Below are 115343 nucleotides of genomic sequence, written 5' to 3' on the forward strand. Positions count from 1 at the left end.
GGTACATGTTCTCCGCCAGCGCATCGCCCTGCTCGCGCAACAGTTGCGTGGTGCCCGCCAGCGCGCCGATGGGCACGTCGCCAAAGGCCTGGTTGCCGAGCACATGATCGGGGTGATGATGGGTCAGCAGCACCTGGATGATCGGTTTGTCGGTCGTTGCCGCGATGGCCTGGCGCAGGGCCTCGCCGTAGCGCTTGGACGGCCCGGTGTCGATCACCACTACCCCGGCGTCGGTGACGATGAAACCACTGTTGACGATGTTGCCGCCGTTGGCCTTGGCAAAGTTCTCGGTGCTGCCTTCCAGCAGCCAGGTATCCGCAGCGATCTGCCGGGGCTTGAGCCCATAGTCCGAGCCGGCCCAGGCCGGCCAGCACAGGCCTATGAAGATCAGCAACAACCAGCGCATGGCGCACTCCTTGTGGTCAGGGGATCGCCGCTTCGAAAGCATTGCCGCTGTTGTCACGCAGCAATAACCGGGTGCGGCCCGGGCCTTGGATATCGAAACCCAGGTTGGGGTTTTCGCTGACGGCCGGGAAGAGCTCCAAGCGCGCCAACGCCTCGCCGTCGGCGCCCAGCAGTTGGGCCTGGTTGAGGTAGAACTCGGGGATACCGCTCACCAGGCCGTTGTCCATCGGGTGGGCAACCTGCACACGCAAGCGACTGCTGTCGCCCCGGGGATAGCGGGCCCCGAGCACTTCGCCCAGGTGTTCTTCCCAACCGGGCTGGGTACGCACCACGCTGGGCGCGGTGCAACCGCCACCGGCCGCGTCGATCAAGGTCGAGCCGACGTGCCACAGGCCATCGCGGGTTTGCACGGCGGCACGCAACGGCGTGGCCTGCTCGATGCGAATGCGGATCGACAGCCAGGGCTGCACCCGCGCCACCGGCTGGAAATCGACGATTTTCGGCAACGGGTTCAGTTCAGCCCAGGCCAACACCCGCACCACGTCCGCGCCGAGGGCCCGGGCATCGATTTCCAGCGGCACCTGGCGCGCATCTTCGGCAAAGGGCGGGGCCACCAATCGGACGCGATCGTCGAACACGAACGGCGCATCGCCCAGCAGTTGCTTGTGATAGAACGCCCACATCACCGACGGCACCGGATCCTTTCCCGGCTCGACGGCCGCCAGCCCCATCATCGGCAGGCCAAGCCCCAACAGCCCACACACGAGCCATTTCATCCCTTGCGCTCCTACTGATACATCTGCGGCACGTCATACCGCAGGCCGTAATGGGCATAGATGGCCTTGAGGCTGCCGTCGCGGATCAGACCCTCCAGGGCCTCTTCCACCGCATAGGCCAACTGGCGGTTGCTTTCATGCACCGCCATGCCGATTTCCCAACGCTGCTTGCCCATGTTCGGGTAGGCGTTTTCCGCCAGCGCCAGTTGCGGGTCGGCGGCCTGGTGCACCTGCCAGTCAACCTCCCCGCGCATGGCCATGACCGCATCGACCTCCCCGGCCTGCATGGCCTTGAAGGCCTGGTTCACGCCGGGGTAATGATGGGTTTTGGCGCTGAGCATGCCGTTGAACACCGACGTCAGGTAGAACGACGGCACGCTGTCCACTTCCACGCCAATGGGGTGCTGCTGGAACACCGCGACACTCGCCACCGAGTCCAGGCGCCGACGGTCAAACGCCACCTGCCAGCACTCCTGCTGATAGGGACCGAACATCACCACCTGGGCATTCTCCAGCTCACCGACATCGTTGCGCTTTTGCACGTAGTCGTGATCGTAGGGCACCCGCATCATCAAGTCGGCAAGCTGGCGGTCGTGCAGCGGGCTGGCGCGCCAGATGTAGTCGCGCAGGTCGTCATCGAGCTTCTCGCCCGGCGGCGCCCAGATCAATTGCAGGCGCACGCCCAGGGCCTTGGCCAGGGCCTGCGCCAACTCGACGTCGACGCCCCTGGGTTGGCCCTGGTCTTCGAAGCTGTAGGGGGCGAAGTCCTTGTAGACCGCCACCTTCAACTCGCCGGCAGCGATCATCTGGTCGTAGCTGCGCACCTGCGCCTGCACCGCCTGGCCCCACAGCAGCAGGCTGCATATCACCCACGCGAACAGGCGCATGACGGTCACTCCTCGACGTGCACGCTGTCCAGGTAAGAGCGCACCGCCCACAAGGCCTCCTGGCTCAGGTAGTCGGCCATTTTCGGCATGTAGACCCGACCGTCGCGCACGGCACCGTGGCGCACGCGCTCGACGAACCATTCGTCTCCGGCCTCGGCGGCATCGAGCAGGCGCAGGTCCGGGGCGATGCCACCAGACTTGGCCTCCAGGCCATGGCAGGCCGCACAGTTCTGGTTGTACGCCGAAGCACCGATTTCCACCGCTTTGTCGCGCTCGGGGGAATTGCGATAAGGGTTCTGGGAAGCCCAGCCGTCGGCGTCGAGCGGCAGGTTGCTGTCCTTGACCGGGGTCAGCCCTTTGGTTTCCACTGCCTGGGGCACTACGTTGCCGTGGGCCCACACCGGGCCTGCGCCGATCAGCCCCATCAGTAAGGCGCTAGCGATGATGGCGTTGCGTTTTGTTGTCATTGTTATGCCCTCTCAGATTGCACGCAAACCTCTCTGCAGAGGCCGTGCCGTCATCTTAGAAAGCGCCCGTTCCCCGCCGAATGCTGCTTTGGTGGCCGGGGTCTAGTTCCTTGGTAGCAAGCCCTCCGACGCAAGTCGCAAAGACACCCGGATCGGGAAGTCTTCCCGGCAAGGGCGGGACTTTTTCCGTATCGGCCAGGCATCGCCACGACCGACCCTAGTCAGGCCAAAACCTCACTGGGAATCGCTACCATGACAATAAGAACACTGCCCCCCTTCTCCCCCCTGGCCGTTGCCGTGCAGGCCCTGATGCTGGCCGGCAGCCTGACGCTGGGCACGCTGGCCCACGCCGCCGCGACCGCCCCGGGCGTGACCTGGGAAGACATCGCCAACGATCACCTGACCACCCGGGATGTCCTGCAGTACGGCATGGGCACCAACGCCCAGCGCTGGAGCCCGCTAGCCCAGGTCAACGACAAGAACGTGTTCAAGCTGACCCCCGCCTGGTCCTACTCCTTCGGCGACGAAAAGCAGCGCGGCCAGGAGTCCCAGGCCATCGTCAGCGACGGCGTGGTCTACGTCACCGGCTCGTATTCGCGGGTCTTTGCCCTCGATGCCAAGACGGGCAAGCGCCTGTGGACCTACAACCACCGGCTGCCGGACAACATCCGTCCGTGCTGCGACGTGGTCAACCGTGGCGCGGCGATCTATGGCGACAAGATCTACTTCGGCACGCTGGACGCCCGGGTGGTCGCCCTGGACAAAAACACCGGCAAGGTGGTCTGGAACAAGAAGTTCGGCGACCACGCCGGCGGCTACACCATGACCGGCGCGCCGGTGCTGATCAAAGACAAGACCAGCGGCAAGGTGCTGTTGATCCACGGCAGTTCCGGCGACGAGTTCGGCGTGGTCGGCCAGTTGTTCGCCCGCGACCCGGAGACCGGCGAAGAGGTCTGGATGCGCCCCTTCGTCGAAGGCCACATGGGCCGCCTCAACGGCAAGGACAGCACGCCCACCGGTGACGTCAAGGCACCGTCCTGGCCCGATGACAAGACCACCGAGACCGGCAAGGTCGAAGCCTGGAGCCATGGCGGCGGCGCACCCTGGCAGAGTGCGAGCTTCGACCCCGAGACCAACACCATCATTGTCGGCGCGGGCAACCCCGGCCCCTGGAACACCTGGGCGCGCACGGCCAAGGACGGCAACCCCCACGATTACGACAGCCTCTACACCTCAGGCCAGGTGGGCGTCGACCCGAGCACCGGCGAAGTGAAGTGGTTCTACCAGCACACGCCCAACGATGCCTGGGATTTTTCCGGCAACAATGAGCTGGTGCTGTTCGACTACAAGGACAAGGACGGCAAGATGGTCAAGGCCACCGCCCACGCCGATCGCAACGGTTTTTTCTATGTGGTCGACCGCCACAACGGCAAGCTGCAGAACGCCTTTCCCTTCGTCGACAACATCACCTGGGCCAGCCACATCGACCTGAAGACCGGCCGCCCGGTGGAAAACCCCGGCCAGCGTCCGGCCAAGCCCCTGCCCGGCGAAACCAAGGGCAAGCCGGTGGAAGTCTCGCCGCCGTTCCTCGGTGGCAAGAACTGGAACCCCATGGCCTACAGCCAAGACACCGGGCTGTTCTACGTGCCCGGCAATCAGTGGAAGGAGGAGTACTGGACCGAAGAAGTGAACTACAAGAAAGGCTCGGCCTACCTGGGCATGGGGTTTCGCATCAAGCGCATGTACGACGATCACGTCGGCACCCTGCGGGCGATGAACCCCACCACCGGCAAGGTCGTCTGGGAACACAAGGAGCCCTTGCCGCTCTGGGCCGGCGTGCTGGCCACCAAGGGCAACCTGGTGTTCACCGGCACCGGCGACGGGTTCTTCAAGGCCTTCGATGCCAAGACCGGCCAGGAGCTGTGGAAATTCCAGACCGGCAGCGGGATCGTCTCCCCGCCCATCACCTGGGAGCAGGATGGCGAGCAGTACATCGGCGTCACCGTCGGCTATGGCGGCGCGGTGCCGTTGTGGGGCGGCGACATGGCCGAACTGACCAAGCCGGTGGCCCAGGGCGGGTCGTTCTGGGTGTTCAAGATCCCGAGTTGGGACAAGGCAACTGCGCAGAAATAACTCCTGACCTGTACGCCATCCCTGTGGGAGCGGGCTTGCTCGCGAAAGCGGTGGTTCGGTTGATATGGATTTTGACTGTGCCGACGTCTTCGCGAGCAAGCCCGCTCCCACACTTACCTGAGTTGATGCCATGAAACTCTTGCCATTGCTGCTTCTGCTCGTCGGCGCCTTTGCCCAGGCTGACGACTCTGACACCGTTCTGACGATCAACGGCTGCGTCATCGCCGAATCCAGCCAATGCCCCGGCGCCCATCTGCGGGGCGCCAAACTGGCGAACCAGGACTTGCGCAAAATGAACCTCAGTGGCGCCGATCTGCGCGATGCCGACCTGCGGCACGCACGCCTGGACCTGGCCAACCTGGAGAAAGCCCAGTTACAAGGCGCCAACCTGACCCGCGCCAGCCTGCAACAAAGCAACCTGCGCCTGGCCGACTTCAGTGGCGCCACGCTCAAGGCCATCCAGGGTTGGGGGCTGTTTGCCCAGGGCGCAAAGTTCCAGCGGGCCGACCTGAGTGCCGCCTACCTGCAATTCGCCCGCCTGTCCGGCGCCAGGCTGCAAGGCGCCAACCTGCAGGCCGCCGACCTGGAAATGGCCTGGCTGAGCAAGGCCGACCTCACGGCCGCCGACTTGCGCGACGCCAACCTGCAAGAAGCCAAGCTGGGGGAAAGCAACCTGGCGCAGGCCAACCTGAGCGGCTCACGCCAGCACTACGGCAATTTCCAGGATGCGAATATGGAGGGCTGCGAGGGGTGTCCAACCTCCTGGGATAAATGAAATATTGCAAACACTGCATTCACTGTGGCGAGGGGATTTATCCCCGCTGGGGTGCGCAGCAGCCCTAAAATCTGACACTCGGTGTATCAGGAACATTCGAGTGATTGTTTTATCGGGGCTGCTTCGCAGCCCAACGGGGATAAATCCCCTCGCCACAATGATTGATTCCAGGGAGGTCGGCTGTCACCCCGCCACCCGCACCACCCCCAGGTCGATCCCCAGGTGCACCAACTCGGCGTGAGAGCTGACCTGCAGCTTGCTCTTGAGCAGCGTCAGGTGGTTGGAGACGGTCTTGGCGCTGATGCACAACTGCTCGGCAATCGTGCGCGCCGGGGTGCCCTTGGCAAGCATGACGAAGATTTCCAACTCGCGCTGAGTCATGCATTGCAGGCGCGGGTCGACGGAGTGCCGGGAGCTGGCGCAGGCCAGCTGCGTCGCCAGGGACTGTTCGATGTAGGCATGCCCGGCCAGCACCCGGCGCACCGCTTCCACCAGCACCTGGGGCGCCGAATTCTTGGTCAGGTAGCCCGCCGCGCCGGCGTCCAGGGCCTGGCGCACCAACGGCAGTTCGTCGTGCATGCTGAAAAACAACACCCGCAGTTGCGGCAGGCGCTGGCGCAGGCGCCGGGTGGTTTCCAGCCCGCTGATGCCCGGCAGGCCAAAGTCCATGATCACCAGGTGAGGCAGTTGTTCCTGGACCAGGTTCAGCGCCTCCTCCCCGGTGGCCGCCTCCCGCACCTGCAAGTCCGGCATCAGTGCCCGCAACAGGCTGGCATAGCCCTGCCGAACCACCGCATGATCATCCACCAGCAAAATGTTCATCAGCCCTCCAGAGGCATGTTCAAGGCCAGCGCCCAACCGTCGCCGGGCTGGCTGATAATGCGCAACTCACCGCGGAGGCTGCGGGCCCGCTCCATCATCGAATGCAGGCCCACGCCAGCGCGCGGCGGCTGCTTCGCACCGCGGCCGTTGTCACGCACCAGCAGGCGCAGGCGCCCGGCCCGGTGTTGCAGGCGGATCCGCACCCGCGTGGCGCCTGCGTGCCGGGCCACGTTGGTCAACGCTTCCTGCAACAAGCGATACAGATGAGTCTTGTCCGCCCCCGGCAACGCCGGCAGCGCTTGATCGATGTGCACCTGGCAAGCGATGCCCTGGTTCTTCTGCCATTGCCCGGCGAGCAAGCCGACGGCTTCGTGCAACGACAAGTGCTGCAAGACCACCGGGTACAGGTCATGCACCAGCGCGCGGAACCCCTGCTGCAAATGCTCGCAGTGTTCCTCCAACTGACCGACCGTCTGCTCCAGCACCGGTGGCTGGTCCAGCACCAGGCGCAGCAGGCAGGCCCGAGCGCGAATGCCCGCCACATACTGGCCCAGGTCATCGTGCAGGGTCTGGGCCAGCTGGGTGCGCTCCTGCTCCTGCACGGCCAACAGCGCCTGGGTGAGCCGGGCATTGTCGGCCTGGGCCTGGGCCAGCGCGGCGGTCATCCGGTTGAAATGCCCGGCCAGTTGCTGGGCTTCAGGCACGCCTTCGGCCGGCAGGCGCACGTGCAGGTTCCCGGCGGACACCTGACGCAGAGCATCGAGCAACTCATCCAGCAGGCGCATGCCCTGGCGCACCGCCCAGCGAATCACCAACAGGCTGACCAACAGAGCCAGGGCGCAGACGCCCAGCAGTTGCACCAGCGAGTCGAGGATCTCATCGATTTCGTCCCGAGGATCGACCGCAATCCAGGCCCGTCGACCGTCCCGCAGGTCCACCACTTGAGGGGCGGGCCCATCCTCCAGCAATCGCTGGCCGAGCCAGTCCTTGAGCCCGGCGTCGGGATCGGCCGGAAACTGTTCCCCCGGCGCCAACCAACGGACGCGGACGTGGCGCAGGCTACCGGTGAGTCGCGGTTGCAGGCTGGCCGGGTCGCGTTCGGCGGTTTCGCGCAGGTAATGCACCACCGACCCGGCCGATTGCAGTTCGCGCTGCACATCGGCGACGGCCTGGTGCAACAGCAGCGTGGCGCAGGCCAGGGTCACCAGGGCGAAGAACACCGTGACCCAGAGATTGATTCGCCAGAGGGCTGACATGGTTAGCGGCCTGTTGTCGGAACTGACGCACAACCTTCATGCACGCCACAGTTCCTTTGTGGGAGCGGGCTTGCTCGCGAAAGCGATGGGGCAGCTTGCATCGGCATCGACAGGACTGCCGCCTTCGCGAGCAAGCCCGCTCCCACAGAGGGTTGTGGGTGTTTGCTGGTTTTGTGCTTGCCAGGCAAGCGATCGACGCCGATCAAACTCAGGATCAGCAGAAACGGCAACAGCAGCGCTTTGATAATCCGCATGGTCTGTCCCCTCCTGGTCAATGACGATTGCCTGCATGCTAAAACCCCGGCACCCGCGGCGGGTTACTACCTTGGTACTGGCCCGGCGGTACTTTCTGCATATTTCCCCAGGCCCACCGGCTTCCTATGCTGGCGCTACCTGCAATGGAGGTGGTATGCGCCGGCTCGTCAGTTACGCCTTGGTTCCCTTGCTGGCAGCGGCCAGTGGCTGGCTGCCGGGCGTCGTCCGGGCTGCTGAGAACACGCCCTTGCAAGTACGCATCGGTTACCTGGGCTATCGCCCCGACCCAGGGCCATTGCTGTCCAACGTGATCGCCGAACCCATCGACGCGGGGCTGCGCGGCGCCGAACTGGCGGTGATCGACAGCAACAGCACCGGGCGTTTCCTGAAGCATGACTACCGCCTGGAAAGCGCCCAGGTCGACACCCCCGAAGCCCTGCTACAGGCGGCCCGCGCCCAGCATGAACAGGGCTTGCGGCTGTTCGTGGTGAATGCCCCGGCGGCGAGCCTGCGCCAGCTCAGCGCCGCCCTGCCCGACAGCCTGATCTTCAACGCCGGCAGCCCCGACGACAGCCTGCGCACCACCGACTGCCTGGGCAACGTGCTGCACAGCCTGCCCGACCGGGCCATGCTCGCCGATGCGCTGGTGCAGTTCAGCGTGGTGCGCAAATGGCAGCGGGCGCTGTTGATCGTCGGCCAGACCGCCGACGACCAGGCCTACGCCGCGGCCCTGCGCCGGGCGATGAAGCGCTTCGGAATGAAAATCGTCGCCGAAAAGGCCTGGCAGTTCGACAACGACCAACGCCGCAGCGCCCAGGCCGACATGCCGCTGTTCACCCAGGCCGCCGAGTACGACGTGGTGCTGGTAGCCGATGAGCGCGGCGATTTTGGCGAATACCTGCCCTACCAGACCTGGTACCCGCGCCCGGTCGCCGGCACGCAGGGGCTGACCCCCACCGGCTGGCACAAGACCGTGGAAACCTACGGCGCCGCCCAGTTGCAAAAACGCTTCGAGAACCTGGCCGGCCGCTGGATGAACGACCGCGACTTCGCGGCCTGGATCGCCGTGCGCAGCATCGCCAGCGCCGTGAGCAAACTGCGCCAGGACGACCCCTTCGCCATCCGCCAACTGGCCCTGGGCGACCAATTGCCACTGGACGGTTTCAAGGGCCGCAAACTCAGCTACCGCCCCTGGAACGGCCAACTGCGCCAACCGATTCCCCTGGTCCAGCCGCGAGCGCTGGTCAGCACTTCGCCCCAAGAGGGCTTCCTGCACCCCACCAATGAAATGGACAGCCTGGGCTACGACCAGCCCGAAGTGAGCTGTCGCTACCCCTGATCGCACACAACAATAAGGAAAACCGCCATGCGCCGCCCGCTGTTCCAACCGACCCTGCTCTGCCAGGTTCTCGCCCTCGGCGCTGTGTTGCTCGCCGCCGGCCCGGCCGCAGCCAGCATCGCCTGGGTCTCCAACGAAAAAGACAACAGCCTGAGCCTGATCGACATGCAGAGCCTGGAGGTCATCGAGACCCTGCCGGTGGGCCAGCGCCCCCGCGGCCTGCTGCTGTCCCACGACAATCGGCTGCTGTACATCTGCGCCAGCGATTCGGACCGGGTCCAGGTGATGGACGTGGCCACCCGCAAGATCATCAAGGAACTGCCCTCCGGCAAGGACCCCGAGCAATTCGCCCTGCACCCCAACGACCGCTGGCTCTACGTCTCCAACGAGGACGACGCGCTGGTGACGGTGATCGACACCCAGACCTCCCAAGTGCTGGGCCAGGTTGGCGTCGGGGTCGAGCCCGAAGGCATGGCCGTCAGCCCCGACGGCAAGTGGGCGGTCAACACCAGTGAAACCACCAACATGCTGCATTGGATCGACACCAGCACCCAGACCCTGGCCGACAGCACCCTGGTGGACCAGCGGCCGCGCTTCGTCGAATTCAGTCGCGACGGCACCCAGCTGTGGGCCTCGGCGGAAATCGGCGGCACCCTGACGATACTCGACGTCGCCACACGTCAGGTGCTCAAGACCCTGACGTTCCAGATCAAGGGCGTGCACCCGGACAAGGTCCAGCCGGTAGGCATCAAGCTCAGCGCCGACGGCAAGTACGCGTTCGTCGCCCTCGGCCCGGCCAATCATGTGGCGGTAATCGACGCGAAGACCTTCGAAGTGCTCGATTACCTGCTGGTGGGCCGGCGGGTCTGGCAACTGGCGTTCACCCCGGACCAACGCCAATTGCTGGCAACCAATGGCGTGAGCGGCGATGTCTCGGTGATCGACGTCGAGAGCCGCAAGGTGCTCAAGTCGGTGAAAGTCGGGCGCTACCCCTGGGGCGTGGTGGTGACGCCATGAACGCGTTGGAGGTCAGCGACCTGAGCTTCGCCTACGGTGCGCGCGAGGCCCTCCGGCAGGTGAATTTCAGCCTGCCGGCCGGGCATTTCGCGGCATTGCTGGGGCCCAACGGCGCCGGCAAGTCGACGCTGATTGCCTTGCTCACGCGCCTGTACGATGTGCAGCGCGGAGACATCCGCGTCGGCGGTCATTCGTTGCAGGCCTCGCCCCGTCCGGCGTTGCGGCAACTGGGCGTGGTGTTCCAGCAAAGCACGCTCGACCTGGACCTCAGCGTCGAACAGAACCTTCGTTATCACATCGCCCTGCACGGCTGGTCGCGACGCCAGGGCGCCACCCGGATCGACGCCGAACTGGCGCGCCAGCACCTGACCGAGCGGCGCCACGAACGGGTGCGCGACCTCAATGGCGGTCATCGGCGCCGCGTGGAAATCGCCCGAGCGCTGCTGCACGAGCCGCGCCTGCTGTTGCTCGACGAACCGAGTGTCGGCCTCGACCCGGCCAGTCGCCTGGCCCTGGGCGAACACATCCGGCAGTTGTGCCGGGTGCAGGGTATCAGCGTGCTGTGGACCACCCACTTGCTGGACGAAGTGCAACCCAGCGATGACCTGTTGATCCTGCACCAGGGTCGCCTGGTCGCCCGCGGCCGCGCCGACAGCGTCAGCCAGGCCCATGGCGGCACCCTGGGCTCGGCCTTCAGCCGATTGACCGCTGCGGGAGCTGCGTCATGAACGCCTATTGGCAATGTTTCAGCGGCATCGTCATGCGCGAATGGTTGCGCTTCGTGCTGCAACGCACCCGCCTGCTCAGTGCCCTGGTGCGCCCGTTGCTGTGGCTGCTGGTGTTCGCCGCCGGCTTTCGCGCGGCCCTGGGCATCGCGATCATCGCCCCCTACGACACCTACATCCCCTACGAGGTGTACATCGTGCCCGGGCTGGCCTGCATGATCCTGTTGTTCAACGGCATGCAAGGTTCCTTGTCGATGGTCTACGACCGGGAAATGGGCAGCATGCGCGTGCTGCTGACCAGCCCCCTGCCCCGGGCCTTCCTGCTGGCGAGCAAGCTTGTGGCGACGTCGCTGATCTCGCTGCTGCAGGTCTATGCCTTTCTCGCCATTGCCTGGTTGTACGGCATCCAGCCGCCGGTCATGGGCCTGCTGCTGGCATTGCCGGCGCTGTTGCTGGTGGCGCTGATGCTCAGTGCCCTGGGCCTGCTGCTGTCCAATGCGATCCGGCAACTGGAGAACTTTGCCGGGGTGATGAATTTCGTGATCTTCCCGATGTTCTTCCTGTCCTCGGCGTTGTACCCGCTGTGGAAAATGCTCGAGGCCAGCCCCTGGTTGTACTGGCTTTGTGCGCTGAACCCGTTCACCCATGGGGTGGAGCTGGTGCGCTTCGCGTTGTACGAGCAATTCAATCCGCTGGCGCTGGGGGTGTGCGCCGGCCTGACGCTGGTGTTCGCCCTGCTGGCGGTGTGGACGTTCAACCCCCAGCATGCGGCGCTGCGCAAGGCGGGTTGAGCAAACCCGCGTCAATCCTGTTGTGGGAGCGGGCTTGCTCGCGAATGCGGAGGGGCAGTTTGCTCCGGTGCTGGATGGGCCACCGCTTTCGCGAGCAAGCCCGCTCCCACAGGGTTTGTGTACCCCTGCATAGGCACAGCGCCTATCCGAAATTACGACTTTAGTACTGGTTTTCCTGTCTATGGTCGCATTCACAAGACCTCGACCCTGGCATGTAATGGGCGCATAACAAAAAGGATAAATCCTATGCCCCGTTTGCTGGCCATGGTCTTGCTGGGCCTGGCGCTGAATGCCGCGCAGGCCGACACGCTGCTGTTTTCCCCGCAGGGCTACCGCATTGCCCAGTACCGCAGCCCGACGCCGAGCACCGTCGACGGCGCTCAAACCCTCGACACCTCCGCCCTGCAGCACCTGCTCGAACAGGATCCGCCGCCGGTGCTGGTGGACGTCTACCGGCGGCCCTGGCTCCAGGGGCGCTTCATCGACAACGAACCTCACGCCAACCTGCCCGGCAGCCTGTGGCTGGCCAATACTGGCGACGGTGAACTGGAGCCGGCCTGGCAGGACTACTTCAGCCGCCACCTGCGCGACGCCACCGCCGGACGCCTGGAACAACCACTGGTCTTTTATTGCCGCTCCGATTGCTGGTTGAGCTGGAACGCGGTAAAACGCGCCGCCGCCATGGGCTATAAGCATCTGTACTGGTATCGCGATGGCCTCGATGCCTGGGAGGCAGCCAACCTGCCCCTGCAAGCGGCCCGCCCCCAACCTTTTCCCTGATCCTGAATGCGTGCACCTGCTCCAGCCACAACACAATAACGAGGTGAATGGCCATGTATAAAATTCTGATAGCCGACGATCACCCACTGTTTCGCGAAGCCATCCACAACGTCATCAGCGACGGTTTTCCCGGCAGCGAGGTCATGGAAACCGCCGACCTGGACAGTGCCCTGGCATTGACCATCGAACACGACGACCTGGACCTGATCCTGCTGGACCTGAACATGCCCGGCATGCACGGGCTCAATGGCCTGATCAACCTGCGCAACGAGGCCCCCACCATTCCCGTGGTGATCGTCTCGGCCGAACAGGACAAGCAGGTGGTGCTGCAAGCCATCACTTATGGCGCGGTGGGGTTCATCACCAAATCCTCGCCGCGCTCGCAAATGACCGACGCCATCGAGCAGATCCTCAACGGCAACGTCTACCTGCCGCCAGACATCATCCGCACGCAGAAAAGCCCGACGGGCCGCCGCCTGAACGAAACCCCGGCCTTCCCCGCCGAACTGCTCCAGGCCCTGACCCGCAAGCAGCTGCTGGTGCTCGAACGCATGACCAAGGGCGAGTCGAACAAACAGATCGCCTACACCCTGGACATCGCCGAAACCACGGTCAAGGCCCACGTCTCGGCGATCCTGCGCAAACTCAACGTGCACAACCGAGTGCAGGCGATCCTCAGCGCGGGGGATATTGATTTTGGGGCTTATCTGCGGCGTTGAAGGGCAACCCATCGACTGACTGTTGCTCCGATGGCATTTGCTCACTGTGGCGAGGGAGCTTGCTCCCTCGCCACAGTGAGGTTCTACCTAGTGGCTCTGGCCCCCGCCTAACAGGTGGCTCATCGCAATCTTCAGCTTCATCGGGCGCACCGGCTTATGCATCAGGGTGTGGCCGCGCTCGCGGATCTGCTGCTTGAGTTCGTTGCTGTAATTGGCGGTGATCATCATGGCCGGGATCGGTGCCGTGCGCCGGGCGTTGATCCGGGCCACCGCGTCGACGCCGTTCTGGTCGTGGTCCAGGTGATAGTCGGCGATCAGCAGATCGGCGCCGGCGGGGTCGTCGTCCATCTGGCGCGCCAGGTCCTGCTCCGACAACGCCGTCGTCACCTGGCAGCCCCAGCCTTCCAGCAAGGTGCGCATGCCGGCACAGATCGCCGCATCGTTGTCCAGCACCCAGACCCGGGCACCGCGCAGGCGCCCCAGCATCGGTTCGCTCATGTCCGGGCACGGCAACGGCTTGGGCGCCGTGGCGCTCAGGGGCACGTCGATGGCGAACATCGAGCCCTTGCCCGGCCACGAGCGCACCTGAATCCGATGCCCGAGGATCCCGGCAATTTTCTCGACGATCGCCAGTCCCAGGCCCAACCCTCGGTCCTGGTTGGGCCGCTGCACATCGCCGCGCTTGAACTCCTGGAAAATTTCCTCGAGCCGGTCTTCGGCGATGCCGATGCCGCTGTCCCAGACCTGGATCGACACCTGCCCACGATGCCGTCGGCAGCCCAGCACGATGCGCCCGCTGGGGGTGTAGCGAATGGCGTTGCTCAACAGGTTGCGCAGGATCCGCGCCAGCAACTGCATGTCACTGCGCACCAACACCGAACAGCCGACAAAGTGCAGCGCCAGCCCCTCGCTGCGGGCCACCTGGGCATACTCGGCCGCCAGGTTGTCGAGCAGTTCGCTCAGGCCGAACGGCGCGACATCGGCCTTGATCACACCGGCGTCCAGCTTGGAGATGTCCACCAGGGTGCCGAGCAAGTTCTCGACGTCTTCCAGTGAATTGCTCACATTGCGCACCAGGTGCGCGTTGGCGACCGGCTCGCGGCGCTCCAGCAACGCGCTGGTGAACAGCCGCGCGGCGTTGAGCGGTTGCAACAGGTCATGGCTGACCGCGGCGAGGAACTTGGTTTTCGACAAGTTGGCCTGCTCGGCCTCTCGCTTGGCCTCGCGCAGGCGCACTTCCACCCGGCTGCGCTCATCGATTTCACGCAGCAGCTGGTCGTTGAGGCACGTCAGTTCGGCGGTGCGTTCCTGGACCCGCTGTTCCAGGTTCTGATAAGCCTGGTGCAGTGCCTCGGCCGTGCGGCGGCGTTCGGTGATGTCGCGGATGAGCACGAAGATCCCCACCACTTCACCGTTGGCCAGGCGGTTGGGCACGTAGGAGCGCAGCATGTAGCGTTCCTGGTTGTTGATGTTGGTTTCGGCGAACTCGAACGTCACGCTTTCACCCGCCAGCGCGCGGGCCACGTAGGCTTCCAGGCGTTGGTAATGCTGCTCGCTGTGGGCCTCGCGCAGGCTCTGGCCGAGCATCACGCCACGGGGCCAGCAGTACCACTGCTCGTAGACTTTGTTGGTGAATTCATAGACCAGGTCAGCGTTGAGGTAGGCAATCAGCGCTGGCACGTGGTCGGTGATCAAGCGGATCCAGCGCTCGCTTTCGCTCAGTGCCTCGGCATGCTGGTAGCGCTCGGTGATGTCGGTGAACGTATTGACGTAGCCACCAGTGGGCAGCGGATGGGTGCGGATCTCCAGGACCCGGCCGTCCGACAGGCGCTGTTCGCATTCGTGGACCGAGCGGCCATTGCTGTCGCGGCTGGCCGGGGTCAGCAATTGCAGCTCGGAGTCGCCAATCACTTCGCTGAACGAACGATGGGCCGCCACGGGAGCCAGGCCGCTGAGTTCGAGGAAGCGCCGGTTCCACAGCTCCAGCACACCCTGGGCATTGACCATCGCCACGCCCTGGGACAGGTTGTCCACGGCCCGTTGCAGCAGGTGGGACTTCTGTGCGATGGCTTGCTCGCGACGCACGGTTTCACTGAGCTTGACGTCGGTGATGTCGGTGAACAGCATCACCCGCCCACCTTCCTGGGTCGGCCGCTCGCTGACCTGCAGCCAGCGACCGTTCTGCATTCGGTACAGCACGTGCTCGTCGGCCTGCCCCCGCGGCTCCTCGCTGAACAGGCCGTTGGCGGTCATCAGGCGCTTGACCTCGCACAGGCGCATCCCGGCGATAATGCGCACCCGGCTGTGGGCCCAGAAAGCCTTGAAGCGGCTGTTGAACAGGACGATGCGCTGCTGCGCGTCGAACAGCACGAACGCATCGGAGATGCTCTCGATGGCGTCGATCAGGTGCCGATGGGCGGTTTCCGCCCGCAATCGCGCCTCGCCCAGCAAGTGATTGCCGGCCTTGAGCTCGGCCATGGCCTGGTTCAGCGCATCGGTGCGTTCGCGTACTTGTTCGGCCAGCACCACCGAATGCTGGAACGCCGCGTACGGGTCGTTGCCACGGGTCACCCCGGACTCCACGCGTTCGATCAGCGCCGCGTTGATCCGCCGCAGCTTGCGGTTCTCGTGTTCGAGGTTGGCCAGTTGGGCCTGCAGCTCAGCGATGGCCGGGGGCGCGATGACGGGCAATGGCAACTCCGGTGAACGTCTGGTTGATGTGCATGCCATTGAACTGTTCTCCATAGGTGTTGAACCCCAGCACCCGCTGTTCGCGCAGGAATTGGCCGATCTGCTCCAGGCCGCCGCGGTCTTCGAGCTCCAGGCGCCTCAGGAAACAATCGCAGCCGATGGTCAGCAGTACGTCGCCGAGCCGCGCCTGCAAGCCGTCGAACAGGGCCTGCAGGTTGTCCAGCAACGGCCCTGGCGTCATCGCCGTGAGGACGATGCCGTTCTCCACCGCGCAATAGAAACTCAGGCTCAGGTCCGGGTGCACCTGCTGGATCGCCCGCACGTAGTACTGGTCGTTGATGCGCACCGCCAACGGATGTGCCGCGAACACCCGGTAGTCGAGGGCACTCACCGGCACGCCGATATGCCGGGCGTACTCCTCGGCGGCGGGTTCGGCGTTGAGTTCGTAGACCCGTCGCGAGGCGCTGTCGGCGCCGGTCACCACCAGTTTTTCTTCCCGGGGCAGGATGTGGTGGGTGGTGAAGACCTCGAATTCCAGCCAGGTATTGATCAGCACCACCACCGCCGCGCCGCTGTGGAACTGGCCTTCGAAATACACATGGGTGTGGGTCAGGTGATTGTCGTCGCCGGCCGAACCGCCGAAATGCGGGATGTCGCCCAGCGCTGCGCTCAAGGCCGCCAGGACCATTTCTTCGCGACTGGACAGGCCGTCGAGCAGGGTCAGCGCAAAACTGTGGCCCTTGATCGGCGCCAGGGCGTTGCTGCGACACCCGCCGGCCAGACGCTCAACCATCTGCTGGGCGTCGATCAGGCTAAAGTGCTCCATTTCACCGATCAGCTCGGCGGCGATGGAAAAATGCCGGTGGTCGAACCCCACCGCCGTCACACAATTGCGCCCGTAGCCCTGGGGGGTGATTTCACCGGCGCTGGTGCAACCCACCAGGCGAATCCCGCCAAAGCTCTGGGACAGTGCCTGGCCGAGGGCCGGCAGGTCGTAGGCGGCGGAACAGAAAAACAGCACGAAACCCAGGTGCGGGTGCAACAACTGCCGCGCCAGCGCCTGGGCCACTTCCTGGACATCCGTCGCCGCGGACATGGCGCTGACCACGCCTTCTGCCTGCTGCATTTACGCCTCCGGCGGGTGCGTGATAGGGACCTTGAGTGTACGAAGATAGGCCGGGGCGACGAATGCTACTTGGGTAGTGGGTGGACGCTTCGATGGGATGAGAAGACGGCGGCAAGCCCTTCGAGAGCGTGGCGAGGGCGCTTGCTCACTCGCCACGACTGCCGTGTAGCTCATTGTCGTGCAGCACGATTCACGTGCTACCGCAACTTCAGTGACTCATCGACGACATGCCTCCCGCCTGCCCCAGCACCTTCTGGTCGATGTCCTCCAGGCGCAGGACCTGGCCGCCGGTCTCGGTAGCCAGCTTCTGCGCGGCCTGGGCTTCGGCGAACGAGGCCAGGACGACGCCCATGGCGCCCTTGAGCCCGGAGCCGACCACGAAATAGGCGCTGCGGGCGTCGATCAGGTGCGCGTCATCCGGGCTGTCCCAGTGGCTGCGGCCCATGTCATGGACGAACAGCTTGACGTCGGCCCGGTGGTTTTCCGGTTGCAGCCACCAGCCGAGCATTTCCGCCGGGGAGCAGAACTTTTTCACCCCATCGGCCGCGACCGCCGCGCCCTTGGGCCCGGGAAAATCGGTGATGACCATGCCGCATACATGGCACTCGTCACTGCGATGGAACGCCAGCGGCGCCTCGCCGGCCGCTGGCGGCACGGCCTGGTCACACGCCACCAGTGCCAGACACACCAGCATCCCGGCCAGCAGGCGGCTCGCCTTGGAATACACCCTGTTCATCGTTGGCTCCTTATCAAGATCAGACATTCACGGGCACCGGCGCTGGAACAGCCGATAGGCCAGCCACAACGGCACGGCCATCCACACCACCAGGCACATCCACAGCCCGGGCGCCGATACCGGCAGATCGCTGCCCAGGGTCAGCACGGCGGCGCCGTGGGTGGCCGAATCGAATCCGGACAGGTTGATCAGCCGATAGACATCGGTGGGGTTGAACAGCAGCAGCCATGGCAACAGTTGCGGGTTGAAGCGCCCTTCGCTCAGCACCAGCAGCGCCAGCAACGCCAGGTCGAACACCAGCACGAAGAAGAACCACACCCCCAGGGCCAACCCGGCGGCGGTGGATTTCTCCGCCGACAGGCAGCTCAGTACATAGGCCAGGCCGAGGAACACCCACCCCAGCAGCGTGCTGGACACCATGAAGCGCCCAAAAGCCCAGAGCAGCAGGCTCAGTTCGACGTCATCCACCAACAGAGCAATGGCAAGCATCGCGCAGCCGAAACCGATGAACGTCGCCAGGGCCAGGATCAGGCCGTGTCCGACGAACTTGCCCAGCAGCAACTGACCGCGCCCCAACGGGTAGGTCAGCAACAGCAGCAAGGTGCCGCTTTCGTCCTCGCCGACGATGGCGTCATAGGCCAGCAGCAAGGCGATCAGGGGCATCAGGAAGGTCGCCAGGCTCGACAGGCTCGCCACCGTCGCTGGCACCGAGGTGAAGCCCAACTGCCCCGACGCCGCGGCGCCCAGCCAGGCGATACCAATGGCCAGCACGGCGAACAGCAGACTGATCGCCAACAACCAGCGATTGCGCAGGCCGTCGCAGAACTCCTTGCGGGCCATGGTCTGGATCGGGTTCATTGATGGGCCTCCTCGCTGGCTGCACGGACCATGTAATGGCGGTACAAGTCCTCCAGGGACGGCGGCTTGATCTCGACGTCGGTCGGGTTGTGCTGCGCCAGCAGCTGGCGCAACAGTGCGAGCTTGCTGCCGTCCGGCGCCGACACTTGCAAGCCTTCGGCGCCCCAGCCCTGGGTGACATGCCCTTCGCTGCGCCAGTGCTGCTGCAACTGCTCGGCGCGGGCCAGGCCCGAGGCCCGGATCAGGGTCGGCAGACCGGCGTCCTTGCGCAGCCGGGCCAGGCTGCCCAGGGCCAGCAGGCGCCCGCGGGTGAGGATCGCGGCGCGGTTGATGTGGGCTTCGACGCCCGGCAGGACATGGGAGCAGAGAATGATGCTGGTGCCCTGCCAACGCAGGCGATCGAGCAGTTGATAGAGGTCTTGGGTGGCGATGGGGTCCAGGCCCACGGTGGGCTCGTCCAGCAGCAACAACCGCGGCTGGCCGAGTAATGCCTGGGCCAGCCCGAGGCGCTGGCGCATGCCCTTGGAATAGGTCCGCACCCGGCGCCGGGCCGCGTCCGCCAGGCCCACCTCCTCCAGCAACCGTTCGACCTGCTCCGGCGCCGCGCCCTTGAGCCGGGCAAAATGACGCAACGTCTCCAACCCGCTCAACTGCGGATAGAACATGACGTTCTCCGGCAGGTAGCCGAGCAGGCGTCGCACACTCGGGTCGCAGGGCTCGCGCCCGAAGACCCGCACCTGGCCCTCGCTGGCCCGCAGCAAGCCGAGGATCAACTTCATGGTGGTGGTCTTGCCCGCACCGTTGTGCCCGAACAGGCCGAGCACTTCGCCCTGGGCCAGGTTCAGGTTCAGCCCGTGCAGCACGGCAACGTCGCCATACTGCTGGCTGACGCCTTCGATCTCGACGACGTTCAAGACGCGTCCTCCTGAGCCCTGTTGCGTGGTGGGGGTTGGACCGGCGCCGCCATCAGCGGATGGCTGTCCAGCACCCCGGGGGATTTCATCACCGGGAAGGCTCGCTGTACCCAGCGCAGCAATTCGATGCCCGGACTGTTCATCAACAGCCGCACCTGCGGGTACAGCCACAGCAGGCGGTCGACGTTGTCGTTGGGCTCGTAGACCACATCTCCCAGACCGTCGCCATTGCGATCCCACCCCAGGTAGTCACTCCAGTAGTTGCCGCGCCCGTCCGCCGACCACTCCTGCAGGCGGGTGGCGACGTACTTGACCTGGCGCTGGTTATGGACGAAGGCATTGCCGGCGATGCGGTTGTCCTCCGAGCCGGCGGTCAAGTGGATGCCCACCGCACTGCGCTCGAAATGATTGCCTTCGATGCGATTGAACAATGAGTTGTAGATGAACAGGGCCTTGCCCTCGGCACCGACGATCATGGTGTCGCCGGTGGACCCGTCGCGCACGTCGGTGACGACGTTGTCGCGCAGGGTTGAATAGGTGATGTAGTTCATCAGGATCCCGTAGTTCTGGTCCTGTTCGGAGCGATTGCCTATGACCGTCAACTGGCGGCTCTGCATCAGCGCATAACCGGTGCGGGTCCGCCGGGTGACGTTGTCCAGCAGGCGGTTATCGTTGGCGAACATGTAATGCACGCCGTAGCGCAGGTCCTCCAGGACATTGCCCTGGAGCAGGTTGCCGTTGGAGGTGTCGATGTAGATGCCGTCGCGGGTGTCGCGTACCTGGTTGCCGATGACCTGGGCCCCGTGGACCGCATACAGGTGGATGCCGTTGCCCCGGTCCTGGGAACGCAGGCTGGCGTCGCCCTGGATGCGGTTGTCGATCAGGCTGACGTCCCGCGTGCCATCGACCCAGATGCCGAAGCCCTGGCCCTGCATCCGGTTGCCACGCACCACCGCTCCCTGTGCGACAGGCTTGATGAACACCGCGGCGTTCATCGCCGTCAGGTCATGGCCCCAGTCCAGGAATGTACAACCCTGGATGCGCACGTTCGGCGCCTGGATGATCACGCCGTTGCCCTCGCCCTGCCCCAGGAATACCGCATCCGGCGCACAGGTGAGGGTCATCGGCTGATCGACGCTGAACGAGCCCCGGTACTGCCCCGCCGGCAGGCGCCATTGCTGGTCGCCCTCGGCCTGCAAGGGCAGGTCGGTGATCGGCTGCGGCGCGCCGAACGCGCCGCCCGATAACAGGCCCAGCATCAGCGCAATGACCGGTTGGCACGCGCGGCCCGTGGGTTGCTGCGGTTTCCCGGCCATTGGGCCTGTCTCCTCGTTCGGCCGACTCAGGCTTTTTCAACCAGCATGCGACCGACCATCTCCATGTGCAGGGCGTGACAGAACCAGCTGCAGTAGTACCAGTGCAGGCCGGCCTTGTCGGCGGTGAAGGTGATGGAGGACGTCTGCTGCGGGCTGATTTCCATGCTCACGCCGTGGTTGGTCATGACAAAGCCGTGGGACACGTCCTCGATCTGGTCGATGTTGGTGATGGTGACCGTCACTTCGTTGCCCTGCTTGACGGTGAATTCGGTCAAGCCGTAGGCCGGCGCCATCGACGTCATGTACACCCGCACCTTGTTGCCATCACGGATGACCTTGTTGTCGGTCTCCAGGTTGATACCGTCCTTTTTCGCCAGTGCCACCGTCTCGGCGAAGAACGGGTCGTTGCGGTTCCAGATTTTCTGGGTCTTGATCTGGTCGCGCCGGGCGAGGATGCAATCGTGGGGTTCGGCGAAGGCCGGGCCGTCGTGCACCAGCTTCATTTCTTCGCCGGAGATGTCGATCAACTGGTCGTTCTCCGGGTGCAGCGGCCCGGTAGGCAGGAAGCGGTCCTTGGAGAACTTGCACAGCACCACCAGCCACTTGCCGTCCGCCTCGCTGGTCTCGGTCAGGGACGCATGGTTGTGCCCGGGTTGGTACTGTACGTCGAGTTTCTGCTTGATGTAGTTGACCTTCTCGCCCTTGTAAGCGCGGATGGCTTCGTCCATGTTCCACTTCACCACCTGGCTGTCGATGAACAAGGTGGTGTAGGCGTTGCCACGCCCGTCGAAGGTGGTGTGCAGCGGCCCCAGGCCCAGTTCCGGCTCGGCGACGATCACTTCCCGAGGGTCTTTGTAGCGGCCTTCGAACAGGTCATCCAGGCGGTCGATGGCAATCATCGAGACAGTCGGCGACAGCTTGCCGTTGGCGATGAAGTACTTGCCGTCGGACGAGGTGTTGCAGCCGTGGGGGTTCTTCGGCACCGGGATGTAGCGGGTGAATTCAGAGTCCTTGCCGTCGGTCTTGCGACCATCGACCACCGGCACCTTGGAACCGTCCAGGGTGATGAACTTGCCGGCCTTGATTGCCGCCTCGATCCGCGGGATGTTGAACACCACCACCCAGTCGCGCTCGTTGCGCATCATGCCGCCCAGGTCGTAGGCCTTCTCGGAGTTGTAGCAGGTGCTGGCGGCGTATTTGCCGGTGTAGTCGGCATCGGAGTTATCCAGGTTGCCGTCGACGATCACCTGGAACGCCATTTCCATTTTCTCGGCATCGATGGCGTTGAACATCGTGAAGCTGTTCTTGTCCTGCAGGTCGAAGGTATGGCCATCGTTGGGATGCGGGATCACGAACTCGGCGTTGGCGAACACGTACTTGGTGTAGGGCACCTTCTGCAGGCGCAGGCCGTGGATCGCCTGCACGTTGGGCACGGTGAGGATCTTGTCGCACTTCATGATGTCCAGGCGAATGCGCGCGATCCGGGAGTTGGCCTTGTCGTTGATGAACAGGTACTTGCCGTCGTACTTGCCGTCGGTCATGGAGATGTGCGGGTGGTGGCAGTCACCGTTCTTGTACTTGGCGCTCTCCCCCAGGATGCGCTTGCTTTCGTTGGTCAGGCCCCAACCGGTGGCCGAGTCGACGTTGAACACCGGGATGCGCATCAGCTCGCGCATCGACGGCACGCCCAGCACCCGCACTTCGCCTTGGTGACCGCCGCTCCAGAAGCCATAGTATTCGTCCAGTTCGCCGGGGCCGACATGGACCTTGGACTTGGCCTCCTTGGCTTCCTTGGCGGCCGCCGCCCATGACTCCCGGGTGAAAGTCCCGGCGCCCAGCGCCGTGGCACCGGCCAGCACGGCGCCGGTGACCGCACCGGTGCCGAGAAAACTGCGCCGGCTCACGCCCCGCGGTTCTTCCACCACGTCCGGCGTGGCGTTTTTCTTGTCGCTCATGCTGTGTGCTCCATCAAGAATGAAAGGGTCAGGGGGCGGGTTTTTCCAGGTGCCTCAAGGCGCCGGGGTCACCTGCACCACGGGAATCAACTGGGGATCAGCCACCGCGGCCTTGCCGCGTTTCTTGCGCTTGTTGATCAGCGGCGGGCATTTGTTTTCGTTGTGCCAGGTCATCTGGCAGTCGAGGCAGTAGTGGCATTCGTTGGCGTTGATGTGGCCGTCGGGATGAATCGCCTGGATCTCGCATTCCTTGGCGCACAACTGGCAGGGGTTGCCGCACTCCTTGCGGCGCTTGAGCCAGTCGAACAGGCGCAGGCGTGTCGGCATCGCCAGGGCCGCGCCCAGCGGGCAGATATAGCGGCAATAGACTTTGCGCGTGAACAGGTTGACCACCAGCAGGCCCAGGGCATACGCCACGAACCACCACTGGCGGTCGAACCGCAGGGTGATGGCGGTCTTGAACGGCTCGACTTCGGCCAGGCGTTCAGCGGTGGCCATCGACTCCAGCGAAACGCCGAACAGCACCAGCAAAATGATGTACTTGAGCGCCCACAACCGTTCGTGGACCGCGAATGGCAGTTCGTACTGGGGCACCTTGAATTTGCGCGCCAGCTCGTTGATCAACTCCTGCAACGCACCGAACGGGCACAGCCAGCCGCAGAACACCCCACGCCCCCAGAGCAGGATGCTGGCGGCGGTGAACACCCAGAGGATGAAGATCAACGGGTCGGTGAGGAACAGCTCCCAGCGGAAGCCTTCGAACAGGGCATGGACGAAGGTCAGCACGTTGACCACCGACAATTGGGCCAGGGCGAAGCCGCCGAGAAACACCACGGTGAACAACAGGTAGCCGCGGCGCACCCAATGCAGCAGGGTCGGCCGCCGGGCCAGAGCGTCCTGGAAGAACAGGATGACGGTCAGCACCAGCAACGCCGCCCCCAGCAGGCTGATCTCCAGACTTTTCTGGTACCACAGCGTCAGCCACATCGGCCGGCTGGCCTCCTGCGCCGCAGCCAGTTGTTCGGCGCTGGGCAACGGCCGTTCCAGGTAGGCTTCGGGCAGTTGATAGGCCAGCTCGAAGCTGCTGAACGTACCGCTGACCGGCCCGGTCTGGCGGCGCACCAGCAACTCCAGGCTCCAGGGCGCGCCGGGGTCGAAGCGATGGGTAGCGCGGATGATGAAAATCGCCATTTCATCGAAGGCCGGCATGTCGTCGGCGGCGACATCGTCCAGGCGCTGGAAGTCCAGGTCGCGGAAGCTGATGGTGTCGCCGAACTGGCGCAGCACCACCCGATCGAAAATCCCGCCGCGCACATAACCCGACCCTTTGAACGAGTAGCGCCCGCTGCCCATGACCGCGATGGCCTGCTCGCCCGGCTTGAGTTCGCTCATCAGCGTGCGGTATGGGCCCTCGCCCAAGAGGTTGCGGCCGATGGTGGGCGGGTTGAGGTGGGTCACGTACAAGTCGATGAAGGTGTCGTCGGCCTGCTCGGCGCTGGCGACTTCCACCTGCTCGGCCTCGGTGCCCTTGAACGAGGCGTCGACCTGGCCCCGCGTCAGGTGCAGGCGACGCACCGCGCCGCTGCCGGTCAGCGTCGCCCAGTCGGCGGGTTCGAAGTTGTCCTCACGCACGCGGGCCGGTGCCACCGTCAACCCGGCGTTGCCCTTGACCAACCCCAGGGCAACCGCGACATCGTGGGCGGCGCGCATGATCACCTCGTTGACCACCATCGCCGTCACGGTGGCGCCGGCAATGGCATCCACCGTCACCGCATTCGGGTCACTGGAGTGCCCCACCACCACTCGCTGGCTGACCTTGACGCCGCTGTAACGCGCGCTGAAGGCGTGGAGTTTTTCTTCGGCGATGCCGATCAACAGGATCGGCTCATGGTGTTCGAGCACGTAAGCGTCGAGGATCACACCGGCCGGGTCGAGGATGACCTGCACGTTGATTGGCTTGCCCGAATAGGCCGGGATGTCCACCACGTCGAGGCTTTGGAACACGTAGCCCACGACCTTGCCCGCCGCCGACAGCGTGCGCACCTTGTAGGGGCCTTCAGGCTCGGAGATCGCGTCGCTCTGGCCCAGCACATGGTGGATGCGCTGCTGCTGGATGTCCCCGTAGTCCTTGGCCTGGGCGAGGCCCGCGAACAACAGCAGGAAAACCAACAGGCCACCCAGCCAGTGGCGGAACAGGTGCAGCATCGCAAAGGAAGGGGTCATGGACGCCAGGGCTTAAGACAGGATCTTGGCGAACATCCTAGGGGCCAACCTTTTTTTGGCCCTTGATTGAAATCAACTTGCTACAAAAGCGCTGTCGGAAGCCTGCGTGCGAAGCCCCCCAGTGCACCAGGCCCATCCCCTACAGCGAGCAAGCCCCCTCAATGCAACCCATAGGCATAAATCCCCAGGTCATTGTTGTCGTACCAATTGCCCTTGGCCCAGAACACTCGATCCTGGCCCGGCTGGAAACCCAGCACCCCCAGGTAGCCGTCCACATTCAGCTTGTGCCAGGAACCGCCCCAGTCCGTGGAGTAAAACACCCCGTCCGCGGAAATGCTGGCGTCCGACCACCAGTAGAGCCAACGCGGTGGGTGATGCTCGCTGCTGGTGTTGATCAGCAAGGTGTTTTGCCCGACCCAAAAGCCATCGCCGCGCAAGCGGCTGTCCGAGGCCAGGGGCGCAAACACGCTGGGCAACTCGCCCGTGGGGCGCCAGTTCAGTGTGCCGGTGTCCAACTCGGCTAGGACGTCCTGGCCCTGATGCCCCTGGTCGATCAGGCCAAACACCCGCCCGGCCTCGTTCTGCGCCAGTGCATCGATAAACAGGTTGTCGTCACGCTGCCTGGCCACCATCTGCCACTTCCCGGCCTGGCGTTGCAACTCGGCCCGCGTCGTGACATTGACCGCGACGTTGTCGCTTTTGCCATCCGGATGACTGCCCCAAAAACGTTGGGACAACCAGATGAACGCGCGCTGCCCATCGACCTGAATGACGTGACCACGGATTTCGCCCCGATCCTCCGAGTCGGTGTGCCACTGCACGATGTCAGGTCGCTGGTCATGGGCGTACTGGGCGGTCACCAGCAGCGATTCGGCGGTGACGATCGGGGTGCTGGTTGCGCCGCGATCGGCCGAATAGAACACGCCGGTAGCGATGCCACCGGGCACCTCTGCGTCCATCGCGCTCAACGAGCCCCAGGCCCACACTTCATCCGATCCGTGAAAATAAGGATCGAGGCTCCAGGCCACCTGATCGGCCTCGGCGAAGAAGCCTTGCTTCAACCCTGTCCACTGCTTGCCCTGGTCATCGCTGCGCAGGACAACCGTCTGCCGCGGACCGTCAGTGGCCCACGCGTCGGGTCGGTCCAGGCCGGTGAGCAGGAACAGGCTGGCGCCATCGGGACTGGCGACCAGGCACGCGGCGCCGCTGACATGGGCTACCAGTTGGAACTGCCCCTGGGCGTCGAGCCGTGAGATGAATGAGATTTCTGTCTCCCGCGCCAAGAAAACGCTGAAGGCGCTAGCGTCCTGCGCGGCCTCGGTCTCCTTCGGTTTGCCGTAGACCACGGTGTCCAGGTTCACGACCTCGGCCGCAGGCTCCAACATTTGCGCATCGCCTTCCAGGCGCCCGACCAGCCAGGTGCCTTTCGGGGTCGCGACCACGCCCGTGCAATACTGGCTCATCGCCCGCTGGCGGGTGTCTTTCACGGCGCCCACGTCTTGCCGGCCTGGGCTGTCGCCGCCCCAATCCAGCTTGGCGCTGGTGATCGTCCACATGTACCACAGCGCCGCGGCGGCCAGCAGGGCAACAAACAGTTGAGTCAGAAGCTTCGATCGAGGCATGGGAGGTCCGTATCCTGGGAAAACTGAAAATGCTTTTCTCATCTCCCGGGGCCCGAGTAAATTTTTATCGCACGAGAACGGTTGAACCCGGTCGCATTATTGTCAGGGCTGTGACTCAGGTTGCATTCTTCAGCCGATCCATCACGCCACGTCACAAAAGCCCCGAAAGCCACGACGCCTCAAGCAGACGCACACAAGGAAATTCCATGCCCTCCCGCTCCGGCCCCGCCTCCCCCTCGTCCTTGCCCGAAAGCGCCGGCTGTGTCCGGGTGCGCGGCGCCCGCGAACACAACCTCAAGAACGTCGACGTCGACATTCCACGCGATGCCCTGGTGGTGTTCACCGGTGTGTCGGGCTCCGGCAAATCCTCGCTGGCCTTCTCCACGCTCTACGCCGAGGCCCAGCGCCGCTACTTCGAATCCGTCGCGCCGTATGCGCGGCGCCTGATCGACCAGGTGGGCGTGCCGGACGTGGACAGCATCGAAGGCCTGCCACCGGCCGTGGCCCTGCAACAACAGCGCGGCACGCCCAGCGCCCGTTCTTCGGTAGGCAGCGTCACCACCCTGTCGAGCCTGATCCGCATGCTCTATTCCCGTGCCGGCAGCTACCCGGCCGATCAACCGATGCTCTATGCCGAGGACTTCTCCCCCAACACGCCCCAGGGTGCCTGCCCGGAGTGCCATGGCCTGGGCCGGGTCTATGAGGTGACAGAAGCGTCCATGGTGCCGGACCCTTCGCTGACCATCCGCCAGCGGGCCGTGGCCGCCTGGCCCATGGCCTGGCAGGGGCAGAACCTGCGCGACATCCTCGTCACGCTGGGCTATGACGTCGATGTGCCCTGGCGGGACCTGCCGAAAAAGCAACGCGACTGGATTCTCTTCACCGAAGAAACCCCCACGGTCCCGGTGTACGCCGGGCTCACCCCGGCCCAGACCCGCGCCGCCCTCAAACGCAAGCTCGAACCCAGCTACCAGGGCACCTTCAGCGGCGCCCGGCGCTACCTGCTGCACACCTTCATGCATTCGCAAAGCGCGCAGATGCGCAAACGCGTGGCCCAATACATGCGCGCCAGCCCCTGCCCCGTGTGCGAAGGCAAGCGCCTCAAACGCCAGGCGCTGACGGTGTCCTTTGCCGGCCGAGACATCGCCGAACTGTCGCACCTGCCATTGCTGGAACTGGCCGAGGTGCTCAAGGGCGTCCTGGCCCCCGACTACCTCGAACAAGCCGAAGAACCGGGCGCAGTGCTCACCCATCAGCAGACCCGGGCCGCCCGCGAGCAACGCGCCGCCCGGGGCGATAACCCGCACGCCGGAGGACCGGACGCACGACACACCCACAACCTGTCCCTGGAAAAACGCCTGGCGGCCCAGCGCATCGCCGCCGAGTTGCTGGAGCGGATCGTCACGCTCATCGACCTGGGCCTCGGCTACCTGGCCCTGGAGCGCAGCACGCCGACGCTGTCCTCCGGCGAGCTGCAACGCCTGCGCCTGGCAACCCAGCTCAATTCCCAGCTGTTCGGGGTGATCTACGTGCTCGACGAGCCTTCCGCGGGCTTGCACCCGGCCGACAGCGAGGCGCTGTTCGATGCCCTGCAACGGCTCAAGGCCGCCGGCAACTCGGTGTTTGTGGTCGAGCACGACCTGGACACCATGCGCCGCGCCGACTGGCTCATCGACGTCGGCCCCGACGCCGGCGAACAAGGCGGCAACATCCTCTACAGCGGCCCGCCCCAGGGGCTTGGGCAGGTGCAGGCCTCGCGGACCCGCGCCTACCTCTTTACCGAAGACACCGCGAGCCCCCGCGCCCCTCGGCCACCCAAGGACTGGCTGCGCCTGGAGGGCATCACCCGCAATAATCTCGACAACCTGAGCGCCGCCTTTCCCTTGGGCTGCTTCACGGCGGTGACCGGCATCTCCGGCTCCGGCAAATCCAGCCTGGTGAGCCAGGCCCTGCTGGACCTGGTGGGCGCCCACCTGGGCCAGGCCAGCGCCAACGCCGAACCCGAGGAACAGAGCCTGGAGGACGAACCCGTGCAAACCAGCGGCGGGCATGTGACCGCCGGGCTCGAAGGGATCAAGCGGCTGGTTCAGGTAGACCAGAAACCCATCGGCCGTACGCCGCGCTCCAACCTCGCCACCTACACCGGGCTGTTCGATCACGTGCGCAAACTGTTCGCGGCCACGCAACAGGCCCAGGCGCTGGGGTTCGATGCCGGGCGGTTTTCCTTCAACGTCGCCAAGGGCCGCTGCGAGACCTGCGAGGGCGAAGGTTTCGTCAGCGTCGAATTGCTGTTCATGCCCAGCGTGTACGCCCCCTGCCCCACTTGCCACGGGGCGCGCTACAACCCGCAGACCCTTGAAGTCAGCTGGCAAGGCCTGGACATTTCCCAGGTGCTGCAACTGACCGTGAACCAGGCCCTCGACGTGTTCGCCGAACAAGCAGCGGCGCGGCGCACCTTGCAAGTGTTGCAGGACATCGGCCTGGGCTACTTGCGCCTGGGCCAGCCGGCCACGGAACTGTCCGGCGGCGAGGCGCAGCGCATCAAACTGGCGACGGAACTGCAACGCAAGGCCCGGGGCGCCACCTTGTACGTGCTGGACGAACCCACCAACGGCTTGCACCCCCAGGACGTGGACCGCTTGCTGGTGCAACTCAATCGTCTGGTGGATGAGGGCCACACGGTGGTCGTGGTGGAACACGACATGCGCGTCGTGGCGCAAAGCGACTGGGTCATCGACATCGGCCCCGGCGCCGGGACCCAGGGCGGGAACGTCGTGGTGTGCGGCACACCGGCCAAAGTCGCCCAATGCCAGGAAAGCCGCACCGCCCCATTCCTGGGCCGAGCCTTGCAACCCGGCACATCAACCCGGTGACCAGTTCCTCGCCACAGAAAGCTGGGCGTCACCCGTGGCGAGGGAGCTTGCTCCCGCTGGGCTGCGGAGCAGCCCCAAAAGTGCTCGCCCCGCGCGCTATCTGATTGACTGCATCAAAACCCAAGGGGGCCGCTTCGCGACCCAGCGGGAGCAAGCTCCCTCGCCACGGAAAAGCGGGGGTGGACCGGGTTGGTCTGCTCCGCACATGCTTGACCACAGGTCTGTACCGCGCGATTACACCGTGCGCGAATACTGGACCGTTCGATCCGCGCCCAGGTAGGCATCGAATGCCATGGCCACGTTGCGCATCATCAATTGCCCCTGGGGCAGCAGTATCAGGGCGTCGTGGTGAATTTCCAGCAAGCCGTCGCCGACCAGTTCCTGGAGCGCGGCCAGGGCCTCGGCGAAGTAGGTGTTGAAACAAATGCCGTGTGCCGCCTCGATCCGGGCGAAGGCGATGCGTCCGTGGCACATCAGTTCACTGATGATCTCGCGCCGCAGAAGGTCGTCAGCGCTCAGTCGGTAGCCCCTCTGCACCGCCAGCATGCCCTGGTCCAGGCGCGCGTAATACTGGGAGAGTTCCTTGACGTTCTGGTTGTAGCTATCCCCCACCTTGCCGATCGACGACACCCCCAGACCAATCAAGTCGCAATCGGCATGGGTGGAGTAACCCTGGAAGTTGCGCTGCAGCGAACCCCGGGCGCGGGCGAGTACCAATTCGTCGTCCGGCAGGGCGAAATGGTCCATGCCGATGTAGACATACCCGGCCTCGGTCAAGCGGTTGATGGTCAACTCCAGCAATTGCAGCTTGCGCTCGGGCGGGGGCATGTCTTCAGGGCGGATCATCCGCTGGGCACGCACCCGGCTGGGCAGATGAGCGTAGCTGTAGGCGGCAATACGGTCGGGGCGCAGGGCGATGATCTTGCTCAAGGTCACGTCGAAACTGGCGATGGTCTGCAACGGCAGGCCATAGATCAGGTCGACGCTGATCGACTTGAAGCGTGCGGCTCGCGCCGCCTCTACCAGCTCGGCCACTTGTGCCTCGCTTTGCACCCGGTTGACCGCGACCTGCACCTGGGCGTCGAAGTCCTGCACGCCAAAGCTCAGCCGATTGAAGCCCAACTGCCGCAGGCCCAGGACCTGCCCGGCATCGATCGTACGGGGGTCGACTTCGATGGAGAACTCGTGGGCATCGCTGTCATCCATGTCGAACGATTGGTGCAGGCAGCCCATCAGGTCCGCCAGTTGCTCGTGGGTCAGGTACGTCGGCGTGCCCCCGCCCAGATGCAATTGGGTCAGCTTGCGCGAGCGGTCGAACAGCGCGGCCTGGAGGGCAATTTCGCGCTTGAGGTAGGTCAGGTACTCGGCCGCGCGAGGGGTCTTGCGGGTGATGATCTTGTGGCAGGCGCAGTAATAGCAAAGGCTCTGGCAGAACGGGATATGGATGTACACCGACAACGCCTTGGGCTGCGGCGTCTGGTTGCTGCGCTGGGCGGCCTGGCGGTATTCGTCCATGGCAAACGCTTGGTGAAACTGCGGGGCGGTCGGATAGGAGGTGTAGCGCGGCCCCGGGCGGTCGTATTTTTCCACCAGGGCACGATTGAAACCGGATACGGCGTTCATGAAGGATTCAACTTTTCCAGGGCGTGTAGGCCCGCGTCATTCGGATCCGGGTCGAACAGATTGCAGATCGCGTCCACATTCAGGCGCCCGGCAGGCAGGATGCCGATAAAACGGCTGGTCAGTTCGATCAATCCCTTGTCGTGCAACGCCTCCAGCAACGGCCAGATGGACGCGAAGTACTCGCGAAACACCAGGCCGAAACGTGTTTCGATGGCCGGGATATCCAGCTCCAGGTCGCAGGCCAGTTGCTCGGTCACGGTCGCCTTGACCTGATCCTGCGCCTCACAGCGCCAGCCGCGATACACCGGCAGTTGCCCGGCGTCCAACTGCTGGCAGTAATGCAACAGGTTGTCGGTGTTCTGCACATACAGATGCTCGATCTGCGTGACCGCCGACAACCCGAACCCCACGTGATCGCAACAGCCATGGCGGGTGAACCCCAGGCAATTGCGATGCAGGCGTCCATGCTCCTGGGCCACCGCCAGGTCATCGTCGGCCCGCACGAACTGGCCCAGACCGATGTAGTGATAACCGGCGCCGATCAGTTGCTCGCAACAGATGCGGCGCATGGCGTCCTTGTCGGCCGGGCTGCAATAGGCGCCGGCCACGCCGGTGCTTTTCGAGCGATAACGATACGGCGCGCGGCCATAGTCAAAGACGTGCAGCCGGTCCGGCTCCAGCTCGATCAGCGTCGCCAGCTTCAACGCAAAGCTTTGCGGCGTTTGCCAGGCATGGCCGTAACCGAGGTCAATGTTGATGGACCGAAAACCGAAGGTGCGCGCCGCATCGATCAGCGAATGGATCGGTGCCGGGTTCTGGTAGCAGTCGACGGACAGCTCGCTGTCGACGCCAATGTCGGGCACACCGATGCTGACATGGGTGAAACCCTGGTCACGGATCAGGCCCATGGTCGACCAGTCCGTGTGGTGCAAGTCCACCTCGATACTGTGGTCGCCGCTGTCGTACTCGCAAAAGTCAAAGCGCTTGCGCAGGTCGCCCATCAGCCGTTGCAGATGGGCGATGACCGGAGTACCGCCGGTCAGGCAGAACGCCTCGACCCGTCGTCCTGCGCCCAGATGGCAGCCCACCAGCCCCATCTCGTACGTCAGGCGTTGCAGGTAGCCATCGATTTCGCCGCAGCGACAGTCGTGGGCCAGGGGTGAACACGAGGCCAGGCGCAAGCGCGACGGCAGGTGCACGGCCAGGGACAGCGGCCGACGTTTCTGGCGGCTGTTGCGCAGCCCCCTGAGCAGGTCGAGCGAGCCGATGCCGGCGTGGAATTTTCGTGTAGCGACCGGACAGTCGAAATCTGCCACCACTGGGGCACGTCCCGAGGGTCGCTCACCGAGGGTATTGAACAAATCGAACATGGCAATCTCCGAATGGCGGCGCGAGCACAGTGTCCGCTGTAACCCGGCCGGCCACCTTGACTTGTATCAAGCGCCTGGAAACCAAGGCGCCGCGCCTACCAGCCGATGTAGAACATGCCCTTGGCCAGCAGCACGATCGCCACCATGTGCAGGAACACGCTGGTGTGGATGATGTGCACGTAGCGGGCATTCATCCGCCCGCGCCGGAACAGCCACATCGCCCAGAGAAAATGCCCCAGCACGCTGCCGGCCAGCAGGATCTTCAAACCCAGCAGCAAGCCGAAGGACGACTGCAAGGGCGACATCAGCGCCGGCCAGTAGCGCAACCAGACCATCGCGGCCCCCGCGCCGAACAGCACCAGCAATACCCAGGGCATCAATTGCCGGGCGCGCCGGCTGATGCCCTGCTCCAGCAGCACCATGACCTTGACGGGCAGTTGCTTGCGAATGCTTTCGAGAAACAGCACTTCGAAAAACACCGTGCCGATGAACACCAGCGCGGCGAACACGTGCAAGGTCAGAAACAGCGGATAACTCATGCGGCCCCTCGGATGCGCTCGATGGTTTATTGCAGGCTACCGCGTGGGACGTGGGGGGTGGTTGATGCCAATCAAGTAAACCGCAATCGCTGCGGTGCCCTTTGGGAGTGGAGCAGGCGCGCTCCAGTCAAAATGCATTGGGGTCAGACCCTCAATCTGTGCTCACGACCGATCACCCTGTGGGAGCGGGCTTGCCCGCGAATGGGCCAGCAGCCACACCCCAAAATCACGCCCAAGCGTCAACAAAACGTTACACGTCATTTTTCGAGTTCCGACCGTTGATCAGTTAGTCCATATTTTTGACACTTGCCCGATGCGCGGTCACAACTTTCGCGCTCCGTTGGGTCTTAACTCGGTGGTCGCCGATGGAATATTGGCTCCTAACGAGGTTTTTAGCCTGATACGGAGATAAGCTCATGATTTTCAACGTACAAAATTTTGGCGCCAAAGGAGATGGCATCACTGACGACACGGCGGCGATACAAAGTGCGATTGATGCGGCGGCCGCCGCCGGGGGTGGGCAGGTGTACATGCCCACCGGCACCTACATTGTCTCCGGCGGCGAGGAACCTTCTGACGGCTGCGTGATGCTCAAGAGCAATGTCTACCTGTACGGCGACGGCATGGGCGAGACCACCGTCAAGGTGGCCGACGGCTCCGACACCAAGATCACCGGGGTCATCCGCTCCGCCTATGGCGAGGAAACCCACGACTTCGGCGTCAGCAACCTCACCATCGACGGTAACCGCGACCACACCACCGGCAAGATCGACGGCTGGTTCAACGGCTACATTCCAGGCCAGGAAGGCTACGACTCCAACGTCACCCTCGACAGCGTCGAGATCAAGGATTGCTCCGGGTACGGTTTCGACCCCCACGAGCAGACCGTCAACATGGTCATCAAGAACAGCGTGTCCCACGGCAACGGCCTGGACGGCTTCGTTGCGGACTTCCTCAGCGACAGCACCTTCGAGAACAACGTCGCCTACGACAACGACCGCCACGGCTTCAACGTCGTCACCAGCACCCATGACTTCACCCTGACCAACAACGTCGCCTACAACAACGGCGGCAACGGCATCGTGGTGCAGCGCGGCAGCGAGAACATCCCCTCCCCGAGCAACATCACCATCACCGGGGGCGAGGTCTACGGCAATGGCGCCGAAGGCGTGCTGGTCAAACTGTCGAGCGATGTCAGCGTCAGCGGCGTCGACATCCACGACAATGCCAGCGCCGGGGTGCGCATCTACGGCAGCAACCACGTCGAGATCACCGACAACACGCTCAACAACAACTCCCTGGGCAGCCCGGTACCGGAAATCATCATCCAGTCCTACGACGACACCCAGGGTGTGTCCGGCAAATATTTCAACGGCAGCGACAACACCATCCAGGGCAACCTCATCAGCGGTAGCAATCAGTCGACCTACGGCGTTGCCGAGCGCAACGAAGACGGCACCGATCGCAACGCCATCATCGCCAACACCATCAGCCACACCAGCAAGGGGGCCACGCTGGTCTATGGCGATGGCAGCTACGTCAGCGCCACGGTTCCGATGACCACCGTACAAGGCACGGCGGGCAACGACACCTTGCAGGGCACCTCCGCCAGCGAGATTTTCTACGGCGGCGCGGGCAATGACATCATCAACGGCGCGGCCGGCAGCGACATCCTGGTGGGCGGTGCCGGCGTCGACAAGCTCACCGGCGGCACCGGCGCCGACACCTTCCGCTTCGTCGCCCAATCCGACAGCTACCGCAACGCGACCACCAGTTTCGACGACACCATCACCGACTTCGACGTCACCCAGGACAAGATCGACCTCGCCGGCCTTGGTTTCACCGGGCTGGGCAACGGCCGTGGCGGCACCCTGCAGATCAGCTACAGCGCCAGCAACGACCGCACCTACATCAAGGACTTCGACGCCGACGCCAGTGGCAACCGCTTCGAGCTGATCCTGTCGGGCAACCTTGCCAGCACCCTGACCGCCAGCAATTTCATCTTCAACCGAGTCGTCACCGGCACCAGCGGCAGCGACTCGTTGTTGGGCAGCGAGTCAGCCGACACGCTGCTCGGCCTGGCCGGCAACGACAGCCTCAGCGGCGGCGCGGGTGACGACAAGCTCGACGGCGGCGCCGGCATGGACACCCTCACCGGCGGGGCCGGGGCCGACACCTTCGTGTTCTCCAATCGCCTGGACAGCTACCGCAACTACAACACCGGCGGGGCCAACCTGGGCGACCTGATCACTGACTTCAACGTGGCGGCCGACAAGATCGACCTGTCCGCCCTGGGGTTCACCGGCCTGGGCGATGGCAAGAACAACACCGTGTACCTGGTGCTCAACAGTGCCGGCACCAAGACCTACATCAAGTCTTTGACGGCCGATGCCGACGGCAACCGCTTCGAAGTGGCGCTGGACGGCAATTACCTCAACACGCTGACCAGCGCCAACTTCGTCTTTGCCAACGCGTCGCCGACCAACCAGGCTCCAGTGCTGGCCACGCCGCTGCTGGATCAGAGCGCCACCGAAAACACCGCGTTCAGCTACGTGGTGCCGGCCACCAGCTTCACCGACCCGGACAACGACAGCCTGAGCTACACCGCCAAGCTGGCCGATGGCAGCGCCCTACCCAATTGGCTGACCTTCGACGCCGTCACCCGGACATTCAGCGGCACCCCCAGCGACACGGCGTCCGGTACCTATGCCATCCAGGTCACCGCGACCGATGGCAGCAACGCGGCGATCAGCGACACGTTCACCCTCGCCGTCCAGGACGTGCCCGCCGCCCCGACGGTGATCAACGGCACACCGAACAACGACACCCTGACGGGCACCGCGGCCAACGAGCAACTGTTCGGCGGTGCGGGTAACGACACCCTCAACGGTGGCGCTGGCAACGACATCCTGGTGGGCGGCACCGGCGTCGACAAACTCACCGGCGGCGCCGGCGCTGATGTGTTCCGCTACACCTCCAAGCTCGACAGCTACCGCACCGGCTCTACCAGCGCCAGCGACCAGATCCTCGACTTCGATGTGGCGGCCGACAAGATCGACGTCTCGGCGCTTGGCTACACCGGCTTGGGCAACGGTCTGAACGGCACGCTGCAAGTGACCTACAGCGCCTCGACCAACCGCACCTACCTCAAGGACCTCACCGTCGACGCCAACGGCAACCGCTTCGAGGTGTCGTTGGCGGGCAACCTGGTGAGCAGCCTGACGGCCAGTCACTTTGTCTTCGCCGACCAGAACACGCCCAGCAACGTGGCGCCGGTGGTCACCATCGCGCTGCTCGACCAGAACGCCACGGAGAACTCGCCGTTCAGCTACACCGTGGCCCACGACAGCTTCACCGACGCCAACCAGGACCTGCTGACCTACACCGCGACCCTGGCCGACGGCAGCGCCCTGCCCACCTGGCTGCATTTCAATGCCAGCAGCCTGAGCTTCACCGGCACGCCGACCAACACCGCGTCCGGCACCTACAACGTCCTGGTCAAGGCCACCGATCCGTCCGGGGCTTCGGTCAGCGACAGCTTTGCCCTCGCCGTGGCCGATGCACCGGCCAGCACCATCACCGGCACCAACAACGCCGAAACCCTCAACGGCACGGCGGCCGCCGACCTGATCCTCGGCCTGGGCGGCAACGACACGATCAAGGCCGGCACCGGCGCCGACATCGTCGATGGTGGTGCCGGACGCGACTCGCTGTACGGTGGCGACGGGGCCGATACGTTCCGCTACACCAATGTGCTCGACAGCTACCGCGACTACGACACCGGCGGCGTCACGGCCACCGACACGATCTATGATTTCACCGTCGGGGTCGACAAGATCGACGTGTCGAGCCTGGGTTTCCTCGGCCTGGGCGATGGCAGCAACAGCACGCTGTACATGACCCTGAACGAGGCCGGCGACAAGACCTACGTCAAGTCCGCCGAGGCCGACGCCGATGGCAATCGCTTCGAAATCGCCCTCAACGGCAACTACCTCAACACCCTGACCGCCAGTGATTTCGTCTTCGGCGAACGCGCCCAGCAAGACATCCTGTACCTGCCGACTCTCGGCCAGTCCAACGCGCGGCTGCTGCGCATGACCGAGGACGACGACCAGTCCGGCACTTCGATGCTGGTCAAGGACCTGGACCGCTACACCTCCTACGACGTGCGCAGCCAGTTCACCGATGCCGATGGCAACGGGATCGACATTGCCGTCGGCGGCAGCACGGTCAACGGCCTCTCGACCCTCGGCGCCGAGGAACTGAAGCTGTGCTGGTGGCTGACCGACACCAACCAGCCCGGTCCTGCGCTGTTGCGTGCGGTCACCTTGCTACGCGACCAGCTCAGCGAACTGCAATCGATCGACAACGTCACCATGGGCATTATCTGGGGCCAAGGCGAGGAAGCCGCCCAGGAAATCGCCCGTGCCACGGACAAGACAGCGGCGGCAGCAGCGTACAAGGCCGCAACCTTGAAGGTGTTCGACTACCTGCACGCGCAATTGGGCAACTTCAACGTGTACCTGATGGAGACCGGTCACTACGAGCAGGACGCGGCCCGGGCCCGTGGCTATTCGGAAGACAAGATCGCGTCCATCGTCGACGGGGTCGGCTACGTGCGCGCCGTCCAGGAAGCCATCGCCACCGAACGCGCCGACGTCAAGCTGGCGGTGGACTACACCGACCTGCCCTTGCGTTATGAAGTCGATCCGCTGGTGTACCCCGATGACGTCTGGCACTTGCACGAGGAGTCGGCGGAAATCGTCGGCCAGCGCCTGGCCGACTACATCGCCGATGACCTGGGTTTCCACGGCAACCCCAACGACAACAACAGCGTGCAGGCCATCTTCGACGGCGCGCAGAACGAAGGCGGGATGATCTCCGGGACCGACCAGGCCGATACCCTGGTGGGCAGCTCGGGCAACGACACCCTGGACGGAGACCTGGGCGCCGACACCCTCACCGGCGGGGATGGCAACGACATCTACGTGGTCGACAACGCGTTCGACAGCGTGATCGAAACCAACACCTCGGCCTCGCAGATCGACACGGTGAAGGCCTCGGTCAGTTGGACCCTGGGCGCCAACCTCGAAAACCTGGTGCTCACCGGCGTCTCGGACATCGACGGCACCGGCAACGAGCGGCGCAACTTCATCACCGGCAACGCCGCCCATAACGTGCTCGACGGCGCGACCGGGGCCGACAGCATGAGCGGTGGCGATGGCAACGACACCTACTACGTCGACAACGCCAGCGACACCGTGATCGAAACCAACAGTGCCGCGTCCGGCGGGATCGACAGCGTGCACAGCAGCCTGGCGAGCTACACCCTGGGCAACAACGTCGAGAACCTCTACATCGACAGCGCGGCAGCCGCCAACGCTACCGGCAACGCTTTGGACAACACGCTGTTCGCCGGCGCCGGCAACAACGTGCTGGACGGGCGCGACGGCAATGACACGGTGTCGTACGAGCGCGCCCAGGCCGGCGTGACAGTCAACCTCTCGACCTCCGCGCAACAGGACACGCAGGGCTCCGGGCTCGACACCCTGAAGTTCATCGAGAACCTGACGGGCAGTGCCTACGCCGATACGCTGTCGGGCAACAGCGCCGGGAACATCCTCAACGGCGGTGCCGGCAACGACACCCTGGTGGGCGGTTCGGGCGACGATCGGCTGATCGGCGGCGCCGGCACCGACAACCTCACCGGCGGCACCGGCGCAGACACGTACGTCTTCGCCGCGCTGTCGGACATGGGCGTCGGGGCACTGCGCGATGTGATCAACGGCTTCAAGACGGCCGAGGGCGATCACCTGGACCTCACCGGCCTGGACGCCAACCCGCTGACGGCGACGATCGACGCCTTCACCTTCATCGGCAGCAACGCCTTCGACCCCACCAACGCCACCGCCCAACTGCGCTTTGCCGACGGCATCCTCTCCGGCAGCACCAACGCCGACGCCACTCCCGAGTTCGAGTTCGAACTTGTCGGCGTCAAGGAACTGCACGCCAGCGACTTCACCGCCTGAGTGAACCCAACCCTGTGGGAGCCCAGCTCCCACAGCGGCCCAGGCAATGCCCCCTGACAACCCACCACCCTCTTGCGAGAGCGAACTTGCTCGCGAAGACACCAGCCCATCCAAACTCCCCATCACCGACACCCCGCTTTCGCGGGCAAGCCCGCTCCCACACGAGGTTTGGCGTATACGCAGCCTTTGCATACACCGCCTAATCCTGTGGGAGCGGGCTTGCCCGCGAAGACGTCGGCACATTCAACATCTGCATAACAGACACACCGCTTTCGCGAGCAAATCCGCTCCCACACAGGATTTGGGGTGTACTCTGCCTTTGCATGCACCAGCAAGATCTGTGGGAGCGGGCTTGCCCGCGAAGACGTCGGCACATCGAACATCTGCATGACAGACACACCGCTTTCGCGGGCAAGCCCGCTCCCACACGGGATTTGGGGTATTCGCAGCCTTTGCATGCACCAGCAAGATCTGTGGGAGCGGGCTTGCCCGCGAAGACGGCGGCACATCCAACATATTCATAACAGACACACCGCTTTCGCGGGCAAGCCCGCTCCCACCGTCCAAGTACGTGCTGTGCCGATTTCGTCATCGCTCGTGAATAAATCCATCAAGCCGGCACCCACCCCCGCAGGCGACGCTTGTGTTCAATCCATTGAACGGACGCGGCCCTCATGAAACGCATCACCGTGATCGACTCCCACACCGGCGGCGAGCCAACGCGCCTGGTCACCGGCGGTTTTCCCGACCTGGGCCGGGGCAGCATGGCCGAGCGCAGGCAGCGCCTGGCCGAGCAGCACGATGCCTGGCGCAGCGCCTGTGTGCTGGAGCCGCGCGGCAGCGATGTGCTGGTGGGGGCGTTGTTGTGTGAACCGGTGGACCCGAACGCCTGTGCCGGGGTGATCTTCTTCAACAACAGCGGCTACCTGGGCATGTGCGGCCACGGCACCATCGGCCTGGTGGCATCGCTGGCGCACCTGGGCAGGATCGGCCCCGGCGTGCACAGCATCGAGACCCCGGTGGGCACCGTCCAGGCCACGTTGCATGAAGATCGCTCGGTCAGCGTGCGCAACGTACCGGCCTACCGCTACCGCAAAGCGCTGCGCCTGGAAGTGCCCGGCATCGGCCCGGTGGTGGGTGACGTGGCCTGGGGCGGCAACTGGTTCTTCCTGATGGCCGACCACGGCCAGCGAGTGGCCAGCGACAACCTCGACGGGTTGACCGCCTACACCTATGCCGTCCAGCAGGCCCTGGACCAGCAAGGTTTCCGGGGCGAAGACGGCGGCCTGATCAATCACATCGAACTGTTCGCCGACGACCCTCGCGCCGACAGCCGCAACTTCGTGCTCTGCCCCGGCAAGGCCTATGACCGCTCCCCGTGCGGCACCGGTACCAGCGCCAAGCTGGCGTGCCTGGCGGCGGATGGAAAACTGCAACCGGGCCAGCTCTGGCGCCAGGCCAGCGTGATCGGCAGCGAGTTCGAAGGGTCTTATGAGCCCGCCGGCGAGTGCATCGTGCCGACCATTCGCGGCCGGGCGCACATCAGCGCCGAAAGCACGCTGATCATCGAGCCGGACGACCCGTTCGCCTGGGGCATCCGTTCGTGAGCGAACACCCGGTCGCCGACGTGATCGTCATCGGCGCCGGCATCATCGGCGCCGCCTGCGCGCGCTCATTGGCCCAGCGTGGCTTGCAGGTGCTGGTGCTGGACGCCGGCTGGCATGGCGCCACGGCGGCGGGCATGGGCCACCTGCTGGTGCTCGATGACAACCCAGCGGAACTGGCCCTCAGCCAATACTCCCTGCAACGTTGGCGCGAACTGGCCCCCGCCCTGCCCGCTGCCTGCGCCTGGCGCAACAACGGTACCCTGTGGCTAGCGGCCAATGCCGAGGAAATGGCGGTGGCCGACGGCAAGTACCTCAACCTGCTGGCCCACGGCGAGGCGTGCGAATTGATCGGCCGCACTGCACTGCGCCAGCGCGAGCCTGAATTGCGCGAAGGCTTGGAAGGCGGGTTGCTGATCAAAGGTGACGGGATCCTGTATGCGCCGGCCGCCGCGCGCTGGATGCTCGAAACCGCCAACATTCGCCAACAGCGCGCCCAGGTCAGCGAAGTCGATGGCCACCGCGTGCGCCTCGCCGACGGACGCTGGTTGAGCGCTGAAGCGGTGGTCCTCGCCAATGGCATCCAGGCCACGCAACTGTGCCCGGAACTGCCCATCGAGCCGAAGAAAGGCCACCTGCTGATCACCGATCGCTGCCCCAACCGCGTGTCCCACACGCTGGTGGAACTGGGCTACGTCACCAGCGCCCACACGGCCAGCGGCCCTTCGGTGGCGTGCAACATCCAGCCCCGGCCGACCGGCCAACTGTTCATCGGCGCCTCCCGGCAGTTCGGCACCGTCGACCCACAGGTCGAAGGCTGGATGCTGGCGAAGATGCTCAAGCGCGCCACCGACTACCTGCCAGGGCTGGCCCAGCTCAACGGCATCCGCGCCTGGACCGGCTTTCGCGCCGCCAGCCCCGATGGCCTGCCGCTGGTGGGCCAGCATCCGCAACGCAAGGGCCTGTGGCTGGCGGTCGGGCACGAAGGGTTGGGCGTAACGACCGCGCCTGCCACCGCCGACCTGCTGGTGGCACAGCTGTTCAACGAAACCTCGCCCCTGGCCCCGCAGGCCTACTTGCCACAGCGATTCCTCGGCGAGCCTACCCATGTCTGAAGCACACGGGTACCTCAGAATCCATTCAACTGAAGGTCTCAGCCCCATGCCTGAACTCCTCCTCGACGGCCACCCACTCTCGGTCGCCAGCGGCACCAGCGTCGCGGCGGCGCTGGCGTTGGGCTCCGACGGTTGCAGCCGCACCTCAATCAGTGGCCAGCGACGCGCGCCGCTGTGCGGCATGGGCATCTGCCAGGAATGCCGGGTGATGATCGACGGCCGGCAGCGCCTGGCGTGCCAGACCGTGTGCCGCGATGGCATGCACGTGCGGACCCGCCCATGAACGAGCTCACCGACCTGCTGATCATCGGGGCCGGCCCCGCCGGCATGGGCGCGGCGCTGGCGGCGGCCAGCAGCGGCATGCGCATCGTGGTACTGGACGACAACCCGCTGCCCGGCGGGCAGATCTGGCGCGACGGCCCCCAGGCCAACCTGCCCACCGAGGCGCGGCGCCTGCGCGAGCAACTGCAAGCCTGTGACAACGTGCAGTGCTACCCCGGCACTCGGGTGATCGCCTGCGCCGCCGACAAGACCCTGCTGGTGGAAGATACCGAGCGCGGCTGGTCCATCAGCTATGACCGCCTGATCCTCTGCACCGGCGCTCGTGAACTGCTGCTGCCCTTCCCCGGCTGGACACTCCCCGGCGTGACGGGCGCCGGAGGCTTGCAGGCATTGATCAAGGGCGGCTTGCCGGTGCGTGGCGAACGCCTGGTGATCGCCGGCAGCGGTCCGTTGTTGCTGGCCAGTGCCGCCACGGCGAAACATCAGGGCGCGCAGGTGCTGCGCATTGCCGAACAGGCCAACCGCGCCTGCGTGCTGGGTTTCGCCGCGCAATTGCCGCGTTGGCCAAACAAGTGGTTGCAGTCGTTCAGCCTGCTCGATGCCCACTACCGCACCGACAGTCATGTGCTGCAAGCCCTGGGTCGGGACCGCCTCGAAGGCGTGCGCCTGTTCCAGCAGGGCAAGACCGTGGAACTGGCCTGCGATCGGTTGGCCTGTGGCTTCGGCCTTGTTCCCAATGTCCAGCTCGGCCAGGCCTTGGGCTGCGGTGTGCAAGACCAGGCCCTGGCGGTCGACGCCTGGCAAGCCACCACCCGGCCCGGGTATTACGCCGCCGGTGAATGCACCGGGTTCGGCGGCAGCGAACTGGCGCAGGTGGAAGGCGCCATCGCCGGTTTTGCGGCGGTTGGCAACAGCGCCGCGGCCCAGCGACTCTGGCCGCGCCGGGCACGCTGGCAGGCGTTCGCCCGGGCATTGAACCGCGCTTTCGCCCTCGATGCCCGACTCAAGACCCTGGCTCGCCCCGACACCCTGGTCTGTCGCTGCGAAGACGTCCCCTACGCTGACCTGCTCGGCCACGAAAACTGGCGCGAAGCGAAACTGGCCAGCCGCTGCGGCATGGGCGCCTGCCAAGGCCGGGTGTGCGGCGCCGCGCTGGAGCATCTGTTTGGCTGGACACCGCCCACGCCTCGCCCACCGTTCAGCCCGGCGCGGATCGAAACGCTGCTGGCGCTGGGAGAAAACGCCCCCACCTGACACCAGACGGCGTGTCGGGCGAGCTTGATCGCCAATGGGGTGGGTCAGCGCGTCCAGGGAGGCAGGAGTAGCGTCTTCGCGAGCAAGCTCGCTCCCACAGGGCTTGGAGTGCAGCCGGACCAGCCTGCTCGCGAAGGCTACGTGACAAGCACCCCATTTCCATCCGACACTCCCGACACACACAAGCCCGCTCTGAAAAAGGCGTCGCTGAACCATGTACCCCTCGCTCAACAGCTTCACCCCCTGCGAGCTGGAAACCCTGCTGGGTAGCCTGCACCCCATCGCGCCGCTGCTGGACACCCTCGCCGACGTGGTGTTCTTCATCAAGGACCGCGAGGCCCGCTACGCCTTCGTCAACCAGACACTGGCCCGGCGCTGCGGCTTCAAACGCAGCGCCGACCTGCTCGGGCTCACCGCCGAACAGGTGTTCCCCGAGCGTTTCGGCCCGCTGTACACCGAGCAGGACCGCAAGGTCCTGGCCAGCGGGCGCGAACTGGCCGACCAACTGGAGTTGCACCTGTACTACGGCAACCAGCCGGTGTGGTGCCTGACCCACAAACTGGCCTTGCGTGACCCGAACGGCAGGATCGTCGGCCTCGCCGGCATTTCCCGCGACCTGCAACTGCCGCAATCCAGCCATCCGGCCTTTCAGAAACTGGTGGCGGTGGATGCCCACATCAAGCGTCATTTCGCCCACCCCATCAGCCTGGCCGAACTGACGGCCATCGCCGGGTTGTCGGTGGCCCAGCTGGAGCGTCACTGCAAGCGCATCTTCCAACTCACGCCCCGGCAGATGATCCACAAGGCGCGCCTGGAAGAAGCGTCGCGGCTGTTACGTGAGCAGGACGTGCCGATCACTGAGATCGCCCTGCGTTGCGGTTACACCGATCACAGCGCCTTCAGCCGTCAGTTTCGCGCCCTGACCAGCCTGTCGCCGAGTCAGTTCCGGGAAAACCATCGCTGACCCCTGTTCCTTTACGGGGCACTGCGCGGCGCGTTTGCTCCCATCTGTAACACCATCGGGCCTCCGCTGATCGCCTCCTTGTCAGCCACCTTTCCAGGCTAACGCCTCTAGACCGCTCCTCTTAACGCGTGCCCGCCTCCTGCCGGGAAATGGGCACGCCGCTTGCTTATTTAATATCGTATACGAAATCCTCAATACGATATTTCACCGCACTTATTCGACAGCGAGGCATATATGAAGAACCCTGCACTGGCCGTAGCCCTCAGCGTTGTCCTCACTCCCCTGTTCATCGCCCCGGCCCAGGCCGACAAACTCGACGACATCATCGGTTCCGGCAAACTGCGTTGCGCAGTGACCCTGGACTTCCCACCCATGGGTTTTCGCGACGAGAGCAACAAACCGGCAGGCTTCGACGTGGACTATTGCCAAGATTTGGCGAAAGTCCTGGGGGTAGACGCCGAAGTGGTGGAGACGCCGTTCCCGGACCGGATCCCGGCGCTCATTTCCGGGCGCGCCGACGTCATCGTCGCGTCCACCTCCGACACCCTGGAGCGGGCCAAGACCGTCGGCCTGACGGTGCCCTACTTCGCCTTCCAGATGGTGGTGCTGACCCGCGACAACACCGGCATCAACACCTTCGCCGACCTCAAGGGCAAGGCCGTCGGCAACACCAGCGGCACCTACGAAGCCATCGCCCTGGAAAAAGACCAGAAGAACTGGGGCAGCGGCAGCTTCCGCGCCTACCAGTCGCAGAACGACACGTTGCTGGCCGTCGCCCAAGGCCACATCGATGCAACGGTCGTGACCAACACCGTGGCGGCCGCGACCCTCAAGTCGGGTAAATACAAGAACCTGAAGATCGCCGGCGACGCGCCCTATGTCATCGACTACGTGTCCCTCGGCGCCAAGCGCAGCGAGTACGGCCTGCTCAACTACCTCAACCTGTTCGTCAACCAGCAGGTACGCACCGGTCGCTACAAGGAACTGTTCGTCAAATGGGTCGGCACCGATATCCCGCCGGCCAACCTGACCGTTCCCCAGGTCTACTACTGAGGATCGGGGCATGCCAAGCACGCCTGTGCGTGTCAAAGTCCGCAGCCTGGTGGAGGGTGCCGCCCAGGGCGCCCTGCTGTTCGCCGACGTCGGCCTGAGTTTCTGGGGGGGCGTGGACCCGGCCAGCGGCGAGGTCATCGACCGCCACCATCCGTTGAGCGGCGAGCGCCTGGCCGGGCGCGTGCTGGCGATTCCCAGCGGGCGCGGCTCCTGCACCGGCAGCAGCGTGCTGATGGAGTTGATCAGCAACGACCACGCCCCCGCCGCCCTGGTGCTGGCCGAAGCGGATGAGATCCTGACCCTCGGTGTGCTGGTGGCGCAGGTGATTTTCCAGCGTTCTCTGCCAGTGGTATGCGTGGGCCATGAGGCATTCAATCGCCTTCGCGGCCAGGGTTTCGTGCGCGTTGAAGGTAACCGCCTGACCTTGTCCGGCCGACGCCCTCAGGATCATTGGCGTGCGATGGACGTGCCGTGGCAGTCACCCGCGCCAGTGTCCCTGGACCTCACCGAACAGGACCGGGCGCTGCTCGACGGCGCCCACGGCAAGGCCGCCCAGGTGGCGATGCAGATTGTCCTGCGCATGGCCGAGATCCAGGGCGCGACGCGCTTGCTGGACGTGACCCAGGCCCACATCGACGGCTGTATCTACACCGGCCCGGCCAGCCTGCGCTTTGCCGAACAACTGGTGCAATGGGGCGCCCGGGTACGCGTGCCCACCACCCTCAATTCGATTTCCGTGGATCAGCGCCGCTGGCGGGAACTGGGCGTCGACCCAGCGCTCGGCGAGCCCGCCAGCGCCTTGGGCGATGCCTACATGGCGATGGGCGCGCAGTTGAGCTTTACCTGCGCGCCCTACCTGCTGGACACGGCCCCCAAGGCTGGCGAGCAGATCGTCTGGGCCGAGTCCAACGCGGTGGTCTACGCCAACAGTGTGCTGGGCGCGCGAACCCAGAAATACCCGGATTTTCTCGACATCTGCATCGCCCTGTGTGGACGCGCTCCGTCGAGCGGTTGCCATCTCGACGACCAGCGCCTGGCCGGGCTGCTTGTCGACGTGCCGCAGCCGGCGCACATGGATGACAGTTTCTACCCGCTGCTGGGCTACCACATTGGTGCCCTGGCGGGCCGGCGCATTCCGTTGATCCGCGGCTTGGAACATGCCATGCCCAACCTGGACGACCTGAAAGCCTTCGGCGCGGCATTCGCCACCACCAGCGCCGCACCGTTGTTCCACATCGCCGGGGTCACACCCGAAGCCCTCGACCCGAACGATGTGCTGGCGCCGGGTGCCCCGTTGCCGCTGGAAACAGTCGATACGGCTGGCCTGCTGGCCAGTTGGCGCGAGCTCAATAGCGCCCGAGACACGCGGGTGGACGTGGTGTCCCTGGGCAATCCGCACTTCTCCCTCAGCGAGTTCGCGGCGCTGGCGAGCCTCTGCGCCGGCCGGATCAAGCACCCGGATGTGGTCCTGGCCATCACCTGTGGCCGGGCGGTACTGGAGCAGGCCCGCGACGCCGGGCACCTGGCCGTCATCGAGGCGTTCGGCGCGGTGCTGGTGACCGACACCTGCTGGTGCATGGTCGGCGAACCGCTGATCCCCGCCCACGCCACCACCCTGATGACCAACTCCGGCAAGTACGCCCATTACGCCCCCGGCCTGGTCGGACGCGGGGTGCACTTCGCCGGCCTGGCGCAGTGCGTCGAGGCGGCGTGCGCCGCCAGCGCCCCTGGCCAACCGCCAGCCTGGCTGCACCCCATCGTCCGCACGGAGAGCCCCACCGATGTTTGACTACAGCTTCCAGTGGCGCCCGGCCTTGCGGGCCCTGCCCGACATGCTCGCCGGGGCCTGGGTGACATTCGAGACCGCGGCGTTGTCGATGATCTTCGGGGTGTTGATCGCCCTGGTCCTGACCGTGATGCGCCAGGCACGTCATCCGCTGCTGCGGGGCGTGGGCAACGGTTGGGTGTCCATCGCCCGCAACACGCCCTCGCTGTTCCAGATCTACATTCTGTACTTCGGCCTCGGCTCCCTCGGGCTGCACGTCAGTTCGTGGCTGGCCTTGCTGGCCGGGATCACCTTCAACAATGCCGGCTACCTGGCGGAAAACTTCCGCGGTGGCCTCAAGGCCGTACCCGGCACGCAGATGCGCGCGGCTCGTTCCCTGGGGATGAGCGCCTTCCAGGCCTACCGGATGATCATCGTTCCGCAATTGCTGCGCATCGTGTTCTACCCGCTGACCAACCAGATGGTCTGGGCAGTGCTGATGACCTCCCTTGGCGTGGTGGTCGGGCTGAACAACGACCTGACCGGCGTCACCCAGGAATACAACGTCAAGACGTTCCGCACCTTTGAATACTTCGCCCTCGCGGCCGTGCTGTATTACCTGATCGCCAAGCTGATCGTCGGCCTCGCAAGGCTGCTGTCCTGGCGCCTGTTCCGTTATTGAGGGCTCGTCATGCTTGCCACCAGCCTCACCGTCAACGACCTGTTGTTCCTGCTCGACGGCGCCTGGGTCACGCTGCAGTTGACCGCGTGGTCGATCCTGCTGGGCACGTTCGCCGGCCTGGCGTTCGGCCTGCTGCGAGCCTTGCTGCCCCGTGCCAGCCTGCCGCTGGCCTGGGTGCTGGACGTGTTTCGCAGTGTGCCGTTGCTGATCCAGTTCGTGCTGTTCAACTCGCTCAAGAGCATCGTCGGCCTGGACCTCAGCGCCTTTGCGGTCGGCTGCATGGTGCTGGGGGTCTACGCCGCGGCCTATTTCACCGAGATCGTGCGCGGCGGCGTGCTGGCGGTGCCCCTGAGCACGCGGCGGGCCAGCCGTTCTCTTGGCCTGAGCTACCTGCAGGACCTGCGCTTCATTGTCCTGCCGATTGCCACGCGCGTGGCGTTTCCCGGCTGGCTGAACCTGGTGCTGGGGGTGATGAAAGACACCGCCCTGGTGATGTGGATCGGCATCGTCGAACTGCTGCGCGCCTCGCAAACCATCGTCACACGCATTCAAGAACCCCTGTTGGTGCTGTGCATCGCGGGCCTCATTTACTACGTCATGAGCCTGGTGGTCGCCCGCCTCGGCGCACGCCTGGAAAGAAGGTGGCAGGAAAATGATTGAGATTGAAAACGTGCACAAATCCTTTGGCGACCTGGAAGTGGTCAAGGGCGTGAGCCTCACCGTGGACAAGGGTGAAGTGGTGTCGATCATCGGCGGCTCGGGTTCCGGCAAGTCGACGCTGCTGATGTGCATCAACGGCCTGGAGCCGATCCAGAAGGGCAGCATCCGCGTGGACGGGGTGGAGGTCCATGACCGCGCCACCGACCTCAATCACTTGCGACAGAAGATCGGCATCGTCTTCCAGCAATGGAACGCCTTCCCCCACCTGACCGTGTTGGAGAACGTGATGCTGGCCCCGCGCAAGGTCCTGGGCAAGAGCAGGCAGGACGCCGAAGCCCTGGCGGTGAAACAGCTGGAGCACGTGGGCCTGGGGGACAAGCTCAAGGCGTTCCCGAGCAAACTGTCCGGCGGTCAGCAACAGCGCATGGCCATCGCCCGGGCCCTGGCAATGTCACCGCACTACATGCTCTTCGACGAAGCCACCTCGGCCCTCGACCCGCAACTGGTGGGCGAAGTGCTGGACACCATGCGCCTGCTCGCCGAGGACGGCATGACCATGGTGCTGGTGACCCACGAGATCCGCTTCGCCCGGGACGTGTCCGACCGCGTGGCGTTCTTCTGCAACGGCCGGGTCCACGAGATCGGGCCGCCGGACCAGGTGATCGGCAACCCAATGCAGCCGGAGACGGCGGCGTTTCTCCGGTCGGTGAAGTAGCCGGTGACGCCTTCGCGGGCAAGCCCGCTCCCACAGGGGTTTTGTGTTCAACCCCGAACCCTGTGGGAGCGAGCTTGCTCGCGAAAAGCCCGCGATGAACAACACAAGGAGTAGCCAATGCGCTCATCCAGGATCCTTCACATAGTCAGTTGCCACGCCGAAGGCGAAGTCGGCGACGTGATCGTCGGCGGCGTCGCGCCACCGCCCGGGGCGACGGTGTGGGAGCAATCGCGCTGGATCGCCCAGGACGAGGTCCTGCGCAACTTCGTCCTCAACGAACCCCGGGGCGGCGTGTTCCGGCACGTCAACCTGTTGGTGCCGGCCAAGCACCCGAAGGCACACATGGCCTGGATCATCATGGAACCGGCCGACACCCCGCCGATGTCCGGTTCCAACTCACTGTGCGTGGCCACCGTGCTGCTGGACAGCGGCATCCTGCCGATGACCGAGCCCCAGACCCACCTGGTGCTGGAGGCCCCCGGCGGGCTGATCGAAGCCGTGGCCGATTGCCGCGACGGCAAGGTGCAACGGGTGGAAATCAAGAACGTGCCCTCCTTCGCCGACCGCCTCGACGCCTGGATCGAGGTCGAAGGCCTGGGCTCGCTGCAGGTGGACACGGCCTATGGCGGTGACAGTTTCGTCATCGTCGACGCCCAGCGCCTGGGTTTCGCCATCCAGCCGTGTGAAGCCGCCGAGCTGGTGGCCGTGGGCCTGAAGATCACCCGCGCCGCCAATGAGCAGTTGGGTTTCGTCCATCCGCTGAACCCCGACTGGTCGCACATTTCGTTCTGCCAGATCGCCGCGCCGCTGGTCATGGAGAACGGCATCGCCACCGGCGCCAACGCCGTGGTGATCCAGCCCGGCAAGATCGACCGCTCGCCCACCGGCACCGGCTGCTCGGCGCGCATGGCCGTCCTGCAGGCCAAAGGGTTGATGCAAGTGGGCGACCGATTCATCGGACGCTCGATCATCGGCTCCGAATTCCACTGCTGCATCGACTCGCAAACCGACGTGGCCGGACGCCCGGCGATCTATCCGTGCATCGCCGGGCGGGCGTGGATCACCGGCACTCATCAACTGCTGCTGGATCCGGCTGACCCATGGCCGCAGGGCTATCGGCTTTCAGATACCTGGCCCGGCGCATGACTTTTCGACTTTGCACATTCCCTTTGTGGCGAGGGGATTCATCCCCGATGGGCTGCGAAGCGGCCCCCGTGTACCTGGCAAACCGAGTCGTCAGGCCAGGGGCCGCTTCGCGCCCCATCGGGGATGAATCCCCTCGCCACAGTACTATCCACAACCGGAGACAACCATGAGCAAACGCATCAACTGGAGCGGCGTATTTCCCGCCGTCACCACCCAATTCAACGATGACTTTTCCATCAACCTGGAAAAAACCCACCAGGTGATTTCCAACGTTATCCGTGACGGCGTCTCGGGCCTGGTGGTCTGTGGTTCGGTGGGGGAAAACACCTCGTTGAGCGCCGAGGAAAAGATCGCCGTGACCGAAGTCGCGGTGGACGCCTCCCGTGGCCGGGTCCCGGTGATCTGCGGGGTGGCCGAGTTCACCAGCGTGCAGGCGGCCAAGGTCGCCAACGCGGTACGCAAGGTCGGCGTCGATGGCGTGATGCTGATGCCGGCGCTGGTCTACGGCTCCAAGCCGTTCGAGACCGCCGAGCATTTTCGCTACGTGGCGCGCCAGGCCGACGTGCCGTTGATGGTCTACAACAACCCGCCGATCTACAAGAACGACGTGACCCCGGACATTCTGATTTCCCTGGCCGACTGCGACAACGTGGTGTGCTTCAAGGATTCGTCCGGCGACACCCGGCGCTTCATCGACGTGCGCAATGAAGTGGGCGACCGCTTCGTGCTGTTCGCCGGGCTGGACGACGTCGTGCTGGAAAGCCTCGCGGTGGGCGCCGAAGGCTGGGTCTCGGGGATGTCCAACGTGTTCCCGAAGGAAGGCGAAACCATTTTCCGCCTGGCCCGCGCCGGGCGTTTCGCCGAGGCGATGCCGATCTACGAATGGCTGATGCCGATCCTGCACCTGGACGCCCGCGCCGACCTGGTGCAATGCATCAAGCTCTGCGAAGCCATCGCCGGCCGCGGCAGCGCCCTCACCCGCCCGCCCCGCCTGGCCTTGCCTGAGGAAGACCGGGTGTATGTGGAACAGATCATGGCCAAGGCCCTGGCCAACCGGCCGGTGCTGCCGGATGTCGGCCTCTGAAGCCCCCATAGATCACGGCCTGTGGGAGCGGGCTTGCTCGCGAAAGCGGTCTGTCTGGCAAAACCATGCTGGATAGACCGCCATCTTCGCGAGCAAGCCCGCTCCCACAGGATTCCGGGCGGTTCAGTCGGGTAAAAAAAGGGCGATGACCGTCGCCGGCCATCGCCAAAAATCGCCTACCTCAGGCGCTCTCAGATCCGTGCGGGCGACACGATGATTTTGACGTTGTGTTCCTTGTTGTTGACCAATTCCTCGAACCCTTGCCCGACAATCTGCTCCAGTTGAATGCGCCCGGTCACCAACGGCGAAATGTCCAGGCGGCCATCGGCGATGAAGGCGATCACGTCGGCGAACTCGCCGTTGTAGGCCAGCGCGCCCAGCACCTGCTTCTCGGTGGCGACCAATTCGAAGAAGTTGAACTGGCTCGGTTCTTCGAAAATCCCCACCAGCACGCATTTGCCGGCCTTGCGGATCAGGTCGATGGCCAGTTTGGCGGTGTGTTTGTTGCCGATGCACTCAAAGCTCACATCCGCACCCAGGCCACCCGTCAAACGACGCACTTCGGCCAGGGCATCGCAGTCGTTCGGGTCGATCACATGGCTGGCGCCGACTTCCAGGGCCTTGGCCTTGCGCGCGCCGGACATTTCCAGGGCGATCACCTGGGCCGCGCCAGCCGCCTTGGCGCACATGATGGTGCAAAGGCCGATGGTGCCGGCGCCAACCACCACCACGTTCTGGCCCAACAGGCTGCCGGCCTTCTTGACCGCGTGCATGCCCACCGCCAACGGCTCGATCAACGCACCGGCCTCGGCCGGAAAGTGGGCGGGCAATTTGTACAAAAGGTTGGCCGGCACGTTGACCAGTTCCGCAAAGGCGCCGTTGTTCATCAACCCGGTGAAGGCCAGGTTCTCGCAGATGTTGTAGAGCCCGTGGGTACAGTAGTAGCAAGTGCCGCAATGCTGGCAGGCATCCGCCGCCACCGGCTCGCCGACGCTGAAACCTTCCACCCCGGCGCCCAGCTCGACGATCTCACCGCAGAACTCATGGCCGAGGATGCACTGCCCTTTGATCCCGGTCAGCGGGTGCGGCGCGTCCACCGGAATGAACACCGGCCCGGCCACGTATTCATGCAAGTCGGAACCACAGATGCCGCACCAGTGCACGCGGATCTGTACCCAACCGGCAGGCGGCGCCACCGGCAGTGGCACGTCTTCGACGCGAATATCGTTGCGGCCATGCCAGACGGCGGCGCGCATGCTGCGGGTAGGCGTGATTGAAACGTTCATCGTGTTGCCTCCAGAAATTGAAGGGGCCGCGATTCGCTCGCCGCCCGGATGAGTCAGTGCTGCTGGATGAACTCGAGGATCAGCCGATTGACCTGCTCGGCCGCTTCCATCTGGACCATATGGCCCTGGCCGGACAGCACCTCGACCCGTGCCGCCAGCCCCTCGCCATGGGCCGCCGGGATGATCGCGTCGTCGCTGCCCCAGATCACCAGCGTCGGTACGTGGCCGGCCTGCACCACCTCCCGCAGGTCGGTCTGTTGCCGGCCGTCGGTAAACAGCGTTGCCGCCAGTTGCTTGAGGGCTGCGTCCACCCCCTCCAGGCGCTTGTACTTGAGCATGTCGTCGAGCATCTGCCGGTTGACCAGCTCGGCATTGGAAAACAACTGCACCAGTTGCGGCTTGAGGGCGTTGCGGTTGGCGGCCTCGACGAAGCCTTGCAAGTAACCGCCGTTGATCTGCGTGCCCAGGCCTGCGCTGCCGATCAAGGTCAGGGAGCGCACTCGCTGGGGTGTCAGGCGCGCGGCGTTCAGCGACACCGCTCCACCCATGGAATGCCCCACCAGGTGCGCGACGCTGATGTCCAGGTGATCGAGCAAGGCCAGCACCACGCCGCTCAGTTCATCCAGGTCGCCACGTTGCAGGGCCTTGGCGGATTCGCCATGGCCCGGCAGGTCCAGGGCAATCACCCGACGGCCCGCCGCCAAGGCTTCATGGTTGAACAGCCAGTTGTTCAGGTCGCCGCCAAAGCCGTGCACCAGCACCAACGGCGTGCCCCCTTCACCACGTTCGAAGTAGCGGATCACCCGGCCGTCCAGCTCGACTTTCTGCGGTTTCGGCCCGGTGTCCTCAGCGGCGGCATCGCCCGGCACGAAACTGGACTGGAACTGCTCGATGACGGCGTCGATCTCGGCCTCGCTGGCTTCGCCCTCCACCACGATGCCGAGCAAGGCGCCGACCGCCAGGGTCTCGTCCTGGCGCGCGACCTGCCGACGCAAAATGCCGGAAAACGGCGCCTCGACGCTGCTGGAGATCTTGTCAGTCTCCACGTCCAGCACCTCATCGCCCTTGGTGATGGCCTGGCCCTCCTCCTTGAGCCAGGCATCGACCCGGCCTTCGGTCATCGACAGGCCCCACTTGGGCATGGTCAGGGTATGAATCTGGCTCATCAGCGCTTGCTCCACTCGATCACGTTGAGCACGGCTTGCTCGATCTTCGCCGCGTCAGGGATGTACAGGTCTTCCAGGGCATCGGAGAACGGCACCGGAGTGTGGGGCGCGGTGACCATTTCGATCGGGGCCTTGAGGGCACCGAAGGCTTTCTGGGCCACCAGCGCCGAGATGTCCGTGGCCATGGAACAGCGCGGGTTGGCCTCGTCGATGACCACCAGGCGGCCGGTCTTCTCGACGCTCTCCAGGATGCTGTCCTCGTCCATCGGGCTGGTGGTGCGCAGGTCGAGGACTTCGCAGTCGATACCGCGCCCGGCCAGGCTACGCGCCGCGTCCATGGCGGTATTGACCATGCGTCCGTAGGACACCAGGGTCACGTCTTTGCCGTCGCGCAGGAAATTCGCCTCGCCAAACGGGATGGTGTAGAGCTCTTCGGGGACTTCGCCCTGCAGGCTGTAGAGCAATTTGTGCTCGCAGAAGATCACCGGGTCGTTGTCGCGGATCGCCTGGATCAGCAGGCCCTTGGCGTCATAGGGCGAGGACGGGCACACCACCTTGAGCCCCGGGATGTGGGTCCACAGGGAGGTGAGCATCTGCGAATGCTGGGCGGCGGCGCGCAGGCCGGCGCCGACCATGGTGCGGATCACCAACGGCGTGGCGGCCTTGCCGCCGAACATGTAGCGAAACTTCGCCGCCTGGTTGAGGATCTGGTCCAGGCAGCAGCCGGCAAAGTCGACGAACATCAGTTCGCACACCGGGCGCACGCCGCAGGTGGCCGCGCCGACCGCCGCGCCGACGTAACCGATTTCCGACAATGGGGTGTCGAGCACACGCCCGGGAAACTGGTCGTAGAGCCCCTTGGTGACGCCGAGCACACCGCCCCAGGCGTCGTTTTCACCGGGCGCACCGGCACCGCCGGCGACGTCTTCGCCCATGATGAAGACGCTGGCGTCGCGGCGCATTTCCTGGGCCAGGGCTTCGTTGATTGCCTGCTGATAACTGATTTTTCTCGCCATGATGGAATTCTCTGTTCTTGTTTTATAGGGGCGTTCAGGGGTAGGAGACGTAGACGTCGGTCAGCAGGTCCGCCGCGGTGGGCTTGGGATCGGACTTGGCTTTGTACACCGCGTTCTCGATCAACAGGTCCACCTCCTTATCGATCAGGTCCAGTTGCTCGACCGTCAGCAACCCGGCCCGGGTCGTGCGTTCACGGAACTGCATCAGGCAATCCTGGTGCTCGCGGAAATGCTTGACCTCGTCGGGCGCCCGGTAAGTCTGGGCATCGCCCTCGAAGTGGCCGTAGTAGCGCGTCAGCTTGACCTCGATCAGCGAGGGCCCCTCGCCCGCCCGGGCACGCTCGACCGCGGCGCCGGCGGCTTCATGGACGGCGAAGAAATCAAAGCCATCCACCGTGACCCCGGGCATGCCGAAGCCGGCGGCGCGGTCGGCGATGTGATCGCAGGCCACCGACCAGTTGGAGGCGGTCGCTTCGGCGTAGCCATTGTTCTCGGCGATGAACAGGCACGGCAGGTTCCACACCGACGCCATGTTCATGGCTTCGAACACCGCGCCTTCGTTGGAGCCGCCATCGCCGAAGAACACCACGGCGACACTGTCGGTGCCCTTGAGCCGGGCCGCCAGCGCGGCGCCGACCACCAGCGGCGCGCCCGCCCCGACGATGCCGTTGGCGCCGAGCATGCCCTTCTCGATATCGGCAATGTGCATCGAGCCGCCCTTGCCCTGGCAGACCCCGGTTTTCTTGCCGTAGATCTCGGCCATCATCCCGTAGACGTCCACGCCCTTGGCTATGCAATGGCCGTGGCCACGGTGGTTGGAGGCGATGCAGTCGTCATCGCCCAGATGCGCCATGACCCCGGCGGCCGACGCCTCTTCGCCGGCATAAAGGTGGACGAAGCCGGGGATCTCGCCGGTGGCGAATTCCACGTGCAGGCGCTCTTCGAACGCACGGATGGTGCGCATCACCTGGTAGGCGTGCAGCAGTTGATCGTGGGTGAGCGGTGTCGACATTTTTATTCTCCTGGGGTGTCTTCTTGAAGATTCAGAGGGTGTTGCGGGTGTTCGCGGCCGATTGCCAGCAAACGGTGTTGCGCGGCGTAGGCCAGCACCGCATTGACGTCGATGCTCAGCGGGCCGCCGGCATCGAGGGTGACCGTTGGCCGGTCCTGCGCGTTGAATTCGATTTCCCGCTCACCGTCCAGGGCCAGGGTGCCGCTGGAAAGCGACAGGCCGTGGGCGATGCCAGGTTCCAGGGGCCCGGCAGCGAGCACGCCACAGCCTTGCAGCAGCCCTGGCGCGAGCGGCACCAGCAGCGCTTCGGGGGATTGCGGGTCCAGGCGCATCCAGGCGCCCCCCGGTGCCTGGCGTGAAACCGGAAACCACAAGCCGCACAGCGCCGACAGGCCAATGGATTGCGGTTCGGCGAAGGTCACGAAGACTTCGGCCAGGTCCTGTGCGCGACTGATGGCCCGGGCGCCGACGAAGCGCAGCGGCGACACGGCGACGTCCACCAAGGCGACTTCGCGCAAGCCACGTCCGGCATCACAGACCAACAAGCGCTTGTTGCGGCGCAAGCCGATCGAGTCCGGGATCCGGCCACTGGCGTACAACCCGCCGGCCAAGCCAGCACTGGTGGCCTCGCGCAGTTCGGGAAAAGCATTGTTGGTGCCGGTGGACAGGGTCAGCAGCGGGATGTCGCCGACCTCGGCGGCCACGGCCTTGTGGGTGCCGTCACCGCCCAGCACAGCGATCAGCGCGACCTCGCGTTCGGCCATCAACCGCGCCGCCCGTCGGGTGTCCTCGACGGTCTGGCGCAGGGTCAGGTCAAGGAACTCCAAGGCCGGCCAGTGGCTGCTGCGCGCCTGGCGGCCGTGGCTGTTCTTCAGCACAGCGGCGGCCATGCCAATCATGTCGGTGGGCATCAACACCTGCTCAACACCCGTGGCGCCGAACGCGGCCAGCAAGCGCTGGATCACCGACACCTTGTCGGTGCTGGAAAACAGCCCGGCGTTGGCGGTCAGGCGCCGAACGTCACGGCCCGATGCCGGGTTGGCGATGATGCCCACCGTCAAGGGCCGGCGACTCATGACGTCACCGTCAGCGTGAAGGGAAAACGACCTGGGCAGAAAGACATGGGCGCACCTCGTTTTTATTATTCGAAGACCCGTCGAGCGGGCCCTAGGCACAGAGCAAGGCCGGTGCCAGTTCCTGAGAAAACCCGCTGAAAGCCCGTTCCAGAGGCCTCCAGACGAAATGAACGGGTGCCAGAGGCCAGGCCCCGTGAGACGCCGCATGTCAGCCTGCACGGGTGCTTGCCGAGACCGTGAGACGTGGCGTCTCACCCCAGCCCTGAGGCCGGCCAGGCTTGTCTGCGTCCGGCGAACGGCGCTTAATGGGCGCACAACGATAAGAAGCTGAATCGGAGGCCCCATGCTTTCCGCTCACTCCCGGGCGCATGTCGATTGCGTCAGCCGCGTGGTGAAGAACGCCGACCGGTTGCCCCAGTTGCCCGTGCCGGACCTGATCCTCGACTCCTGGCGTCGGTCCATGGAGCAACACCACCTGGACCCAGGCTCCTTGCAGGGCCCGCGCATCCTCTCCGAGGACGTGCTCAAGCAGTGTCGCGAGCGCTCCGAACTGTTCCTCAACATCGCCAGCGAAGAAGTCGCCCGCCTCCATGGTCGGGTGCGCGACGCCGATTACTGCGTGTTGCTGACCGACGCCCAGGGCCAGACCATCGACTACCGCGTAGAAACCACCCTGCGCAACGACTGCCGCAAGGCCGGGCTTTACCTGGGCACCTGTTGGTCGGAGGGTGAAGAAGGCACCTGCGGGGTGGCGGCCGTGCTCACGGCCAAGGCACCGGTGACGGTGCACAAGCGCGACCATTTCCGCGCCGCGTTCATCGGCCTGACCTGCTCGGCGGCCCCGGTCTTCGACCCTCAGGGGGAACTGCTCGGCGTGCTGGACGTGTCGGCGGTGCGCTCACCGGATGATCGGCGCTCGCAGCACCTGATCCGGCAAATGGTGGTGCAGAGCGCCCGGGAGATCGAACAAGCGTTTTTCCTCAGCAGCGCCCAGGGCTACTGGGTGCTGCGCGGTCACCGCAACGCCGGCTATGTCGACAGCCAACCGGACTTCCTCTTCGCCTGGGACGACGACGGTTGCCTGCAAGCGCTGAACCCGGCTGCCCGCCAATACCTGCTGGAACGCTACGGCCAGTTGCCGAGCCATATCAGCCAGGTGTTCGATCAACAGTGGCTGCACCGTGCCCGAGACGAACACCTCTACCCCCTGCTGGGCCACGGCAACGGCCCAGCCCTGCACGGCCGCCTCAGCGCGCCACGCCAGCGGGCCACCAGTCGGCCCCGGGTCGCGCTGGCACCGGCCGAGCTCGATCCACGCCTGGCCGACAGCCTGCGCCTGGCGGTACGGGTCAAGGACCGCAACCTGCCGGTGCTGGTCCAGGGCGAAACCGGGTCCGGCAAGGAAGTGTTCGCCCGTCAACTGCACCAGGCCAGCGAACGTCGTGATCGCCCGTTCGTGGCGCTCAATTGCGCGGCGATTCCCGAAAGTCTGATCGAGAGCGAGTTGTTCGGCTATGTCGCCGGGGCCTTCACCGGCGCGTCGGCCAAAGGCATGCAAGGCCTGCTGCAACAAGCCGATGGCGGCACGTTGTTCCTGGATGAGATCGGCGACATGCCGCTGGCGCTGCAAACCCGCCTGCTGCGGGTGTTGGCCGAAGGCGAAGTGGCGCCGCTGGGTGCTTCACGGCGCAAGGCCGTCGACATCCAGGTGATCTGCGCCACGCACCGCGACCTGGAGACGCTGGTGGCCAGCGGCGAATTTCGCGAAGACTTGTACTTCCGCCTCGGCGGCGCCCGCTTCCAACTGCCACCGCTGCGCGAGCGCACGGATCGACTGGCGCTGATCAATCGTATTCTCGCCGAGGAGGCGGCGCTGTGCGGCACGCCTGTGCAATGCAGCGACGCGGCCCTGGAATGCCTGCTCGGCTATCACTGGCCGGGCAATATCCGCCAGTTGCGCCATGTGCTGCGCTACGCCTGCGCGGTGTGCGACGCCGACGTGATCCAACTCCGCCACCTGCCCGAGTCACTGCACGGCAGTGACGTTGCCTTGGAAACGTCGGAACCGAGCGCCAGCCCGGAACGCCAGGCGCTACTCGATGCCTTGGTGCGCCATCGCTGGAAGCCCACGGCTGCTGCCCGGGCCCTGGGCATTTCCCGGGCGACCCTGTATCGACGGGTCCACCAGCATGGCATCGAAATGCCGGGGCGCAGGCCGGCTTAGCGCGGTTGGCGCTCGATCATTTCTGCGCCAGCTCGTGGTGCACGCACTGCTCGTAGTAGGTCTGCTTGACTGCGGCGGGCTTGAGGCGCGAGGCACTGTTGTAGGTCTGCTCGGTGATGCCCAGGGCGGTCATGCGCATCCAGGGCCGGGGAAACTTGCGCACCTGCAGCTTCTTGCGTGCGCCGTACAGGGTGATCCCGGACAGTTTCGAGGCCTGTGCCCCTGCCGCGATGTCCGATCCCCAGCGACACACCGATTGCTGGTTTTGCGTCAGCGCCCTGGCCTGGACCTCAAGCGAGACGGCCGCCAGGAGAACCGTCACCGCGCCCCACCGCGCCAGGCTCGACATAGAAATCTTCATAGGTCTGTCGCTCAACATTCTGAAATAAAAGAAGTTTGACGACGTTTTCGCAAGCAAGGGGCCAGCACTGACGTGCGCCCCCTCGCCACAGGATTTGTGCACTATTGACCTTTGGTGTGATGAATTGCGGCTGCGTCCGCCTTGGCCTCTTGCAGCAACTGCTGGATCACCTGTTCCTGCTCGGCATAGCGCCCTTCGCCGAAGTGGCTGTAGCGCACCTGCCCCTTGGCGTCGATGAAGTAATGCGCCGGCCAGTACTGGTTGTCGAAGGCACGCCAGATCGCATATTGATTGTCGATGGCCACCGGGTAGTGGATGCCCAGCTTGCGCACCTGCTCACGCACGTTGTCGATGATCTTCTCGTAGCCGTATTCCGGGGTATGGACGCCGATGACCACCAGCCCATCCTTCTCGTATTGCTTCGCCCAGCCGTTCACGTAGGGCAGCGTGTGCTGGCAGTTGATGCAGTCGTAGGTCCAGAAGTCCACCAGCACCACCTTGCCGCGCAGCGATTCGGCGCTCAGCGGCGGCGAGTTCAACCATTGCACCGCGCCGTCCAGCGAAGGCATGTCTCCCTTGGCCTCAAGGGTCGGCATGGGGCTGGCGCTGGCCTTGCTGACCACGTAGTCGATCGCCTTGGGCACCTTGTCCAGCAGGCTCTGCTCCAGGCTCGCGCCCCCTTGTGAAGAGGTGTTGGCCAATAACCGATCATCGGCACCGGTGCCAATCGCCACCGCAGCCAACAGCACAACCACTCCGCTGCCCCGGCGCAGCCAGGCCGTCACCGGCAAGGACAGCTTCAGCCGGGAGACCACGCCGCGTCCGGCGAAGATCAAGGTGCCCAGGGACAAGGCGCTGCCCAGGCCATAGGCGAGCAGCAACAGGCTGGTTCCGGCGTTGGCGCCCTGCAGCATGGCACCGGTCAGGATCACGCCGAGTATCGGCCCGGCGCAAGGCGCCCAGAGCAGCCCGGTGGCGACGCCGATCAGCACCGATGCCAGCGGCCCACCCAGGCGCCCGGCGCCGGCGTCCACCCGGTTGCCCAGGTGCACCAGCGGCCGTGCCAGCCAGGTGCCGACCCGGCTGAAGATCAGCGACAAGGCAAACAGCACCATCACCGCCAGGGCGACTTGCCGGCCGACGTTGCTGGCGCGCAGCACCCAGTCGCTGCTGACCACCGCCAGGCTCGACACCAGGGCGAACGTCAGCACCATGCCGCCAAGGGTCAACAACATGGAACCCGGCGCACGATTGGCCCGAGCGAACAGGAACGGCACCACGGGCAGAATACAAGGGCTGAGGATCGTCAGGATCCCGCCGAGGAAAGCGATCAGAAGCATGGCATCACCTATCAGAAGTCAGGCCGACTCGGGCCCTTGTGGCGAGGGGATTCATCCCCGCTGGACCGCGAAGCGGTCCCCTGGAAGTCGCTGTCACATCGCAGTGAGAGGATTTGGGGTTGCTTCGCAACCCAGCGGGGATGAATCCCCTCGCCACAGTGGTTGGAAACATTCTTGATGCTGTACTCAGTTCCCGTCACTGCAATGATCGGAAAACTTGCTGTAGTCCAGCGCCTGCTGGTGACCTGCCGAATCCAGGTAGGTCATGTGGGCGTTGACCACGCCGCAGTCCGGGCCGGCATCTTCGGTCATCGAGAGCACTTTCTGGATGTCCAGGTGGGTGCCGTAGGTGTAGGTTTGCGCCTGGACGTTGCCTTCGGCCCGGGCGGACAGCGTGCAGATGTTCAGGGCGGCGAAGAGGCAGGCGGCGTAGATGGCTTTGGTGTTCATGGCGGTGTCCTCGGTGCAGTCAATGGGTTTTCTGTCGAGGCCGGTTGCGTTGCCCCGTTAGACGCCATTGAATGCTGCCCAGGTATCGCGCCTGTATCGGGCCGGGGGGCTTTTTGCATCCATGTGTATCCGTCGCGCGCCAGATACACTGCAATACAAACCGCCGCGAGCCGCGCCGGCTGGCGCCTGTAGACTGACCACACCGAAACGCCAAGGGGACTGGGCACCATGGATCATGTCGATCACGTATTGATTGTGGATGACGATCGCGAGATCAGAGAGCTGGTGGGCAACTACCTGAAGAAGAACGGCCTGCGCACCACCGTCGTCGCCGATGGCCGGCAGATGCGGGCGTTCCTGGAGACCACCCCGGTGGACCTGATCGTGCTCGACATCATGATGCCCGGCGATGACGGCCTGGTGTTGTGCCGCGAATTGCGCGCCGGCAAGCACAAGGCTACGCCGGTGCTGATGCTCACCGCCCGCAATGACGAAACCGACCGCATCATCGGCCTGGAAATGGGCGCCGACGATTACCTGGTCAAGCCCTTCGCCGCCCGGGAACTGCTGGCCCGCATCAACGCCGTGCTACGCCGCACCCGCATGCTGCCGCCCAACCTGGTGGTCACCGAAAGCGGTCGCCTGCTGGGGTTTGGCCGCTGGCGCCTGGACACCACCGCCCGCCACCTGTTGGATACCGACGGCACCCTGGTGGCCCTGAGCGGCGCCGAGTACCGTTTGTTGCGGGTGTTCCTGGACCATCCGCAGCGGGTGCTCAACCGTGACCAGTTGCTCAACCTGACCCAGGGCCGGGACGCCGACCTGTTCGACCGTTCCATCGACTTGCTGGTCAGCCGCCTGCGCCAGCGCCTGCTGGACGATGCCCGGGAACCGGCCTACATCAAGACCGTGCGCAGCGAAGGTTATGTGTTCTCGCTGCCGGTGGAAATCCTCGAGGCGTCGGTATGAACCTGCCGCTGCGCTGGCCACGCACCCTCGCGTCGAGGCTGTCGCTGATTTTCCTGGTCGGCCTGATCCTGGCCCAGGGCCTGTCATTCGGCGCCCAGTACTACGAGCGCTACCAGAGCGCCAAGTCGACCATGCTCGGCAACCTGGAAACCGACGTCGCCACCTCCGTCGCCATCCTCGACCGCCTGCCCGCCGCCGAGCGCCCGGCCTGGCTGCCGAAACTCGCCCGGCGCAACTACGGCTACCTGCTGGAAGAAGGCCAGGCCGGCCAGCCGATGCAGACCGACGATGCGCCGATCTCGATGAGCTCGATCCAGGACGCCATCGGCCAGGCCTACGCCCTGACCTTCACCGACCTGCCCGGGCCGCAGAAGCACTACCAGGCTCACCTTCGCTTGAGCGACGGCAGCCCGTTGACCATCGACGTACGCCCGGCAATGGTGCCGCTGTCGCCGTGGTTGCCGATGGTCTTGCTGGGGCAACTGGCGCTGTTGATCGGTTGCACCTGGCTGGCCGTGCGCATTGCCGTCGGCCCGCTTACCCGGCTGGCCCAGGCGGTGGAAACCCTCGACCCGAATGCCCACAGCGTGCGCCTGGACGAAAAAGGCCCCACCGAGGTGCTGCACGCCGCCAAGGCGTTCAATGCCATGCAGGACCGCATCGCCGCCTACCTCAAGGAGCGCATGCAGTTGCTGGCGGCGATCTCCCATGACTTGCAGACGCCCATCACGCGCATGAAGCTGCGCGCCGAGTTCATGGACGATGGCCTGGAAAAGGACAAGCTCTGGAGCGACCTGAGCGAGATGGAGCACCTGGTGCGCGAAGGCGTGGCCTATGCCCGCAGCATCCATGGCGCCACCGAGGCCAGCTGCCGCATCAACCTCGACGCGTTTCTCGACAGCCTGGTGTTCGACTACCAGGACACCGGCAAGGACGTGCACCTGTCCGGAAAAAACGCCGCGGTCATCGACACCCGCCCCCATGCCTTGCGGCGCGTGCTGGTCAACCTGGTGGACAACGCACTGAAATTCGGCGGCGCGGCCCAGCTCCATGTGCAGCCCACCGACAACGGGCAACTGTCGATCCAGGTCCTGGACCGTGGCCCCGGTATCGACGAACAGGAACTGGCCGAAGTACTCAAGCCGTTCTACCGGGTCGAAAGCTCGCGCAACCGGGAAACCGGCGGCACCGGGCTGGGGCTCGCCATCGCCCAGCAACTGGCAATCGCCATGGGCGGCTCGCTGACCCTGAGCAACCGCGACGGCGGCGGCCTGTGCGCCGAGTTGCGCCTGGGTCGCGACACCTCGATGAGTTAACCGCGATCCAATGTGGCGAGGGGATTTATCCCCGCTGGGCTGCGCAGCAGCCCCAACGCAGCTGACTCAATCCTCTTGACACACCGAGGCGACAGGTTCCAGGGCCGCTTCGCCGCCCAGCGGGGATAAATCCCCTCGCCACATTGACTAATCCAGTGATCTTTTTCGTTACCCCTGCCGCCGGAAAAAATCGAAACCTTGAACCGCTTACATCGGTCCAGTCCTGTATGACCGTCAACGCCGCGCGCCTGCGCGGCCTACCTACGAGGGACAGACATGAGCATGACCGTCGGTGATTTTCTGGTGGAACGCCTTTATGAATGGGGGGTTCGTCGTATCTATGGTTATCCGGGCGATGGCATCAACGGGGTCTTCGGCGCCCTGAACCGGGCGAACGGGAAAATCCGCTTCATCCAGGCCCGCCACGAGGAAATGGCCGCGTTCATGGCCTGTGCCCACGCCAAGTTCACCGGTGAACTGGGGGTGTGCATCGCCACCTCCGGGCCGGGCGCCTCGCACCTGATCACCGGCCTCTACGACGCCCGCATGGACCACATGCCAGTGCTGGCCATCTGCGGCCAACAGGCTCGCGCAGCCCTGGGCGGGCACTACCAGCAGGAACTGGACCTGGTCAGCCTGTTCAAGGACGTCGCCGGAGCGTTCGTGCAGCAGGCCAGCGCACCGTCCCAGGTCCGCCACCTGCTCGATCGCGCCGTGCGCACGGCCGTGGGCGAGCGCCGGGTCACGGCGCTGATCCTGCCGAACGACCTCCAGGACCTGGAATACACCGCCCCGCCCCACAAGCACGGCACGGTGCATTCCGGCGTCGGCTACCGCAAGCCCAGGGTCGTGCCGTACGAAGACGATCTGCGCAAGGCCGCCGAGGTCCTCAATGCCGGCAAGAAAGTCGCCATCCTGGTAGGCGCCGGTGCACTAGGGGCCACCGACGAAGTGATCGCCGTCGCCGAGAAACTCGGGGCCGGCGTGGCCAAGGCGTTGCTCGGCAAGGCCGCCGTACCGGACGACCTGCCCTGGGTGACCGGCTCCATCGGCCTGCTCGGCACTGAACCCAGCGACGACATGATGGCCGGCTGCGATACGCTGCTGATGATCGGCTCCGGCTTCCCCTACGCCGAATTCCTGCCTCCTGAAGGCCAGGCCCGCGGCGTGCAGATCGACATTCAACCGGACATGCTCAGCCTGCGCTACCCCATGGAGGTCAGCTTGCACGGCGACAGCGCCGACACTCTGCGGGCCCTGCTGCCACTGCTCGAAACGAAGACCGATCGCACCTGGCGCAAGAAGATCGAGCACTGGCGCGAACGCTGGGACAAGACTCTGGAAAAGCGTGCCCTGGTCGCGGCCAAGCCGATCAATCCGCAGCGCGTGACGTTCGAGCTGTCGCCGAGGCTGCCGGACCGCGCCATCATCACCTGCGATTCCGGCTCCTGCGCCAACTGGTTCGCCCGGGATATCCAGATCCGGCGCGGCATGATGTGCTCGCTGTCCGGCGGCCTGGCGTCCATGGGCGCCGCCGTGCCCTATGCCATTGCGGCGAAGTTCTGCCACCCGGATCGGCCAGTGGTCGCCCTGGTGGGCGATGGCGCCATGCAGATGAACAACATGGCTGAGCTGATCACCGTTGCCAAGTACTGGCGCACCTGGGCCAACGGCACCTGGATCTGCGCGGTGTTCAACAACCGCGACCTGAACCAGGTGACCTGGGAGCAACGGGTGATGGAGGGCGATCCGAAGTTCGAGGCCTCCCAGGACATCCCCGACGTGCCCTACCACCTGTTCGCCGAATCCATCGGCCTGAAGGGCATTCTGGTGCTGCACGAGGACGATGTGGCGGCGGCCTGGGAGCAAGCGCTGGCGGCGCAACGGCCGGTGCTGATCGAATTTCGCACCGACCCCGACGTGCCGCCGCTGCCACCGCACATCAAGCTGGAACAGGCGAAGAAGTTCGCCTCCACGCTCCTGCAGGGTGACCCGAACGAACGTGGCATCGTGGTCGAGACCGCCAAACAGGTGCTGGGCGCCCTGCTGCCGGGCACCAAAAAAGACTGAACCACAACACCAGCCTGGTTTCAGGCAACGCCAACGGCCGCCCCGCACGGGCCGTGTCGACTGTCGGGTCAATTAAGTTAATCGATCAGACAGCCGATACAGGGACGTGCGGGATATTTCGCGTTTAGCTGATGGCTTGTTTATGACTGAAGATGCTGGCAACGACTCAACTGTCCTCTCGGGCTCGCCAAGCCGAAACTTCACTCGCCGCACCTTCCCGGCCATCATGCTGGTGCTGTTTTTCATGTCGGCCCTGGCGATTGCCGTGTTGCTCAACATCACGGCCGCCCAGGACCAACGCGCCCGTGAACAGAGCCTGTTCTTCGCCCAACGGGCCATCGAGGGCATCCGCACCGGCATCGCACGGGACTTGAACGACTACTCCAAGTGGAGCGACGCCTACCGCCACCTGCATGTCGAAGTGGACAAGGCCTGGGCCTTCGACCAGGAAAACGTCGGCAGCAGCGTCTTTTCGCTCTACGGCTACCAGGCCGTGTTCGTTATTTCCCCGACCGGCAAGACCGTTTATTCGGTGATCGACGGGCGTCTGAGCGACGTCACCGCCGACGCCTGGCTGACCGGCAACCTGCGGGCCCTGGAGAAAAAAGCCAGCACCGAGAACAATCGCGACGAAGTCATCGTCGAGATGCTGCACCACGACGGCGCCCCAGCGTTCGTCGCCACGTCCGCCATCACCACCGGCACGGATAACAGCGTGCCGCACATTCCCGGCCCGCCCAGCCTGATGCTGTTCGTCAAGGTCCTCGATGGCGCGTCGTTGCAGAACCTGGCGCGGGACTTCGTCCTGCCCGATGCCCACGTCGCCCGCTCGCCCGGACCACCCGACACCGCCCAGTTTCTACTGAACGACCTGACCCAGGAGGCACTGGCCTGGCGCCCGCTGACGCCGGGCAGTGACCTGCGCAAGGCCTTGCTGCCGGTGCTGGCCGTGGCGCTGCTGGTGCTGGCGATCCTGGCGCTGGCGGTGTTGCGCCATGCCCTGGTCATGCTCCGCGCCCAGGAGCGCCAGTACGCCAGCCTGCTGGCCCATCGCAAGGCGCTGGAGCGCAGTGAAGAGCGTTTCCGCGACATTGCCGAGGTATCGTCCGACTGGCTGTGGGAAGTCAACTCGGCCGGAACCCTCACCTACCTGTCGGAACGCTTTGAACAAGTGACCGGCTTCAGTCCGGCGGAATGGCTGGGCAAGCCGCTGCACCGGTTGCTTCATCCCCATGACGGATCGATTTCCATCGCCCATTGGCTGCTGGGCGGCGCCAACAGTGCCGAGCCGACCGCACTGCTGTGCGAATACACCGCACGCAACCTGCGCACACGCACCTGCAAGATCGCCGTGCGGGCCATCGAGGCCGGCACCCTGGGCTTTCGCGGCACCGCCACCGACATCACCGAGGAGTTGCGGGCGCTGGCGCAGATCAAGCACCTGTCGCTCCACGACCCGTTGACCGGGCTGGCCAACCGCAATCGCTTGTTCGACTGCCTCAGCGAACACCTCGGCCGCACCGACGGCGCACCGCTGGCCGTGCTGAACCTGGACATGGACCGCTTCAAGCCGGTCAACGATTCCCTGGGCCACGCCGTGGGCGATAAGGTCTTGAAGGAAGTGGCCCATATCCTCCAGCAGAACGTACGCAGCACCGACCTGGTGGCGCGCCTGGGCGGCGATGAGTTTGTCATCGTCATGCCTGAACCGGGCGACGCCAGTGACCTCGACCAGCTCTGCCAGCGCCTGATCGATTGCATGCAGCGGCCGATGCACCTGGACGGCAACACCTTGTACCTGGGCGTGAGCATTGGCGTTGCCTGGGCGCAACCGGGCGACGAGCGCGCCCACGAATTGCTGCGCCAAGCCGACATCGCCCTGTACGCCGCCAAGGCCGCGGGCCGCAACACCTGGCGCGTGTACGTGGAAGCCATGGGCAATGTCGCCCGCGACCGGCGCCGCTACGAACAGCAACTGCGCGACGCGATGCAGCAGGGCCAACTGGAACTGCGCTACCTGCCTCGCTTCGACATGAACGCCGAACAATTACATGGGTTCGAGGCGCAGGCCTTCTGGCACCACCCCGAGAAAGGTGAACTGGGGGGCGCCGATTTCATTCCCATTGCCGAGACTTCCGGCCAGTTGGAAGAACTGGGCACCTGGATGCTGATCAACGTCTGCGAAGAAGCGGTGAGCTGGCCGAGCGCGGTCAGCGTGTCCATCGCGGTTTCCCCCAGGTGGTTCAGCAGCAGCTTCCTGCTCAAGCAGGTGCAAGCGGCCCTCGATGCCAGCGGCCTGGCGTCGCATCGGCTGACCCTGGAGGTGGCTGAAGGGGTTCTGCTGGCCGATCACAAGGCGGTCGCCGCGACCCTCCATGCCCTGAAAAACCTGGGCGTACGGATCAATATCGACAAGTTCGGCACCAACATCGCGTCCTTGCGCGAAGTGCTGAACCAGCCATTCGATGGTATTCGCTTCGATCGCAACATCCTCTCGCAACTGGGCCTGGAGCAGGATGAGGAAGGCGTACTCGCCATGATCCGCCTGAGTCGCAGCGTGGGGTTGAGGGTGACCGCCGAAGGCATCGAGAACGCCCGGCAGTTCCGCCAGTTGCGCAGCGTGGCCTGCGACCATGTCCAAGGCCCCTATTTCGGCTCGCCTCTGGCCCGCTCGGAAATGGCCTCGTTCTTTACCACCCCGCGGTGGCTGTGAGCCCTCGCAAGAGCTGACTGACCGCCTTCGCGAGCAGTTGGATTGGGGCCCACCGCAAGAGCCAGGCCGGCTGTCAGGCCGCCTTCGCGGGCAAGCCCGCTCCCACAGGGACCTGTGGCGGGCACACACCTCAAGCCCACCACACAACACTGTGGGAGCGGGCTTGCCCGCGATAGCGCCAGGTCAGTCGACACCTTCATCCACTGACCCGCCCTCGTCGCGAGCAAACCCGCCCCCACACAGGGGATCTGTGGCGGACACACACCTCAAGCCCACCACACAATACGGTGGGAGCGGGCTTGCCCGCGAAGGGGCAGGCCCGGTCTGCCCCGGTCACAGACTCAACCGCCCCCGCTCCTCTTCGGTCAAGCGCTGCCGAGTCTGTTCGTCCAGTGGCCCGGCGCCAAGCACTTGCACCGGGCTGGCCGGGTCATAGGCGCGAGGGGCCTCGCGGCTGGCGCCGTCGCGGGACGGGGCCAACTGCTCGGAGCCGAAACTCACCACCTGCACGGTGAACACCGACGCCTGGTTCTGCCGCGCCGCGTTCTGCTGCTGGCGGGTCACGTCCTCGGCCGCCTGGGTGGCCGAGGTCGCCGCCGCGCTGGCGGAGGTGATGGCCCCGGTGTTCACCGAAGCCGCCAACGGCACGCCGGAGGCCTTGCCCTGGGTCTGGATGTTGGCCGCGTTCACCACGGTCAATGCCGCGATGTTGACGTTGCCCGACACCCGGATCCCCGCCTCGCCGGCATCGATGGTGCCCAGCGGCGCGATCAGGTCGATATCCCCCGGCGCCACTTCGGCAATGGGGTTGAGGGTGGCGATACCGGCCCCGGTGCTCGGTACCGAAGGCGACAGCGTCACGTTGCCCCAGGTGTCGTACAAGCGCTTGGGCGGCGTGTACACCACGGTGGTCTTCGAACCCCGACCGGCGTTGATGTCGCCCTGGGCCGACCAGCCAAGGATCGAACCGCCAAAGGTGGTCATGATCCGGCTCTGCCCAAGCAGGATGCTGTTCTGCGCATACAACTGGATATCGCCCTCACCCTGGGTGATGACCCCGGCGGTGGACGGCGGCGCGTTGCCCTCGATACCGAAAGTCTGGCCGCCGCCCGGGGTCAGCATCTGGATACTGCCGCCGAAATCGGTGTGCACCCCCGCCCCGCCGAACATCGTGATGTCGCCCTTGTAGGTGATCGGATTGCCCGCCACGTCCTTGGTCGGGAACAACCAGTCGATGGCCTCGCGGCCCCGCAGGTAACTGCCCTGGCGCACGCCGCCCACTTCGTTGTACTCGCGGCCGCCGGCCTTGAGCTCGGCAAAGTACACGTCGCGGGCAAACACCCGCTGCTGCTCGGCCGGCAACGCCGCGAAATAGGCACGGGCCTGGTCGGTATCGCCGCTGAAACCGAAGCGCTTCTCCAGCCAATCCACCAATTCGGTTTCATAGGTCTTGGCGACCTTGCCGTCCTGGTTCGCCAGCGGCACACCGGCCAGGGCCTGGTTCGCCGGGTCCAGGTAGGCTTTGACGAAGCGCTGGTAATCCGCGCCGTTGAGGCCCGCGCCGGCCTGCAACACCAGGCTCGCGCCAGGGCGCGAATCCCCCGGTACCACGGCGCCGAGGCTGGTGATGCTGACCTTGTCGTCCATCAGGATATTGCGCCCGGCGGTGATCTCCAGCAGGCCGGGACCGGCGACGTTGAAGGTGCTGTAGAGGATGTCGCGCCCGGCTGACACGATGGAAATGTCGGTGGGGTTGTTGTGGATGAAGAGGTTGCCGGAGACGGTGTAGTTCCCCGCTTCAGCGTTATCACTGTGCGATCCGGCCAGCGGAACCCCGCTGCTGACGATGTCCCGCCCAGCCATCATCCGGACAGCTCCAGCGCCTTCATATGCAATTCGCCCCGGCCATCTGGCCGTGGAAACCGACGTCATCGACCGCCCGGTGGTGACTGCCAGCAAATCGCCTTCGAGTGCATAGAAGCGAGCAGGATCGGCATTGAGGGCCCATTCGCTGGAAGCGCTGCTGGTGTCGAAGGCAAACAGCGGCAGCATGTTCGAACTAAGGCGCACAGGATTACCGTCGGCCGAAAGATTGCTGACTTTGATACTGATGCCGTTATCGACAGAACCGACATAGGCTGGCCGGAATGGCGTAGCCAAAGCGGTCGATGCGGCACCGGAACGACTGACCGACATGTCGCCGCCGTAGATGGAATCGCCGGCTAGGAATTGCAATTCACTGTTAGGGCCAGGTGCGAGCAGCAGCGCTGGAAGATTGTTAGCGTCGTAGACTGCGCTGGTACCTATCGCCTTAGCCCTGCCGTAATACAGGCTACCACTGGCCGCCACAGCCCGCAGGATTGAGGGGTAGACCATTGCAAGGTCCGTATCCAGCCCCAACGTCAGAGGCGTCAGGTTACCTCCCGACGTCCATAGATCAATCGCCGTGTTGGCAGTCCACAGCGTAAACCAGCTCACACCCGATCCGTTAATCGCGCCACTTTTGAATGGAGACACGCTCATCATCAATGCCCGACCTGGGTCTGCAACGTCCTGAACGACGAGATCGCCCAGGGTAGATAGATTGAAAGTGGCGTCGCCCGGCATCAGAGTCAGCCCACCGGTGGCGTCGCCACGTGTGGATTTGAAGGAATCGTATGCCCGAGTCTCTCGAGGGGACTGCACAGTGGCAGCGTTGCCATAGCGAAGATCGATTCGGCCAATGGCACCGCTATCGATCTGCGCGTGCCCCCGCAGGTTGATGACCGCACCGTTGAGATGCCCGCTCGTGAACAAGCTCCCGGGATTCAAGGCACCGCCCACCCGCAGATTGAGATCGCCGCCGCCGGTCAATTGCAGACTGCCATCGGCGTCCACACGCCCGGTACTGCCTACGGCAAGCACCAATCCTTGACTGCGACTGTTGCTGCGCGACTCAAGAAGGCTACCCGCCATTTGATCGATCACCCCTGCATCGCCCGCGACCTGAACATTCAGGTTACCGCCGCCCAAGGTACCAAACCCGGTAAATCCAACCATCAAATCAGCCTTGCCATTCTGTGCTGCGGTATAGCTCCCGAAATTGATCCACCAGGCAGCGGGTTGTGCCTGGGTATCGGTAGAAACCGAGCCGTTGCCTTGGCGCCACAGCCAGTTCCCGACATTCGCAGTGTCATAACCCAAATCGCCGGGATTGGGTCGCGCATTACCGCTGCTAGTCACCGCGTCCATTGTATTGCCGGTCAGACTCCCGCCAACGTTCAGAGTCAGGTTGCCGCCAAAATCCGGGTACCAAGCGCGGTAAAGACTAGTAGTACCGCCATTCACAAACTGCTCGTTGTCACCGAATGCATCGTTAAGCACCTTTCCTTCCGCACCCAGCGCCTTAGGTTGGTTGTAAGGATCGTTGGCATGAGTCGCGCTCGCCGAGCTGCCTGCGGTATAGACGCCGTACAGCGAATCCATTTTCACATCACCTGCCGAGAACAGCTCAAGGTCAGCCGCGCCTGTACGAACCACGCTCCACCGTTGGCTGCCAGCTTTGTAATCGGCTTGTCCGACTGCTTGGCAATAAGAGGGATTTTCGGTACACAATTCCGGGTACCCGATGGCACCAAAATCAATCGGTTGACCGGCGAGACTCGGATCCCCCCATTCGATAGCCCCTACTTCAGTCCAGATATATCCACTGCTGGCCTTACAAAAATCCGGTAAATCAGTACATAGCCCTGGGTAACCAATCGCCTCGAAGTCAATCGGTTGGCCTGCCATGCTGGTGTCGCCAAAAAAATCCAATGACCCTGCTTCGGTCCACAACATCTCGCCAGCCTTAGGCACACCAAACATACCGTAATGACTATCCGCCAAACGAAGATCCCCGCCAGCCGTCACAGGCTTCACGACCCGACTGTCTGCCGCCTGCGTATCGGCGCCGGCCACCAGCCGTAGGGACCAGGACTGCGAGCCCTCGGCCAGCATTGGCGCAATGGCCCAATTGCTGCCCGCCACTTCCGGACGCAACTGCACCGACTCGACACCCGCCGGCAGCTTGATGTCGGTACCTGAAGGAATTTTCGAACCCACATTCAATGCCAGGGGACCGCTGAGACGCACGACGTTGGTCAAGCCATGGGGCGCGTCCGCAATGCCTGGCAGTGCAACGCCTTTAGGCCAGATCAGGCTGCCAATGGTTGCGCTGCTGCCCAGCAGGCTCCCAGCCCCCAGCACTGTGCCCGCATCAAGGGTCTGAGTCGAAGCCAACAAAGTGCCGGCGGCGAACAACAGATTACCCAAGGCGTCATGCACCGCCGCGGCAAGCACCGTGCCCGCCGGCAGTACCAAAGGTTGATCAAGCGTCGCGGCTACTGGCAGGCGCGTTCCCGCCGCCAATGTGGCGCCCTTGAGCGGCACGTCGAAGTTGAGCACCGAGCCGGCCGGAAACGCCGTGTCCTCCGCCAGGATCACGCCGGTACCGGGCACGACGATATCGCCTGCCGCAAAATCAATACCCGGCAATAGCACCCAGCCCTTGTCATCGTTGCTGGCCGGCGGCTGGGCGAAACCGTCGGTGATGCTGCCATAGATATTCAGATCGCCCCCGGCGCGCAACGTCAGGCTGGCGGATTCGCCGGAGCCATAGACATTGTCCAGTTGGTTATGCGGATTGAGGCTCTCATAGCGATAGCGCGACAGGTCCAGGTCGCCTTGGACCACCAGGTCGCCATCGGCCGTCGCGCTCACCACCTCCGCACCAGGGCGCAGATGGAATACATCGCGATAGCGGCTGTTGTTCAGTCCGGCGAGTTTGCGTTGCAACAGATCGTCGTTGTCGTGGGCCTGAGTGATGAACGCGGTGTTGTCGTCATGCACATCGTCCAACCACGCTTGATTGATGACCTGATAAGGCTTGCCGCTGGCTGCCGGTACGTTGACCAACGGTGCATCGTCGTATTGCCACATGGCCACCAGCGCGATCGAACGGGCGCCTTGGACATCCACGGCGCCGCTGGCATCGATTGCCACGTCGCCGCCTGAAACACCGCCCAGTCGTGGTGCGTTGAGTTGCAATGTTCCGCGGGCGCGACCGTCATGCATGCCCGGCTTACTGCCCAGCGCCACCTCGGTGCCATGGCGCAGGTCGATACGGGCACCATTGCCCAGGGTCAGCAGCCCTTGGCGTGCGGTCAGGTCCACGATGGCGTGGTTCGGTGAGTCGATGATCTTGCCGTAGCTGTCCACCCGCAGGCGTCGGCCATGGGCATCGAGCACCGCTGCGCTGCCCAGGGTCAGGGCATTGCCGGCGGCCAGATAAATACTGCCAACGCGCTCACCGCTGGCGTCGACCTTGCCGTTGACCAGCAAGCTGCCGTTGTCCACCGACACATTGATCGACGAGGCCTTAAGCCCGTCGCCGATCACCAGGTCGCCCTGTTTGAGCTGGAAGCCACGGGATCCGTAGACCTGCCCATCGTTCAAGCGCTGATTCAACGCCGCGAACTGCTCACTGAGACTGCCGCTGCCGCCCAGACTCTGGGCCTGGATTTCCACGCTGCCGGCCAGGTGCGGCATGGCGGTGCCGCCGGCGTCGTATTCGCCCGTGCTGCTGCCGAGAATCCGCCCTTGCAGGTCCACCACCCCCGCCGCCCCGTCCACAGCCACGGCGCTGAGCCGGCCGGCCTGGTTGTTGCGGGCCGAGAAGTCGATGGTCGAGCCATCGGCCTGGCGGATGTCGCCGTTCTGGCTTTGCAGAATTACCTCGCCACCGGCGCTGTAGCGCGTCACATCGTTGAAAGTCACCGTGCGACCCGCCACATCGATCAACGCCGCATCGGCCAGGGTCAGGTCGCGGGTCGCGCTCAGGGTCAGCTTGCCGCTCGGCAACACCACCGCACTGGCCAGGTTGACGCTCGCGCCCTTGAGGGATAGCTCGCCGCCGAGCCCGGAGACAGCGCCCGGCTTGGCGCCCGCGCCCGCCACGTTGATCGCCCCACCCGCGCTGATGCGGTTGATCGAACCGGCTTCACCGGTCAACAACGGAGTGAGGATACTCAGGTTGCCGCCGCTGTAGGCGAAACCTGTTTTCGGGTCGTATGCACCCTGGGTCTGATAGACCGCCAGGCTGCCTTTGTGATTGGAGGTCAGACGCTCGCTGGCGTTGAGGGTGACGTTGGCAAAGCCCAGGGCCAGACGGTCCAGCGTGGTGACCGAGCTCGGCTGGGCGAACTCACCGTAGCCGAACTCGATGCGCTGGGCCTGGATGTCCAGGCGACCGGCGCCGGTGCCGGCCCCGCCGGCGATGACCGAACCCGGCGCGCCGACGGCACCGTTCCAGATCAGGTTGGCGGTGCGGATGGTCGCTACATCGCCGGCGCCGCCCGCGCCATAAATTGCCGGGGTGCTGAGCATCAGGTTGTTCAGGCGCGACTTACCGGTGGTCGAATCATAGGTGTCGAGGCTGACGGTGCCATAGAAATTCAGCGCCTGACTGGCCGACAGTTCGAGGGTTTCCAGGGCCGGAGCACCATATTGGGTGTCCCCGCGCAACAGGCGATCCAGAACGGTCTGGCTCAGGGTCAGACCGGCAGGCAATACATTGCGCCCCGACGCATCGCTCAATGCCTGGGCGGTGCCGACGTTGATGTTGCTCAGGGCCAGGGTCAGGTGACGGGTGCCGTAACGCACCTGGTCGTCCAGTTCCAGGCTGCCAGCGGTGCCTGCAACGATACTGCCTTCGGAGTGAATGCGTGTGACGCCACTGCAAGGCGTCAGGCGGCAGCCACCGATATTGATGGAGCCTGCGCCGCCCGATGGAGGGGCCAGTACGCTGAGCAAACCATTGGAGGCGGCCAGCATATTGGCGTCGTTATTGAGACTGTAAACAAAGCCAGCTCGGGCGTCGTAAGCAGCCGCGCCACGACCGATGGTGTTGATGACAGCGCCCTGTTCCATCGATAACTCGCCGCCATTGGCCAACAGGAAAACCTCAGGTGCAGCTAAAGCCGCACCTTCACGCAATGTCACGCTACGCGACATCTCAGACACCGGAGTCACGTAATTTCCGCTTTGACCGTAACTAACCGAAAACAGGCCGCCTATGACCTGACGCGAAGCGTTCAATGCATTCAGGCTTTCGGCAGTGAGGGTCACGCCCTCGAAACCAGCCGTGGCCCCACGCCCATCCGCAACCACCTCCAGCGCGCTCCGGGCGTAACCAACCACTGAGACGGAACCGCCGAAGCCTCCCGCCTGAGGCGCGAACTTGCCGACACCCTTGAAGGAGAATGCTTGATCCCCTGCTCCAGGGGCCAGGTTCAGTTTCAAGGTCTTGGCGTCTACCGGCAACATTGCCCGGGGTACGCCCAGGCGAGCGGCATCGGCCACGGCGAACTGCGCGTAGCTCGTTTCGTTGTATTGCGAGTAGCGGCGCAGCACATCCCCCGACGTCAGAATGACCTGACTGGACAAACTGTTACGCTGACCGGTATTGGCCACCGACAACACCCCGGCGGTGGTCCAGGAACCGTTGCGCATCTGTTGCGCGCCCGTTGTGATGCCTTGCCCCGCCAAGCCATTGACCTCGACCCGGAACGCGCCCGGCAGCAACGCATAAGTGGACGGCATCAGGGTGTAAGTACCGGCAGCCAGCCCGGGCACACCGGCACCGATGGTGATCTGCTGACCGACCCTCGGATCCACCGCGCCACCTTCGGCAGCGACCGGCGCATACTGACTCTGGTTGCCCGGCACAATGGCGTAGACCGGGTTGCTGGAAAGACCAGGCAAGGTGAAACCGCCATTGGCACCCATTTGTACCAGCGGATTGAAACGGGCGTCAGTAGAACCACCACGGCCTGAGATAAAGCCAGCGCCGAGCAAATCACCGCCACCAGACAGGTCAAGCACCGAACCCTCCTGTGCCGTGACCGATCGCCCGCCCAGAATAACGCCGATGTTAATGTCAGCGTTTAGACTGGGTACTGCACCCTGTCCTAGCAACACCACCTTCTTGCCAGCGTACTCATAACTTTGACCGTCGACCGTGCCGCCATAGGGCAATCTCAGGCCCAAGCCGCTGACCGACGTCAGGCTGCCCGGCAACAGACTTACCCGATCGCTGATGGCATACCCCCCTACACCGCCGTTGGTGCCGACCTCAATCAATCCCAACGGCGCCCGAACCACGCCACCCTGTTCGATGTTCGCGCTACCCAGTTGCAAGCGCCCGAATACCGAATAGGGTACCTGGGGCGTCGTCTGGGTTGTGCGCCCGATTACCAGGCTGCGTGCCGGGTCGTAGAGAGGGGTACCATTATCCGATGTGCCCCAACCAGACCCCGCCAACACCCGAGCCCCGACTCCGGTTGCCGGATACAGCTGGGCCGCTTGCAACAGCATGTCCGAAGGGGTCAGCAATTGCGTGGTAAACCCCGTAGGCATATCGGCGCTCGAGAACCCGGCCAGGAATCGCAGATCACCCCGGCTGCTCAGCTGGACCTGATCGAAACCTGCGCGCTCAAGTCCCACAGTGCTGTCATCGGACTGCCTCACTGTGCCTTTACTGCTGAACATCACATTGCCTTGCACATCCAGCAGATCCGCGTTGACGGAAAACACTGCCTTGTTCGCCAATAGAGACACCCCGCCACCCTCGACCACTGGCCGGGTGTAAGGCTCAAAACTCGGTCGAGTGGTCGCCAGCCCTGTCGCAGTAGACAGCAACACATGGGGTGCATTGAACTCGACCCGGGTATTGGCTGGCGCGGTTGCACTCAATCCAAAGCTGCGGGCGTACAGGCTCAGGCTCTGTCCGAGGGACATCGACAGGTTGCCATCGACGCTCATCAGTCCGTTGCTCAACAAGGACAAATTGTCGAAACCACCGGCCTGGACCTGATCGATACCTAGCTGGCCGTGACCATAAACCAACGAGTCCGCCGAGGTTTCAGCCGTATCGCCCAGCGGGCTTGCCTGCGCGACTTGCTTCAGAACCAGTTCACGAACACTCAACACTCGGGCATTGACCGCGCTTTTCAGGTAATAGGGGGTTTCCAGCGCCACCGACAGACTGCCACCTGCCGCCCCGCCGCCCCCCGAGCGGGCGCTGAACGCGCCGTCCAGGTACAGGCCATTGGCCGACGCCAGGGAAATACTGCCGCCATTGCTCGCTACCAACGTACGGCCCTGACCCGGAACATCCAGCACGGCCTGGCTGCCATCAGCTTGCAGACGGGCACCGTCGCGCACCACCACAAACAGCTCGGAGGCAGACGTCGATCCTTTCGCGGCATCGATCTGGCCGCCAATGACAATCTGCCCGCCGTCGCGCACCAGGCCATAGGTCTGGCCGCGCATATCCTGAGCTGTCATCGCCCGGCTCGATACATCGATCAGCGCCTGCTCGCCCAGCCAGATGGAACGACCGTGGCCCTGGGCATTGACCTGATCGCGAACCGCATCATCGACGCCCAACTCGGTAAGGCTGACCCGCCCGCCCCAGGCGTTAAGCGTGCCGTTGGCGGTCAATTGCCCGCTGCTCCGGACATCGATGCCCTGGCCTGGATCAACGGTAATCACACTGCCCTTGCCCAAGCTCAATACCGTACTGGCCATGCCGGCCGCGCCGGAGTTTGGCGTGCCTGCGGTGAGACTCAGGCTCGCGCCGCGACGCTGGGTCAGGACACCTTTGACCGCGTCTTCCTGATACAGCTCCGGCGTCCAGCGCTGCAAGGCAGCGGCCGGCTCCGCGTCGCTGCCGGTGACCAACGCCTGTTCACCAACACGGTACACCGGCATCGTCACATCGACCCGAGTCCCGTCGGCCACAGTCAGGCCTTCGTTGCCGGTGATGTCATAGGCCGAGAAACCCTTGTCGAAGAAATCACCGTCCAGTTGCAGAGTGCCAGCTTCGAGGGGGGTGCCGCTGTTGCCGATCAGCACTTTGCTGGCCGCCAGCTTCAAGGTCCCGCCACCACTCACGCCAGTACCGCGCAGTTCACCTTCGAGGTTCAAGTCGCCGTTACCGGACGATGCACCGGTACTCGCGGTCAAGGTCAAGTCCCCACCCTTGCCGCCGCGAGTCTTGCCATCGGCCATCACGGCAGCGCCGGAGCTGACGTCGATCAGGCTGCCCTGCCGCACATCAATATCGCCACTGCTACGCACGGACACGCTGCCGCCGTTAATGAACGGCAGGCCTTGGCGGTCGTTGCCGTCGAGCAGCAGATTGCTCCAGCGTCCGGCGGTGTTCAGCTTGACGCCTTCGCCCAATGTGACCGTCGCCCGCTGTCCCGTACCGGGTGAAAGCGTGACGTCTCCCATCTGGAAATTGTCGGTCCTGACCTGCTTGAGGATGTTACCCAATACAATGCGACCACTGCGGGCCGTCAGGTCGGCGTTCACTTCCACCTGCGGCGCATAAAGCGTGATATCCCCGCCGTCGGCTACCTTGAGTGCGCCGTCAACCTTGATGCCTTCAGCCCCCGCTACCTTGACAGCGCCGAGCTGGAAGCCATTGAGCAGCGCGTTATCCAGCACCAACTTGCCTTGCCGGTCGCTGCCGACCGCCGAGTTCAGGTCCAAGCCTGCGGCAATCTTGTCGGTCACCTTGCCGACGGTGACCTGATCGAAGGTGGGGTTCAAGCCACTGTTGATCACGCCACTGGTCTTGTCATAGATCGGCGTGTAGCTGCCCACCCACAACTGGGCCCGACGGGCCACGGCGTTTTGCGATTGCTGGTAGCCGTCGAGGTTGAAGTTCGGCGCCTGGGTCTGGCGTTCGCCCTGGTACACCTCGCCGACGATATGGCCTTCCAGCACGGCGTTGCGGGTCGACACCACCAGCTTGCCGGCATCGCGACTGACGGTGTAGCCGGCTTCAAAACGTTCGCGCGGGGCAATGAGCGGGTTGTAGTAGTAATCAGTCTGGCCCCAGCGCTGGCTGTGGTCTTCGTAACCCTTGTAGATGCCGGTGTAAAGGATGTCACCCGGGGCCTTGGACAGCTCATACAGACGACCATTGGCACCCTTGAGCCAGGATTGGCGCAGGTACCCGCTCTGCACATCCAGGGTGCCACCGGACAGGTTCAGTTGCGCCGCCTGCTGGGTCACCACGTCGTTGCCGGTAAACGTCAGGGTACCGCCCTGGGCCGCCCATTCGCCGACACTGTGGCCCTGGGTGCCCAGGTAGCCGCCGACTTCCAACAGACCACCGGCTGTGTACCAGCGGTCGGTGGCGTAACCGTTGGTGCCTGCAGGGACGTAGACCAGGTCACGCAAGTCCACCCACACATCGCTGTTGGTCAGCTTGCCGCCTTCGCGGTTGATCGGCGCATCCCGTTGTTCGTTGCCTTGGACGTTGACCTTGATGGAATTGGACTCCATCGCCACCTTGACGCCGATGGCGCCGGACACGTCGATCATCGCGCCATCGCGCACCAGGCTGCGCCCCGCGGCGCTGACCGCAACCTGCCCGCCGGTGGCCAGGGTGATGGAGCCGTTCTGGAAGTCGACGCTGCCACCGCTGACGATCTCGACCCGCGACTGGTCGCTACGGTCGACCACGCTGCTGAGGTTGTTGAACTGACCGGTGATCAGGTTGTTCGGCGTGCCATCCAGGCCCGCGGGCCCGGCATTGCGTTGGCTATCCAGTGCACTGCCGCCCGCGGCGTCGAGCAGCACGGCGGTGGCACTGCCCTGCCCCAGGGTCACGCTGCCGGTGCTGTCGCTGAAAGCGTTGAGCAAATGCACGGTGCCGCGGGTGTCCACTGAACTGCTGGCCACCACCACGCCGTTCTGCTGCACATTGTGCCCGGTGAGGGTGATGTCGCCGGTGCTGGCCTGGATCAGACCGCTGTTGATCACCGTGCCGGCGCTGCTGCCCGGTTTGAGCGACGTCGCCACCTCATTACCACGAGTGGTGGAGCGCGAGTTGCCGCTGGTGCCCTGGCCGCGACGGATATAAAAACTGTCGCCAGCCGCGAGGGTGGTCTGGCCCTTGGCGGTGATGATGGAGCCGGCGTTCTCCACCTCGCTACCCAGCAGCAAGGCATAGCCACCGCCTGCGGTGGAAGTGGCGGCGCGGTGGGTTTCAATTTGCGCACCGCGTTGCACTTCGACCTTGCCGGCTGCATCGGTGAAGGTTGGCTGGGTGCCGGTGGCATCGACGTACAAGCCGCGCTGGCTGAACTGCTCGTCAGTGATGTTAGCCGCCACCGCCGCCAGGTTGCGCACGTTGACCTGGCTGCTGCCGCTGAAAATGATGCCGTTGCGGTTGACCAGCATCACCGTGCCGTTGCCCTTGATCTGGCCCTGGATCTGGCTCGGCCGGGCTTGAGGATCGTTGACCCGGTTGAGCACTGCCCAGTCCGCTTGCTGCTGGAAATCCACCGTGGTGTTACGCCCGACGTTGAAGGTTTCCCAGTTGAGAATCGCCTTGTCGGCGGTCTGCTCGATCTTCACCGTGGTCTTGCCGCCGGCCTGGGTCTGCTGCGGCCCCTTGGCGTTGAGCCAGCCCTGGGTCAGGCTGTTGTCGACCTTGAGGCCGCCCTCGCCCAGCCCGTCGGGCACGACCTGCACCTGCCCGAACGCCGCTTGCCGCCCGGCCGCCTGCGCCGCCTGCTGGGCCGCGATCGCGGCCACGGTGTTGTTGAGGTTGGTCAACGAGCGCTGCAACTGGGCATTGGCCCGCTGCTGCTGGGCCAGGGGCGGCGGCATCCCAGGCACCGCAGTGGTCGGCCGTGCCGCACCACCGGCGGGGGCCGCACCCTTCGCCGCAAACCAGGCCGAACTGAACGCCGTGGCCGCCTGGGCATTGCCGGCCACCATCAACAGCGCGATGGCCTGGGCCAGCGGCTTGAGCCGCCCCATCGACAGCTCGCCATCGCGACGTGGAACGTTCGGTTTCATCGGTTTGCAGCGCAGCATCCTACTCATCCTTTCGGGTTCGCTCTAAGGGGCGCAACGCAGTGCTATCAAGCTGCCAGCGTTGGTTATAGGGGTTAGGCGGTTACAGCCGCTCGGGACCGAACGGATGTCATGAAAATTTCATGTGGCTGTGTTGGTTCGGGCCTTACGCAAAAAATCAGCAACGACTTGCGCCGTTGCTGATCGGTGTTGCGTGTCGCTCAGGCGTGGTGTTACAGCGGACGACCAATGCCGTTGCAAACGTTGGTGTTACCAATGCTGAGAGCGTTGGTGCTGGTGAGGAAGCTGCTACGAACGGCTTGCTTCCAGGCCGCTGGCAGCGGCACGAAGCGGTTTGCAGTGATGGCAGCATCGTTGCTACTGGCCGCAGTAGCATTGTAGTGACGGGTGAAGAAGTCACGAACCTGCGTGGTTTGTGCAGCGTCGGCATAGCACTGGCTGAAGATCAAGTTGGTGAAGCCCAGGATCGGATAACCGGTGGTTGGGTAAGCCACGACGCTTGGATCGTTAGGGTTAGTGGTTGCGGCGAACACCGGTACCCAGGCGTTCGGGTTGGCACGATTAGCAGTGGCCGGCACGGGTACCGCAGCGATGGCGGTCGAAACGTTGGCTGGGGCTGGAGACACACCGGCAACCCGCGCTACTTTGGTGGCGTCATCCAGACCAGCCAGAGTCGTCGCAGCGTAATCCGGGCTCATGTAGGTGATGCGGCCTTGGGCAGCGTTCAGCGCAGTCATCACAGCCTGGCTGCCGGTGGCGGCTACAGCGCCAGTCGGCAGGCCACCGCTGTAGCTGGAAGCGAAGGTGGTGGTGATAGCAAAAGTGCCGGTTTCAGCGCACTTGGCGTTCAGGAAGCGGGTGAACAGCTCGGTGGTGCCGCTGCTTTCAGCGCGATAAACCACGGTGATCGCGCCAGTGCGGCCGGAACCGGTGATCTGGCTCCAGTCGGTCAGGCGGCCGGAGAACACGCCGCACAGTTGGTTGACGCTCAGGTCGACGTTGGCAGTGCCGGTCTTGTTGAACGGAATGGCGACCGAGGTGGCTACCGAAGGCACCTGGATTAATGGACCCCAGGCAGCGCCGTGGGCAGTGACGTAGTTGCTCAGCTCAGTGGCGCTGAGTTTCGAATCGCTGCCCGCCCAGTGCACGTTCTTGCTGGTGTTGCCGGCCACGAACTTGGTGTAGTCGTTGTTCAGGAACGCCAGTTTGCCGTTGCCGCTGCCTACGCCGATGTAGGGGGCGAAACCGGCGGTCAGTACGCCGGAAGTCTGGTACAGCGGCTGAGGCAAGGTAGCACCACCGCCATTGACATCGGCCATGGCAGCCTGGGCGGCGCAGAGGCCGGCGAGGGTCAGGGATACTGCGAGAACGTTGCGCTTAAACATGAAGAATCTCCTTTCATCGTGTTCGTACGTAGGTTGGGTGACGCAGGCTTGCCGTCATGGCGCTCGGTCCGGTGCCGCAGGCGTTGGGGTGAGGCCATGGCGTAGAAATTCGCAGGTTCCGGTGACAGATAGAGGAAAAAACCTCGGGAGCTGGAGGCCGATTTCCGGGTTTTTTCCTCGGGTGTTCGAGGGCTCTGGACCGGCATTTTCAGCCGGTTCAACGGCGGCGTTTGGCAGGGCTGCGGTGCAGCGTGCGGCGGGTGGTCAGGACCAGGGGAAAATGACAGAACGAGGAACCCGAGTTTGATGGGGGGCGGGCTCGGGAGTTGAGGTGGAGGCCGTGATTTTTTTTGCCGGACGGTTTTGTGGCGAGGGGATTTATCCCCGTTGGCTGCGAAGCAGCCCATGGCTGTTCACTTCGGTGGGGCAAGCCGGTCGCATCCAGTCTTTTGGGGTCGCTTCGCGACCCAGCGGGGATGAATCCCCTCGCCACAGGAACTGTGTTTGCCAGGCTGCCGTGGGCTCATTGCACCAACTGATTGATCTCGATGATCGGCAGCAGCACCGCCATGACGATCACCAGCACCACGCCGCCCATGATCACGATCATCAGCGGTTCCAACAGTGCGGTCATGCCCATGGCCCGGCGTTCGATGTCGCGGGACAGGGTTTGCGCGGCGCGTTCGAGCATCGGTGGCAGGCAGCCGGTTTTCTCGCCGCTGGCGATCAGGTGGATCAGGATCGGCGGGAAGACTTTTTCCACCCGCAGGGCGGCCGCCAGGTTGACCCCTTCGCGGACCTTGGCGGTGGCGTCACTGACACTCAGGCTCAGGCGTTCGTTGGAGAGTGTCTGGCGCGCCGCCTCCAGCGCCCGCAACAACGGCACCCCGGCACCGCCAAGGATCGCCAGGGTGGAGGCGAAACGCGCGGTATTGAGCCCCAGCACGAACCGCCCGATCAGGGGCAGGCGCAGCACCCGCGCATGCCAGCTGAGCCGCGCCGCCGGGTTGCGCAAGTACAGCCGCCAGCTCCAGAAACCGCCGGCCAGCAGGCAAAAACACAACCATCCCCAGGCGCGGATGAAGTCACTGGCGGTGAGCATGGCCAGGGTCAGCCCCGGCAGATCCTGACGGGCCTGGGAGAAGGCGCTGACCACCTGGGGCACGACGTAGCTGAGCAGGAAAATCACGATGGCGATCGACACCAGTCCCACCACACCCGGGTAGATGAACGCCGTGAGGATCTTGCCCCGCAGGTTGTTGCGCTCCTCGATGTAATCGGCCAGGCGCTCCATCACCTGGGCCAGGTCGCCGGACTCCTCCCCCGCCGCGATCAGCGCCCGATAGATCTCCGGGAAGTCCCGAGGCCGTGCCGCCAGGGCTTCGGCCAGGCGCATGCCGCTGCGTACATCGGCGCGCACCGCGCTCAGGGTCTGGGCGATGTGCTTGCGCTCGGCCTGCTCCACCGTGGCGCTCAATGCCGCCTCCAGGGGCAGGCTCGCGCCGAGCAGGCTCGCCAGTTGCCGGGTGGCCCAGGCCAGGTCGTTGTCCGAGAGCCGGGCACTGAACAGCCCGCCCCCGCTGGCCTGGGCCGTGCTGCGTTCGGCTTCGACCTGCAACGCCGTCAGCCCGCGGCTGCGCAACAGGCTGAACGCGGCGCTCTGGCTGTCGGCCTCCAGATGCCCTGATTCGATCTTGCCCTGGGCGTCGGCCGCCTCGAAACGGTAGCGATTCATCAGGCGTCCCGTGTCACGCGCAGGATTTCTTCTGGCGCCGTGGCGCCGCTGCGCACCCAACGCTCACCGTCCTCGCGCATGCTGAACATGCCGGCCTCGCGGGCGGCGGCGCGCAAGGCCTGCTCGCCCGCGCCCTGGTGGATGAGCGTGCGGATGTCATCGTCAATGCAGAACAGCTCATGGATGCCGGTACGGCCGCTGTAGCCGGTCTGGTTGCAACTCGGGCAGCCCACCGGGCGCCAGGTGCCCGGCGTGGCCGGATCAGGTTGCTTGCAGTGCGCGCAGAGTCGGCGCACCAGGCGCTGGGCCAGCACGCCGAGCATCGACGAGGCCAGCAGGAACGGCTCGACGCCCATGTCGATCAGGCGGTTGACGGCCGACACCGCGTCGTTGGTGTGCAGCGTCGCCAGCACCAGGTGCCCGGTGAGGGAGGCCTGCACGGCAATCTGCGCGGTCTCCAGGTCACGGATCTCGCCGATCATGATGATGTCCGGGTCCTGGCGCAGGATCGCCCGCAACGCCAGGGCGAAGGTCATGTCGATCTTGGCATTGACCTGGATCTGGCTGATGCCCGGCAGGTCGTACTCCACCGGGTCCTCGACGGTGAGGATGTTGTGGACACTGGCATCCAGCCGCGCCAGGGCCGCGTAGAGGCTGGTGGTCTTGCCGCTGCCGGTGGGGCCGGTGACCAGCACGATGCCGTGGGGCTGGCGGATCAAATGGTCGAGCTTGCCCAGCACGGCAGCGTCCATGCCCAGCGTTTCCAATTGCAGGCGCCCGGCCTGTTTGTCCAGCAGCCGCATCACCACCCGCTCGCCGTGACCGGTGGGCACGGTGGAAACCCGGATGTCGATGGGGCGCCCGGCCACGCGCAAGGCAATGCGACCGTCCTGGGGCAGGCGTTTTTCGGCAATGTCGAGTTGGGCCATGATCTTGATCCGCGACACCAACGCGCCATGCAGCGCCTTGCGTGGCGAGACCACGTCGCGCAGGGTACCGTCGACCCGATAGCGCACCACCGAATGGCTCTCGAAGGGCTCGATGTGGATGTCGCTGGCCTCGTCCCGGGCCGCCTGGGTCAGCAAGGCGTTGATCATGCGGATCACCGGCGCGCCGTCCTGGGTGTCCAGCAGGTCGGTGATCTCGGGGATGTCCTGCATCAGCCGGTCGAGGTCCACCTCGTTCTCCGCCGCGCCCACCACGGCGGCGGCGCTGCCAGTGTCGGCGTAGGCCGTGTTGAGCAGGCCATCGAGTTCTTCGTCGCGCACCCGCTCCAGGGGCACTTCGCCGAATTGCCGGCGCACTTCGCTGATGGACCAGCCCGGCGTCGACGGACACACCACCAACACCGCGCCCGCCTCTCCCTGGCGCAACACCAGGCGCTGGGCCTTGGCCCAGGCGTATGGGAGGGTGGTCATGGAAGCCTGCTCCATCGTCCGATAGGTCGTGCACAAAATGTGTGCCTATCAGATTTATCTGTGGCGAGGGGATTTATCCCCGCTGGGTTGCGAAGCGACCCTGAACCGACGCCTCGGCGTGTCAGGCAAACCGAGACCGCTGCTTTGGGGCCGCTTCGCGCCCCAACGGGGATAAATCCCCTCGCCACAACCGTGGGGTGCTTAAGCGTAGTGGTCATCAGCGCTGCTCTCCTTCGAGCGGCACCGCCTTGATCGCCGCCCTGGGCGTTTGCAGCGCGGCAGGTGCGCTGCCGGGGATCGCCCGGGATGCCGCCGGCAGTTGCGGGGCCTGGATATCGGGCATGGCCCAGCTGCGTTCCGGTTGCAACAGGCCCTGGGCGCGGCGCATGAAGTCGTAGCGGTTGAGAGTGATGCTGCGCCCCGCCGCCGTGTCGCGGATGATGTAGGGCCGCAGGAACACCATCAGGTTGGTCTTGGTGGTCTGCCGGCTTTCGTTGCGAAACAGTGCGCCGATGCCGGGCAAGGTCGAGAGCCACGGCACCGCGTCGTTGCTCTGGCTGTAGCCATCCTGCAACAGCCCGCCCAGGACCATGATCTGGCCGTCGTCCAGCAGGATGCTGGTGTCGATGGCACGCTTGTTGGTGACAATCCCCGTGGTGCTCGAAGCGCGGTTGTCGACGCTGCTGACCTCCTGGTAGATATCCAGCTTGACCGTACCGCCCTCGGAAATCTGCGGCCGGACGTTGAGTTTCAGGCCCACCTCTTCGCGGGTCACGGTCTGGAACGGGTTGTTGCTGGTGCCGCCGCCCCCGGTGACGTAGCTGCCGCTGACAAAAGGAATGGTCTGGCCGACGAAGATGCTCGCGGCTTCGTTGTCCAGGGTCAGCAGGTTCGGCGTCGACAGCACATTGGTGCCGCCCTTGCTCTTCAAGGCCCGGGCCAGGACCTTGAGGTCGAGGATCTTGCCGATGCCGGGAATGTCCACGGTGCCGTTGACCAACCCGAGGTTCAGGCCCTGGGGCAGCACATCAATGCTGGTCTTGCCGTTGAGGTTGAGCCCGCTGCCGCCCAGGTTGACCCCGCCGATCACCCCGCTGCCGCCGAGGTTGCCGGTCTGCCATTGCACGCCGAACTCACTGGCGTCGTCTTCGCCCACTTCCACAATCAGGCTCTCGATCACCACCTGGGCACGTCGCTGGTCGAGCAGGTCGATGACTTCCCGCAGGTTGCGGTACAACGGGTCGGGCGCGGAGATCAGCAAGGTGTTGGTGGTGGCATCCGCCTGGATGGTCACGCCGCCCGCGCTGAAGGCGGTGTTCTGCTCGTTCTTCGTCGAGCTCGCGCCCTGCCCGCTGCTGCCCTGGCCGTAGCCATTAACGTTGCTATTACTTGAAGAGCCGCTACCGGTCGCGGTGCTGGTGCCATCGGTACTGCTCTGTGCGCTTTGGCCATTGGTGCTGGCGCCCATGCCGCTGAGCACCGACCGGGAATTGTCGTTGCCCTCGCCTTCGCTTTCGCCGGTGAGCAGACCACGCAGGGCCTGGGCCAGCTTGCCGGCCTGGGCGTTGCGCAGGTACACCACGTGCAGGTTGCTGGGGTTGTTCTGGGCGTTGTCGAGTTTGTAGATCAGGTTGCGCGCCAGCTCGGTGCGCTCGGGGCTGCCGGCCCGGATGATGATGGAATTGGAGCGCGGGTCGCCGATCACGTTGATTTTCTGGGTCTGGTCGCCACCCTGGGTTTCCAGCAGGTCGGAGACCATCTGCGCGATGTCCACGGCGATACCGTTCTGCACCGGCACCACATCGGTGTCGATGGCGCTGGGGGTGTCGATGCCTTCGATGAGTTGCGCCACCCGCGACAGGTTCTCGGCGTAGTCGGTGACGACAATGGTGTTGTTGCCGGGGTAGGCATTGATCGGATTGTTCGGTGAGACGATCGGGCGCAACACCGGGATCAGGTTGACCGCGTTCTCGTATTGCAGCCGGAAGGTGCGGGTCAGCATGCCATTGCCGGCCGGTTTATCGGCGCTGTAGATCGGCCCGCCCAGCAGCTTGGCGTCGGCCTCGGGCACCACCTGGGCCACGCCGCCGACGTCCACCACGCTGAAGCCCTGCATGCGCAACGCCGCCAGCAGCATGGCGTAGGCCTGGCTTGCCGGCACCTGCCCTTCGGACACCAGCGTCAGGTTGCCCTTGACCCGAGGGTCCACCAGGAACTGCTGGCCGGTGGAACGGGACAAGGCCCGCACCACGGCCTGGATATCCGCCTCGACGAAATTCAACGTCACCGGCTGATCCCCCAGCGGGTTGCGCGCCGGCGGCGGGTTGCGCGATTCACGGGCACGGGACGTCAGGTCGACCTGGTGGCGCGCCGCCGGTTTCTGCTCACGTGCCGCCTGGGCTCGCTGACGGTCGAGCAACGCGTCGCCGCTGCGCTGCGTGCTGCCCAACGGAACACCCAGTTCGCTGTCCACCAGCAACGGTGGCTGCGAGGCCGGCGGCGTGCTGTTGCACGCGCTCAATGCCAGCAACAACAGCGGCGCGGCCTTGCGCCAATGACGTGGGTAACGGGCCCCCTTCATGAAGCTTCCTTAGCGCCTTGCGCCTGATGCATGCGAACGGTTCCGGACAGAGTGCCGGCGGTATTTTCAAGACCAGTGGAAGCGGCCGTGGCCGTGCGTTGCAGGCGCGCCTCGGACACTTCCAGGGACAATGGCCCGGGGTTGCTCAGCAGCCAGCCGATCACGCCGTCGGCCGGCGCGTCGGTGAAGGTCAGTTGCCAGGCGTTGGCCGTATCGGCGCCGGGCGCCTGCAATTGGTAGTGATCGCCCAGCCCGCTGGCGTCCAGGGTCTGGCGCAGGGCTGCTTCCAACGGCTGGCCTGGCGCCGGCCCGGCGACGTCCCGCAGCAGCACTTCGAGGGCTTCGGTCTGTGAGCGCAGCTTCGGCGTTTCGGCCTGCCAATAGGCGATGGTCTTCAACGGCGGCTCGATCAATCCCAGCCAGACCAGGCTACCGCCGAGCACCAGCGCGCTCAGGGCCACGGCCCGTCGTTCGCGCACGGCCAGGCCTTGCCAGAAGGTCCGGCAGCGGCTGCGCAGGGTTTGCCAGCGGACGCTCAGCACGGCCAGGGACGGCTTATTCATCATCGTCTTCCGCGGTATCTTCGGGGGTGGCCTGGCCGGCCTGGGTCATGCGCAAGGTCCAGCCCTGGTCAACGGCGACGACATCGATGCCGGCCTGGACCAGGGGGCCTTTCCAATCGTCTTCGGCGGCGGCCTTCGGCGCGTCGGGCACGAGCTCCAGGCGCAACTCGCCGTTCTCGAACACCAGGGCCTGGGCGTTGCCGCTCATGAACGGCATGGCACTGCCGGCCTGCTGCATCAGGCTGACGAAGCGTTGGCTGGGGTCCGTCGCCGTACCGTCCTGGCGCGCGGCAATCTGTTGCCGGGCCTGTTGCAGCGGATTGAGCACCACCGGCAAGTCCGGGAACGCCTGCTTCACCCGTTGGCTCATTTGCGCCTTGAGCCGTTGCCCCTGGGCCGCCTCACGGGCGGCGTAAAGGTTCAGGCCCACCACCCACACCGCCACGGCCATGGCACACAGGGCCGCCGCCCGGCCCCAACCGCCGCGTCCGGCCGTGTTGCGCGACAGACCGGCATGCAAACCCCAGCCCGGCGCGCTGCCGGTCCAGCGGTGGATGTCGGCCAGGGGCGTGATCGACGCCTGGGGCGGCGCTGCGCCGATCCAATGCAAGCCGGGCCCCATGGTCATCAACCACTCTTCCAGCGCCTGTTCTTGCAACGGCTGCACCTCGGCCTGCTGCGGACCATGGCGCAGCAACAGGTGACCGTCTTCGATGCAAGCCACCGGGCCGGCCAACACGGGCAAGGCATAGGCCGCCGGGTACAGGCCGCGCAACTTGAGCCCGGCCTGGTGCAACAACTGGCCCAGCCGGGCGAGCGACTGCCGGTCCAGCCAGGCGATCTGGACCTGCCCGTCGACACCCCGCGGGCTGTGAGCCACCTGCATGTGTTCGCTGGCGCCGAGCATCAGGGCCTGGGCCGCGCACGTCACCGCGGCGGTGATCTTCGCCGCCGGCAACAGCGGCAGCTCCAGGCGAGTCAGCAGGCTGTCGCGGGGATGAAGAAAGCACTCCACCGAGAGATTCCGGGCGCCCTGCCCCAACGCCCTGAGGCTGCTGCGCCCGTGCTCGCGCACCTGGCCCTGGCGGTCCAGCGCCGCGAACGCCACCGGGCTGTCGAGGTCCAGTTCGGCCAACGGCGCCAACGCCACGCGCAACCGTGTCATACGCCCACCCTCGACCAGATCACCCGGGGCAACCGGTCCTGGGTGCGTTGCAGCAACGCATCGACTTCAACCCGCCGTTGACCGCTGCGGGCCTGGCCGCGCAGGCGGAACCAGTCGCTGGTGATGCCCACCTTGACCGTGGCCGTTTCCAGCTCCGGCATGCGCAGGCGGTTGACGAAATCCCCGCGATTGACGAACCAATGGCCGCCCTCCCGCTCCCGCACCAGCGCCTCGGCCCGCTGCAACGACAACCCCGGCACAGCGGCGGCCAGTACCGGGGCACTGGCGGTGTTGCCGTTGACCCAGGTATTGGCCGGCAGGATCGTCACGTAGGGCGCCAGCGCTGCCAGCACGGCAGGCGTGACGCCCTTGACGTCGCCCAGGTCGCGCACGGTGCGCAGCATCGGTCGGGTCGGTTTGAGTAATGCGGCATCCGCGTCAGGCGAGGTGTCCCGGCCACTGTCGAAGGTACGCCCCGTGGGCGCTGTGTCCGCCCGTTCCGGGTTCAGCGTGCGCGGGTACGCTTCAATGACGCGCTCGACGATGCGGTCGCGCACGCTGGCGGCGATCCCCAGCTGCCCGCAGAGCCGTTCGAAGGCATTCAATTGTTCCTCGTCGACACGTTCATTGGCGACGAGGTTGCGCAGGTTGAACTTGCCCTGCTCATCTTCGAGCTGCCCTTCGAACGGCGTATCGACCTGGTTCGAACCGGGCAGGACAATGGGTTTTGCCCAAGGCTGGCCGAAGCGTGTCAACGGATCACGCTGGCGGGCCTCCCACAGTAATTGGCGACTCAGCGCCAGGCCGCCTTGCATCCGCGCACTGCCCTGGATGCGCAACTGCTCGGCTTCCAGGCTGCGGGTGAACAGGGCCTGGCGAGTGAGCATGCCACCGGCGATCACCGCGACCACGGCAGCGATCAGCAAAGCGCTGATGACCGCCATGCCGCGCTGCTTCGCCGCGAGGGGCGAATTCGTTCCCATCACGGTCCTTAGAGCTGCCAGGAGCCAATGTCGGCATTCACGCCGTCGCCGTCGGGCTGGCCGTCGGCGCCCAGGGAGAACACGTCGACTTCGCCATTGGCGCCGGGGTTGAGGTAGTTGTAGGGACGGCCCCAGGGGTCGTTCGGCAGGCGTTCCAGGTACGAGCGCCAAGTGCCGTTCTTGGCGTCGGCGGGTTTCTCCACCAGCACCTTGAGGCCCTGGTTCATGCTCGGGTAGCTGCCGTGGTCCAGGCGATAAAGCTTCAAGGCTTGCATCAACCCGCCAATGTCCTGCTTCGCCGCCGTTGCCCGGGCCTGGTCGGGACGGTCGAGCACCTTGGGCACCACCATGGCCGCCAGGATGCCAAGGATGACCACCACGACCATGATTTCGATCAGGGTGAAGCCCCGCTGCCCGCGTGGGCCTTGGGGACGGGCGTTGTAACGGGCGATCTGCATCTCGACGGTCCTTCGCTGGATTCGATACGAGGCGCAGTGTTGCAAGAAAATATGTCAGTGATATTGAAATTGCTCAGGAGCTTGCGTCGTCAATCGGTCACGAACGCGGGCTAACCTCAAGGGCTGCATTTGCCTTGAGCCCACCCCATGCCCCGCCCCGCCCCGCACGCCGGCTTCACCCTGATCGAAGTGCTGGTGGCCCTGGCGATCATCGCCGTGGCCATGTCGGCCGCGGTGCGTGTGGCGGCGGTGATGACCCAGGGCAATGGCTTGCTGCGCGACAAATCCATCGCCCTGCTGGCCGCCCGCAGCCAACTGGCGCAATTGCAATTGGAAGGCCGGCTGGCACCCGGCCTGAAGGTGTTCGACTGCGATCAGGGGCGCCTGTTACTGCGCTGCGAACAGACCTTGCGCACGGCGCAGGACGGTCGGTTGTTGCGGGTGGAACTGAGCGTGTCGGACCGCAGCCGCGAGGCCCCGCCGCTGGCGCGGCTGGAGACGTTGGTTGTTCGGGAAACGGTCCGTTGAATGCAAATGCATTTGTGGCGAGGGGATTTATCCCCGCTGGGGTGCGAAGCGCCCCCCTCTTACTGCCGCCTCGGTGTCCCCCGGCAGATTCATTCGGCTGTTTGGGGCTGCTGCGCACCCCATCGGGGATAAATCCCCTCGCCACAACAGGCTTGGCACAGATTCAGTGCTGAACAAAAGACGGCAAACTCACCGAATCCGGCAACTGCGCCAACGCCAGCCGAGTCTGCTCGCTGCCACGCTCGATCACCACCGCTTGCGCCTCGATCGCCACCAGCCGCACGCCTTGGGCCACCCGCTCGCCCACCAGGAAGCTGCGCGGCGGGCCCTCGTTGAGGCTCAGGATCGCCACAGCGCCATGGGCACCGGCCATCACCCCGCTGACCTTGATCTGCACCGGCGCCGGCTGGTTGGAAAACCATTGCAGCGCCGGGCTATCCGAACGCTCGGCCATGCGTTGCGGGGCGACATCCGGCGTGCGCGACTCGGCAGAGGTCAGCAACAGCGAAGACCAGGTCGCCACCCCAGCCAACGCCGCCAACAACGCCAGCGCCTGGACGAGATGCGCCGGGGATACCCGTTCGATGAACGCCATGGCCTGAATCTCCTTTTTAATTCCGACCCCCAGCGTACCCCGCAAATCTCTCCGTTTTATTTCACACCCTTATCATCTTGCCCGTGCAGGATGGTCCCGACGCAAAGGAGCGCGAGATGGCCCGGGACACGCAACGCGGTTTCACCCTGATCGAATTGATGGTGGTGCTGGTGATCATCGGCATCGCCAGCGCGGCCGTGAGCCTGAGCATCAAGCCGGACCCGCTGAAGGTGCTGCGCCAGGACGCCGAGCGGCTGGTGCAGTTGCTGCAACTGGCCCAGACCGAAGCGCGCACGGATGGGCGGCCGATCACCTGGCGCTGGGACGCCAAGGGTTTCAGCTTCAGTCGCCGCGGCGACCAGGACACCGCGCTGGATCGCTTCAAGGATGATCCCCAGTTGCATCCGCGTCGCTGGCAGAGCCCGTCGATGGACGTTCGCGTGGAGCCCAGGCAACGGGTGGTGCTCAACGCCGAGTGGCTCGGCGAGCCGTTGCAGATCCGCCTCTCGGATGGCCAGAACAGCCTGAGCGTGCAACGCAATGCCGCCGGGCGGGTGCAGATCCAATGAACGCTCGGCAAACAGGTTTCACCCTGCTGGAAGTCATGGTGGCGATTCTGCTGATGGCGGTGGTCAGCCTGATCGCCTGGCGCGGGCTGGACAGCGTGACCCGGGCCGACAGCCATTTGCAGGCCAGTACCGAGCAGACCGAGGCCTTGCTGCGGGCGTTGAATCAGTTGGAGCGCGACGTGGCCCTGCGCGCCAGCATCGAGTTGAGCGAGCCGCTCAAGCCCGGCATCGACGACGAACCCTCGACCGCTCCACCCGCCCTCACCGTGCGCAGCACCGACGGCCAGGGCTTTCGCCTGGATGTGATCCGCGTGGCCGCCGCCCGGGACGGCGCGCTGCAACGGGTGCGCTGGTGGCTAAAGGGCAACACGCTCTACCGCGCCCAAGGCCCGGCACGCGACCGCTATCCGCTGCCCGCGCCGGGTGACGGAGTCGCCGTGCTCAATGAAGTCAGTTCGGCGGGACTGCGCTACTGGGACAAGGACAAAGGCTGGCGCAAGCTCAGCGGTAACCGCCAGGAGAACCCATCCGGCATCGAAATCAGCCTGACCCGCGAGACGCCCCAAGGCACTGAACGGTATCGACAGGTGTTAGGGCCGTTGGAGTAAGGCGAAGTCATTCAATGGCAGCAGGATCAATGCCCCACAGCTGCATCCAGTGCAACCGCAGACGTTAGGTCGGCTGTCAGGCCGCCTTCGCGGGCAAGCCCGCTCACACAGGGGATTGAGGTTTGGCCGCGAGAGTCATGCCGTCTTCGCGAGCAGGCTCCCACAAATGCTCCACGGCGAACGCTGTGGGAGCGGGCTTGCCCGCGAAGGGGCCCGCCCAGGCACCGCCAGGCTCAACTCAGGACCACCACACCGCCCGGCAGCTCGGTGCATTTTGCCCCATAGGCATCGCGGATCAGCAGCGCCACGCCCGCCAGTTGGTCGAGGCGGAACCGCGCCTGGACCTTGCGCAAGCCCAGTTCGCGATTGAGCAGCAGCAACATGCCAGGGCGGTAGCGGTTGATTTCATCGATGACGCTGGCCAGGGTCGCGTCGTTGAACACCAGCACCTGGTCGCGCCAGGCAATGGCCGCCGAAACGTCGGCCTGCTGGGGCGTGCCGACCCGCGCGGTGTCGTAGGTCAACTGCATGCCCGGTTCCAGGCGAAAACGCTGGCCCCGCACCTCGACCTGGACGATGCCTTCAAGGCAGGTCGCACAGACCCGCTGATCGGTGTAGCGAACGTTGAAGCGCGCTTTGGCGGCGCTGATCCAGCCGGCTCCGGCCTGGACGCTGACGGCCTGGGTGCTGCGCCCCAGCACTTCAATCTCGCCGCCGAGCAACTCCAGGCCGGCCCCGCCATCGTTCAGGGCACGGCGGCTGAGGCGCGTCTGGGTGTTCAGTTCCAGGCTGACGCCGTCGGCCAGCTCCACCCGGCGCTGCTCGCCGACATCGGTCACATAGTCGGCGCCCAGGCCGGACACGCCACCCGGCACCGTCGCCCGGATCAACAGGAAACCGGCCGACGCCGCAATCGCACCCCCGAGCAAGGCCCGTCGGCCGAAATGCCGCGGCGCCTGCAATGCCGCGACCGCCGGTTGTAAACCGTGCCACAGCGCCTTGGCCTCCTCGAACGCTTGCGCGTGTTCGGGGCTCTGCCCGCACCATTGGCGCAGGGCCCGGGCATCGGCCACGGTGGCGCGCCCCGAGGTGAGCAGGATCAACCAGTCTCGGGCCTCGCCGGCCAACCGGGCCCGGGGCGTGGCGTCAGGGGAAGTGATGCTGAAGATATTCAAGCGCAAACACACTCGCGAATGGGTCGGGTCTCTACTCTCAAGACGGTTTTCCCGCGCCGGGACCGAACCGCTGAATGACTTTTCTTTCCAGACGCAGGGCGCAATGCCCCAGCGCAGCCTTGACTTCCTTTTCCACCATGCGCGTGGAAATGCCGAAACGCTGGGAGATTTCCAGGTGCGGTGCTTCTTCCAGGCGCGCGGCAATGAAGATCCTGCGCCGCCGCGCCGGCAGCTCGTACAAGGCCTTGAGCAGGATCTGCAACTCCTTCTGCCCGCCCACCACCCGGGCCGGGTCCTGCGCTTCATCCGAGACCTGCAGCAACTCCTCGACTTCATCGCCGGTGAGCAGCCGGGCATCGGCCTGGCGGCGGTCGGCCGCGATGTTCAGGGCCATGCGGTACAAATAGGCGTTGGGCTGGGCGATCTCCTGGGTGTCGACCATGCGATCGACCCGCAGGTAGGTTTCATGCAGCACATCATTGGCCAGTTCCTCGGAACCCAGGCGCCGACGCAGGCGTACCTTGAAATCCTCATACGAGGTGAGGAACAGCTTCACCAATGGGCTGCGGCCGATCTCTTTCATCGCCCGGACACCCCTTCCCCTGCTGTGCATTCCATGCTTCTTCCTGATGAGTCGGGTAACAAGAGCAGGGTCACCGGCTGGCGCAGCGAACTGGGCGCCGGGCGGTCGATCCTGAGGTTTTGCAAGCTGTTGACCAACGCCTTGTCCCGCAGCAGATCACCCGTGGAACTGACCAGGCGACTGTGCTGGACCACCCCGTCACGGCCGATCCAGATCTGCAACACCGCCCGAAAGCTGCCCGGTTGGGTCAACGGCGAGCGACACAGGTTGCGTTGGATCACCGTCTGGATCGCGGCGGCGTAGTTGCTGTCGCTCAGGCCCGGCGTGACACCGGCAGGCAGCGCCACGTCGCGGACCTGCACCGGCTGCAACGTGAACGCGTCCGCCCGGGCGTAATGCGCCGCCAGCCCGGTCCCGCTGAGCAGCACTCTCAACCCGTCGGCGGGTGTGAACCGCCCCTGGACGCCCAGCGTCTGGCGTTGGCTCGACAGCTGATGGTCCACCAGCACCGCCATGCCCGTCGCGCGGCTGAATTGCTCCAGCGCCGTGGTCAGCGCCTGGGGCGCGATGTCCAGGTCCACCAGGCTCGCCGCCTGGACAGGCCCGGTCAACAGGCACCACGACACCACCAGCCAGCCCAAGGGCGCCCAGGTCAAACCACGTCTGCCCCCGCCCCCGGCTCTGCCCTGCTGCACGACTGACGTATCCGTTGAAAACCGTCATCCTGAGGGGTGTTTATGAATGTCGTATGACATCTGATACAAATCCCCAGCAGCGCACTAGACTGATGCCCTGACAACGCACCGTCCCCCTGGGACGGGCCAGGAGGTCGGTGATGAAACAGTGGATGCGCATGACAGCAGGCCTCGGTCTGCTGCTGGCCCTGCCCTGGGCCCAGGCGGAAGAGGCGCCGGCGTGTATCGAGGTGACGGTCGGCGGCTACAAGACCCCGGACTACAACTGCCTGAGCCGGCAGATGGGCAATGACCCGCAAGCGGCGGCTACCGCGCAACGGGCCCGGGAAGCGCTGGACGTACCCGTCAACGAACGCGCGCCGAATAGCCTCGGCCTGGTCACCCCGGCAGCCACCGGGGTGCGTATGGGCAATGCGTTTGGCAACTCGGTGAAACCGCAGCGCCCCCCTGCTGCGCCGAACAACTCACCGTTGCCCAAGTGACGATGCTGCCCTCGCCACAGGATGGCATCCAGACATGAGTTGGCAGGTCATCAACCGCCCGGACGCTGGCGAAAACTCACCGCTAGGCGGTTCCAGCTGCTGATGGTGCTGATCGCCAGGGTCAGGTCTACCAACTCTTCCTCGCTGAAGCAGCCGCGGGCCAGGGCGTAGACCTCGTCCGGCACCTGGCTTCGGACCAGCCGCGTGACCGCTTCGGTCCAGGCCAGGGCGGCATGTTCGCGGGGAGTGAAGAAACCGCTGTCACGCCATACCGCTACGGCATACAGACGCCGCTCGGTTTCGCCCAGGCGGCGCGCCTCCACCGAATGCATGTCGGTGCAGAAGGCGCAGCCGTTGAGTTGCGAGGCGCGGATCTTGACCAGGTGCAGCAGCGCCGGCTCGATACTCAGGCGACTGGTCATGGCTTCCAGGCCGATCATGGCTTTCATTGCCCCCGGGGAGGCACTGTAGTAATCCAGACGCGGGCTCATGGCGGGCTCCGTGGCGATTGAAGCCTTTACGGTAGGCCCTGGGGGCGTTCGGCGACAGGTCCAATTCGTCGAAAAATCCGGGACCAGCACGCAGCAGGCCAATCGGCGGGATTTTCTCCACGCAACTTCAAAGCAGCGGCACAATGCGGGTAATCTTGCGCCTTTGACGCTGGCCGCCAGCAATCGCCCAGGAGCCTGCGGGTATGGAACTTCATGTTGTCATCAACGGCCGCAAGGACCTGGCGGGCCAGCTGTATCAACAACTGCGCAGCGCCATCGAAGGCGGTCGCCTGGCCGCCGGCACGCAGTTGCCGCCCAGCCGCCTGCTGGCCGAGCAACTGGGCATTTCCCGCAAGACCGTTTCCGACACCTACGCGCAGCTGACCTACGAAAACTTCCTCACCGGCATCATCGGCAAGGGCACCTACGTCAATGCGCGACCGGCCCGGATCGTGCGCAAGCAAAGCCACCGCGAACTGGCCGGCGCCGAGGTGGTCGAGGCCTGGCGCACCATGCCGGACCTGATGCGCCATCCGACCCTGGAAGGCGCCCTGCGCTACGACTTCATCGGCGGCGCCACCGGCAAGGGCCAGTTCCCCCTGGACGACTGGCGCCGCTGCACCGCCCATGCACTGCGCCAGATCGCCAGCGCCAAGGGTTTCTATAGCCAGCCCGAAGGCCTGCCGGCGCTGCGCAACGCCATTGCCCGGCACATCGCGTTTTCTCGCGGGGTCAATTGCCAGGACGATGACGTGGTGGTGTGCAACGGCGCGCAGCAGGCCCTGGACCTGATCTCGCGAGTGTTGACCCGCCCCGGCAGCCTGGTGGCCATGGAAGATCCGGGCTATCCGCCGGCACGCTTGCTGTTCGGTTCCCAGGGCGCGACGGTGACCGGGGTGCCGGTCGACGAGCAAGGCATGCGCGTGGACCTGATTCCTGACGGCACACGGCTGATCTATGTCACGCCGTCCCATCAGTTTCCCCTGGGGATGCCCATGAGCCAGGCCCGCCGCGAAGCCTTGCTGGCCCGGGCCTACGAACTGGGGGCAATCATCATCGAAGACGATTACGACAGCGAGTTCCGCTACGAAGGCCGGCCCGCCGATTCGCTGCAGAGCATGGACGAGCGCGGGATCGTGGCGTATGTCGGCACGTTCTCCAAGACGTTGCTACCCGAACTTCGCCTTGGCTACGCCATCCTGCCGCCGGCGATCCTCGAAGCGGTGATCCTGGCCAAGCGCCTCACCGACCAGCACACCTCCACCCTGCCGCAATGGGCACTGGCCAAGTTCATCGCCGAGGGTTGCTTGCTCAAGCACATCCGCCGCTGCCACACGCTGTACGCCGGTCGACGCGAGCGCCTGCTGGCGCGCATGGCCGGGGATCTGTCGCCGTGGTTCGACGCCGTGCCCACCACGGCCGGCTTCCACATGGCGGTGTTGTGCAAGGTGCCGATCGACCTGGCGCTGGTGATCGAACTGGCGAAAAAAGCCGAGATCGGGCTGTACAGCCTCGAAGGCTTCTTCAATGAAACGCCGGTACGACCGGGCCTGTTCTTTGGCTTTGGCGCCATCGAGACCCTGGACATCGACATCGCCCTGGACCGTCTGCGCGACATCTTGCAGCAAGTCGCCTGAGCCATTGGACTGGGGATTTATCGGCCCATTGGCTGTTTGAGCATGGACCCGACGGGCTTATCCTGCACGGGTGTCATCAAGGGTTGAGTAACATCCGTCCGACTTGATTCAGGAGCCCGAACAATGTCTCGCCACGTGATCAATACCGTAGAAGTGCAGGCCGCCGCCGGGCGTTCGGAGGAACTGGGCCGGCAGTTGCAGCAGATCGTCGAAACCCTGCGGGCTCTGCCGGGCTGCGATGCCTACCTGGTCGACCGTTGCCCGGAAGACGGCGACCGTTGGAGCGTCAGCGGCCGCTGGCAGTCGGAAGCGGCCATGCAGGCCCACTTCAACTGTCCCGAGGTACAGGGCTTCATCAGCCTGATCGACAACCGCCTGGCGCGCAGCGTGGACTTCAACAGCTTTCCGATCGTCTGATGCCGCGTCGTGCACACAAACCCGTGGCGAGGGAGCTTGCTCCCGCTGGGTTGCGCAGCAGCCCCTTTTATGAGCGCTTCGCACTCAAGCGGGAGCAAGCTCCCTCGCCACAGGTTCGGGGCTCGCCAATTGCGTATGGGTAGATCTCGATTGGTCTACCCACCTTCCGAAAGATTGGACGTTTGTTTGCCAGGACATGGGGCTTAGGGTGGGTTCATCGAGAACCACTCAACCAAAAGGTCCTACCGCCATGAAAGCCCTCTACCTGATCGCCGCCCTCAGCTTGCTGCCCGTTACCCCAGTGCTCGCCCACGACGCGGCCCCTTCGGAAAAGGTCAATGTGTTGCAGGAAAAAGCGCTGAAAAACCTGCCCGGCAAAAAAGCCATGATGCTGACCGTGGACTACGCCCCGGGCCAATCCTCCATCGCCCATAAGCATGAGGGCACGGCGATGGCCTATGTACTCGAAGGCGCCATCACCTCCCAGGTCAAAGGTGAGCCGGCCGTGACCTACAAGGCCGGGGAGTTCTGGTATGAAGCCGCAGGCTCCGAGCACCTGGTGTCGAAGAATGCCAGCACCACCGAACCGGCGAAGCTGCTGGTGTTCATGGTGTTGGGCGAGAAAGAAGCGGTGTTGATTCCCCTGAAGAACTGACACGGGCTTGCTCGCGAGTGCAGTGGCTCAGCTGATGAAGAGGTTGACTGGCCCACCGCTTTCGCGGGCAAGCCCGCTCCCACAGTGCTGTTTGGTGGGCTCGAGGGGTGTGTTCGCCACGGATCCCCGTGTGGGAGCGAGCTTGCTCGCGAATGCAGTGCGTCAGGTGATGAAGAGGTTGACTGACCCACCGCCTTCGCGGGCAAGCCCGCTCCCACAGTGCTGTTTGGTGGATTCCGGTCCGAACGGGGCGAAAAAAAACCCGCATCTCTCGATGCGGGTTTTTTCATTTCAACGCCGGATCAGTTGGCCGTCACGACCGTCTGACCTGCTAGCGCCAGGTCCAGCAGTTCGCGGTTGGCGACTGCGTACATGGCGTAGTCGGTGCCGCTGGCGGCACGGATGTCTACCAGCATCGCGCGCCAGCGCTCGACCATGTCCTGGTGCTGCTCCAGCCACAGGGCCAGGCGGGTTTCCACGTCCTGGCTACCGTCGCCCTCTTGCAGGACCGAGATGGTGATCGCCCGTTGCTGCCAGTCGACATCATCGCGGAACGCCTCGCGGGCCAGGGCCTGCCAGTTGTTTTCCACCGGCAATGCGCTGATCTGTTGCAGGTACCAGGTGACGTCCAGGGCACTGCCCACGGCGAAGTAGGCCTTGGCCACGTCCGCGGCGTTCTGGCCGGTGACGTCCGATGCCTCGATGATCGGCAGCAAGGTGTACAGGTGGGTGGTGCCTGCAACCATGCGCGCCAGCAACTCCGGCACACCGGCGGCCACGTAGGCCTGGTAGCGGGTCTGCCAACCTTCGCGGGTCGGACCTTCCAGCAGTTCGTCGAGCTTGAGGCCCAGCGCCGCCAGGTGCGGACCGAAGTGAGCGACGTCGCGGGCGGCGTTCTGCTCGTTGCGGCGGCTGCGCAGGAACCAGCGAGTGGCGCGGCGGCCCAGGCGCATCAGCTCATCCATCAGCTCCAGTTGCACGTCGGCGGAAACCTGGTGGTCCAGGGCCTCGATCTGACGGAACCAGTGCGGGAGATGGAAGATGTCACGCACGATCACGTAGGCACCCGCCACGTTCGCCGGGCTCATGCCCGTGGACTCCTTGAGCCGTTGAACGAAGGTGATACCCATGTGGTTGACCAGGTCGTTGGCGATCTGGGTGCTGACGATCTCGCGCTTCAGGCGATGGCGGCGCATGGCCTCGGAGAACTTGCTCACCAGCGTTGGCGGGAACGCGGTTTCCATGTCACGGGTCAGGTAGTCGTCATCCGGGACCAGGGAGTTGAGCAGCGCTTCCTTGAGGTCGATCTTGCTGTAGGAGATCAGCACCGACAGTTCGGCACGGGTCAGGCCATGGCCTGCCGCAACGCGTTCGGCCAATTGCTCTTCGGTAGGCAGGAACTCGATGGCACGGTCCAGCTTGCCCCGCGCTTCCAGGTCGTTCATCAGGCGTTTGTATTCGGCGATCCGCACGAATGCACGGCGGGCCGCCAGGGACAGCGCCTGGGTCTGCTTGTAGTTGTTGCCCAACACCAGGCCGCCGACTTCGTCGGTCATGCTCGCCAGCAACTGGTTGCGTTGCTTATCGGTCATGTCGCCAGCCTGCACCACTTCGTTGAGCAGGATCTTGATGTTCACTTCGTGGTCGGAGCAGTCCACGCCACCGGCGTTGTCGATGAAGTCGGTGTTGGTGGCGCCGCCATGCAGGCCGAACTCGACGCGACCCAGTTGGGTCATGCCCAGGTTACCGCCCTCGCCCACGACCTTGCAGCGCAGCTCGTTGCCGTTCACGCGCAACGCATCGTTGGCCTTGTCGCCGACGTCGGCGTGGCTTTCGGTGCTGGCCTTGACGTAGGTGCCGATACCGCCGTTCCACAACAGGTCCACCGGTGCCTTGAGCAAGGCGTTCAGCAGTTCGGTCGGGGTCAGTTTGTCGGCGCTGATGTCGAAGCGCTCTTTCATCTGTGGCGAGATGGCGATGCTCTTCGCGCTGCGCGAGAAGATACCGCCGCCTTCGGACATGATGCTGGTGTCGTAGTCGGTCCAGGCCGAACGCGGCAGGTCGAACAGGCGCTTGCGCTCGGCGAAGCTGCTGGCCGGTTCCGGGTTCGGGTCGATGAAGATGTGCAGGTGGTTGAACGCGGCCACCAGTTGCAGCTTGTCGGACATCAGCAAGCCGTTGCCGAACACGTCGCCGGCCATGTCGCCGACGCCCACCACGGTGATGCTGTCTTGCTGGACATTGATGCCGCGCTCGCGGAAGTGGCGCTGCACGCCAACCCACGCGCCCTTGGCGGTGATACCCATTTTCTTGTGGTCGTAACCGGCCGAGCCACCGGAAGCAAAGGCATCGCCCAGCCAGAAGCCGTAGTCGATGGCGATGCCGTTGGCGATGTCGGAGAAGGTCGCGGTGCCCTTGTCGGCCGCCACCACCAAGTACGGGTCATCGTCGTCATGGCGCACGACGTTGGCCGGCGGCACCAGGGCGCCGTCCTTGAGGTTGTCGGTGATGTCCAACAGGCCCGAGATGAAAATGCGGTAGCAGGCGATGCCCTCGGCCGCGATCTCGTCGCGGCTGCCACCCAGCGGCAGGCGACGCGGCAGGAACCCGCCCTTGGCGCCGACCGGCACGATCACCGAGTTCTTCACTTGCTGGGCCTTCACCAGGCCGAGCACTTCGGTGCGGTAGTCTTCTTCACGATCGGACCAGCGCAGACCGCCACGGGCAACGTTGCCGAAGCGCAGGTGCACGCCTTCGACCCGCGGCGAGTAGACGAAGATCTCGAACTTGGGCACCGGCTTGGGCAGTTCGGGGATCAGGTGCGGGTTGAACTTGAAGCTGAAGTAGGACTTGTTCTGGCCGTTGGCGTCGGTCTGGTAGAAGTTGGTCCGCAGTGTGGCCTTGATCAGGTCCAGGTAGCGACGCAGGATGCGGTCTTCGTTGAGCACCTGGACGTCGTCCAGCGCCGTGAGGATCGCCTGTTCCAGGCGCAGCTGCTTGTCTTCCAGGTCCTCGGCGCTGAGTTTGCGCGCCAGGTAGAAGCGGGTCTTGAACAACCGGGTCAACTCGCGGGCGATGTCGGTGTGGTTGTTCAGGGTGCTGGCGATGTAGCCCAAATCGAAGCCCAGGCGGATCTGCTTCAGGTAACGGGCATAGGCACGCAGCAGCGCCACGTCGCGCCATGGCAGGCCGGCGGTCAGCACCAGGCGGTTGAACGCGTCGTTTTCGGCATCACCGCGCACGATGTGCACGAACGCATCCTGCAACGTGTCGTTGAGCTGCTGGATATCCAGGTCCAGGCCTTCGGCGGCGGTGAACGCGAAATCATGGATCCAGAACTCGCGGCCATTGGTGTGGCGCAGGCGGTACGGGAATTCACCCAGCACCCGCAGGCCGAGGTTTTCCAGGATCGGCAGGACGTCGGACAACGCCAGCGGCGTGTCGGCGTGATACAGCTTGCAGTGCAGCTCACGCTGGCCGGAAACCTGGCCCAGCGGCTGGTAGAAGCTCATCACCAGCGGGTTCTTTTCATTCAGGCTCAGCAGGTGTTGCATGTCGACCACGGCCGAGTGCGCGGCGAAGCGCTCGCGGTAGCCGGCCGGGAAGCCTTTGGGGAAGTCGGCCAGTACATTGGTGCCCTGGGCTTCGCCGAAGCTCTCGATCACCAGGCTGGCGTAGTCGTCCTTCCAGCTGCGGCAGGCCTGGACCACTTCTTTTTCCAGCAGCAGCGGGTCGATGTCGATCCGGTTCTTCGGGTCCACTCGCAAGATCAGTTGCACGCGCGCCAGGACGGATTCGGAGAAGAACGTCCAGAACTCGCAGTCCGTGGCCTTCAGGCGGTCCATCAGCACCTGCTGGATCTTCTGCCGCACTTCGGTGGAATAGATGTCCCGTGGCACGTAGGCCAGGCAGTAGCAGAAACGCCCATACGGGTCTTTGCGCAGGAACACGCGGATCTTGTTGCGTTCCTGGATCTGCACGATGGACATCACGGTGCTGAACAATTCGTCGACCGGGGTCTGGAACAGGTCGTCACGGGGCAGCACTTCGACCACCTGGGCCAGTTCCTTGCCCAGGTGCGCCTTGGCCTGGAAGCCCGAGCGACGCTCGATTTCCTCGACCTTGCGCCGGATGTACGGGATGACCCGGACACTTTCGCCGTACACCGAGGAGGTGTACAGGCCCATGAAGCGGCATTCCTTGATGACCTTGCCGTTGGCGTCGATTTCACGGATCGACACGTAGTCCGGGTACGCCGGACGGTGCACGCGGCTCGGGTGCGCGGCCTTGGCGAACGACAGCAGGGTTGGTTCGCGCAGGTAATTGACGGCGTAGTCTTCGATGCGCAGGTCATCGGCGGTGAGGCCAGCGCGCAGCAGCTTGGTCAGGCCCAGGAAGGACTCGGGGTTGTACTCGATGTGGCCGCCATCGGCGTCTTCACGCACCACGAACTCTTCATAGCCGAGGAACGTGAAGTGGTTGCCCACCAGCCATTCCAGGAAGCTCTTGATCTCGCTCTTTTCGTCGGCATCGATGACGTGGGCGCTGTCGTCCAGGCCCGCCAGGATTTCCTGGACCTTGGCCTTCATCGGCTCGAAATCGGCCACCGCCACGCGCACTTCGCCCAGCACTTGCTCGAGTTCCTTGGTCAGGACACTGAGTTCGGTGGCGTTGGCGCAGCGGTCGATTTCCAGGTACATCAACGACTCTTGCAGGATGCCGTCGCCCTGGGTGCCCTTGGGCAGGATTTCCAGCAACTCGCCCTTGCTGCCGCGACGCACGCTCAGGACGGTGGTTTGCAGGGTATGGATGCTGTAGCCGCGACGGTTCAGTTCGGTGCGCACCGAATCCACCAGGAATGGCAGGTCGTGGTGCAGCACTTCCACTGCCGTGTGCGTCGACTGCCAGCCGTGGCGTTCGTAGTCGGGGTTGTAGACACGCACCTGCGGTTGCGCGTGGTCGAAGCGCTCAAGCAGGCGCCAGGCAGACAGGGTGCAGCCGGCGAGGTCGGACAACCGGCGTTGGGTGAGTTCATCGAGGGAAATGATGCCGAAGAATTGTTCAGCGAACAGCGCCACTTGTGGCAGTGCCTGTTCACTGATGTGCTGCGCCAGTGCCGCTTGCAGTTGGTGCTGGAAGTCGGCTTTGCTGGCTGCGGTGAAGAACGCCATCTGTGGTACTCCGCTTGGGCTTGTTATTGATGGAAGCGTCGCGTGCAGCCCCTTTCGGGGCCGTCGGCCATCCCGTTCCTGATTCTCGGGCAGAGGAAACAGGATGACAGGTGGGTGAAGCTGGACGGGACCCGCAGGTCACATTCCTTTTCCATGTAATTTCCATGTAATGAACACCTGCAAAAAACACCCTGGGGGCGGCCTTTGCAGGAGCACATCCGTTGCGCAGCTTAACGAGTGCGATCAGGTGCCTGCTTGCAGCGCTGCGACATATTCGGTCATCGGCTAGCTGTCTGGCACAGACGTCCTGAACAACCCTAGCAGCCCGAGGGCCAAACGGCACCCCGGGGCATGAAATCCCATGCAGGTTGTGCGCCGGTTAGCAGTAACCCTGCAGAAAATCATCGAGGCTGGCAAACTCCTCCTTTTGCACCCGCAGGGCTCATTGAGCCAGGAGCCATCACCATGCAAATGACCACCGCCCTTCTGATCGCCAACCCGTGCGACGACGAAGAAGACAACATGGCCATGCTCTGCTGCCACAGCACTCAAGGCGACATGTTCCTGATGACCCGCTACCCCGACGAAGACAGCCTGGAGATCGCCCTGGATGGCGAACCGTCGACCCTGGACGGGGTCAAGGTCACTCTCAGCCCGACCCTGCTGAAAGTCGAAATCGCCGCGACGGACGCCGATGCACTCAATGGCGATGATGTGCTGGAGATCACCCATGACACCGATGAAGCGGACCTGGCCGAGGTGGAGCTGACGTTGCAGAACATTCTCAGGGATGTGGGGACTTACATCAGGCTGGTTTGATTTCAGCGTTTGTACGGCCGCCTTCGCGAGCAAGCTCGCTCCCACAGGGGATCGACACGGCACCTCAAGCCATTGTGGGAGCGGACTCGCTCACGAAGACGTCAGGTCAGTCACCACCTTCTTCACTGACCCACCGCCTTCGCGAGCAAGCCCGCTCCCACAGGGATCGACACGACACCTCCAACAATTTTCGGCAAGCCCGAATCCGGATCACGCCCACACCGCCGGTCGCCCCTCTCGCACAATGCCCTTGACGACCCATCGGGTTCTGAGGTTTCCTGAAACCGGTTTCAGAGCCGCTAATAACTCCAACAGGCAGGTTTACAACCGTGACTTCCTTTTCCGCCGCCCAGCGCAGCCGCGTGACCATGCTTGACGTCGCCGAACGCGCCGGGGTTTCCAAGGCCAGCGTCTCGCGCTTCATCGGCGAGGATCGCGCCCTGCTTTCCGAGGCCATCGCCCGGCGCATCGAGCAGGCGATCAGCGAGCTGGGCTATCGCCCCAACCAGATGGCCCGCGGCCTCAAGCGCGGCCGTACACGCCTGATCGGCATGCTGGTGGCCGATATCCGCAACCCCTATTCAATTGCCGTGATGCATGGCGTGGAAACCGCCTGCCGTCGCCATGGCTACAGCCTGGTGGTGTGCAACACCGACCGCGATGACGAACAGGAACGCCAGCACCTGGCCCTGTTGCGTGCCTACAACATCGAAGGGCTGATCGTGAACACCCTGGGCCATCACCGTGACGAGTTGCTCGAACTGCGCCGCGAAATGCCCCTGGTGCTGGTGGATCGCAAAGTCGATCGGCTCGAAAGCGACCTGGTGGGGCTGGACAACCCGGCGGCGGTGACGATGGCGCTCGACCATCTCGAACAACGCGGCTATCGCGACCTGCTGATGGTGACCGAGCCGTTCGACGGCACCAGTTCGCGGATCGAGCGGGTCGACAGTTTCAAGTCGGGCATCGAGCAACGCCCTGCCCTGGCCGGTGCCGTGGTGGAAATCTGCGATCAGTTGAAGGCCAGGCTCCAAGCCTTCCTGGCCCAGCCTGGCCCGGGTCCCAAGGCGCTGTTCTGCGCCAACGGTATCGCCGCCCTGGCCGCCACCCAGGTGTTGCGGGAATTGGATTGCCACCTGTTCGACGACGTGGGCCTGATCGCCCTCGACGACCTGGACTGGTACCCGCTGGTGGGCAGCGGCATCACCGCCCTGGCCCAACCGACCGCCGAGATCGGCGCCCGCGCCTTCGAGTGCCTGCTCAAGCGCTTGCGGGGCGACAACGGGCCGATACAAACCCTGGATTTTGCAGCGCAGCTGATCGAGCGCGGGTCGACGCGGGGGGTGGTTCGGTGAAAGTGCCTTTCGCGAGCAAGCTCGCTCCCACAGGGGACCGGTGCCATATCGACGATTCCATGTGGGAGCGAGCTTGCTCGCGATGAGGCCCTCACGCAGAACCTTTTTTTTGATCAAAACTGAAACCGGTTTCAGAGGTGTAAAACAATGAACAAGCCACCCGTTTCCATCAGCCTGTCCAGCTACGGCGCCGACCTGGTGCGCCAGCAAGGCCAAGGTCGTTTCACCACGCTACTGGCTGCCGCCGGCGCCTCGCGCATCGAATGGCGCGAGGAACTGCTGACCCACGAACAACCCGCCGAGCTGGCTGCCGACGCCCGGGCCCAAGGCCTGCAGAGTATTTTCTCCTCGCCCCTCGAGTTGTGGCTCGCTGACCGCACCCAGCCCAATCCTGACCTGGCGCCGACCTTGCAACGGGCCGAGGCGTTTGGCTCGACATGGTTGAAGGTCTCGCTCGGGCATTTCACCGGCACCCATGATCTGACCGCCCTGGCGCAGGTGCTCGCCACCAGCGCGGTGCAATTGCTGGTGGAAAACGACCAGACGTTGCAAGGCGGGCGGATCGAGCCCTTCCAACGGTTTTTCGCCGCCCTCGAACCACTGGGATTGCCCATCGGCATGACCTTCGACATCGGCAACTGGCAATGGCAAGACCAGTCCGCGACGCTGGCGGCCCGCGAGCTCGGACGCCACGTGCGGTATGTGCATTGCAAGGCGGTGGCCCGGCGCGACGACGGCAAGTTGATTGCGGTGCCACCGGTGCTGGCGGATCTGCACCTGTGGGAGCAACTGTTCAAACACATGCCCGCCGGCGTGATGCGCGCCGCCGAATACCCGCTGCAAGGCGATGACCTGCTGCAATTGACCACTGAACACGTGGCCGCCCTGGCCGGTCTCGGACAACCTCGTCGGGAGCCTGCCCATGCCTGAGTTCGATGTCTTGTCGTTCGGCGAAACCATGGCAATGCTGGTGGCCGACCATTGCGGCGACCTGGCCTGCGTCAACCATTTCAGCAAGCGCATCGCCGGGGCCGACAGCAACGTTGCCATCGGCCTGGCGCGGCTGGGCTTCAACGTGGCGTGGCTGAGCCGGGTCGGCGCCGATTCCCTGGGACGTTTCGTCGTGCAGACGCTGGAGCGTGAAGGCCTGGATTGTCGCCATGTGACGGTCGATCCTGCGCACCCGACCGGGTTCCAGTTCAAATCCCGCACCGACGATGGCAGCGACCCGCAGGTGGAGTATTTCCGTCGTGGCTCGGCGGCCAGCCACCTGTCGCCCGAGGCCATCGCCCCCACCCTGCTGGGTGCCCGGCACTTGCATGCCACCGGGATTGTGCCGGCGCTGTCGGCCACGGCCCGCGAGATGTCCCTTGAATTGATGAACCGCATGCGCGAGGCCGGTCGCAGCCTGTCCTTCGACCCCAATCTGCGGCCCAGCCTGTGGGCCAGCGAGTCGTTGATGATCCGCGAGGTCAACCGCCTCGCCGCCCTCGCCCACTGGGTCTTGCCCGGCCTCGGGGAAGGCCGCTTGCTGACCGGCTTCGACGACCCGGCCGACATCGCCGCCTTCTACCTGGACCTGGGCGCCGAAGCCGTGGTGATCAAGCTCGGTGCCCAAGGTGCCTACTACCGCACGCGGCTGGACCAGGGCTTCGTCGCCGGCGTGCCGGTGGCCCGGGTGGTGGACACGGTCGGCGCCGGGGACGGGTTCGCCGTCGGCCTGATCAGTGCCCTGCTGGAAAGCCGGGGGATCACCGAGGCGGTACAGCGCGCCAACTGGATTGGCAGCCGCGCGGTACAGAGTCGGGGGGACATGGAAGGCTTGCCGACCCGCGATGAGTTACTGACTGAATTTGACGACGCCCATCGCGAGCAAGCTCGCTCCCACAGGGGTTGCCGCTAGACCTGTAGGAGCGAGCTTGCTCGCGATAGAGGCCGCAAGTACACCCCAAACACACCTGCTGCAACAAAAACAACAAGCTCAGGAGTCACGACATGCAAACGCTCAACCTCGCCACCCGCCGCTGGTGGTACATCATGCCCATCGTGTTCATCACCTACAGCCTGGCCTACCTGGATCGAGCCAATTATGGCTTCGCGGCGGCCTCGGGCATGGCCAAGGACCTGATGATCACCCCGGGGCTGTCCTCGCTGCTCGGCGCGCTGTTTTTCCTCGGCTACTTTTTCTTCCAGGTGCCCGGGGCGATCTACGCCCAGAAACACAGCGTGAAGAAGCTGATCTTCGTCAGCCTGATCCTCTGGGGGTCGCTGGCGACGTTGACCGGCGTGGTCTCCAACGCCTACTGGCTGATCGTGATTCGCTTCATGCTGGGCGTGGTCGAAGCCGCCGTCATGCCGGCCATGCTGGTGTACCTGTGCCACTGGTTCACCCGCGCCGAGCGCTCGCGCGCCAATACCTTCCTGATCCTCGGCAACCCGGTGACCATGCTGTGGATGTCGGTGGTGTCGGGCTACCTGGTGCAGCAATTCGACTGGCGCTGGATGTTCATCATCGAAGGCCTGCCGGCGGTGCTCTGGGCCTTCGTCTGGTGGCGCCTGGCGGATGATCGTCCGTCCCAGGCCAAGTGGCTCAGCCCCCAGCAAAAGCAGGACCTGGAAAGCGCACTGGCGGCCGAACAGGTCGGGATCAAGGCGGTGAAGAACTACGCCGAGGCCTTCCGCTCACCCAAGGTGATCATCCTGGCGTTGCAGTTTTTCTGCTGGAGCATCGGGGTCTACGGGTTCGTCCTGTGGCTGCCGTCGATCCTCAAGGCCGGCCTGCAAATGAGCATGGTCGAGGCCGGCTGGCTGTCGTCGCTGCCGTACCTGGCGGCCGTCGTCGCCATGCTCGTTGTGTCCTGGGGCTCGGACAAGGCCCAGAAGCGCAAGCGTTTCGTCTGGCCGCCGCTGCTGGTGGCGTCCATCGCGTTCTACGCCTCGTACCTATTGGGACCTGAACATTTCTGGTGGTCCTACAGCCTGCTGGTGATCGCCGGCGCCTGCATGTACGCGCCCTATGGGCCGTTCTTTGCCATCGTTCCGGAAATCCTGCCGGCCAACGTCGCCGGCGGCGCCATGGCGCTGATCAACAGCATGGGCGCGCTGGGCTCCTTCGGCGGCTCGTACCTGGTGGGCTACCTCAACGGCTCCACCGGCTCACCGGGCATGTCCTTCCTGCTGATGAGCGGCGCATTGCTGCTGTCGGTGGTGCTGACCCTGGCCCTCAAGCCCGGTGCCAGCGACCGCGCCACCCCCAACTCCGTGGCGCCACACCCGGCGCCCGCCCATTCCTGAATCGAGATCCGCTCATGAAAAAGCACGTGGTGTTGTACAAGGCGCTGTCGGCGCAATTGATGGCCCGTTTGCAAGCGCAGGCCGACGTCACCCTCATCGACCGCCTCGACGCCCAGTGCCTGGCGCAACTGCGCGATGCCCTGCCCGGCGCCCACGGGCTGTTGGGCGCGAGCCTGAAGCTGGATGCAGCGCTGCTGGACCTGGCGCCAAATCTGCAAGCCATCGCCAGCGTCTCGGTAGGGGTCGACAACTACGACATCGACTACCTGACCGAACGCCGGATCCTGCTGAGCAACACCCCCGACGTGCTGACCGAGACCACCGCCGACACCGGCTTTGCGCTGATCCTGGCAACGGCCCGTCGCGTGGTGGAACTGGCCAACCTGATTCGCGCCGGCCAATGGCAAAAAAGCATCGGCCCCGAGCATTTCGGCAGCGACGTCCACGGCAAGACCCTGGGCATCATCGGCATGGGCCGCATCGGCGAAGCCTTGGCCCAACGCGGCCACTTCGGCTTTGGCATGCCGGTTATCTACCACAGCCACTCGCCCAAGCCCGCCATCGAGCAGCGTTTCAACGCCCGCTACTGCTCGTTGGAAACCCTGCTGCGCCAAGCCGATTTCATCTGCCTGACCCTCCCGCTGACCGCAGAGACCCAAGGGCTGATCGGTGAACACGCCTTTGCGCAAATGCGCCCCGAATCCATCTTCATCAACATCTCCCGGGGCAAAGTCGTGGACGAAGCGGCACTGATCGACGCCCTGCGCAACGGCCAGATCCGCGCTGCGGGGCTGGATGTGTTCGAGCGCGAGCCCTTGAGTGCGGATTCGCCGTTGTTGCAGATGGACAACGTGGTCGCCACCCCGCACATGGGCTCGGCCACCCATGAGACACGCGAAGCGATGGCGCGTTGTGCGGTGGAGAATCTGCTGGCGGCATTGGCGGGTGAGCGGCCGGTGAACCTGGTGAATCCGGGAGCGTGGAAAGGCTAGAGGTTTGTCACCGGCATCACGGCCATCATGAGTGGGCTTTGGTGGCGGTGATGCTGTTCCTACCGAGAACCCGGACCCGGCCTACGCCAACATCGGAAGCGGCGCCATAGCCCTTCCAGCGTCCCTGCTGTTATTCATTGATCACCGACGAAAACACGCCAGGTGGTGAGTTCGCAATGAAACAGACAAGGCAACCGGGGGTGATTGCATGCATGCCATACAGGTCATGATCAGGAGTGCCTACAAGACACATACCACTCTGCTGGTGTCGACGCTCATCACCCTGATAACGCTCAAACTGATCGTGCTCGCTTCACCGCTATTGCTGGGATGGGCAGGAGCAGGTGCGTTACTCGCTGCTGTACTAGCACTATTTTATCCCGCAGTTGCAGCATCCCCTTGGAATAGTAGCGGTAGCTCTATTAACAGCCACCCTCTCGTCCATTCTCGATGCCAACCAGGTTGATATTATCAACAACGCAATCCTAAATGAATTTCGGGATCACCAACCCCAGTAACGGGAGTTCCTTGGCGCCGAATTTAGCCATATTGAATTCGGCGCTATCTTGATTACATCAATGCCATAAACTGCCGATCAAATCAGGAGCATCATGAAGAAACGACCACAAGAGATACAACCTCCGTATTGGTTGTTTGTCCTCGCCGCAACCCCTATCTTCTTCATTAACTTCCTGCTACCTTCCTACCCAATCACCCCTACAGAGTTGGCCATTGCCGCCTTCATAGATAACCACCTCTTTGGGCAAGTTGGTTTTTGGTCATCTCGATTCCCTTTCAGCTCAAAAGTAACCGCAAACTACCTTGCATGCATTGGCCCCGTATTTGCCATACTGGCCTTCTACAAGACTTATCAAACAATGAGGATCGACCCTAAACAGTACGAAAATTATTCACTATTAAAATACGCGCTCATCCCTCCCCTTGCAGTGCTTTATATATTGCTTATTTTATTCATGTTCTATCTGACCTCCACCAACCTAGCCAACAACAGCCAAAAATACAGCTTCTATGGGTCATACGCCCTCAGCTTTTCACTGTTCTCTTCCTCCATGCTCATTATTTTTTACATAACACCTCTAATAGTGCATCGTTGCTTTATCTATTTACCTGCCCTATTACTTGAAAACTGGAGAGATAAGAGATCGCAGAGTCGTCCTCCAAAATAATGCCTATAACGTTTTAAGAAACGGGATCATCCAAGTGGACAATACTGCATTTGAAACTATTTCGTACACAGCCTACAACGGCTGCAACTTGGGGTGATCGTGATGCATGAAGGAGCAATCGTGGACGATGGTCCGTGGCGGGGGCTGGTCGACAGGCCGGCGGTCAAGCTGCTAGTGGAGGCGATTCGGATGCAGAACTAGCGCAATAGGGTGCTGAGCTCCAGCCGTCATCGCGAGCAGGCTTACCTCCACAGGTTCCAGGGTGAACCTCGGATTCCGAAGATGCCACAGGCCCCATGTAGGAGCGGGCTTGGTAGAAACCGGGGACATCCTTTACGTTTTAAACCGGAGACATCGTTTACAGGTGCATAAATACGGTCAGGAGGTGCCTGACCATGCCCTGGAATCGAGAGTCCCCGATGGATCAACGAATCAAACTCATAGGCGACTGGCTGCAAGGCAGCTACTCCAAGAGCGAGCTGGCCCGTCACTACGGGCTCAGCCGACCCACTTTGGACAAATGGTTTGCACGCTACGAGGCGCACGGCATTGATGGGCTAAAGGAGCTGTCACGGCGCCCGCATACGAGCCCTTTCAAAATCAGCGACGAGGTGCTTGAGCTGCTGATCGCGTACAAGCGCGAGCATCACAGCTGGGGGCCTGAGAAGTTGGTGCATAACCTTAAGATCGACCATCCAGACCTGTCTTGGCCCACAGTCAGCACGGCAGGCGAGTGGCTTAAGCGAGCAGGTCTGGTGCAAAAGCGCCGTTTCCTCAATCGACCGCCAGCAGGAAAAAATCCGCTGCGTGACGCCACTGGGCCTAATCAGACATGGGCCGCAGACTTCAAAGGCGACTTCGCGCTTCAGAACGGCCAACGTTGTTACCCTCTGACCATTACCGATCACGTCAGCCGATTTCTATTGCTGTGCAGAGCACAAGGCAGCGTTGCCGGTGCCCGCGAAGGATTTGACTGGGCGTTTCGGGAGTACGGTTTACCTGACGTAATCCGCACAGATAACGGCTCTCCTTTTGCCTCTACCGGCATTTCACGCATATCCAGTCTGGCCGCGTGGTGGATACGTTTAGGGATTCATCCGGAGCGAATCCAGCCGGGGCGGCCTGACCAGAATGGCCGTCACGAACGCATGCATCGAACACTCAAGGCTGCTTTGCTTCATGCACCTGAACGTAACCTGGTGGAGCAACAGCTGGCATTCGAACAGTTTCGACAGGAATTCAATTACGTGCGACCTCACAAGGCCCTAGAGATGAAAGTTCCTGCGGACCTCTATGAGCCATCAAAGCGGCAGTACGATGGGCGCGTGCCTGAGGCGGATTACGCGGCGGACATGACGATCCGTATGGTTAGGCAGAACGGGTCGATGAAATGGAAAGGCAAGATGATTTTCGTCAGCGAATCTCTGGCCGGTGAGGCGCTAGGACTCAAAGAAGTGGACGATGATGTGTGGGATATTTACCTCTGCAGCTACCTTTTAGGTAGGCTGAAAAGCGGCGAAAGCCGCCTTTCAAGCCAACAGAAACGTAAACGATGTCCCCGGTTTCAATTGTAAAGGATGTGTCCGTTTCTACACTTGCTCGCGAAAGCGGTGTGTCAGCCAACATCAATATCAATATCAACTGATTCATTGCCTTCGCGGGCAAGCCCGCTCCCACAGGTTCCGCGGTGTCCCGGGCCCTGGGGCTGTTACAACTTACGTCGGCTGACGGGTTTCGATGTTGTCCAGTGCACGGTTGGCCAACAGGCTGCCCAGTTCGATCAGTTGTTGGATTCCCAGGAGGAAGTGCCGGCGTAAACCCTCCAGGTCGAAGGCCAGGTCATTGACCATGACGTTGGCCGAGGCCAGGGTTTCGCTGAGGTTGGCGAGCAGGCTTTCGGTGTCGATGTCTTTGTTGACGGTGAAGAGTTGGTCGGGGGCAGGACCCGCTTCGGGTTTGTCCGGTTTCGGGTTCAAATAATGGTCGAGCACGCGGTCGGTGACTTTGTCGTGTTTTTGGGATTTGGTTTTTGGGCGCGGTGACGTTGGTTCGGTGTTCGGCGGGTTTGGAGTTGCTTTGAACATAGATAAAGCTCCAGGTGAGAAATTGGAGCCATTCCTCTCGCTACCAAACGAATGGGTGATGGCCATACGGAGGTTGGTAGACCGGTCACCTGACAACCCGGCGCATCCGAAGACGCCCTACGCATGGCCACCATAAAACAGAGGGCGAAGAGCCCTTTGCATTCGATGGACTGCGCGTCAGGAGGCCGGGCTACCAAACCCGATCGCTGATTCATCAGCGACCCGAAAACGATAGAACCGGTCTCCCAGACGCACAAGCCGGCGGATTCTGGCGCAGTCGTAGGCAACGGCGCAAGACAACGTAGCCCAATACAGAACACTCCTACATCCAGATAAACACCCATTCACTTTGTGAGTGCTTCGCACCGGAGCGCCAGCCCGGTCAAGCGGGAGCAAGCTCCCTCGTCACGGCGTCAGTGCGCTTGTCCCGGCGGTATTCAGCGCAAGCGAGT

85 protein-coding genes (1 of these 85 cut by a window edge) are annotated in these 115343 nt (G+C 64.3%); 42 read left to right on the forward strand and 43 right to left on the reverse strand.

Going from position 1 to position 115343, the window contains the following annotated elements; all coding sequences use genetic code 11:
* The 4 genes in view from V5F23_RS14845 to pedF are tightly spaced (at most 53 nt apart) and all read right to left on the reverse strand, a layout consistent with a single transcriptional unit that may run on beyond the window.
* Nucleotides 1-406, reverse strand: the 5' end (the start) of a protein-coding gene (locus tag V5F23_RS14845; protein WP_338495460.1) for a quinoprotein relay system zinc metallohydrolase 1. 530 nt of this gene lie to the left of the window's left edge; only the first 406 of its 936 coding nucleotides appear in the window; it begins with the start codon at nt 404-406; the stop codon falls past the left edge of the window.
* Between the two features lie 16 nt (nt 407-422).
* Nucleotides 423-1139 (reverse strand): quinoprotein dehydrogenase-associated SoxYZ-like carrier, encoded by a 717-nt coding sequence (locus V5F23_RS14850; protein ID WP_234408022.1) that lies wholly within the window; start codon nt 1137-1139, stop codon nt 423-425.
* Nucleotides 1140-1192: 53 nt separating this feature from the next.
* Nucleotides 1193-2068, reverse strand: coding sequence for a transporter substrate-binding domain-containing protein (locus tag V5F23_RS14855; protein WP_047737925.1), 876 nt, complete (start codon nt 2066-2068; stop codon nt 1193-1195).
* Between the two features lie 5 nt (nt 2069-2073).
* Entirely contained in the window at nt 2074-2535 is a 462-nt protein-coding gene (pedF, locus tag V5F23_RS14860) for a cytochrome c-550 PedF (protein ID WP_042729334.1), read from the reverse strand.
* A 252-nt stretch (nt 2536-2787) separates the two neighbouring features.
* Here pedF and exaA point away from each other — a divergent pair, with 252 nt between their 5' ends.
* A complete protein-coding gene (gene exaA, locus V5F23_RS14865; protein ID WP_338495463.1) occupies nt 2788-4668 on the forward strand; it encodes a quinoprotein ethanol dehydrogenase in 1881 nt (626 codons plus the stop codon).
* 130 nt (nt 4669-4798) lie between these two features.
* Nucleotides 4799-5443: a pentapeptide repeat-containing protein gene (locus V5F23_RS14870; protein ID WP_338495465.1), complete on the forward strand. Its 645-nt coding sequence runs from the start codon at nt 4799-4801 to the stop codon at nt 5441-5443.
* Nucleotides 5444-5626: 183 nt separating this feature from the next.
* On the opposite strand, the gene V5F23_RS14875 is transcribed toward V5F23_RS14870, so the two are convergent.
* From V5F23_RS14875 to V5F23_RS14885, 3 genes are read right to left on the reverse strand one after another with little or no spacing between them, the layout of a single operon-like run.
* Nucleotides 5627-6265, reverse strand: coding sequence for a response regulator transcription factor (locus V5F23_RS14875; RefSeq protein ID WP_338495466.1), 639 nt, complete (start codon nt 6263-6265; stop codon nt 5627-5629).
* Nucleotides 6265-7521, reverse strand: coding sequence for a sensor histidine kinase (locus V5F23_RS14880; RefSeq protein ID WP_338495467.1), 1257 nt, complete (start codon nt 7519-7521; stop codon nt 6265-6267). Before V5F23_RS14880 ends, V5F23_RS14875 begins: the two co-directional genes overlap by 1 nt.
* A 36-nt stretch (nt 7522-7557) precedes the next feature.
* Nucleotides 7558-7812, reverse strand: a complete 255-nt coding sequence (locus V5F23_RS14885; protein ID WP_212802622.1) for a hypothetical protein — start codon at nt 7810-7812, stop codon at nt 7558-7560.
* A gap of 118 nt (nt 7813-7930) precedes the next feature.
* Between V5F23_RS14885 and V5F23_RS14890 the strand changes: the two genes are divergently transcribed.
* The 6 genes from V5F23_RS14890 to V5F23_RS14915 all read left to right on the forward strand — a co-directional run bounded on the left by V5F23_RS14890 (nt 7931) and on the right by V5F23_RS14915 (nt 13147).
* The gene (locus V5F23_RS14890; protein WP_338495468.1) at nt 7931-9115 is read left to right on the forward strand and encodes an ABC transporter substrate-binding protein; all 1185 of its coding nucleotides are present in this window, start codon (nt 7931-7933) and stop codon (nt 9113-9115) included.
* 27 nt (nt 9116-9142) lie between these two features.
* Nucleotides 9143-10132, forward strand: a complete 990-nt coding sequence (locus V5F23_RS14895) for a YVTN family beta-propeller repeat protein (RefSeq protein WP_042729328.1) — start codon at nt 9143-9145, stop codon at nt 10130-10132.
* Nucleotides 10129-10860: an ABC transporter ATP-binding protein gene (locus tag V5F23_RS14900; protein WP_042729327.1), complete on the forward strand. Its 732-nt coding sequence runs from the start codon at nt 10129-10131 to the stop codon at nt 10858-10860. The genes V5F23_RS14895 and V5F23_RS14900 overlap by 4 nt, the downstream gene beginning before the upstream one ends.
* The gene (locus V5F23_RS14905) at nt 10857-11648 is read left to right on the forward strand and encodes an ABC transporter permease (RefSeq protein ID WP_338473516.1); all 792 of its coding nucleotides are present in this window, start codon (nt 10857-10859) and stop codon (nt 11646-11648) included. Before V5F23_RS14900 ends, V5F23_RS14905 begins: the two co-directional genes overlap by 4 nt.
* Before the next feature lie 246 nt (nt 11649-11894).
* Nucleotides 11895-12428, forward strand: coding sequence for a PQQ-dependent catabolism-associated CXXCW motif protein (locus V5F23_RS14910; protein ID WP_042730216.1), 534 nt, complete (start codon nt 11895-11897; stop codon nt 12426-12428).
* Nucleotides 12429-12481: 53 nt separating this feature from the next.
* Nucleotides 12482-13147 (forward strand): response regulator transcription factor, encoded by a 666-nt coding sequence (locus V5F23_RS14915; protein ID WP_042730217.1) that lies wholly within the window; start codon nt 12482-12484, stop codon nt 13145-13147.
* Between the two features lie 87 nt (nt 13148-13234).
* On the opposite strand, the gene nahK is transcribed toward V5F23_RS14915, so the two are convergent.
* The 9 genes from nahK to V5F23_RS14960 form a co-directional block, all read right to left on the reverse strand.
* Nucleotides 13235-15877: a hybrid sensor histidine kinase/response regulator NahK/ErcS' gene (nahK, locus tag V5F23_RS14920; RefSeq protein WP_080922076.1), complete on the reverse strand. Its 2643-nt coding sequence runs from the start codon at nt 15875-15877 to the stop codon at nt 13235-13237.
* Nucleotides 15807-16964: a nitric oxide-sensing protein NosP gene (gene nosP / locus V5F23_RS14925; protein WP_042730214.1), complete on the reverse strand. Its 1158-nt coding sequence runs from the start codon at nt 16962-16964 to the stop codon at nt 15807-15809. Before nosP ends, nahK begins: the two co-directional genes overlap by 71 nt.
* 208 nt (nt 16965-17172) lie before the next feature.
* Nucleotides 17173-17700: a nitrous oxide reductase accessory protein NosL gene (locus V5F23_RS14930; RefSeq protein ID WP_338495472.1), complete on the reverse strand. Its 528-nt coding sequence runs from the start codon at nt 17698-17700 to the stop codon at nt 17173-17175.
* 27 nt (nt 17701-17727) lie between these two features.
* The gene (locus V5F23_RS14935; RefSeq protein ID WP_212802626.1) at nt 17728-18558 is read right to left on the reverse strand and encodes an ABC transporter permease subunit; all 831 of its coding nucleotides are present in this window, start codon (nt 18556-18558) and stop codon (nt 17728-17730) included.
* Entirely contained in the window at nt 18555-19472 is a 918-nt protein-coding gene (locus V5F23_RS14940; RefSeq protein WP_042730211.1) for an ABC transporter ATP-binding protein, read from the reverse strand. Before V5F23_RS14940 ends, V5F23_RS14935 begins: the two co-directional genes overlap by 4 nt.
* Nucleotides 19469-20788, reverse strand: coding sequence for a nitrous oxide reductase family maturation protein NosD (locus V5F23_RS14945; RefSeq protein ID WP_042730210.1), 1320 nt, complete (start codon nt 20786-20788; stop codon nt 19469-19471). Before V5F23_RS14945 ends, V5F23_RS14940 begins: the two co-directional genes overlap by 4 nt.
* Before the next feature lie 26 nt (nt 20789-20814).
* Nucleotides 20815-22743, reverse strand: a complete 1929-nt coding sequence (gene nosZ / locus V5F23_RS14950) for a TAT-dependent nitrous-oxide reductase (RefSeq protein WP_053145197.1) — start codon at nt 22741-22743, stop codon at nt 20815-20817.
* 54 nt (nt 22744-22797) lie between these two features.
* A complete protein-coding gene (locus tag V5F23_RS14955; RefSeq protein ID WP_338498923.1) occupies nt 22798-24948 on the reverse strand; it encodes a 4Fe-4S binding protein in 2151 nt (716 codons plus the stop codon).
* Between the two features lie 176 nt (nt 24949-25124).
* Nucleotides 25125-26588, reverse strand: a complete 1464-nt coding sequence (locus V5F23_RS14960) for a hypothetical protein (protein ID WP_338495474.1) — start codon at nt 26586-26588, stop codon at nt 25125-25127.
* A gap of 206 nt (nt 26589-26794) precedes the next feature.
* Between V5F23_RS14960 and V5F23_RS14965 the strand changes: the two genes are divergently transcribed.
* Nucleotides 26795-29461 carry an excinuclease ABC subunit UvrA gene (locus V5F23_RS14965; RefSeq protein ID WP_338495475.1) on the forward strand — a complete coding sequence of 889 codons (2667 nt, stop codon included), beginning with the start codon at nt 26795-26797 and terminating at the stop codon, nt 29459-29461.
* Between the two features lie 234 nt (nt 29462-29695).
* On the opposite strand, the gene hemN is transcribed toward V5F23_RS14965, so the two are convergent.
* The 3 genes from hemN to V5F23_RS14980 all read right to left on the reverse strand — a co-directional run bounded on the left by hemN (nt 29696) and on the right by V5F23_RS14980 (nt 32993).
* Entirely contained in the window at nt 29696-31084 is a 1389-nt protein-coding gene (gene hemN / locus V5F23_RS14970) for an oxygen-independent coproporphyrinogen III oxidase (RefSeq protein WP_338495477.1), read from the reverse strand.
* On the reverse strand, nt 31081-32454 hold the full coding sequence (locus V5F23_RS14975; protein WP_047737906.1) for a hypothetical protein: 1374 nt from the start codon (nt 32452-32454) through the stop codon (nt 31081-31083). The genes hemN and V5F23_RS14975 overlap by 4 nt, the downstream gene beginning before the upstream one ends.
* 95 nt (nt 32455-32549) lie before the next feature.
* A complete protein-coding gene (locus tag V5F23_RS14980; protein WP_338495479.1) occupies nt 32550-32993 on the reverse strand; it encodes a hypothetical protein in 444 nt (147 codons plus the stop codon).
* A 416-nt stretch (nt 32994-33409) separates the two neighbouring features.
* Here V5F23_RS14980 and V5F23_RS14985 point away from each other — a divergent pair, with 416 nt between their 5' ends.
* From V5F23_RS14985 to V5F23_RS15045, 13 genes are all read left to right on the forward strand, one after another.
* Entirely contained in the window at nt 33410-39022 is a 5613-nt protein-coding gene (locus tag V5F23_RS14985; RefSeq protein WP_338495481.1) for a putative Ig domain-containing protein, read from the forward strand.
* Between the two features lie 674 nt (nt 39023-39696).
* Complete coding sequence (locus V5F23_RS14990; protein WP_338495482.1) at nt 39697-40629, forward strand: 4-hydroxyproline epimerase; 933 nt, start codon at nt 39697-39699, stop codon at nt 40627-40629.
* On the forward strand, nt 40626-41741 hold the full coding sequence (locus V5F23_RS14995; protein WP_042729824.1) for an FAD-dependent oxidoreductase: 1116 nt from the start codon (nt 40626-40628) through the stop codon (nt 41739-41741). The genes V5F23_RS14990 and V5F23_RS14995 overlap by 4 nt, the downstream gene beginning before the upstream one ends.
* A 46-nt stretch (nt 41742-41787) precedes the next feature.
* The gene (locus tag V5F23_RS15000; RefSeq protein WP_042729823.1) at nt 41788-42024 is read left to right on the forward strand and encodes a 2Fe-2S iron-sulfur cluster-binding protein; all 237 of its coding nucleotides are present in this window, start codon (nt 41788-41790) and stop codon (nt 42022-42024) included.
* Entirely contained in the window at nt 42021-43277 is a 1257-nt protein-coding gene (locus tag V5F23_RS15005; RefSeq protein WP_123579124.1) for an FAD/NAD(P)-binding oxidoreductase, read from the forward strand. The genes V5F23_RS15000 and V5F23_RS15005 overlap by 4 nt, the downstream gene beginning before the upstream one ends.
* 214 nt (nt 43278-43491) lie before the next feature.
* Nucleotides 43492-44241 (forward strand): AraC family transcriptional regulator, encoded by a 750-nt coding sequence (locus V5F23_RS15010; RefSeq protein ID WP_042729821.1) that lies wholly within the window; start codon nt 43492-43494, stop codon nt 44239-44241.
* Nucleotides 44242-44475: 234 nt separating this feature from the next.
* Nucleotides 44476-45294 carry a transporter substrate-binding domain-containing protein gene (locus V5F23_RS15015; RefSeq protein WP_047737892.1) on the forward strand — a complete coding sequence of 273 codons (819 nt, stop codon included), beginning with the start codon at nt 44476-44478 and terminating at the stop codon, nt 45292-45294.
* 10 nt (nt 45295-45304) lie between these two features.
* The gene (locus tag V5F23_RS15020) at nt 45305-47083 is read left to right on the forward strand and encodes an aconitase family protein (RefSeq protein WP_047737889.1); all 1779 of its coding nucleotides are present in this window, start codon (nt 45305-45307) and stop codon (nt 47081-47083) included.
* Nucleotides 47076-47741, forward strand: a complete 666-nt coding sequence (locus tag V5F23_RS15025) for an amino acid ABC transporter permease (RefSeq protein ID WP_042729818.1) — start codon at nt 47076-47078, stop codon at nt 47739-47741. Before V5F23_RS15020 ends, V5F23_RS15025 begins: the two co-directional genes overlap by 8 nt.
* A gap of 9 nt (nt 47742-47750) precedes the next feature.
* Entirely contained in the window at nt 47751-48401 is a 651-nt protein-coding gene (locus V5F23_RS15030; protein ID WP_338495485.1) for an amino acid ABC transporter permease, read from the forward strand.
* Nucleotides 48394-49116 (forward strand): amino acid ABC transporter ATP-binding protein, encoded by a 723-nt coding sequence (locus V5F23_RS15035; RefSeq protein WP_047737885.1) that lies wholly within the window; start codon nt 48394-48396, stop codon nt 49114-49116. The genes V5F23_RS15030 and V5F23_RS15035 overlap by 8 nt, the downstream gene beginning before the upstream one ends.
* 117 nt (nt 49117-49233) lie before the next feature.
* Nucleotides 49234-50262, forward strand: coding sequence for a proline racemase family protein (locus V5F23_RS15040; protein ID WP_338495487.1), 1029 nt, complete (start codon nt 49234-49236; stop codon nt 50260-50262).
* A 166-nt stretch (nt 50263-50428) separates the two neighbouring features.
* Nucleotides 50429-51346, forward strand: coding sequence for a dihydrodipicolinate synthase family protein (locus V5F23_RS15045; protein WP_047737879.1), 918 nt, complete (start codon nt 50429-50431; stop codon nt 51344-51346).
* A 191-nt stretch (nt 51347-51537) separates the two neighbouring features.
* Here the strand turns inward: V5F23_RS15045 and V5F23_RS15050 are convergent, their stop codons facing one another.
* The 5 genes from V5F23_RS15050 to V5F23_RS15070 form a co-directional block, all read right to left on the reverse strand.
* The gene (locus V5F23_RS15050; protein WP_234408019.1) at nt 51538-52602 is read right to left on the reverse strand and encodes a 2,3-butanediol dehydrogenase; all 1065 of its coding nucleotides are present in this window, start codon (nt 52600-52602) and stop codon (nt 51538-51540) included.
* 83 nt (nt 52603-52685) lie between these two features.
* Nucleotides 52686-53798 carry an acetoin dehydrogenase dihydrolipoyllysine-residue acetyltransferase subunit gene (locus V5F23_RS15055; RefSeq protein WP_338495488.1) on the reverse strand — a complete coding sequence of 371 codons (1113 nt, stop codon included), beginning with the start codon at nt 53796-53798 and terminating at the stop codon, nt 52686-52688.
* On the reverse strand, nt 53798-54814 hold the full coding sequence (locus V5F23_RS15060; RefSeq protein WP_042732553.1) for an alpha-ketoacid dehydrogenase subunit beta: 1017 nt from the start codon (nt 54812-54814) through the stop codon (nt 53798-53800). The genes V5F23_RS15055 and V5F23_RS15060 overlap by 1 nt, the downstream gene beginning before the upstream one ends.
* Nucleotides 54815-54848: 34 nt before the next feature.
* Nucleotides 54849-55826, reverse strand: a complete 978-nt coding sequence (locus V5F23_RS15065) for a thiamine pyrophosphate-dependent dehydrogenase E1 component subunit alpha (protein WP_047737870.1) — start codon at nt 55824-55826, stop codon at nt 54849-54851.
* Between the two features lie 2 nt (nt 55827-55828).
* On the reverse strand, nt 55829-56902 hold the full coding sequence (locus V5F23_RS15070) for an NAD(+)/NADH kinase (protein ID WP_042732456.1): 1074 nt from the start codon (nt 56900-56902) through the stop codon (nt 55829-55831).
* A gap of 343 nt (nt 56903-57245) precedes the next feature.
* Between V5F23_RS15070 and V5F23_RS15075 the strand changes: the two genes are divergently transcribed.
* A complete protein-coding gene (locus V5F23_RS15075; RefSeq protein WP_042732457.1) occupies nt 57246-59126 on the forward strand; it encodes a sigma-54-dependent Fis family transcriptional regulator in 1881 nt (626 codons plus the stop codon).
* 16 nt (nt 59127-59142) lie between these two features.
* Here the strand turns inward: V5F23_RS15075 and V5F23_RS15080 are convergent, their stop codons facing one another.
* The 3 genes from V5F23_RS15080 to V5F23_RS15090 form a co-directional block, all read right to left on the reverse strand.
* Nucleotides 59143-59487: a hypothetical protein gene (locus V5F23_RS15080; RefSeq protein ID WP_338495492.1), complete on the reverse strand. Its 345-nt coding sequence runs from the start codon at nt 59485-59487 to the stop codon at nt 59143-59145.
* A 101-nt stretch (nt 59488-59588) separates the two neighbouring features.
* Nucleotides 59589-60827, reverse strand: coding sequence for a cytochrome c biogenesis protein DipZ (locus tag V5F23_RS15085; protein ID WP_123579129.1), 1239 nt, complete (start codon nt 60825-60827; stop codon nt 59589-59591).
* Nucleotides 60828-61013: 186 nt separating this feature from the next.
* Nucleotides 61014-61277, reverse strand: a complete 264-nt coding sequence (locus tag V5F23_RS15090; RefSeq protein WP_047737861.1) for a DUF2790 domain-containing protein — start codon at nt 61275-61277, stop codon at nt 61014-61016.
* Between the two features lie 228 nt (nt 61278-61505).
* Here V5F23_RS15090 and V5F23_RS15095 point away from each other — a divergent pair, with 228 nt between their 5' ends.
* The 4 genes from V5F23_RS15095 (at nt 61506) to V5F23_RS15110 (ending at nt 68345) form a co-directional block, all read left to right on the forward strand.
* Entirely contained in the window at nt 61506-62246 is a 741-nt protein-coding gene (locus V5F23_RS15095; protein ID WP_047737859.1) for a response regulator, read from the forward strand.
* Nucleotides 62243-63562, forward strand: coding sequence for a HAMP domain-containing sensor histidine kinase (locus V5F23_RS15100; protein WP_123579130.1), 1320 nt, complete (start codon nt 62243-62245; stop codon nt 63560-63562). Before V5F23_RS15095 ends, V5F23_RS15100 begins: the two co-directional genes overlap by 4 nt.
* A gap of 276 nt (nt 63563-63838) precedes the next feature.
* The gene (locus V5F23_RS15105) at nt 63839-65632 is read left to right on the forward strand and encodes a thiamine pyrophosphate-requiring protein (RefSeq protein WP_338495496.1); all 1794 of its coding nucleotides are present in this window, start codon (nt 63839-63841) and stop codon (nt 65630-65632) included.
* A gap of 142 nt (nt 65633-65774) precedes the next feature.
* Nucleotides 65775-68345 (forward strand): EAL domain-containing protein, encoded by a 2571-nt coding sequence (locus V5F23_RS15110; protein ID WP_338495498.1) that lies wholly within the window; start codon nt 65775-65777, stop codon nt 68343-68345.
* A 333-nt stretch (nt 68346-68678) separates the two neighbouring features.
* Here the strand turns inward: V5F23_RS15110 and V5F23_RS15115 are convergent, their stop codons facing one another.
* From V5F23_RS15115 to gspG, 9 genes are all read right to left on the reverse strand, one after another.
* Nucleotides 68679-81266 carry a filamentous hemagglutinin family protein gene (locus V5F23_RS15115; protein WP_338495500.1) on the reverse strand — a complete coding sequence of 4196 codons (12588 nt, stop codon included), beginning with the start codon at nt 81264-81266 and terminating at the stop codon, nt 68679-68681.
* Between the two features lie 212 nt (nt 81267-81478).
* Complete coding sequence (locus V5F23_RS15120) at nt 81479-82651, reverse strand: substrate-binding domain-containing protein (protein WP_042729748.1); 1173 nt, start codon at nt 82649-82651, stop codon at nt 81479-81481.
* A gap of 523 nt (nt 82652-83174) precedes the next feature.
* Nucleotides 83175-84386, reverse strand: a complete 1212-nt coding sequence (gspF, locus tag V5F23_RS15125) for a type II secretion system inner membrane protein GspF (RefSeq protein ID WP_053145251.1) — start codon at nt 84384-84386, stop codon at nt 83175-83177.
* Nucleotides 84386-85804 carry a type II secretion system ATPase GspE gene (gene gspE, locus V5F23_RS15130; protein WP_212802635.1) on the reverse strand — a complete coding sequence of 473 codons (1419 nt, stop codon included), beginning with the start codon at nt 85802-85804 and terminating at the stop codon, nt 84386-84388. Before gspE ends, gspF begins: the two co-directional genes overlap by 1 nt.
* 217 nt (nt 85805-86021) lie before the next feature.
* A complete protein-coding gene (gspD, locus tag V5F23_RS15135; RefSeq protein WP_338495503.1) occupies nt 86022-88385 on the reverse strand; it encodes a type II secretion system secretin GspD in 2364 nt (787 codons plus the stop codon).
* On the reverse strand, nt 88382-88948 hold the full coding sequence (gene gspM, locus V5F23_RS15140) for a type II secretion system protein GspM (RefSeq protein ID WP_212802637.1): 567 nt from the start codon (nt 88946-88948) through the stop codon (nt 88382-88384). Before gspM ends, gspD begins: the two co-directional genes overlap by 4 nt.
* Nucleotides 88941-90113 (reverse strand): type II secretion system protein GspL, encoded by a 1173-nt coding sequence (gspL, locus tag V5F23_RS15145; RefSeq protein WP_212802638.1) that lies wholly within the window; start codon nt 90111-90113, stop codon nt 88941-88943. The genes gspM and gspL overlap by 8 nt, the downstream gene beginning before the upstream one ends.
* Nucleotides 90110-91096, reverse strand: coding sequence for a type II secretion system minor pseudopilin GspK (gene gspK, locus V5F23_RS15150; protein ID WP_212802639.1), 987 nt, complete (start codon nt 91094-91096; stop codon nt 90110-90112). Before gspK ends, gspL begins: the two co-directional genes overlap by 4 nt.
* Nucleotides 91097-91104: 8 nt before the next feature.
* On the reverse strand, nt 91105-91554 hold the full coding sequence (gspG, locus tag V5F23_RS15155; RefSeq protein ID WP_042732916.1) for a type II secretion system major pseudopilin GspG: 450 nt from the start codon (nt 91552-91554) through the stop codon (nt 91105-91107).
* 147 nt (nt 91555-91701) lie between these two features.
* Here gspG and gspI point away from each other — a divergent pair, with 147 nt between their 5' ends.
* Nucleotides 91702-92082, forward strand: coding sequence for a type II secretion system minor pseudopilin GspI (gspI, locus tag V5F23_RS15160; protein WP_123579138.1), 381 nt, complete (start codon nt 91702-91704; stop codon nt 92080-92082).
* 163 nt (nt 92083-92245) lie between these two features.
* Here gspI and V5F23_RS15165 read toward each other — a convergent pair whose 3' ends face one another.
* The gene (locus V5F23_RS15165) at nt 92246-92677 is read right to left on the reverse strand and encodes a type II secretion system protein N (protein ID WP_042732040.1); all 432 of its coding nucleotides are present in this window, start codon (nt 92675-92677) and stop codon (nt 92246-92248) included.
* A 116-nt stretch (nt 92678-92793) separates the two neighbouring features.
* Here V5F23_RS15165 and gspH point away from each other — a divergent pair, with 116 nt between their 5' ends.
* Both gspH and V5F23_RS15175 read left to right on the forward strand, forming a co-directional pair.
* On the forward strand, nt 92794-93246 hold the full coding sequence (gspH, locus tag V5F23_RS15170; protein ID WP_042732041.1) for a type II secretion system minor pseudopilin GspH: 453 nt from the start codon (nt 92794-92796) through the stop codon (nt 93244-93246).
* Nucleotides 93243-93854, forward strand: coding sequence for a type II secretion system protein GspJ (locus tag V5F23_RS15175; RefSeq protein ID WP_042732042.1), 612 nt, complete (start codon nt 93243-93245; stop codon nt 93852-93854). Before gspH ends, V5F23_RS15175 begins: the two co-directional genes overlap by 4 nt.
* A gap of 233 nt (nt 93855-94087) precedes the next feature.
* Here the strand turns inward: V5F23_RS15175 and V5F23_RS15180 are convergent, their stop codons facing one another.
* Genes V5F23_RS15180 through V5F23_RS15190 form a run of 3 tightly spaced genes read right to left on the reverse strand, consistent with a single transcriptional unit; the run spans nt 94088 to nt 96241 of the window.
* Entirely contained in the window at nt 94088-95029 is a 942-nt protein-coding gene (locus V5F23_RS15180) for a FecR domain-containing protein (RefSeq protein ID WP_047739525.1), read from the reverse strand.
* 37 nt (nt 95030-95066) lie between these two features.
* The gene (locus V5F23_RS15185; protein ID WP_042732043.1) at nt 95067-95612 is read right to left on the reverse strand and encodes a sigma-70 family RNA polymerase sigma factor; all 546 of its coding nucleotides are present in this window, start codon (nt 95610-95612) and stop codon (nt 95067-95069) included.
* Nucleotides 95609-96241, reverse strand: a complete 633-nt coding sequence (locus V5F23_RS15190) for a secretin and TonB N-terminal domain-containing protein (protein ID WP_042732049.1) — start codon at nt 96239-96241, stop codon at nt 95609-95611. Before V5F23_RS15190 ends, V5F23_RS15185 begins: the two co-directional genes overlap by 4 nt.
* A 206-nt stretch (nt 96242-96447) precedes the next feature.
* Here V5F23_RS15190 and V5F23_RS15195 point away from each other — a divergent pair, with 206 nt between their 5' ends.
* The gene (locus V5F23_RS15195; protein WP_042732044.1) at nt 96448-96789 is read left to right on the forward strand and encodes a hypothetical protein; all 342 of its coding nucleotides are present in this window, start codon (nt 96448-96450) and stop codon (nt 96787-96789) included.
* A 50-nt stretch (nt 96790-96839) separates the two neighbouring features.
* On the opposite strand, the gene V5F23_RS15200 is transcribed toward V5F23_RS15195, so the two are convergent.
* A complete protein-coding gene (locus V5F23_RS15200; RefSeq protein WP_212802641.1) occupies nt 96840-97280 on the reverse strand; it encodes a carboxymuconolactone decarboxylase family protein in 441 nt (146 codons plus the stop codon).
* Nucleotides 97281-97483: 203 nt separating this feature from the next.
* On the opposite strand from V5F23_RS15200, the gene V5F23_RS15205 reads away from it, so the two are divergent.
* From V5F23_RS15205 to V5F23_RS15215, 3 genes are all read left to right on the forward strand, one after another.
* Complete coding sequence (locus V5F23_RS15205; protein ID WP_042732046.1) at nt 97484-98917, forward strand: PLP-dependent aminotransferase family protein; 1434 nt, start codon at nt 97484-97486, stop codon at nt 98915-98917.
* A gap of 123 nt (nt 98918-99040) precedes the next feature.
* Entirely contained in the window at nt 99041-99334 is a 294-nt protein-coding gene (locus V5F23_RS15210) for a putative quinol monooxygenase (protein ID WP_047737828.1), read from the forward strand.
* A 250-nt stretch (nt 99335-99584) separates the two neighbouring features.
* Nucleotides 99585-99989, forward strand: coding sequence for a cupin domain-containing protein (locus tag V5F23_RS15215; protein ID WP_212802642.1), 405 nt, complete (start codon nt 99585-99587; stop codon nt 99987-99989).
* A 302-nt stretch (nt 99990-100291) separates the two neighbouring features.
* Here the strand turns inward: V5F23_RS15215 and V5F23_RS15220 are convergent, their stop codons facing one another.
* Nucleotides 100292-105160 carry an NAD-glutamate dehydrogenase gene (locus tag V5F23_RS15220; RefSeq protein WP_042732100.1) on the reverse strand — a complete coding sequence of 1623 codons (4869 nt, stop codon included), beginning with the start codon at nt 105158-105160 and terminating at the stop codon, nt 100292-100294.
* Between the two features lie 465 nt (nt 105161-105625).
* On the opposite strand from V5F23_RS15220, the gene V5F23_RS15225 reads away from it, so the two are divergent.
* The 8 genes from V5F23_RS15225 to V5F23_RS15260 all read left to right on the forward strand — a co-directional run bounded on the left by V5F23_RS15225 (nt 105626) and on the right by V5F23_RS15260 (nt 114381).
* Nucleotides 105626-105979: a hypothetical protein gene (locus V5F23_RS15225; protein ID WP_042732099.1), complete on the forward strand. Its 354-nt coding sequence runs from the start codon at nt 105626-105628 to the stop codon at nt 105977-105979.
* A gap of 329 nt (nt 105980-106308) precedes the next feature.
* Nucleotides 106309-107334, forward strand: coding sequence for a LacI family DNA-binding transcriptional regulator (locus tag V5F23_RS15230; RefSeq protein WP_152622971.1), 1026 nt, complete (start codon nt 106309-106311; stop codon nt 107332-107334).
* A 147-nt stretch (nt 107335-107481) separates the two neighbouring features.
* Nucleotides 107482-108264, forward strand: coding sequence for an AP endonuclease (locus V5F23_RS15235; protein ID WP_042732488.1), 783 nt, complete (start codon nt 107482-107484; stop codon nt 108262-108264).
* Nucleotides 108257-109237 carry a sugar kinase gene (locus V5F23_RS15240; protein ID WP_042732489.1) on the forward strand — a complete coding sequence of 327 codons (981 nt, stop codon included), beginning with the start codon at nt 108257-108259 and terminating at the stop codon, nt 109235-109237. The genes V5F23_RS15235 and V5F23_RS15240 overlap by 8 nt, the downstream gene beginning before the upstream one ends.
* A 92-nt stretch (nt 109238-109329) precedes the next feature.
* Nucleotides 109330-110628 carry an MFS transporter gene (locus tag V5F23_RS15245; RefSeq protein ID WP_042732490.1) on the forward strand — a complete coding sequence of 433 codons (1299 nt, stop codon included), beginning with the start codon at nt 109330-109332 and terminating at the stop codon, nt 110626-110628.
* Nucleotides 110629-110642: 14 nt separating this feature from the next.
* A complete protein-coding gene (locus V5F23_RS15250; protein WP_212802644.1) occupies nt 110643-111620 on the forward strand; it encodes an NAD(P)-dependent oxidoreductase in 978 nt (325 codons plus the stop codon).
* Nucleotides 111621-112231: 611 nt separating this feature from the next.
* Nucleotides 112232-112807, forward strand: coding sequence for a hypothetical protein (locus V5F23_RS15255; RefSeq protein WP_052497404.1), 576 nt, complete (start codon nt 112232-112234; stop codon nt 112805-112807).
* A gap of 419 nt (nt 112808-113226) precedes the next feature.
* On the forward strand, nt 113227-114381 hold the full coding sequence (locus tag V5F23_RS15260) for an integrase core domain-containing protein (protein WP_244868261.1): 1155 nt from the start codon (nt 113227-113229) through the stop codon (nt 114379-114381).
* A 141-nt stretch (nt 114382-114522) separates the two neighbouring features.
* Here the strand turns inward: V5F23_RS15260 and V5F23_RS15265 are convergent, their stop codons facing one another.
* Nucleotides 114523-114891 carry a DUF6124 family protein gene (locus tag V5F23_RS15265; RefSeq protein ID WP_338495511.1) on the reverse strand — a complete coding sequence of 123 codons (369 nt, stop codon included), beginning with the start codon at nt 114889-114891 and terminating at the stop codon, nt 114523-114525.
* Nucleotides 114892-115343: the final 452 nt, after the last annotated feature.

The organism is Pseudomonas sp. WP18, assembly GCF_036689585.1.
Classification (GTDB): Bacteria; Pseudomonadota; Gammaproteobacteria; order Pseudomonadales; family Pseudomonadaceae; genus Aquipseudomonas; species Aquipseudomonas chlororaphis_E.

Excerpts from the sequence above, each read along its gene's own strand:
- V5F23_RS14875 (WP_338495466.1), bottom strand. The coding sequence starts at position 6,265 with ATGAACATTTTGCTGGTGGATGATCATGCGGTGGTTCGGCAGGGCTAT.
- V5F23_RS15250 (WP_212802644.1), top strand. The coding sequence starts at position 110,643 with ATGAAAAAGCACGTGGTGTTGTACAAGGCGCTGTCGGCGCAATTGATG.
- V5F23_RS15050 (WP_234408019.1), bottom strand. The coding sequence starts at position 52,602 with ATGCGCGCCGCCGTCTGGCATGGCCGCAACGATATTCGCGTCGAAGAC.
- V5F23_RS15205 (WP_042732046.1), top strand. The coding sequence starts at position 97,484 with ATGGAACTTCATGTTGTCATCAACGGCCGCAAGGACCTGGCGGGCCAG.
- V5F23_RS15080 (WP_338495492.1), bottom strand. The coding sequence starts at position 59,487 with ATGAAGATTTCTATGTCGAGCCTGGCGCGGTGGGGCGCGGTGACGGTT.
- gspD (WP_338495503.1), bottom strand. The coding sequence starts at position 88,385 with ATGAAGGGGGCCCGTTACCCACGTCATTGGCGCAAGGCCGCGCCGCTG.
- V5F23_RS14910 (WP_042730216.1), top strand. The coding sequence starts at position 11,895 with ATGCCCCGTTTGCTGGCCATGGTCTTGCTGGGCCTGGCGCTGAATGCC.
- V5F23_RS14850 (WP_234408022.1), bottom strand. The coding sequence starts at position 1,139 with ATGATGGGGCTGGCGGCCGTCGAGCCGGGAAAGGATCCGGTGCCGTCG.
- V5F23_RS15115 (WP_338495500.1), bottom strand. The coding sequence starts at position 81,266 with ATGCTGCGCTGCAAACCGATGAAACCGAACGTTCCACGTCGCGATGGC.
- V5F23_RS15070 (WP_042732456.1), bottom strand. The coding sequence starts at position 56,902 with ATGAGTCGCCGGCCCTTGACGGTGGGCATCATCGCCAACCCGGCATCG.
- V5F23_RS14890 (WP_338495468.1), top strand. The coding sequence starts at position 7,931 with ATGCGCCGGCTCGTCAGTTACGCCTTGGTTCCCTTGCTGGCAGCGGCC.
- nosP (WP_042730214.1), bottom strand. The coding sequence starts at position 16,964 with ATGCAGCAGGCAGAAGGCGTGGTCAGCGCCATGTCCGCGGCGACGGAT.
- V5F23_RS14930 (WP_338495472.1), bottom strand. The coding sequence starts at position 17,700 with ATGAACAGGGTGTATTCCAAGGCGAGCCGCCTGCTGGCCGGGATGCTG.
- V5F23_RS15235 (WP_042732488.1), top strand. The coding sequence starts at position 107,482 with ATGAACAAGCCACCCGTTTCCATCAGCCTGTCCAGCTACGGCGCCGAC.
- V5F23_RS15005 (WP_123579124.1), top strand. The coding sequence starts at position 42,021 with ATGAACGAGCTCACCGACCTGCTGATCATCGGGGCCGGCCCCGCCGGC.
- V5F23_RS14880 (WP_338495467.1), bottom strand. The coding sequence starts at position 7,521 with ATGTCAGCCCTCTGGCGAATCAATCTCTGGGTCACGGTGTTCTTCGCC.
- gspL (WP_212802638.1), bottom strand. The coding sequence starts at position 90,113 with ATGACACGGTTGCGCGTGGCGTTGGCGCCGTTGGCCGAACTGGACCTC.
- V5F23_RS14965 (WP_338495475.1), top strand. The coding sequence starts at position 26,795 with ATGCCCTCCCGCTCCGGCCCCGCCTCCCCCTCGTCCTTGCCCGAAAGC.
- hemN (WP_338495477.1), bottom strand. The coding sequence starts at position 31,084 with ATGAACGCCGTATCCGGTTTCAATCGTGCCCTGGTGGAAAAATACGAC.
- V5F23_RS15165 (WP_042732040.1), bottom strand. The coding sequence starts at position 92,677 with ATGGCGTTCATCGAACGGGTATCCCCGGCGCATCTCGTCCAGGCGCTG.
- V5F23_RS15260 (WP_244868261.1), top strand. The coding sequence starts at position 113,227 with ATGGATCAACGAATCAAACTCATAGGCGACTGGCTGCAAGGCAGCTAC.
- V5F23_RS15265 (WP_338495511.1), bottom strand. The coding sequence starts at position 114,891 with ATGTTCAAAGCAACTCCAAACCCGCCGAACACCGAACCAACGTCACCG.
- V5F23_RS14935 (WP_212802626.1), bottom strand. The coding sequence starts at position 18,558 with ATGAACCCGATCCAGACCATGGCCCGCAAGGAGTTCTGCGACGGCCTG.
- V5F23_RS14945 (WP_042730210.1), bottom strand. The coding sequence starts at position 20,788 with ATGGCCGGGAAACCGCAGCAACCCACGGGCCGCGCGTGCCAACCGGTC.
- V5F23_RS14980 (WP_338495479.1), bottom strand. The coding sequence starts at position 32,993 with ATGAGTTATCCGCTGTTTCTGACCTTGCACGTGTTCGCCGCGCTGGTG.
- gspF (WP_053145251.1), bottom strand. The coding sequence starts at position 84,386 with ATGAATCGCTACCGTTTCGAGGCGGCCGACGCCCAGGGCAAGATCGAA.
- V5F23_RS15015 (WP_047737892.1), top strand. The coding sequence starts at position 44,476 with ATGAAGAACCCTGCACTGGCCGTAGCCCTCAGCGTTGTCCTCACTCCC.
- gspG (WP_042732916.1), bottom strand. The coding sequence starts at position 91,554 with ATGCAGATCGCCCGTTACAACGCCCGTCCCCAAGGCCCACGCGGGCAG.
- V5F23_RS15120 (WP_042729748.1), bottom strand. The coding sequence starts at position 82,651 with ATGTTTAAGCGCAACGTTCTCGCAGTATCCCTGACCCTCGCCGGCCTC.
- gspM (WP_212802637.1), bottom strand. The coding sequence starts at position 88,948 with ATGAATAAGCCGTCCCTGGCCGTGCTGAGCGTCCGCTGGCAAACCCTG.
- V5F23_RS15055 (WP_338495488.1), bottom strand. The coding sequence starts at position 53,798 with ATGAGCCAGATTCATACCCTGACCATGCCCAAGTGGGGCCTGTCGATG.
- V5F23_RS15085 (WP_123579129.1), bottom strand. The coding sequence starts at position 60,827 with ATGCTTCTGATCGCTTTCCTCGGCGGGATCCTGACGATCCTCAGCCCT.
- V5F23_RS15195 (WP_042732044.1), top strand. The coding sequence starts at position 96,448 with ATGAAACAGTGGATGCGCATGACAGCAGGCCTCGGTCTGCTGCTGGCC.
- V5F23_RS14905 (WP_338473516.1), top strand. The coding sequence starts at position 10,857 with ATGAACGCCTATTGGCAATGTTTCAGCGGCATCGTCATGCGCGAATGG.
- V5F23_RS15245 (WP_042732490.1), top strand. The coding sequence starts at position 109,330 with ATGCAAACGCTCAACCTCGCCACCCGCCGCTGGTGGTACATCATGCCC.
- V5F23_RS14855 (WP_047737925.1), bottom strand. The coding sequence starts at position 2,068 with ATGCGCCTGTTCGCGTGGGTGATATGCAGCCTGCTGCTGTGGGGCCAG.
- V5F23_RS15210 (WP_047737828.1), top strand. The coding sequence starts at position 99,041 with ATGTCTCGCCACGTGATCAATACCGTAGAAGTGCAGGCCGCCGCCGGG.
- V5F23_RS15240 (WP_042732489.1), top strand. The coding sequence starts at position 108,257 with ATGCCTGAGTTCGATGTCTTGTCGTTCGGCGAAACCATGGCAATGCTG.
- V5F23_RS14975 (WP_047737906.1), bottom strand. The coding sequence starts at position 32,454 with ATGTTCGATTTGTTCAATACCCTCGGTGAGCGACCCTCGGGACGTGCC.
- gspH (WP_042732041.1), top strand. The coding sequence starts at position 92,794 with ATGGCCCGGGACACGCAACGCGGTTTCACCCTGATCGAATTGATGGTG.
- nosZ (WP_053145197.1), bottom strand. The coding sequence starts at position 22,743 with ATGAGCGACAAGAAAAACGCCACGCCGGACGTGGTGGAAGAACCGCGG.
- V5F23_RS15060 (WP_042732553.1), bottom strand. The coding sequence starts at position 54,814 with ATGGCGAGAAAAATCAGTTATCAGCAGGCAATCAACGAAGCCCTGGCC.
- V5F23_RS15185 (WP_042732043.1), bottom strand. The coding sequence starts at position 95,612 with ATGAAAGAGATCGGCCGCAGCCCATTGGTGAAGCTGTTCCTCACCTCG.
- V5F23_RS14955 (WP_338498923.1), bottom strand. The coding sequence starts at position 24,948 with ATGCTGCACCTGTTCCGCCACTGGCTGGGTGGCCTGTTGGTTTTCCTG.
- V5F23_RS15020 (WP_047737889.1), top strand. The coding sequence starts at position 45,305 with ATGCCAAGCACGCCTGTGCGTGTCAAAGTCCGCAGCCTGGTGGAGGGT.
- gspE (WP_212802635.1), bottom strand. The coding sequence starts at position 85,804 with ATGACCACCCTCCCATACGCCTGGGCCAAGGCCCAGCGCCTGGTGTTG.
- V5F23_RS14990 (WP_338495482.1), top strand. The coding sequence starts at position 39,697 with ATGAAACGCATCACCGTGATCGACTCCCACACCGGCGGCGAGCCAACG.
- V5F23_RS15040 (WP_338495487.1), top strand. The coding sequence starts at position 49,234 with ATGCGCTCATCCAGGATCCTTCACATAGTCAGTTGCCACGCCGAAGGC.
- V5F23_RS15225 (WP_042732099.1), top strand. The coding sequence starts at position 105,626 with ATGCAAATGACCACCGCCCTTCTGATCGCCAACCCGTGCGACGACGAA.
- V5F23_RS15075 (WP_042732457.1), top strand. The coding sequence starts at position 57,246 with ATGCTTTCCGCTCACTCCCGGGCGCATGTCGATTGCGTCAGCCGCGTG.
- V5F23_RS15030 (WP_338495485.1), top strand. The coding sequence starts at position 47,751 with ATGCTTGCCACCAGCCTCACCGTCAACGACCTGTTGTTCCTGCTCGAC.
- V5F23_RS15215 (WP_212802642.1), top strand. The coding sequence starts at position 99,585 with ATGAAAGCCCTCTACCTGATCGCCGCCCTCAGCTTGCTGCCCGTTACC.
- V5F23_RS14915 (WP_042730217.1), top strand. The coding sequence starts at position 12,482 with ATGTATAAAATTCTGATAGCCGACGATCACCCACTGTTTCGCGAAGCC.
- V5F23_RS14900 (WP_042729327.1), top strand. The coding sequence starts at position 10,129 with ATGAACGCGTTGGAGGTCAGCGACCTGAGCTTCGCCTACGGTGCGCGC.
- V5F23_RS15175 (WP_042732042.1), top strand. The coding sequence starts at position 93,243 with ATGAACGCTCGGCAAACAGGTTTCACCCTGCTGGAAGTCATGGTGGCG.
- gspI (WP_123579138.1), top strand. The coding sequence starts at position 91,702 with ATGCCCCGCCCCGCCCCGCACGCCGGCTTCACCCTGATCGAAGTGCTG.
- nahK (WP_080922076.1), bottom strand. The coding sequence starts at position 15,877 with ATGGCATGCACATCAACCAGACGTTCACCGGAGTTGCCATTGCCCGTC.
- pedF (WP_042729334.1), bottom strand. The coding sequence starts at position 2,535 with ATGACAACAAAACGCAACGCCATCATCGCTAGCGCCTTACTGATGGGG.
- V5F23_RS15045 (WP_047737879.1), top strand. The coding sequence starts at position 50,429 with ATGAGCAAACGCATCAACTGGAGCGGCGTATTTCCCGCCGTCACCACC.
- V5F23_RS14870 (WP_338495465.1), top strand. The coding sequence starts at position 4,799 with ATGAAACTCTTGCCATTGCTGCTTCTGCTCGTCGGCGCCTTTGCCCAG.
- V5F23_RS15105 (WP_338495496.1), top strand. The coding sequence starts at position 63,839 with ATGAGCATGACCGTCGGTGATTTTCTGGTGGAACGCCTTTATGAATGG.
- V5F23_RS14895 (WP_042729328.1), top strand. The coding sequence starts at position 9,143 with ATGCGCCGCCCGCTGTTCCAACCGACCCTGCTCTGCCAGGTTCTCGCC.
- V5F23_RS15035 (WP_047737885.1), top strand. The coding sequence starts at position 48,394 with ATGATTGAGATTGAAAACGTGCACAAATCCTTTGGCGACCTGGAAGTG.
- V5F23_RS15090 (WP_047737861.1), bottom strand. The coding sequence starts at position 61,277 with ATGAACACCAAAGCCATCTACGCCGCCTGCCTCTTCGCCGCCCTGAAC.
- exaA (WP_338495463.1), top strand. The coding sequence starts at position 2,788 with ATGACAATAAGAACACTGCCCCCCTTCTCCCCCCTGGCCGTTGCCGTG.
- V5F23_RS15025 (WP_042729818.1), top strand. The coding sequence starts at position 47,076 with ATGTTTGACTACAGCTTCCAGTGGCGCCCGGCCTTGCGGGCCCTGCCC.
- V5F23_RS15110 (WP_338495498.1), top strand. The coding sequence starts at position 65,775 with ATGACTGAAGATGCTGGCAACGACTCAACTGTCCTCTCGGGCTCGCCA.
- V5F23_RS14960 (WP_338495474.1), bottom strand. The coding sequence starts at position 26,588 with ATGCCTCGATCGAAGCTTCTGACTCAACTGTTTGTTGCCCTGCTGGCC.
- V5F23_RS14885 (WP_212802622.1), bottom strand. The coding sequence starts at position 7,812 with ATGCAGGCAATCGTCATTGACCAGGAGGGGACAGACCATGCGGATTAT.
- V5F23_RS15220 (WP_042732100.1), bottom strand. The coding sequence starts at position 105,160 with ATGGCGTTCTTCACCGCAGCCAGCAAAGCCGACTTCCAGCACCAACTG.
- V5F23_RS15095 (WP_047737859.1), top strand. The coding sequence starts at position 61,506 with ATGGATCATGTCGATCACGTATTGATTGTGGATGACGATCGCGAGATC.
- V5F23_RS15010 (WP_042729821.1), top strand. The coding sequence starts at position 43,492 with ATGTACCCCTCGCTCAACAGCTTCACCCCCTGCGAGCTGGAAACCCTG.
- gspK (WP_212802639.1), bottom strand. The coding sequence starts at position 91,096 with ATGGGAACGAATTCGCCCCTCGCGGCGAAGCAGCGCGGCATGGCGGTC.
- V5F23_RS15200 (WP_212802641.1), bottom strand. The coding sequence starts at position 97,280 with ATGAGCCCGCGTCTGGATTACTACAGTGCCTCCCCGGGGGCAATGAAA.
- V5F23_RS15000 (WP_042729823.1), top strand. The coding sequence starts at position 41,788 with ATGCCTGAACTCCTCCTCGACGGCCACCCACTCTCGGTCGCCAGCGGC.
- V5F23_RS15065 (WP_047737870.1), bottom strand. The coding sequence starts at position 55,826 with ATGTCGACACCGCTCACCCACGATCAACTGCTGCACGCCTACCAGGTG.
- V5F23_RS14985 (WP_338495481.1), top strand. The coding sequence starts at position 33,410 with ATGATTTTCAACGTACAAAATTTTGGCGCCAAAGGAGATGGCATCACT.
- V5F23_RS15255 (WP_052497404.1), top strand. The coding sequence starts at position 112,232 with ATGAAGAAACGACCACAAGAGATACAACCTCCGTATTGGTTGTTTGTC.
- V5F23_RS15100 (WP_123579130.1), top strand. The coding sequence starts at position 62,243 with ATGAACCTGCCGCTGCGCTGGCCACGCACCCTCGCGTCGAGGCTGTCG.